Here is a 114,744-nt window from a genome sequence, read left to right on the forward strand (position 1 = left end):
GATCGACGACCGGACCGCGATCGTGCCCGGGCTGTCGTACCGCGACGGGCTGCACGCCGATGTGATGCGCGGCGAGGAGGTCCAGCTGCTTGGCGCGGTCGCGGCCGACCTCGTTCCGCCTGACGCCCTCCTCTGCCAGCCCGGCACGCACTGCAAATGGGCGACCGTCGAAGGCGGCAGGATCACAAAGTTCACCACCGCGATGACCGGCGAACTCTTCGCCCTTCTCCGCGCGCACGGCGTCCTGTCACGCCAACTCGGCCACCCGGTCGAGCCTGGGTCAGCATTCCTCGACGGCGTCGCGGAGGGGGCGAAACGCGATCTCGCCGCCAGCCTGTTCGCGATCCGGGCGCGCGGTGTGCTCGGGCTGGCCGACGACCGCCACGCCGCTTCGTTCGCCAGCGGGCTGCTGATCGGCGCAGATACCGCCGCGCGGATCGGGCACGGCGCAACGGTTCATATCCTCGCCGACGCCGCGCTCGGGGCACTCTATGCCAGCGCGATCGATGCGCTGAGCGGCACGGCGCACCATATCGACAGTCAGGTCGCGTTCGTGGCCGGCATCACTCGCATCCAGGATCTTGCAGCATGATTCCCCCCACGACTCCCCCCACTAAGCACCGCCAGGCCTTCGACGACGCCTTTGCCAGATGCCCGCTGATCGCGATCCTGCGCGGCGTGAAGCCCGATGAGGTCGAGACGATCGGCGACGCGCTGGTCGCGGCGGGCTTCACGATCCTCGAAGTGCCGATGAACTCGCCCGATCCGCTCGACAGCATCGCGCGACTGGCGCGCCGGTTCGAAGGCCGTGCGGTCGTCGGCGCGGGCACGGTGCTGCGCGTCGAGGACGTCGCGGCGGTCGGCGCGGCGGGCGGCACGCTGATCATCGCCCCGAACGCGAACGTGCGCGTGATCGCGGCCGCGGCCGATAAGGGCTATGTCGCGCTACCCGGCATCGCGACCCCGACCGAGGCGTTCGCGGCGCTCGACGCAGGCGCGGCCGCGCTGAAGCTGTTCCCCGCCGAAGCCGCCAGCCCCGCGGTGTTGAAGGCCATGCGGGCGATCCTCCCCAAGGACGCGCGCGTGCTGCCGGTCGGCGGGATCGTGCCCGAAGTGATGGCGGACTGGCGCAAGGCCGGTGCGGCGGGCTTCGGGCTGGGCTCGGCCCTGTTCGCACCCGGCATGAGCGCGGCGGATGTCGGCGCGCGGGCGACCAAATTCATCGAGACGTGGCAGGCCGGGTAAGCGCGAAGGCTGCAGGCAGGGATCGTCTTCGCGATGCGATGGCGGTAGGGCGGCGCGATGATGTTTGCCGGACAGGAACGAGACCTCGCCAGACTGACGGCTGCCGACCGGTACCGATCGCTCCGCCCGCGTGCCGGCGTCGACTTCGCCTCGAACGACTATCTCCGGCTCGCCGGATCGGACCGGCTGCGCGCGGCGATGGCTGATGCGTTGGCGCGCGGCGTGGCGGTGGGGTCGGGCGGATCGCGGCTGCTGCGGGGGAATGCCCCCGAGCATGAGGCGGTGGAGGCGGACGCCGCGCGGTTCTTCGGGACCGAGGCCGCGCTGTTCTTCGCAAGCGGCTATGTCGCCAACACGATCCTGTTCGCGACACTGCCACAGCGCGGCGACCTGATCGTCCACGACGCGCTGATCCATGCCAGCGCACATGAAGGCATGCGCCTCACGCGCGCGACCTTTGTCGCGGCGGCGCATAACGAGGCGAGCGCGTTCGAGGATGCGATCGTCGCGTGGCGTGCATCGGGCGGTACGGGTCGCGTGTGGATCGCGGTCGAAAGCCTCTACAGCATGGATGGCGACCAAGCCCCGCTCGCAGCGCTCGCAGAGATCGCGGACCGCCACGACGCCGTCCTCCTGATCGACGAAGCGCATGCAACCGGCGTCTTCGGCACCGACGGTCGCGGGCTGGCCGAAGCACTCGACGGGCTCGAGAACGTCATCACCCTGCGCACCTGCGGCAAGGCGCTGGGCTGCGAGGGCGCGTTGCTCTGCGGACCGGCGGTCATGCGCGCGTTCATCGTCAATCGCGGCCGCGGGTTCATCTTCTCGACCGCACCCTCGCCACTGATGGCGCTGGCGGTCGGCGAGGCGCTGCGCATCGTCGCGGACGAACCGGCGCGGCGGGAGCGGCTCTGGGCGTTGATCGCCACGGCGGGCCGCATACTCGAACCGTACGGCGTCGCGGCGACGGGATCTCAGATCCTGCCGCTGGTGCTCGGTGACGCCGCGCGGACGATGCACGTCGCGGGCGCGATCCAGGCGGCAGGGTTCGACGTGCGCGGGATACGCCCGCCGACCGTGCCCGAGGGCGGATCGCGCCTCCGGATATCGCTGACGCTCAACGCGACGGTCGCGGATATCGAGGCTCTGGGCGTGGTCATGGGAGAGGCACTGCAATGACGATCGTCGTCACCGGGACGGACACCGATATCGGCAAGACCGTGTTCGCCGCCGGGCTCACCGCGGCACTGGGCGCGCGCTACTGGAAGCCGGTGCAGGCCGGACTTGCCGACGGCAGCGACGCGGCCTCGGTCGTCACGCTGGGCGTGCCGGCGGATCATGTCCTCCCCGAAGCCTACCGGCTGACGACCCCGTGCTCGCCGCATCTCGCCGCCGAAATCGACGGCGTGACGATCGATCCCGAGCGGATCGGACTGCCGGATATCGACGGTCCGCTGGTCGTCGAAGGCGCCGGCGGCGTGATGGTCCCGGTCACGCGCGACCTGATCTTCGCGGACCTGTTCGCGCGGTGGGGCAAGCCCGTCGTCCTCGTTGCGCGAACCGGGCTCGGCACGATCAACCACAGCCTGCTCTCGATCGAGGCGCTGCGCAGCCGCGGCGTCCCGATCCTCGGCATCGCGTTCGTCGGCGACGCGGTCGAGGACAGCGAGGCGACGATCGCCACGCTCGGCAGGGTCCGCCGGCTCGGCCGCCTGCCCCGCCTCGATCCGCTGAACGCCACGACGCTGGCCGAGGCGTTCGCGGCGAATTTCGACCTGGAGGCGTTCCGGTGACCGACTCCCCCGTCTGGCACCCCTTCACGCAGCACGGCCTACGCGAGCCGATCCCGCTCGTCACGCATGCCGAGGGCGCCGCGCTCTACACCGCGGATGGCCGCCGGATCGTCGATGCGATCTCGTCCTGGTGGGTCACCACGCATGGCCATGCCAACCCGAAGATCATGGCCGCGATCGCGGAGCAGGCGGCCAAACTCGACCAGATCATCTTCGCCGGCTGGACGCATCAGCCCGCCGAAGACCTCGCACGCGGCCTGACCGCGATCATGCCACCCGAACTGACGCGCGTGTTTTTCTCCGACTCAGGCTCGACCAGCGTCGAGTGCGCGCTGAAAATGGCGCTCGGCTATTGGCTCGATCGCGGCGAGGACCGCCACCGCATCCTCGTCCTCGAACACGGCTATCATGGCGACACGATCGGCGCGATGTCGGTCGGCGCGCGCGGCGTGTACAACCGTGCCTACGCGCCGCTGCTGTTCGACGTCGGGACGATCCCCTTCCCCGCCGCCGGGCTGGAGCAGGCGACGCTCGACGCCCTCGAGACGGCCTGCGCCGCGCACCCGGCGGCGTTCATCGTCGAACCGCTGCTGCTTGGCGCGGGCGGGATGCACGTCTATCCCGCGCATATCCTTGCCGAGATGCGACGCATCTGTGCGCGTCACGACGTGCTGTTCATCGCCGACGAGGTGATGACCGGCTGGGGTCGCACGGGCACGTTGCTTGCCTGCGAACAGGCGGGCGTGGTGCCCGACATCCTCTGCCTGTCGAAGGGCCTGACCGGCGGCGCGATCCCGCTCGCCGTGACGATGGCGACCGAGGCGATTTACCAGGCGCATTACGGCACCGATCGTGCGCGGATGTTCTTCCACTCGTCGAGCTACACCGCCAACCCGATCGCCTGCGCCGCCGCCAACGCGAACCTCGCAATCTGGCGCGACGAGCCGGTACGCGACCGGATCGCCGACCTTGCCGTCCGTCAGGCGACGCGGCTGGAGGTGCTCGCGCAGCATCCCCGTATCGCCAACGCGCGCCAGATCGGCACGATAACCGCGGTCGAACTGCGCGGCGAGGACGGTTACCTGTCGCAGATCGGCCCGCGCCTGCTCGCGTTCTTCGGCGAGCGCGACCTGCTGCTCCGTCCGCTCGGCAACACCGTCTACGTCATGCCGCCCTATTGCATCGACGATGCCGATCTCGACCGGATCTACGCCGCGATCGCCGAAGCATGCGACGTGATTCGACACTGATCCTGACGTTCTTGCTGCACTGCAGCAACAAATGATGTACGTGCGACGTTAGAATAAGATCGCGGCCGAGTACGCTGGCGACGAAAGGCTCGATTCACGTGAGAAACATCGCCGATACCATCGCCCGCATGGCGCGTGCCGGGGCGCCGACGCCGCGTGACACGGCGCCGAGCCGCCTGACGCCGCTGACCGCGTTCGGGACGAATCCGGGTGCGCTGCTCGGCCACGTTTATATACCTGCCGACCTCCCTTCGGGCGCGCCCTTGGTCGTCGTCCTGCACGGCTGCACGCAGACCGCGGCGGGCTATGATCACGGATCGGGCTGGTCGAGGCTTGCGGATCGCGCCGGCTTTGCGCTGCTCTTCCCCGAGCAGACGCGCGCGAACAATCCCAATCTCTGCTTCAACTGGTTCGCGTCGGAGGACACCGCGCAGGCCGGTGGCGAGGCGGAGTCGATCGCGCAGATGACCGAGACGATGATCGCACGCCACGCGCTCGACCGCAGCCGCGTCTACGTCACCGGGCTGTCGGCAGGCGGTGCGATGACGATGGCGATGCTGGCCACGCGGCCCGATCTGTTCGCGGGCGGCGCGGTGATCGGTGGGCTCGCCTACGGGACCGCGACCGGCGTGTCGCAGGCGCTGGACCGCATGCGCGGGCACGGCGACACCAGCGATACCGCACTGGTCGATGCGGTGCACAGCGGCGCGCGCGGGCATGACGGGCGCTGGCCGACGCTGGCGATCTGGCACGGCGGCGCGGATGCAACCGTCAGCGTGGCGAACGCGGACACGATCGCGCGGCAGTGGCGCGGCGTTCACGGTGTCGACGCGAAGGCGGTGCGCACCGAGCGGGTAGGCACCGCGGTCCACCGGATCTGGTCGGACGCGCAGGGGCGCGATGTCGTCGAGGACTGGACCGTGCCGGGCATGGGCCACGGGACGCCGATCGACCCGATGCGCGGCGAGCGGCTGGGGGCCGCGGGGCCATTCATGCTCGATGTCGGGATTTCGAGCACGGCCGTGATCGCCAGATCCTGGGGCCTGATTGCAGCGACCGACACCGCCTTCGCAGCCAAGCCCGCGCCGGCAGACCGCATTGCGAAGATCGCGATCCCCACGACGCCAAAACCCGCGCCAAAGCCGCGCGCGGAGGCACCAGCGGGGATCCAGGCAACGATCGAGCACGCGCTCCGCGCCGCCGGGTTGATGCGGTAGGTAAGAATACCGGCCGGCGTTCAGACGATCACGCGCACCTAACCCCATCCGTCATCCTGACGAACGTCAGGACCGAGAGCCACACAGGACGCCGCCCGTAACCCTGGGTCTCGACGTTAGTCAGGATGACGGGGTGTGTTGGCAAGATCGTCGCACTATGCGCACGCCGGATCGCGCCACGCCGAAGCATTGGTAGGTGATCGACTTGCCACGGAACCGGGCTAAAGCCAGCGCATGACCACCCCGCCTCGCCCCTGGCGCACCGAATTCGCCGCCACGCTGAAGCTCGCCTGGCCGCTGGTCGCGACGAACCTCGCGCAGGCGCTGGTCGGCGCTACCGACGTGGCGATGCTCGGGCGGCTCGGGTCGGACACGCTGGCTGCGGCGACGCTGGGGCTCAACCTCTACCTCGTCTTCCTGCTCTTCGGGATGGGCCTGACCACCGCTGCGGTGCCGATGATCGCGCGCGAGCGCGGCGCGCGGCCGCATGCGGTGCGCGATATCCGGCGGACCGCGCGCCAGACCATATGGGTCGCCGCCACGCTCTGCATCCCGTCCTGGATCATCCTGTGGAATGCCGAAGCGATTCTCGTCCACCTGCTCGACCAGGATCCGCGCCTCGCGCACGAGGCAGCGCGGTTCGTGCGTGCGGTCATGTGGGGGATGTTGCCGAGCCTCGCCTTCCTGGTGTTGCGCGCGTTCGTTGCCGCGCTCGAGAAACCGGCCTGGTCGCTGGTGGTGATGGTCGGGTTGCTGGTCGTCAACGCCGGGCTGAACTGGCTGCTGATCTTCGGCCATGCCGGCCTGCCTGCGCTCGGCCTGCTCGGCTCGGGCATGGCGAGCAGCATCGCGAACGGGCTGAGCTTCGTCGCGATGGCTGCCGTCATCGTCTACGCCCGGCCGTTCCGCCGCTATCGCCTGCTCGGTCGGTTCTGGCGCCCGGATTGGCCGCGCTACCGCGCGGTGTGGAAACTCGGGCTGCCGATCGCGATCACGCTCGGGTTCGAATCGACCGTGTTCATCGCCGCCGTCTTCCTCATGGGCCTGCTGGGCACCGTGCCGCTCGCCGCGCACGCGATCGCGATCCAGATCGCCAGCGTCACCTTCATGGTCCCGCTCGGCATCGCGCAGGCGGCGACGATCCGCGTCGGTCTCGCCTCGGGCCGGGGCGACCGCGCCGGGATCGGACGCGCCGGCTGGACCGCGTTCGCGATCGGCGAGGGCTTCATGGTGCTCACCGCGACGCTGCTCGTGCTCGCCCCGCAGCTCCTGATCGGCATCATCCTCGACGTCGATGCGCCTGCCAACGCGCCGGTCGTCACGCTGGCGATTTCGCTGCTCGCGGTGGCCGCGGTGTTCCAGGTCGTCGACGGCGCGCAGGTGATCGGCGCGGGGATGCTGCGCGGGCTTGGCGACACGACGGTGCCGATGGTCTTCGCGGCGATCGGCTATTGGGGGATCGGCATCGGTGTCGGCGCCTGGCTCGCCTTCGGTCGCGGTTGGGGTGGCGTCGGCATCTGGACCGGGCTTGCGACCGGTCTGGCCGTAGTTTCGGTGCTGATGATGGCGCGCTGGCACGCGCGCGAGCGGCTCGGCCTCGGCTGAGGCTCGGCTCGACGCGTTCTGCAATCATGACGGTACCGTTAACTCTATATGCGCGTTAACATAAATTGCATAACAGGAGCCTTATTATGTCCGACCAAGACCGTATCGTCGCGATCGGGCTCCTCACGCAGCGGGATGTCTTCGCGCTCGGACACGATCTGTCGCGCGTCTATCCGATCGAAGACGCGCCCTGCTTCGGTGCCTTGCTGAGTGCGATCGACGATGCCGACCGCGCGTTCCACCGCGCACATGAAGCTCGCCAACCGCTTGCCAATCCGCCGATCACGGTCGCAACATCGGCGCGCTAGCCGCGTTCGACACCCGCGGACCTAGCGGAGATCGATCATGACGCATTTGCCTACCGAATTGCTGCTGCTCGGCTGGTCGACGGTCCTACTGTTTGCGTATGTCATGGTCCAGGGGCAGACCGCGACGCGCGACCGCGGACTCGACTGGAACGCCGGCCCACGCGACGGCGCGCAGAAGCCGCTGGGCGAAACGGCCGGCCGCGCCGAGCGCGCGCTCAAGAACTTCCAGGAAACCTATCCGGTGTTCGTCGCGCTAGCGCTCGGACTCGCGGTGACCGATCGCACCGGCGGACTCGGTGCGATTGGCGCTTGGCTGTGGTTCGGCGCGCGGATCGCGTACATCCCGTTGTACCTGTTCGGCATCCGCTACGTGCGCAGCCTGTGCTGGCTGGCGTCGATCCTCGGGCTGCTGCTGATGCTGATCCGTTTCCTCTGAGGCTTAGCCGCGGAGGCTATGAATGATCGCCGAGAAGTCGAGCCCACCCTGCCCGGCCGCCGCGAACGCCTCGTAGCGCTCCGCGGCCTTCGCGCCCATCGGCGTATCCGCCCCGACGTCCTGTGCCGCAGCCATTGCGAGGCGCAAATCCTTCAGCATCAGCGCGGCTGCGAACCCGCCCTGATAGTCGTGATCGGCGGGCGTATCGGGACCGATCCCGGGGAGTGGCGCATAGCTCGTCATCGACCAGCTCTGCCCCGAGGACACGCTCGCGATGTCGTAGAACGCCTGTGCGTCGAGCCCGAGCTTCTCCGCCAGAACGAACGCCTCACAGGTGGCGATCATCGTCGCGCCGAGGATCATGTTGTTGCAGATCTTGGCCGCCTGCCCCGCCCCGTTCGCGCCGGCGTGGATCACCGCCTTGCCCATGTCGGCGAGGATCGGCTGCGCGCGATCGAACGCCTCGCGCGAACCGCCGACCATGAAGGTGAGCGTGCCCGCATTGGCCGCGCCAATCCCGCCCGAGACGGGCGCGTCGACCGCGGCGAGACCCTTGGCCTGCGCCGCCTCGGCAACCTGCTTGGCGGTCGCGACGTCGATCGTCGAGCAATCGATCAGGATCGCGGACGGCGACGCGACGCCGAACAGCGTGTCGTACACCTCGGCGACGTGCTTGCCTGCCGGCAGCATCGTCACGATCGCCTCGGCGCCGTCTGCTGCTTCGGCCGCGGAGGCGACGGGCAAGCAGCCCGCCGCCTTCGCCTTGGCCAGCGCGTCGGCGCTCAGGTCGAACGCGCGGACGTCATGGCCCTTCTTCGCGAGGTTGGCGGCCATGCCCCCGCCCATGTTGCCGAGCCCGATGAATCCGATGCGTGCCATGTTCTCTCTCCTAAATCTGCCGCGGCGACTGTGTCGCTCGCGATCCAACCCCGTCATTCGCGACTACGTCCCGCACGCTCCAACCCCGTCATCCTGACGAAAGTCAGGATCCAGAGCCAAGACCGACACCGCCCGTAACCCTGGATCCTGACTTTCGTCAGGATGACGGACAGCGGCGATGACGGGCCGCGGCAATGCGCGGGTTACTTCCCTGTCCAGTTCCCCGCGCGCTTCTCGACGAACGCAGCCATGCCTTCGCTCTGGTCCGCAGTGCCGAACAGCCCGTGGAACAGCCGCCGCTCGAACTGGACGCCGTGCGACAGGCTCGTCTCGAACGCCGCGTTGACCATTTCCTTGTTCGCCAGAACCGCGAGCGGCGCCATCGCGGCGATGGTGGCGGCGGTCTTCACCGCTTCCTCGACCAGCTCGTCGGCGGGGATGATCCGCGAGACCAGCCCTGCGCGCTCGGCCTCGACCGCATCCATCATCCGGCCGGTGAGCACCATCTCCATCGCCTTGGCCTTGCCGACCGCATGCGTGAGGCGCTGCGACCCGCCCATGCCGGGGGAGACGGCGAGCTTGATCTCGGGCTGGCCGAACTTGGCGGTGTCGGCGGCGAGGATGAAGTCGCACATCATCGCGACCTCGCAGCCGCCGCCCAGCGCATAGCCCGCGACCGCGGCGATGATCGGCTTGCGCGTCCGCGTCACCTGTTCCCAGCCGGCGAAGAAGTTGCTCGCATACATGTCGGCAAAGCCCTGGCTCTGCATCTCCTTGATGTCCGCGCCCGCCGCGAACGCCTTGGCCGAGCCGGTCAGCACCGCGCAGCCCTGCGACGGATCCGCATCGAACGCGGCAAACGCGGCGATGAGGTCGGCGAGCACCTGCGAATTGAGCGCGTTGAGCGCCTGCGGCCGGTTCAGCGTGACGAGCGTGACGCCACCGCGCTGCTCGACGAGGATCGTTTCGTAATCGGCCATGTCAGTCTCCAATAAGCATCGTCATCCTGGACTTGATCCAGGATCCAGAGCCACAAACGATGCCGTTTGTAACCCTGGTTCCTGACTTTCGTCAGGATGACGGATTAGCCCGGCGTCCACGCCTCGGCTTCAGGCAGTGGCGCGAAGATCTGGTCGATCACGTGATCGGTCACGTCCTCGGGCGTCGCCGGATCCCAGCGCGGCGCATTGTCCTTGTCGACGATCACCGCGCGCACGCCCTCGATGAAGTCATGCCGCTGCACGACGTGCGCGCCGACGGCATATTCCTGGCGCATCTCGTCCGCGAAACTCGCCATCGCCGCACCCTCGTGAAGCAGCCGGAGCGACACCTTCATCGTCTGCGGCGACTTGGTCTTGAGCGTCGCGAGCGCCTTTGCAGTCCACTCACCACCATCGGCCTCGAGCGCGGCGTAGATGTCCTCGAGCACGTCCGACGCGAACAGCCGGTCGATATCGTCCTTGCGTGCGAGGATCTGCGCTTCGGGCGGCGCGATCGACAGCGCGTCCAGCACACCGGCGATATCCTGCGGCGTTTCCGCGATCCGCGCCTTAGCGGTGTCGAGCGTGTCGCTCGGCAGATAATGCGTCGCCAACCCCAGCGCGGCACACTCCGCACCATCGAGCCGATGCCCGGTCAGCGCCAGATACTGCCCGATTCGCCCCGGCAACCGCGACAGATACCAGCCGCCGCCCACATCGGGAAACAACCCGATCCCCGTCTCCGGCATCGCGAACTTCGTGTTCTCGGTCGCCACCCGGTACGTGCATGGCAGCGCGAGCCCGACGCCGCCGCCCATCGTGATCCCGTCCATGACCGCAACGATCGACTTGGCATAAGTGAACAGCCGGTGGTTCATCCGGTACTCGGCATGAAAAAACGCCCGAGCCTCGACACCATCAGTCGCGCCCGACGCGGCTAGCATCCGGATATCGCCCCCCGCGCAGAACCCGCGCGCGCCCTTGGGATCGCCATCCAGCGAGGGTGCATGATCCACGACGATCGCCTCGACCGACGCATCCCCGCGCCACGCCTCCAACGCCTCCAGCACCCCCTCGCACATTGCCAGATTGAGCGCATGCAACGCCTTGGGCCGGTTCAGACGAATCCGGCCGACAGACCCTTCGACGGTCGTAATCAGGTCATTCATAAAGCACCTCCCCGGCGTAGGCCGGGGTCCAGTTGGAAAGGTCTATGTAACGCAGGATGTCACCAAGCCGATTAGCGTCCCCCAGCTGGACCCCGGCCTTCGCCGGGGTGGTCGCTGTGTGAGGCCTCTTCCTACGAATCATTGCCGCGTCAGCTCGCGCCCGACGATCATCCGCATCACCTGGTTCGTGCCCTCGAGGATCGAATGCACGCGCAGGTCGCGCCAGAAGCGTTCGATCGGGTAATCCTGCAGATACCCATAGCCGCCATGCAGCTGCAACGCGCGGTCGACCACCGAAGACCCCGTATCTGTCGCCAGCCGCTTCGCCATCGCCGCGAACTTGGTCTTGTCGGGCGCGTTCGCCGTCACCTTGGCCGCCGCGATGTAGAGCAACGCACGCGCCGCCTCCAACTCGGTGGCCATGTCCGCCAGCATGAACTGCGTGTTCTGGAAATCCGCGATGGGCTTGCCGAACTGCTTGCGGTCGCGCGTATAGGCGATCGCCTCGTCGAGACACCGCTGCGCACCGCCGAGCGAGCACGCCCCGATGTTCAGCCGCCCGCCGTCGAGCCCCATCATCGCGATCCGGAACCCCTCGCCCTCGCCGCCGACCATGTTCGCCGCCGGCACGCGGACGCCGTCGAAGATCACCTGCCGCGTCGGCTGCGAATGCCAGCCGAGCTTCTTCTCGTTCGCACCGAACGACACGCCCGGCATGTCCTTCTCGATCACAAGGCAGGAAATGCCCTTCGGCCCATCCTCCCCGGTGCGGACCATCGTCACATACACCTCGTTCTCGCCCGCGCCCGAGATGAACTGCTTCGAGCCCGTCACGATCCAGTCGTCGCCATCGCGAACCGCACGCGTCTTGAGCGCCGCCGCATCCGAGCCAGAGCCCGGCTCGGTCAGACAATAGCTCGCCAGCCGATCCATCGTCACCAGATCGGGCAGATACTTGTCCTTCACCGCGGCCGACCCGAACCGGTCGATCATCCACGCCGCCATGTTATGGATGCTAATGAACGCCGACGTCGAAGGGCACCCATACGACATCGCCTCCATGATCAGCGCAGCTTCCAGTCGCCCGAGCGCGATCCCGCCGCTCTCCTCGCTGACATAGATCGCCGCGAACCCGACCTCCGCTGCCGCCTTGATCGTATCACGCGGGAAGATGTGCTTCTCGTCCCACTCGGCGGCATGCGGGGTGATCCGGTCCGCGGTAAATCGCCGCGCGAGGTCCTGGATCTCGCGCTGGTCGTCGGTGAGGTCGAACTGGTTGGTCATCGGACTTTCCTGTGTCGTCATACTAATTCCGTCATACTGGGCTTGACCCAGTATCCAGAGCGGCGAATGCAGACGCCTGTGGCTCTGGATCCTGACTTTCGTCAGGATGACGGGGTGGGGGAATGATATGGCTAGGCAACCCGCGGTCTATATCATGGCGAGCTGGCGTAACGGAACGCTGTACATCGGCGTCACGTCCGATCTGATGGCACGGATCGTTCAGCACCGCGAGGGCATGTTCGACGGCTTTACAAAGCGATACGCGGTGAACCGGCTGGTTTGGTTTGCGATGGCAGACACAATGGACGCGGCGATCACGCGCGAGAAACAGCTGAAGGTCTGGAAACGGTCCTGGAAGATCACGCTGATCGAGACGGAGAACCCGACATGGCGCGATCTAGCCGAAGACTGGGGCTTCGATCCAATGCCCACCCCTACCCCGTCATCCTGACGAAAGTCAGGATCCAGAGCCAAGAACGTTGCCCTCGGTGGCTCTGGATCCTGGATCAAGTCCAGGATGACGGAGGGAAAGCGCCGCAACCCGATCACCCCATCGTCGGGATGACAAACGCATCGTTGTTCCGCGCCGGACCGCCATCCTCCGCCATCGCCGGCAGCGCCGACCCATCGGGCCAGCGCTGCGTGATCGTCTTGACCTTGGTCCAGAACTTCACGCCCTCCATGCCGTGCTGGTTGGTGTCCCCGAACGCCGAGCGCTTCCACCCGCCGAAGGTGTGATACGCCACCGGCACCGGGATCGGCACGTTGATGCCCACCATCCCGACATTCACCCGCGCCGCGAACTCGCGCGCGGCGTGGCCGTTGCGCGTGAAGATCGCGACGCCGTTGCCATATTGATGCTCGCTCGGCAGCCGCACCGCCTCCTCGAAGTCCGCCGCGCGGACGATCTGGAGCACCGGCCCGAAGATCTCCTCCTTGTACGCCGACATCTCCGTGGTGACGTGGTCGAACAGCGACGGCCCGATGAAGAAGCCCTTCTCATGCCCCTGCAACGCAAACCCGCGCCCGTCGACGACGAGCTCCGCGCCCTCGTCGACACCGGTCTGAATCCAGTTCTCGATCCGGGTGTGATGCGCCGCGTTCACCACGGGACCGTAATGCGCGTCATTGTCGGTCGACACGCCAACGCGCAGTGCAGCGATCGCCGGGATCAGCTTCTCGCGTAGCGCGATCGCGGTCTTCTCTCCGACCGGCACCACCACCGGCAGCGCCATGCAGCGCTCGCCCGCCGAGCCGAACGCCGCGCCCGACAGATCGGCGACGACCTGGTCGAGGTCCGCGTCGGGCATGACGATGCCGTGGTTCTTGGCGCCGCCCATCGCCTGGACGCGCTTGCCCGCCTCGACGCCGCGCCGGTACACGTAATGCGCGATGTCGGACGACCCGACGAAGCTGACCGCCGCAATCGCCGGATGATCAAGGATCGCGTCGACCATCTCCTTGTCGCCGTGGACGACCTGGAAGATCCCCTCGGGCAGCCCCGCCTCGACGAACAATTCACCCAGCCGCACCGGCACCGACGGATCACGCTCGCTCGGCTTCAGAATGAACGCGTTCCCAGTCGCGATCGCCACGCCCGACATCCACAGCGGGATCATCGCCGGGAAGTTGAACGGCGTGATCCCCGCACCGATGCCGAGCGGCTGGCGCATCGAATACACATCGATCCCCGGCCCCGCGCCCTGCGTATATTCGCCCTTGAGGATGTGCGGGATGCCGCAGCAGAACTCGATCACCTCGAGCCCACGCTGGATATCGCCCTTCGAATCCGCGATCACCTTGCCGTGCTCGGACGAGAGCATCCGCGCCAGCTCGTCCATGTTCGCCTCGACCAGCCGCTTGAACTCGAACATCACGCGCGCACGACGCTGCGGGTTGGTCGCGGCCCAGGCCGGCTGCGCCTTCTGCGCGGCGGCGACCGCGCGCTCCAGATCCGCCGCACCCGACAGGCGAACCCGCGCCTGCACTTCGCCCGAATTCGGGTCGAACACGTCACCGAAGCGCTCGGCGGTGCTGGCCGCACCGCTCACGAAATTCTCGATCGTCCGCATGGCATCCTCTTCTCGTTGTCCGCACCGTCGGCCATAAGCGTTTCGCAGCCAAGAGGGGCTGTTTGCAGATTCGCTCTGCGAATATGCAGCACGGGATGAGCCGTTCATGGGCCAGGTTTAATGGATTGGGACGACGTCCGGTATTTCCTGGCCCTGGCGCGCACGCACCGGCTCGGACCCGCCGCGAAACTGCTCGGACAGGACGCGACGACGGTTTCGCGGCGGCTGCAACGCCTGGAGCGACGCCTCCAGACGACGTTGTTCGAGCAGACCGTTGCCGGCTACGCGCTGACCGAGCGGGGCGCTGCGCTGTTGGAGCATGCCGAGACGATGGAGGCGTCGGCGCTCGGGATCCAGGAAGTGGTCGGCAATGACGCGGGCGTGCTCGCCGGCCCGATCCGGTTGAGCGTTTCGGAAGGGTTCGGCAGCCGCATCCTCGCCCCGCGCCTCGCGTCGTTCACCAACCAGCATCCGCGGATCGCCGTCGACCTGATCGCCTCGACCGGGTTCCTCAATCCGTCGCGACGCGAGGCGGACATTGCGGTGATGCTGGCACGCCCGAAGAGCGGCCCGCTGGTCGCGCGCAAACTCACCGACTATCACCTCGGCCTCTACGCGCATCCGGATCATCTCGCCAGGATGGGGCCGATCGCGACCACCGCGGACCTGATGCGCCACCGCCTGATTGGCTATGTGCCGGACATGATCTACGCGCCCGAGCTTCGGTATCTGGCGGAGATCGACGGTCGCCTCGACGCCTCGATCCGCAGTTCGAGCATCGTCGCACAGGCCGAGCTGATCGCGGCCGGCGCGGGGTGCGGCATCCTGCCCTGCTTCATCGGCGACCGCGTGCCCGGGTTGATCCGCGTCCTGCCCGAAGCCGTGGACATCCAGCGCTCGTTCTGGCTCGTCGTCCACCGCGACGTCCGCCGGATCGCGCGGATCGACCGGTTCATCGCGTGGCTGGACGCGACGGTAGGCGAGCTGAAGCCGCTGATGCTCGGCGCCACGCCGCGCGCGATTGCCGCTCCCGACTGAGGGTCCTATAGATCGATGTTGCACGGCAGCATCGCCGACCCGGAGCACCGCGTTGATCCCCAAACTCTATCACCAGATGATCGACGCGATCGGCGATGGCACCGGCCTGCCCGACATCATCCTTCACATCCATGCCGGCATGGCCCTGCTGATGATTGCGCGACTGGTAACGCGGCGGTCGTTCGGGACGTTCATTCCGTGGTGGGTGGTGGTCGCGGGCGAGGCGTTCAACGAGATCATGGACCGGCTGAACTTCGGGTCGTGGCGGTGGGAGGATACCTCGCTGGATATCATCAACACGCTGCTGTGGCCGACGGTGATCTGCCTTGGCGTGCGCTTGCGCCCGATGATCGCGCAGCGGACGAAGGCCGAGCCGGTTGCAATCGAGATTGGAGCTGGCGAGACCGCAGCTGTCGAACCCGTTTGATACCCTGCACGCTGCGTAGCCCATCATCCTGACGAAAGTCAGGATCCAGAGCCGTCAAGGACAACGCCCGTGACCCTCGGCCCTGGCTTTCGTCAGGGTGACGGAGGCAGGGATAGTCTCACCCCAGCGCGATATAGCGTTGCAGGTGATAATCCTCGTCGCCAAGCTGGTGGTCGATCATCACCAGCCGTTTGGCGTAGTGCGACACCGCATATTCCCACGTCATCCCGATCCCGCCGTGCAGCTGGATCGACTCCTCGGCGACCAGCGCGCCGGTCCGACCAATCGTGTATTTCGCTGCCGCCAGCGCCCGGTCGCGCGCCGTCGCATCGTCGCCGTCGAACGCCGACGCCGCGTTGATCACCGCCGACTGCGCCTGCTCGATCTCCAGCAACACCGTCGCCATGCGGTGCTGGAGCGCCTGGAACTTGCCGATCGGCACGCCGAACTGTTTCCGATCGCGGAGGTAACCGAGCGTCGCCTCCTTGACGAATTCCATCGCGCCGAGCGCTTCGGCCGACAGCGCGAGCAACCCGGCACCGACCGCCGCATCGACGATCGCCTGCCCCTGCCCTTCGCCGCCGACGCGCGCGTCCGCGCCTAGCGTCACACCATCGAACGTCACGTCGCCCGCGCCACCGCCTTCGACGACGTTGTAGCTGCGGACCGACATCCCGGCCGCATCCGCGGGCACGAGGAACACGAGCGGCTCGTCCTGTTCGACCACCACGACGAAGACCGACGCCGCACCAGCCTGCGCAACGACCGCCTTGGTCCCGCTGAGCGTCCAGCCGTCGCCGCTCTTCGTCGCGGTCACCGGCGTCGCACCGTCCTCCTGCGCGAACGCGGCGATCGTCTCGCCGGACACGATCCCGGCGAGCGTTTCGTCATGCCGACCGCCCGCGGCGAGCGCGCGGCCCGCCATCAGCGCACCCAGGAACGGCTCGACCACCAGCGCGCGGCCGAGCGCCTCGAACACTACCATGATGTCGAACCCGCTGCCGCCGAAGCCGCCCGCCGCCTCGTCGAACAGCGCCGAGACGATGCCGAGCTCGTTCAACTGCTTCCAGACCGTCGGGTCGTACCCCGCGTCGCTGTACGCGCCCGCATTGCGCGTATCGATCGGATAGCCGTCGCGCAGCGCGCGGACGAGCGTATCGGCCAGCATGCGGCGATCATCGGTGTGGTCGAAGTTCATGTGCTCAGAGACCCAGAATGGCTTTGGAGATGATGTTCTTCTGGATCTCGTTCGACCCGCCGAAGATCGACAGTTTGCGGTTATTGAAATAGCTCGGTGCCGCCATCGCCGCATCCTCGGGGCCGACATCCTCGCCGTTCCACCCGGCCTCCAGCGCCTCGGGAATGTACGGCGCGGCATAAGAGCCATAAGCGCGCCGCGTCAGCGCAGTGATCTCCTGGCGGATCTCGGTCCCCTTGATCTTGAGCATCGAGCTTTCCGCCCCCGGCGCGCCGCCGCCCGCCACCGCGGCCAGCACGCGGAGATTGGTCGTCTGCATGTTGGCGAGGTCGATCTCGACCCGCGCCATCCGTGCCGCGAACAGCGGATCGTCGGCCAGCGCACGCCCGCCCTTCTTCTGCGACTGCGCGACCTCCTTCAGCCGCTCGAACGACGCAATCGAGAAGCCGACGCCCGCGATGTTGGTCCGCTCGTAGGTCAGCAGATACTTGGCGTAGGTCCAGCCCTGGTTCTCTTCGCCGACGAGGTTGGCGACAGGCACCTCGACGTCGGTGAAGAACACCTCGTTCACCTCCTGCTCGCCGTCGATCAGCGTGATCGGGCGGACTTCGATGCCGGGCGACTTCATGTCGATCAGCAGGAAGCTGATGCCCTCCTGCTTCTTGGCGGTCGCATCGGTGCGGACGAGGCAGAAAATCATGTCGGCATGCTGGCCGAGCGTCGTCCACGTCTTCTGGCCGTTGACGACATAGACGTCGCCGTTCCGGACGGCGGTCGTCTTGAGGCCCGCGAGATCGGACCCTGCGCCCGGCTCGGAATAGCCCTGGCACCACCAGTCAGAGCCGTCGAGAATGCGCGGCAGCCACTGCGCCTTCTGCTCCTCGGAGCCATATTTGATCAGCACCGGCCCAAGCATATTTACGCCGAACGGAACGACGCGGGGCGCGTGGGCAAGCGCCGATTCGTTGTCGAAGATAAAGCGCTGAATCACGCTCCAGCCGGGACCGCCCCATTGTTCGGGCCAGTGATTGGCGAGCCAGCCGCGTTCGTTGAGGATCGCGTGCCATTCCTCCATGTCCGCCTTGCGCAGGCGCTTGCCTTCGCGGACCAGCGTCGAGAGGCGCGCGGGGAGTTTGTCGCGGAAGAACGCGCGGACTTCGTCGCGGAACGATTCTTCCTCGGGCGTGAAGCTGAGATCCATGGCCATGTGCTCCTGATGTTGGAGTCCATGTGCCACAGTCGAACGCGAAATTGAAGGACCGGTATGGTCTAAATCGCATGGATCTTGAAGCAAGGTGCCGCAGGTTAATTCGGACGGTATCACCGCCGCCCATGTCATCCTGACGAACGTCGGGACCCGGAGCCAGAAGCGTTAGCGCCTGTTACCCTGGGTCCTGACGTTCGTCAGGAGGACGGCGTGAGGCAGATCAGAACCGGAAGCTCAGCCACCCCGCGCCGAAGTTGGTGCCCTTATACCCGGCATTGGTCAGCGCATCGCCCGCCTTGAAATGCTCGAGCCGGCCGGTAAACGACAACCGCGGCGTTATCGACCATACCGCCTGCAAACGCGCCGCCTGCCCGATCTCGCGGCCGCCGACGTTCTGCGTGCCCAGATACGGCGTCCCGTTCGAGCGATAGACCGCATCGTTCAACGTCGCGCGCCACATGAACTCGTATTCCGCCGTCACCCGCACTTTGGCGATCGGTTGGAACGAGACGTTCGGCGCCGCGTCGATATAGTTGATCGGCCCGACGAACACGCCGTAGGTGTAATAGATGTTATTGCCGAACGGCGAGAACGACGTCCGCAGCGGCTTGGTCGGGTCGAACGCATCGCCACCACTGCCGTAATCCCCGCGCAGGCCCACGCGCGGCGCGGACTTGTCCTTGCCGAGACGGTAGGTCTGTGCGGCGAACACCTGCCACGCCTTGATCGGACGGCCGTTGAAATTCCCCTCCTCGCGCGTGACGGTGTAATCCACCGTCAGCGGCCCCGCGGTGCCCCACAGCCGCCCGCCATAATAAATGCGCTCCTCGACGCCGCGCCGCTGACCCCAGATCTGGTCGCGACTGCGCAGCCGCCACAGCAGGGGGTCGAAGAACAGCTTCGATCCGCCGAACAGCTTTTCGGGAAGGACGACGCCCAGGCTGATGCCGCTGAACCTCGTATCCTTGTCGGTCTTGTCGTCCGACAGCCCCTCGGTGCCGTAATTCACGAAGTTGAAGTCGAACACGTCGGCGCGCAGCGTCTTGCCCTTCGCCCAGGCGCGGACGCCGTCGAGCACGAACATAACGGCATTATTGTCGCGCGCCGAGACGAGCAGGCTGATGCCATCGGTGAACTCCTGCCGGCCACCGCGCACGCCAACCTCGACATTGCCGACCTTGCCGTAAACGTCGGCAAAGGCCTGTTGCAGGAACAGGTCGTTGCGCTGCGTTCCCGCAACCGCGCCGGTGTTGACGCCGCCGACCGTCCCGTTGGCGAGCTCGCCGAACACGCGGAAATGATCGCCGAGATGCAGGTCCGCGCCGCCGACCACGCGGAGGATGTCGAGCCGCTGCGCGTCCGTCTCGACCAGCCCCTGGTTGCTGGTGAAATTCACGCGCGCGCGGATTTCGCCGCTGAGCGTCAGATAGCTGTTAGACCCGGAATCGATCGAGATATATTTCAACGAATCCAGCGGATCGTCTCGCTTCGCGGGATCCTTGTACTTGCTCCAGTCCTCCGCCCAGCGCGAGATGTTGTAGCCGCCAGTCGTCGCGCCGTACCCCTCGGCCTCGGCCGGATAGCCCGAATCTTTCTCGGCGGTTGGCGTGCCGGCGGGCTTTGCGCCCTTGTCCGCATTGACGGGGACGTTCGCCGCAGTCGGGTCGGTCTGCGCAGAGCCGCCCTGCGCCGGACTGCCAGTCTGCGCGAAGGCGGGGCATGCGATTACGATGGCGAGCGCACAAACGCTACTACCCATGAAAACTCGGGTCATTGGGAACACCTTGGTTCAGTAAGACGCCGTCCGTCCGCCGTATGGCGAACGGACGGCTTCAGGTCAGGCAGCGACGGGGGGGATCGCCGCAGGCACGAACTCGGGCAGCTTGCCCGATAGCGCGGCGTCGAGCTTGTCGCGGTCAAGCGCACCTTCCCAGCGGGCGACGACGATCGTCGCGACCGCGTTGCCGATGAAGTTGGTGAGGCTGCGGCACTCGCTCATGAAGCGATCGACGCCGAGGATCAGCGCCATCCCGGCGATCGGCACGGTCGGTACGATCGAAAGCGTGGCGGCCAGCGTGATGAAGCCCGCGCCAGTCACGCCCGCCGCACCCTTCGAAGAGATCATCGCGACGACCAGCAGCAGCAATTCCTGCCCGAGCGTCAGATGCGTGTTCGTCGCCTGCGCGATGAACAGCGCCGCCAGCGTCATGTAGATGTTGGTACCGTCGAGGTTGAACGAATAGCCGGTCGGCACGACCAGCCCGACGACCGACTTCTCGCAGCCCGCGGCCTCCATCTTCTGGATCAGGTTCGGAAGGGCCGCTTCAGACGACGAGGTACCGAGCACCAGCAGCAGTTCGGCCTTCAGATACTTGATCAGCTTGAAGATCGAGAAGCCCGTCAGGCGCGCAACGGTGCCGAGGACGACCACCACGAACAGCGCCGCGGTCAGATAGAAGGTCGCGACCAGCGCGCCGAGATTGGCAAGGCTGCCGATCCCGTATTTGCCGATCGTGAACGCGATCGCCCCGAACGCACCGAGCGGCGCTGCGCGCATCAGAATGCCGACCAGCTTGAAGACGATCAGGCTGAGGCGCTCGAGGAAGTTGAGCACCGGCTTGGCCGGCTCGCCGACCAGGCTCAGCGAAATGCCGAACAGGATCGCGACGAGCAGGATCTGGAGGATATTCCCTTCCGTGAACGCGCTGACCATCGTGTCCGGGATGATGCTCATCAGGAACCCGGTGATCGTCGTCTCATGCGCCTTCACGGTGAAGTCGGCGATGCCCTTGGTATCGAGCGAGGCTGCGTCGATGTTCATCCCCGCGCCCGGCTGGACGACGTTGGCAACGATGAAGCCGACGATCAGCGCAAGCGTCGAGAAGAACAGGAAATAGGCGAACGCCTTGCCGGCCACGCGGCCGACCGAGCCCAGTTCCTTCATGCCCGCGATACCCGTGACGAGCGTCAGGAAGATCACCGGGGCGATGATCATCTTCACCAGCTTGATGAACGCATCGCCGAGCGGCTTCAGCGCCGCGCCGTACGTCGGATAGAAATGCCCGAGCGCCGCACCCAGCGCGATCGCGATCAGCACCTGGATATAGAGCTGGCCGCTCCAGCGCTTGCGCGCCGGCGTTTCCGCGACGCCATATGTCTGGGATGGTAGGGTCAACATCGCCTCCTGAAAACCGTCGTCCACTGCAACGGGACGTTATGGCAACCGTAATGCCGGGCCGGACCGCGGACTACAAGACTGAGTCCAGCCATCCATAAAACGTTGGTTTTGCGGGGTTTGTGGCCATACCCGGTTTTCAGATGTGCGAAAAACGCCACTATTCAGCTGTAGCAGGAGGCGTTGGTGTGTGATAATCCGCACAAATGGCGCGGCTCAGATCCCCCCTTTTCATCACCGCGCTGGCGGTGCTGCTGGCGTTCGCGGCGCTCGGCATGGTCGTCGCGGGCGTCGCCTCGATCTATGGCCCGCGCGCGGTGGCGGACGCGACCGCAACGGTGCGGATGCGCGCGGTCCAGCAGACGCGCAGCAACCTCCGCCTGCTCGAGGCGGAGTTGCAGACCTACCGGCTGCTCCCGGTCATGCTCGGCGAATATCCGGATGTCCGGGCCGCACTCGCCTCGGGCACGGTCGATCCGGCGCTCAACACGAAGCTGGCACTGCTGGCGCAGCGGACCGGCGCCCCGGTGATCTACGCGCTCGATACGCACGGCATGACGATCGCCGCCTCGAACGCCGCACGCGCGGACAGCTTTCTCGGCCACGACTATCGCTATCGCGATTATTTCACCAAGGCGATGGCCTCGGGCGCGACCGAGTTCTTTGCGCTCGGCAGCGTCAGCGGGCGGCCCGGCCTGTATCTGTCACGACGCATCGACCGCGACGGGCGTCCGCTCGGCGTGGTCGTGGTGAAGGTCGAGTTCGGCAAGATCGCGCGCGCGTGGATCCAGGATATGATGGCGACCTTCGTCACCGATCCCGATGGCATCATCCTGATCTCGAGCGATCCGAAGCTCGAATTCAGGACGACGCGTACGCTGTCCCCTGCGCGTCGCGCGGCATTGATCGCGACACGCCAGTTCGGCACGTCGCCGCTCGCCCCGGCACCGCTGACGCTTCGCGGCGGCGTATGGCACGAGGGGGTGTCGCGGCTGCCCAACGGATCGCCCGCGATCGCGGTCTCGCTCCCGGTGCCGATTGCAGGCTGGCGGCTGGTGCATATGGAGCCGCTCGACGCCGCGTTGCGCGCCGCCGCGGCGCGCACGCGCTGGGCGACCGCGATCGCGGCGCTGCTGACGATCGCGGTGATCGTTGCCGCGTGGTGGCTCCACGAACGCCGCAAGCGCAACGCAGGTGCGCGCGCCGAACTCGAGGCCGAGGTCGCACGGCGCACCGCAGAGCTGCGCGCCACCGCCGACCGCCTCCAGATCGAGGTCGAACAGCGCGAGGCGTCCGACCAGCGCTTTCGCCAGGCGCGCGAGGAGCTGGCGCACGCCAACCGGGTCGGCTCGATCGGCACGATCACCGCCAGCGTCGCGCACGAGATCAACCAGCCGGTCGCCGCGATCCGCACCTTCGCCGACAACGCCGCCGCCTTCCTCGCGCGCGGCGAACCCGCACGCGCGGCGACCAATCTCCAGTCGATCGTCGATCTCACCAGCCGGATCGGCACGATCACCGCCGGCTTGCGCCGCTACGCACGACGTGGCGCAGGCTCAATCGGCCCGGTCGCACTCGACGAGGCCGTCGACGGCGTCCGCCTGCTGATCGGCGACCGCTTCCGCGCGAAGGGCGTGACGCTCGATCTGCCAACGGGTCCCGAGGCACGGCTGACCGTGATCGCCGGCCGCGTCCGGCTGGAGCAGGTCCTAGTCAACCTCCTCCAGAACGCACTCGACGCGGTGGCCGACCGGCGCGATGCCCGCGTCAGCGTCACGGTCGGCCGGAAGGGCCGCGACGTCGTGCTGACCGTTGCCGACAACGGCCCCGGCATCGCGCCCGCGATGGCCGACCACCTCTTCACCCCGTTCGAGACGAGCAAGAAGGACGGCCTTGGCCTGGGCCTCGGCATCGCGCGCGACATCATGACCGAGTTCGGCGGCACGCTCGACCTCGTCCCAGCCCCCGAAGGTGCGATCTTCCGCATGATCCTGGTAAAAGCATGACCGAGCAAGCCGTTCTCTTGGTCGATGACGACGACGTCCTGCGCGGCGCGCTCGAACAATCGTTCGAACTCGCCGGCATCGCGGTGATCGCCGAACGCGATCCGACCGTCGCGCTGGCGCGCGTGACCGCAGGGTTCGACGGCGCTGTGGTGTCCGACATCCGCATGCCGAAGATGGACGGGCTCGAGCTGTTCCGCCGGATCGCCGCGATCGACCACGAGATCCCGGTGCTGCTGATGACCGGGCACGGCGACGTCGCGATGGCGGTCGCTGCGCTCAAGAACGGCGCGTTCGACTTCATCCCGAAACCGTTCGCCACGGATCACCTCATCGCCGGCGCACGCCGCGCGCTCGAAATGCGCCGCCTCGTCCTCGACAACCGCCGCCTGCGCGCCGCCGCGGAAGAAACGATCGGCGCCGAACCGCTCATCGGCGAGACCCCCGTCATGGTCCGCCTCCGCGACACCATGCGCCAGATCGCCCAAGCCGATATCGACGTGCTGGTCGAGGGCGAGACCGGCACCGGCAAGGAGCTCGTCGCCGTCCTCCTCCACCGCTGGAGCAACCGCCGCTCGCGGCCCTTCGTCGCGGTCAACTGCGCCGCGCTGCCCGAGGCGGTCGCCGAGATCGAGCTGTTCGGCCATGACGGAGACTCGCGGCTGCCGCGCACCGGGCGGATCGAGGCATCGAACCGCGGCACGCTCTTCCTCGACGAGATCGAAAGCACGCTGCCGGCGTTCCAGGCGAAACTGCTACGGGTGCTGGAGGAACGCGAGGTGATGCCCGTCGGCGGCGACCTGCCACGCGCGCTCGACCTCCGCGTGATTGCCGCCGCCAAGCCCGGCCTCGAACAAGCCGTCGAGGACGGTCGCTTCCGCGCCGACCTGCTGTTCCGCCTCGACGCGGTCCGCCTCCGCATCCCGCCGTTGCGCGAACGCCGCGACGACATTCCGCTATTGTTCGGCCATCTGCTCCATCAGGCGGCAGAGCGGTTCGGCCGCGACGTGCCGACCATCGACACCGCCACGCTCGCCTATCTCGGGCAGCACGACTGGCCCGGCAACGTCCGCGAACTCGACAACCTCGCCAAACGCCTCGTGCTCCGCGTCAAAGCGGACGAACCCGCGGACGAAGACAGCGACATCCCCCTCCCCGCGCGCGTCGACAAGTTCGAGGAAGCGACGATCCGCGCCACGCTGCAACAGGTCAGCGGCGACGTCCGCTCGGCGCTGGCGGCGCTCGGCATCCCGCGGAAAACCTTCTACGACAAGCTCAAGCGCCACGACATCGACGTCGAAGCGTACCGCCCGACCAAGTCCCAACCGTCATCCTGACGAAAGTCAGGATCCAGAGCCAAAAAGGGCTGCCCTCCGCAACCCTGGATCCTGACTTTCGTCAGGATGACGGGCGTATGGAGGCAGTGCGGCGTGTCAGGTCGGAATAACCGGCACCACCCCGCCCTGCCGCGTGGCCACGAACTTCGCGAGCGGCGGCCCGATCACCAAAACCCCGAGAAACCGCAGCACCTGAAGCGCCATCACGAACGGCACATCCACCGGACTCGACGCCGCGATGATCGCCACCGAGTCCATCCCGCCCGGGCTCGTCGCGAGATAGGCGGTAACCGGATCGATCCCCCACCAGCGCGTCAACGCCGCCGCGATCCCGCCGCAGAACGCGATCAGCAGCGCCACCGACAGCAGGATCCGCGGCATCGCCTTGCCCGCCACGAGCACCGTATCGCGCGTGAACGACAGCCCGATCTTCCACCCGACCACCGCATAGCTGATCGCGAGCAGCCACTGCGGCAGCACCGGCTGCGCGACCCCGGTAACGTTCAGCGCCGCGCCCGCGATCAGCGACCCGAGCAACGCCCCCGCCGGCAGCTTCAACGCGACACCAACCCCCGCACCAACACCGGCAATCGCGATCGTCCGCAGCACGGCGATCGGATCGACGGCCGCGAACCACGTCGCGGCGACGTGATGCCCGCTCCCGCCACCGACCATCACCGCGGCCAGCACCGAGGCGACCACCGCAACGCACACGACGCGCGTGTACGTCATCACCGCGACCAGCCGCGAGTCCGCGCCATACGCCTGCGCCATCAAGACCATCGCGCTCGCAGCCCCCGGCGTCGATCCCCACACCGCGACGGTGCCCGGCAATACCTGCCACCGGCTCAGCAGATAGCCGAGCACGCTGCTCGCCGCGAGTGTGACGCCGTTGACCATCAGAAACACCGGCCAGTGATCCGCCACCGTCGCGACGATCCCCGTCGTGATCGACCCCGCGATCAGCGTCCCCACCGCCGCCTGCGCGCCGCGAAACGCTGAGGTGGGCACGCTCAGCGACCAGCCGCGCACCGCAAGCACCACCGCCGCGATCATGGGCCCGAGCAACAGCCCCGCGGGCAATCCGACCAGTTCCAGCACTGCCGCAATCACCGCCGACAGCGCGATCAAGACGGTCCAGCGCCCGATCAAGACTTGGTCGCGAACCAGATCACGTGCCGAGCGCCACCCTTGCGCGTGGCGCGCGCGATAACCTCGTCGACCGCGAAGCCGGCCTCGTCGAGCCGCTTGGCAAACGGCTTGCTCGGCGCAGACGACCACACCGCCAGCACGCCCCCCGGCCGCAGCGCCGCGCGCGCACGCGCCAGCCCCGCCGCGCCGTACAGCCGATCATTCCCCGGCCGCGAAATCCCGTCCGGACCATTGTCGACATCGAGCAGGATCCCGTCCCACTCCCCTTCCGCGATCGCCGCCGCCACGTCGCCCTCGAAGATCCTGGTCCGCGGGTCAGTCAGACTGTCGCCGTGGAATGCTGCCATCGGCCCCCGCGCCCATTCGATCACCACGGGCACGATCTCCGCCACCGCCACCTCTGCGTCGGCGCCAAGCCGACCCAGCGCCGCCCGCAGCGTGAACCCCATGCCCAGCCCGCCGATCAGCATCCGCACGCCCGGCCGCGCCCCGATCCGGTCGCACGCCTGCTCCGCCAGCGCCTCTTCCGAGCCGCTCAGCCGACTGTTCATCAGCTCGTTCGCGCCGAGCATGATCGAGAACTCGGCACCACGCTGGAGCAGCCGCAACTCGCCGCCCCCCGGCACATGCGCCGTCCCCAGCAGAACCCGCGGCACCATCAGGCGGACCCCCTCATGCCGACCACGCCGCGATATCGTCCTGCTCGCCGATCAAGGCCAGCCCATGCGCGATCGAGGTCAGCTCACCCCCGCTCATGATCGCCGCCTCGCCGAACCGCTCGACGAAGATCCGCCGGATGCGCGGGATCAGCGACGACCCGCCGGTCAGGAACACGCGGTCGATCTCGCCGCCGCCGACGTTCGCCGCCGCCAGCGCGCGGTCGACCGCCGCCTCGATCCGCACCACGTCGTCGGCGATCCAGTCCTCGAACTGCGCGCGCGTCACGTCCGCCTCGATCTCCAGCCCCGCGCCCGCGAAGTGGAAATGCGCGTCCTCGCCTTGTGACAAAGCCCGCTTCAGCGTGCCAACCGCATCATACAGCGGATAGCCCAGCTCGTTCTCGATCACCGCGATCATCCGCCCGATCGCGACCGGATCGACCGCGGTCTTCTGCAACCGCTCCAGCTCGGCCATCGTCTTGCGGTTGCGCATCAGCGCCAGCCTGGACCAGTCCGCGAAATCCGCAAAATAGGCGCGCGGAATCTCCAGTTCCTTGTCGAACGACTTGTACGCGCCGCCCTTGCCCAGCATCGGCAGCACCAGCCGGTCGAGGATCCGGTAATCGAACCGGTCACCCGCAATCCCGACGCCGGCATGCCCGAGCGGCGTGCACCGCCGCGCCGCGCCCGGCTCGGCCACGCGCACCACCGAAAAGTCGCTCGTACCGCCGCCGAAATCCGCCACCAGGATCGTCGCCGGCTCGGTCAGCCGCGTCGCATAGCTATAGGCGGCGCCAAGCGGCTCATAGACATAATGGATCTCCGCGCCGAAGCCCTTGAACATCGCGTCGTAGCGCGTCCGCGCCAGCGCCTCGTCGGGCCGCGCGCCCGCATATTCGACCGGCCGCCCGACGACGATCCGCTGCGGCCGCGTGTCGAGCCTGCCGCCCGCATGCGAAATCAGCTTGTCGAGGAACAGCTTGCCCATCTCCTCGAAGCGATAGCGCTTGTCGAAGACCGAGGCCTGCTCGAAACTCTTCATCGCCGCGACCGACTTGAACGACTGGATGAACCGGCTGTCGAGCGGATATTCCATATATTCGGCGATCGCCCACGGCCCCGCATCCGATGCGAGCCCCTTGCCGCTGTCGTCCTGCCAGAAGCAGAGCGCCGAGCGGAACACCGGGCTCGTCTCGGCGGGATTCGTCTCGTCCGGGGCGAAGGTCATCAGCTCGGGCATGCCGCCCTTCGTCCCCAGCGCCACGACGCTGTTGGTCGTGCCGAAATCCAGCCCCAAGGCGGGGCCGCCAGCGTCCGTCTGCATCGCGTCATCCTTCAATGAACGCGCGCCTATGCCGATGCGGGGACAGGGATGGCAACCGGTAAAGTCGGTTTCCGCCCGATCGCGCGCGCCTTAGCGGCGCTTCAACCGGACGAGCGCGGCGTCGAGCGCCGAGAGGAAACTCGACCGGTCGCTTTTCGAAAACGGCGCCGGCCCGCCGATCACGTCGCCGCCAGCACGCAGGTCGGCCATGATCGCCCGCGTCGCGATGGCGCCGCCGATCGAGCTGGTGGTGAACGGCTTGCCGGTATTGGCGAGCACGGTCGCGCCAGCCTTCAGACAGCGATCGGCGAGCAGGATGTCGGCGGTGATCACGACCGCTTTCGCATCGCTTTGCTCGGCGATCCAGTCGTCGGCGGCGTCGAACCCGTCGCTGACGACCACGCGAATGATCAGTGGATGGACGGGGATGCGGAAATGGCTGTTGGCGACGATGGTGACGGGCACCTCGTGGCGCCACGCGACCTTGTAGATCTCGTCCTTCACCGGACACGCGTCGGCGTCGACGAGGATGCGGAGCGAGGGTGGCACGTCAGTCATGGTCATCTCACGCCTCTCGTCATCCTGACGAAAGTCAGGATCCAGGATCAAGCAGGACGGCGTTCGTTCCGCCGTCATCCTGACGAAAGTCAGGATCCAGGATCACGGGAGGTGTCGTTCGTGGCTCTGGATCCTGACTTTCGTCAGGATGACGGAGAGTGGAGGGTTCCGCGCTTCGTCAGAATGACGGCGCTGGAGGCGGCCACCGCCCCCCTCACCGTTCGCCCTGAGCGAAGTCGAAGGGCATGCCCCAAGCCGGGGTGCTTCGACTTCGCTCAGCACAAACGACGCGTGGCTCAGCTACGCTCGCGATTCCCACGGTACGGGGGTTTCCGCGCAGGAGCCGGACCGCCACGCGGGGCCGCACGGTGCAGCGTCGAGCGCGGACCGCCCGCATTGCTGCGGCCACCACCGCCACCGCCATCATGCCGCGCACCGCTCTCGGGCGCGCCCTGCATCGCCTCGATCGCGACGCCGCTCTCCTCTTCGCCCGCCTGCGCGGTGCGCTGGATCGCCGCCGAGAAGCGCGCCGCAACGGTGCGCGGAATCTCGAACGCGGTCTCGTTCGGGCCGATGCGGATCGCGCCAATCTCGGACTTGGTGATGTGCCCACGACGGCAGATCAGCGGCAGGATCCAGCGCGGGTCGGCGTTCTGACGACGACCGATATCCATGCGGAACCAGACGGTATCCTCGAACCCTGCGCGGGGCCCCTGCGACCGATCGTCGCTGACCGACTGCTTGCTCTGATCGATGAGGTCCTCGGCCTGCGGCATCGTCGCGCGGTGCATGTGCACCAGCGCCGCGGCGATGTCCTCGGGCGTCTTCTCGGCCATCAGGCGGGTCGCGAGCTCACGATCCTCTTCCTCGACCTCGACCGGCTGCATCAGCATCGTGATGAGGCGTTCGTGATCGTTCTTGCGGATGTCCTCGGCGGTCGGGGCGTTGACCCACTCCGCGTTGATCTTCGCACCACGGAGCATCATCTCGACGCGACGGCGACGCGGGAACGGCACGATCAGGACGGCCGTGCCCTTCTTGCCCGCACGACCGGTACGACCCGAGCGATGCTGCAGCGTCTCGGCATCGCGCGGCAGTTCGACATGAACCACCAGCGAGAGCGTCGGCAGATCGATCCCGCGCGCAGCGACGTCGGTCGCGACGCAGACGCGCGCACGACGGTCGCGCAGCGCCTGCAACGCCGCGTTACGCTCGTTCTGCGAATGCTCGCCCGACAGCGCGACGGCGGCAAAGCCACGCTCGACCAGGCTCGCATGCAGATGGCGCACATTGTCGCGAGTCGCGCAGAACAGCATCGCCGTCTCCGCCTCGTGGAAGCGCAGCAGGTTGATCACCGCATGCTCGATCTCCGACGGCGAGACCGTGACGGCCTGGTACGAGATATCGCCATGACCGCGATCCTCGCCGACGGTCGAGATACGCAGCGCATCCTTCTGGTAGCGCTTGGCAAGCGCGACGATCGGCCGCGGCATCGTCGCCGAGAACAACAGCGTACGACGCTGCTCGGGCGACGCGTCGAGGATCTGCTCGAGGTCCTCGCGAAAGCCCATGTCGAGCATCTCGTCGGCTTCATCGAGCACCGCGACCTTCAAGGCCGACAGGTCGAGCGCGCCACGCTCCAGATGATCGCGCAGACGCCCCGGCGTACCGACGACGATATGCGCGCCGTGTGCGAGCGAACGACGCTCCTTAGAGGCGTCCATCCCGCCAACGCAGGTCGAAATGCGCGCACCGGCCTTCGCGTAGAGCCACATCAGCTCACGACTGACCTGCAATGCGAGCTCGCGAGTCGGTGCGATGCAGAGAACGAGCGGCTTGTGCGGAGCTGGCAGGCGCTGGACGCCGTCCTCGCCCGCTTCACCGAGCAGTTCGCCGGCCATCGCCAGGCCGAACGCCACGGTCTTGCCCGAGCCGGTCTGCGCTGACACGACGAGATCGCGACCGATCGCGTTGTCCTCGATCACGTGCGCCTGCACGGGGGTCAGCGCGGTATAGCCACGCGCTTCGAGCGCCTCGGAAAGAAGCGACGGAATATTTGTAAAAGGCATGTACGTCCTAATTGGTGGCCGGCTTACGCAACGGCAGGCACTGGCTTGGTGGTCCCTACAGGACTTGACCCGCGGCCCACCCGCTCGACCATGCCCATTGGAAATTGTAGCCGCCGAGCCACCCTGTGACATCGACCGCTTCGCCGACTGCATACAGCATTGGTACGCGTTTGGCTTGCATTGTTTGCGATGACAGGTCCGCGGTGCTGATTCCGCCCGCGGTGACCTCGGCCTTAGCATAGCCTTCCGAACCGTTCGGCGTGAATTGCCAATGGCTTAGCGCGCGCTCGGCGTCCTGGAGCGTGCGATCGGTAAGCGTGGAAATCTCGCCAGTCAGCGCCAGTTTCTCGCTCAAAGTCTCCGCGAGTCGGTCCGGCAGCGTGTTTGCGAGCAATTTCCGCAGAGTCGCGCGCGGCGTGGTACGCTTCGCCGCCGGCAGCCAGCCGGACTCGCGATCGGGCAGGAAATCGATCCCGATCGGCTGGCCGTGACGCCAATAGGACGAGGCTTGGAGGATCGCCGGACCCGATAACCCGCGGTGCGTGAACAGCGCCGCCTCGCGAAACGCGGTCTTGCCAGCCGTCGCGACTACGTCCGCAGCCACGCCGGACAATTCGCGGAACAGGATCTCGTCCCCGCCCAGCGTCAGCGGCACCAACGCGGGCCGAGGCTCGACCACCTTCAACCCGAACTGCCGCGCGAGATCATAGGCAAACCCGGTCGCGCCCATCTTCGGGATGGAAGGCCCGCCCGTCGCGATCACCAACGCGGGCGCGGTGACGGTCCGCCCGTCGAGCGACACGCGGTACTGCCCGTCGCCATGCTCCACCCCAGTGACGGCGCGCCCGAGGGAAAGATCGACCCGCCCCTTGTCGCATTCGTCGAGCAGCATCTCGACGATCTGTTTCGCGGACCCGTCGCAGAACAGCTGCCCCAGCGTCTTCTCATGCCACGCGATCCCGTAGAACTCGACCAGCGCAATGAAATCCTGCGCGGTGTAGCGCCCGAGCGCGGACTTCGCGAAATGCGGATTGGCGGAGATGTAGCGGTCGGCCGCGGTATGTACATTGGTGAAATTACACCGCCCGCCGCCGGAAATGAGAATCTTCTTCCCCGCCTGCTCGGCATGATCGACGAGCAGGATCTTCCGCCCGCGCTGGCCGGCGACCGCAGCGCACATGAGCCCCGCGGCGCCGGCTCCAAGAATAATCGCATCATAGTCGGACAAGGATCGCTCCGCGCGGCGTGGGTCGGCCAGCCACTAATCAAGAGTGTGTCCCCGCGAAGGCGGGGACCCAGACTGGCCTCACACCTTCGCGGGAGAACAAGAACGGCAGGGTATAGCGCAGGATAGATCCGCAAACCCACCCCCACCCCGGCGAAGGCCGGGGCCCAATTGGGGGACGCTAATGACGCAGGTTGCGCGCGGTTACGCCGACCTTCCCAATTGGGCCCCGGCCTTCGCCGGGGTGGTTTCAATCATACCCCCGTCATCCTGACGAAGGTCAGGATCCAGAGCCAAATAACGGCGCACTCGGTGGCTCTGGATCCTGGATCAAGTCCAGGATGACGGGGGGGGCGGGTGCGTGTCAGCCCGCTCCCCGTAAATCCGCCTGCAGAACCCGCCGCCCCTACCGCAACTTCGCGATATTCAGCGAATCCTCCTTCGCCCGCACCTTCACCGATTCCTCGCTCCGCGTCAGCGCCTTGGCGATCGCCTTCAGCGCCATGCCCTTCTTGGCGAGCGTGTGCAGCTTCTGGATCTCGTCCTGCGTCCACGCCTGACGATGCCGCTCGAATTTCGCTTCAGCCATCAGCCGTCATCCCTGTCGATCGCCAGCACTTCGATCGCATCCGCCTTGTCCGCGAACGCGACCTTCTCGCCCACCGCAGCGCCCATCAGCGCGCGTGCCAACGGCGCCGAGAACGCCAGCCGATCCTCACCAGGCTCGGCCTCATCCCCGCCGACGATCGCAATCACCCGCTCCGCGCCGTTCATGCGAACCCGAACGCGAGATCCGATCCCGACCTCGCCCTCTTCAGGCTCCGGCGCGAGTTCCGCCGTCGTCTGCCGCGTATGCCAATAACGCAGGTCGCGCAGCAGAACCTTGCGCGCCTCTTCGTCAGCCTCCGCCGCCACCGCCGCCTCGATCGCGACAACCCGCTCGCCAATCAGCGCCAACCCCCGCGCCGTGACCAGATTAGGCCCCGGCGCGATCGGCTGCTCGAACTTCGGCTCGAGATGTTCCTCGTCGCTCTCCCGGCGAAACGCTACGCTCACGAGATCACTTCAGGCATGCGACGATCCCGGCGATCGCCGCCAGCGTGCCATCGACATTCTTCACCTTTACGACGTCCAGCCCCAACTGCTCGGCCGGATAGTCATTCCCGCCCGGGAAGATCGCGTCGCCGATGAACATCATCTTGTCGAGCGCGATGCCGCTGGCTTCGTTGAGCTTCTTCAAGCCATAGGCCTTGTCGACACCCTCGCGCGTGATGTCGATCGAGGTCGCGCCACCCATGTTGATCGACAGCCCCGGCAGGCGCTTACGCAGATCGGCCTGGATAACCTTGCGCTTGGCAAAGTCCGGATCCCAGCTGTGCTTGGCGTCAATCGGCGCTTCCTGGCCGAGCGCCGAGAAGGTGATCTGGCTCCCGCGATCCTCGATCCGCTCGCCCCAGGTTTGCTCAGGGACGAAGCCAGTGGCTTCCAAGGACTCGTCGAACGCCGTCAGGATCTTCTGCTTTTCTTCGTCCTCGAACAGCTCGGCATATACCGCGCGCCATGCGTCGTCGAAGCGGTACAGCTTGGTCCCCGTCGTTGGCATCAGCCACAGCTTCGTGCGATCGGCGCGCTCGGGCAGGCGGCTCGCCACCTGCTTTTCGAACTGCGGCCAGTCGCCACCCGAGATCACCGCGACATGCGCGACGTCGAGCAGATTGGCCAGCGCCTCGCCCATCGGCTCCTGCAAGGGCTGCTTGCTCTCGGCCAGCGTTCCATCGAGGTCGAAGGCAACCAGTTCTTTCATGCGGAAACTCCAGTCAGGATAAAGGTATCGATCGCGTGCGCGACGCCGTCGGCGTCGTTCGCCGACGTAATCTCGTGCGCGACGTCGCGGACGGTCTGCGGCGCGTTGCCCATCGCGATCGCCAGCTTGGCGCGCTTGAGCATCGCGATGTCGTTGGCCTGATCGCCGATCGCCGCGGTCTGCGTCAAGCTGATGCCGAATGCGTCCGCCAGTTCCTCGATCCCGCTACCCTTGTTGCCCGCGACGGGCGTGATATCGAGATAATAGGTTTGGCTCTGGACGATCGTCGCCTGCGTATCGAATTTCGCCGCGACCTTGGCATGCAGGTCGCGGAGCAGTTCCTCGTCATCGCTGACGAGCGTCACCTTGTCCGCCTTGGCCAGCAGGTCGGTAAAGTCGGAGACGATCACTGGGTCCTGCGCCGACGCCTTGCGCTCGCTGCCGACATGCCCGCCCTGGTCGGTGCTGGCATACCAGACGTCCCCTGCGAAAAACCACGTGTCGACCGGCGCATCACCGACGATCTCCATCGCACCGCGCACGACGTCGACATCGATCATGTGATGCTCGATCACGGTGCCGTCGCGCTTGAACACGATCCCGCCGTTGAACGCGCCCATCGGCTCGTCGATCCCGAGCAGCTCGGCGATCGGCATCATCCCCGAGCGCGGGCGCGCGCTGATGATCGTGAAGCCGAGCCCCGCCGCCTTCAGCCGCTTGACCGCATCGACAGTCGCGGGCGTCACCTTCTTCTCCTTGTCGACGAGCGTGCCGTCGACATCGGAGACGAGGAGCTTGATCGCCCCGCTCACTGCGTCGCTCCCTTCGCCGCTCACTGGGCCGCTCACTGGGGCATCTCGACATGCCCGCCAAAGCCATAGCGCATCGCCGACAACAGCTTGTCGCCGAACGTATGGTCCACCCGGCTGCGATAGCGGGCGTACAGCGCGGCGCTCAGCACGTTGGCCGGCACCTTCTCCTCCATCGCCGCGTCGATCGTCCACTGGCCTTCGCCTGAGTCCGCGACGCTGCCGCTGAACGCTTCGAGCGTGCCGTCCTTCGCCAGCGCGATCGCCGACAGGTCGAGCAGCCACGACGAGATCACGCTGCCACGGCGCCACACTTCGGCGACGTCGGTCAGGTTGATGTCGAAGCGCTGGTCCTCGACGACATGCTCGCCCGATTTGCCCTTGAGGATGTCGAAGCCCTCGGCATAGGCCTGCATCAGGCCATATTCGATGCCGTTATGCACCATCTTGACGAAGTGCCCGGCGCCCGGGGGGCCCGCATGGATATAGCCCTTCTCCGCGCGCGGATCGGCCTGCCCCTCGATGCGGCCCGGCGTGCGGACGATCTCGCCAATGCCCGGCGCCAGCGTGTCGAAGATCGGGTCGAGATAGTCGACCGTATCCTTCTCGCCGCCGATCATCATGCAATAGCCGCGCTCGAGGCCCCAGACGCCACCCGACGTGCCGACGTCGACATAGCGGATACCCTTTTCGGCGAGTTCCTTCGCGCGGCGGACGTCGTCCTTGTAGAAGCTGTTGCCGCCATCGATGATGATGTCGCCGGCGGACGCCTTTTCGGCGATCGCCTGGACGGTCTGCTCCGTCGGCTCGCCCGCGGGCACCATCACCCACCAGATCGCCGGGCTGTCGAGCTTGGCTTGCATGGCGTCGAGCGAGTCCGCGCCTTCCGCGCCGTCGGCGACGAGTTTCTTCACCGCCTCCGCATCGCGATCATAGGCGACGACCGCGTGGCCGTCGTTCATCAACCGGCGCGCGATATTGCCGCCCATCCGGCCGAGGCCGATCAGTCCGATCTTCATGGTTAAATCCTTGTCTTCTCCCTCTCCCCTCCGGGGAGAGGGTCGGGGTGAGGGGCAGTTCCGGGCGGAGGCGCGCTTGGCAGCCCCTCACCCCAACCCTCTCCCCAACGGGGAGAGGGAGCAGAAGTTCACGCCGCCGCCGGCTGCTTCTTCGCGATCGCGCCCAGCAGGTCGTCGAACGCCTTCACGAACGACGCAACCCCCTCTTCGACCAGCTTCCCGGTCACGCCGTTGAGGTCGAGGCCCAGCCGCTCGGCTTCTGCCAGCACGTGGCGGGCCGCATCGACATCCTGCGTGATCGTCTCCGCCGCGGTGCCGTGGTCGCGAAACGCGTCCATGGTCTTCGGCGGCATCGTGTTGACCGTATCCTTGCCGATCAGCGTGTCGATATACAGCGTATCGGGATAGCTCGGGTCCTTCACGCCGGTCGACGCCCATAGCAACCGCTGCGGCTGCGCACCCTTGGCAGCCAGCGCCTGCCAGCGATCCGACTTGAGGAAGTCGAGATACCATTGATACGCCATCTTGGCATTGGCGATCGCGACCTTGCCACGAACCGCCTTCAGCGCGTCCGCCTCGGCATCGCCCTTCTCAAGGCGCGCATCGATTTCCTTGTCGATCGACGAATCGATCCGGCTGACGAAGAAGCTGGCGACGCTGGCAATCTTGTCGATCGGCTGCCCCTGCTTGACGCGCTCCTCGAGCCCCGCCGCATACGCTTCGGCAACGCGGATATACGCGTCGAGCGCGAACAGCAGCGTGACGTTGACGTTGATCCCGCTCGCGATCGTCGAAGAGATCGCCGGGCCACCCGCGAGCGTCCCCGGAATCTTGATCATCAGGTTCGGCCGGTCGACCATCCCCCAAAGCTTCTTCGCTTCCGCGATCGTCGCGTCGGTATCGTCCGAGATATACGGCGACACCTCCAGGCTGACATAGCCGTCCTTGCCGTCGAGCTTGTCGTACACCGGCTTCAGCGTTTCCGCCGCCGCCTTGATGTCCTGGATCGCGAGATGCTCGTAGCGGTCGATCGTCGCCGCGCCGGGGTTCTCCTTGTCGAACTTCGCCAGCGTCGAGTCATACGCCTCGCCGTGGCCCATCGCCTTTTCGAAGATCGACGGGTTCGAGGTGACACCGGTCAACCCGTCCTCATCGACCAGCTTCTGGAGACCACCGGCCTCCAGGAACTTCCGATCGACGAAATCGAGCCATACCGCTTGGCCGAAGCCTTCGAGATCGTTGAGCGCACCCATCACTTGGTCTCCATTACCTGGCGGGCGACCTTGACGACATTGTCGACGGTGAACCCGAACTTGTCCTGCAACTTGGCGAGCGGTGCCGAGGCCCCGAACGTCGACATCGTCACGGTCGCGCCGTCGAGACCGACATAGCGGTCCCAGCCGATCGACCCAGCCATCTCGATCGCAACGCGGGCGCGAACACCGCGCGGCAACACGCTTTCCTTGTACGCCGCGTCCTGCAGTTCGTAGCGATACCAGCTCGGCATCGACACGACCCGGCTCTTCACGCCGTCCGCCGCGAGCGTCTCATGCGCGTCGATCGCCAGCGACAGCTCGCTGCCGGTCGCGATCAGGATCACGTCGGGCGTGCCGTCACTGTCGGCCAGCACATACCCGCCCTGCTCGACACCGTCGGCACTGGCGTACTTGGTGCGATCCAGCGTCGGCAAAGCCTGGCGCGACAGGATCAGCGCGGCTGGCGTGCTCGCATCCTTCATCACGGCCTTGTACGCGGCTGCGACTTCGTTCGCGTCACCCGGACGGATCGTGTCGAGCCCCGGGACTGCGCGGAGCGTGGCGAGATGCTCGATCGGCTGGTGCGTCGGGCCATCCTCGCCGACGCCGATCGAATCGTGCGTGAACACCCAGATCGCGCCAACCTCCATGATCGACGACAGTCGCACCGGCGCACGCATGTAATCGACGAACACCAGGAAGGTGGAGCCGTAGGAGCGCAGGTGCGACAGCGCCATGCCGTTGACGATCGCGCCCATGCCATGTTCGCGAATGCCGAAATGGAAGTTCTGGCCGCCGTAATTGTCCGCCTCGAACGACGCCGCACCCTTGATGTCGGTCTTGGTCGACGGCGCGAGATCCGCCGAGCCGCCGATCAGCCACGGCACGTTCTTGGCGATCGCGTTGAGCACCTTGCCACCGGAATCACGGCTCGCGAGCCCCTTCGGATCTGCGTCGAACACCGGAATGTCGGCGTCCCAGCCCTCGGGCAGCTTGTCCTTGAGCAACAGGTCGAGCTCGGCCGACAGCTCGGGATGCGCGTCGCGATATTCGTCGGTCAGCGCGACCCACTCGTCACGCAGCTTGGCGCCACGGTCTGCAATCGCGCCGTTGAAATGCTCGATCACGCCGTCCGGCACGTAGAACGACTTGTCCTCGGGCCAGCCATAGGCCTGCTTGGTGAGGCGGATATTCTCCTCGCCGAGCGGCTCGCCATGCGCCTTCTCGCTGCCCGCCTTGGGGCTGCCGTAACCGATCACCGAATGCACGACGATGAAGGTCGGCTTGTCGGTGGTGGCCTTGAACGTCTCGATCGCGCGGCTGAGGGCTGCCGTGTCGTTGGCATCGTCGATGTGGATGACGTTCCAGCCATACGCATCGAAACGAAGCCCGACATCCTCGTCGAACGCGAGATCGGTCGCGCCCTCGATCGAGATGTGATTGCTATCGTAGATCCAGCACAGGTTGCTGAGCTTCAGATGCCCGGCCATGCTCGCCGCCTCGGACGAGACGCCCTCCATCATGTCGCCGTCGCCGCAGATCGTGTAGACGTCATGGTCGAACAGCGTGAAGCCATCCTTGTTGTAGCGCGCGGCGAGCCAGCGCTCGGCGATCGCCATGCCGACCGAATTGCCGCAACCCTGGCCCAGCGGCCCGGTCGTGGTCTCGACGCCCGTCGTGTGGCGATATTCGGGGTGGCCCGGGGTCTTCGACGACAGCTGGCGGAACTGCTCGATATCCGCGAGGCTCACGGCCTCCTTGCCGGTCTTGTTGCCCTCGGCATCGATCTCTTCGATCTTGGCGAGGTGGATCAGCGAATAGAGCAGCATCGACGCGTGACCGACCGACAGCACGAACCGGTCACGGTTGGGCCAGTCGGCGTGCTTGGGATCATAGCGCAGGAACTTCGACCAGAGCGTGTAGCCGACCGGCGCCAGCGCCATCGGCGTGCCGGGATGACCCGAATTGGCCTTCTGCACCGCGTCCATCGACAGCGTACGGATGGTATCGATCGCGAGGCGTTCGGGCGAACCATCCTCGTGCAGCATGGGGTCCGCCTTGGGGGCGGCGGTTGCGGTATCGGTCATGGAAGAAGCCTCGCTCTAGACGGTGACCGAACGCCGCGCATCCGATCTGGTTGCCAACATAGGATGCCTTTAGTCGGATGCACCCGTCCGTTCCAGTCGCGTAACGACGCCGTTCGTTGCAATATACGCGGCATCGACCTCGTCGAGGAACAGCCCGTGGCCGAGTATGCCGGGGATCGCGGACAGCGTGGCGGCGGTTGCGCGGGGGTCTTCGAGCGCGGCGAAGTGGCAGTCGACGACCAGATTGCCTTGGTCCGTCCGGTAGTTGTCACGGATCGTCGAAGCGGCGCCCATCTCGACGAGGACATGCATGACGTATGCGATGGCGAAGGGGAGCACCTCGACCGGCAGCTTCGCCGCACCGATACGCTCCACCTGCTTCGAGCCATCGGCGATCACGACCATCCGTGCCGAGCTTGCGGCGACGATCTTCTCTCGCAACATCGCCCCGCCCGCGCCCTTGATCGCGAAGCAGCGCGAGTCGATCTCGTCCGCGCCGTCGATCGTGAGGTCGACGAAGGCAATGGTGGCGAAGTCGAGGACATCGATTCCGACGTCGCGCGCAAGCTTGCCGGAGGCGTCGGACGTAACGACCGCGCGAATGTCTAGTCCCGCCGCGACCCGCTCGCCGAGCGCCTGGATCGCGAAGGCTGCGGTCGACCCGGTGCCAAGCCCGACGAGCATCCCGTCCCGAACCTCCGCCACCGCCGCAACGGCGGCGGCTTTCTTGTCGTCATCGATCATCGTCTTGCGCCTTTTCAAACCTACCGCCCACTCCTCCGTTCGCCCTGAGCGAAGTCAAAGGGCATCCCCAGGCGACAGTGCTTCGACCTCGTTCAGCACGAACGGATCAGGGGGTGATCGGCCAACAGGCGCCGAACACACACCCGTCGTGCTGACGAAAGTCAGGACCCAGAGCCACAAACGATCACCTCGCAACTCTGGATCCTGACTTTCTCCAGGATGACGGGATGCACGAAATCGCCCCCCCTCCACAACCACCCCGGCGAAGGCCGGGGTGGTGTGCGGTTGCAGGTGCGCTCTAATTGCGGAAGCGCATTCCTCCTTGTTCTCCCGCGAAGGCGGCAGCCCAATCTGTTTCCCCGCCTTCGCGGGGAAACAATCGCTTACGTTCAGCGAGCCATCTCCCATCACCCCCCAAACAATCAAACAGGTTACTCTTTCTACCCTATTTCTCGCGCCCGCTTTTCAACTGACATACTTCTGGTACATCCTCGTGGTTTAGCCTGACCAACAGCTGCCACCACCGATCGCGAGCGGATACCAAACTTGATAGCCACACGATTTTCTGCGCGGCGGTGCGCCGTCCTGATGGTGCCCGCACTGGCGCTCGCGGCCTGCTCCGGCGGCGGCGGCGACAAGGCACAAGGCAAGGGCAAGGCCGGTCAACCCGGCCAGGGCACGCCGACCGTCGGCTATGTCGTCGTCCAGCCGACCAGCGTCGCGATGACCACCGAGCTCAGCGGGCGCACAACGGCGTTCGAAAGCTCGGACGTCCGCCCCCAGGTGACCGGCATCATCCGCCGCCGCTTCTTCACCGAGGGCACGCTCGTGAAGAAGGGCCAGCCGCTCTACGAGATCGACCCCCGCCTCTACCGCGCCGCCGCCAACGAGGCGCAGGCAAACGTGCAAAGCGCGCAGGCCAACCAGCAGGCGCAGAAGCAGCTCGCGGATCGCTACAAGCCGCTCGCCGAGATGGAGGCGATCAGCAAGCAGGACTACACCAACGCGGTCGCCACCTCGCGCCAGGCCACCGCCTCGGTCGCGCAGACCCGCGCCGCGCTCGAGACCGCGCGGATCAACCTGAAGTTCACGACCGTCCCCGCGCCGATCACCGGGCGCATCGGCCGCTCGCTGTTCACCGTCGGCGCGCTGGTCTCCGCCACGCAGACCGATCCGCTCGCGCAGATCCAGCGGCTCGATCCGATGTTCGTTGATATCCAGCAATCATCCGGCGACCTGCTCGCGCTCCGTCGCTCGCTTGGCCAGAACGGCATCGTCGCGACCCGCGCCGAAGTCCGCCTGACGCTCGAGGACGGCAGCGAGTACGGCGCGACCGGCTCGGTCGAGTTCGCCGAGGCCTTGGTCAATACCGAGACCGGCACCGTGACGCTGCGCGCGCGCTTCCCCAATCCGCAGGGGCTGCTGCTGCCCGGCATGTTCGTCCAGGCCAAATTCGCGCAATCGATCAACCAGCGCGCGTTCCTCGTGCCGCAGGCGGGCGTGTCGCGCGATGCCAAGGGCAATGCGACGGTCTATGTCGTCGATGCGAACAACAAGGCGGTGCAGAAGAAGATCAAGGCGGACCGCACGCAGGGGGCGTTCTGGGTCGTGACGCAGGGGCTCAACCCCGGCGACCGGATCGTGACGCAAGGGCTGTCGAAGATCGCGCCGAACCAGAGCGTGAAGCCGGTCCCCGAGAACACCGCGCAGAAGATCGAAGCGCCCAAGGGCGACTCCTCAGGCGGCGATCAGGCCAGCCAGAAAAAGGCCGGCTAACCCCTCATGCTCTCCCGTGTCTTCATCGATCGCCCGATCTTCGCCTGGGTGCTCGCGATCATCGTGATGCTCGGCGGCATCGGCGCGATCATGAGCCTGCCGATCGCGCAATATCCCGACGTCGCGCCGCCGCAGGTGACCGTCCGCGCGACCTTCCCGGGTGCCAACGCGCAGACCATCCAGAACAGCGTCACGCAGGTCGTCGAGCAATCGCTGACGGGTATCGACGGGCTGATCTATTTCAGCTCGTCCTCGTCGTCGCGCGGGTCGGTGACGATCACGGTCACGTTCGAGAAGGGCACCGATCCCGACATCGCGCAGGTCCAGGTCCAGAACCAGGTCCAGCAGACGCTGTCCCGCCTGCCGCAACAGGTGCAGCAGCAGGGTCTCGTCGTGCGGAAATCGAACCCGGACAATTTGCTGATCGTCGGCGTCTATGACGAGACCGACAAGCTGACCAACCAGGACGTCTCGGACTATCTCGTCTCGAACCTGCAGGACCCGCTCGGCCGTATTCCGGGCATCGGCGACAGCAACGTGTTCGGCGCGCAATACGCGATGCGGATCTGGCTGAACCCGAACAAGCTTGCCAGCTATCAGCTGATCCCAAGCGACGTGACGACCGCGATCCAGGCGCAGAACACCGAGGTCGCCGCCGGCGAACTCGGCGGCCAGCCGCAGCCCGACACGCAGATGCTGAACGCGACCGTCACCGCGCAGTCGCGCCTCCAGACGCCCGAGCAGTTCGCCAACATCATCCTGAAGACCACCAACGACAGCGCCGTGGTCAAGCTGCGCGACGTCGCCCGGATCGAGCTGGGCGCCGAGAACTACAACGCGCGCAGCCGTGTCAACGCGCATCCCGGCGCCGGTATCGCCGTGCTCCTCGCACCCGGCGCCGACGCGCTCAAGACCGCCGAACTGGTCAAGGCGTTCGTCGAGAAATCCGCCAAGAGCTTCCCGCCCGGCCTGAAGTTCGCCTACGCCAACGACACGACCGACTTCATCAAGCTGTCGATCGACGAGGTCGTCAAGACGCTGATCGAGGCGGTCATCCTCGTCGTGATCGTCATGTTCGTGTTCCTCCAAAGCTGGCGCGCGACGCTGATCCCGACGATCGCGGTCCCCGTCGTGCTGCTCGGCACGTTCGGCATCTTCTATCTCGCCGGCTTCTCGATCAACACGCTGACGCTGTTCGGGCTCGTGCTCGCGATCGGCCTGCTGGTCGACGACGCGATCGTCGTGGTCGAGAATGTCGAGCGCCTGATGGAGGAAAATCCCGAGATGACGCCTCGGGAGGCGACGATCGAATCGATGAACGAGATCACCGTCGCGTTGGTCGCGATCGCGCTGGTGCTGTCGGCGGTGTTCCTGCCGATGGCGTTCTTCGGCGGGTCGACCGGCGTGATCTACCGCCAGTTCTCGCTGACGATGGTCTCGGCGATGGTGCTGTCAGTGCTCGTCGCGCTGATCCTGAGCCCCGCGCTGACCGCGACGTTGCTCAAGCAGAAGAAGAAGGACGCCGACGGCAACGCCGAAAAGAGCTGGGGCGAACGCAAATTCCCCAAGATCGCGCATTTCTTCACGCGCGCGGGCGACAAGTTCAACAGCGGGTTCGAGAAGGGCACGCAGAAATACACCAACACGGTGCAGTCGGTGATCGACCGAAAGTGGCTGTTCCTGTTGATCTACGCCGCCGTCGTCGCGCTGCTGGCGGTGCTGTTCCTGCGGCTGCCGACGGGCTTCCTGCCGACCGAGGATCAGGGTTCGGGCATCGTCCAGTTCCAGCTTCCCGCTGGCGCCACGCAAGGCCGCACCTTCGCGCTGCAGAAGCAGATCGAGAATTATTACTTCACCAGCGAGAAGGCCAATGTCCGCACGATGTTCACTGTCAGCGGTGGCGGCGGTGGCGGCGCGAGCGGGCAGAATACCGGCCAGGGCTTCGTCTCGTTCGCGCCGTGGGACGTGCGCGAGGGCAAGGAAAGCACCGCCGAAGCGATCACCGGGCGCGCGTCTAAGGCGTTTGCCGGTTTCCGTGACGCGCAGGTCTATTCGCTCGTGCCGCCTGCGGTGCGTGGTCTGGGTTCGTCGAACGGCTTCACGATGGAGTTGCAGAACGCCGGCGGCCTCTCTCAGATCGAGTTCAATGCCGCGCGCGACAAGCTGCTCGCGCTCGCCCGCGCCGATTCGTCGCTGACCGCGATCCGCCTGACCGAACTCCCCGACGTCGCCACGCTGCGCGTCAATGCGAACCAGCAGAAGCTGTCGACGCTCGGCCTGACTCAGGCGAACGTGAACTCGACGCTGTCGACCGCCTGGGGTGGCCAGTACGTCAACGACTTCATCGACCGCGGCCGCGTCAAGCGAGTCTATGTCCAGGGCGATGCCCAGTTCCGCGCGCAGCCGTCGGACCTCAGCCAGTGGTTCGTCCGCGGATCGAACGGGCAGATGGCGCCGTTCTCGTCGTTCGCGACGACCAGCTGGGGTCAGGCGCCGACCACGCTGTCGCGCTTCAACGGTATCGCCTCGTACGAAATCCAGGGTTCGGGCGCGCCCGGCGTCAGCTCGGGCGACGCGATGAACCGAATCGCCGAGCTTGCCGGGCAGATCCCCGGCACCTCGGTCGCATGGTCCGGCCTGTCCTATCAGGAACGCCTGTCCTCGGGGCAGGCGCCGATCCTCTACGGGCTGTCGCTGCTCGTTGTGTTCCTGTGTCTCGCCGCGCTGTACGAGAGCTGGACGATCCCGATCGCGGTGCTGCTCGTGATTCCGCTCGGCCTCGTCGGCGCGATCCTCGCGGTGACGCTGCGCGGGCTCATCAACGACGTGTACCTCCAGATCGGCCTGCTGACGACGATGGGGCTGGCCGCCAAGAACGCGATCCTGATGATCGAGTTCGCCGAGCAGGAGGAGCGCAAGGGCAAGCGCGTCATCGAGGCGGCGATGTCCGCCGCCAAGATCCGACTTCGCCCGATCCTGATGACGTCGTTCGCGTTCATCCTCGGCGTGCTCCCGCTGGCGCTGTCGACCGGCGCGGGCGCGAACAGCCGTATCGCGATCGGCACCGCTGTCGTCGGCGGCATGCTGACCGCGACGATCCTCGCGATCTTCTACATCCCGCTGTTCTTCGTCCTCGTCCGCCGCGGCGCGCGCGACGGCATCGCCAAGCTGCGTGGGCGCCCGACCGGCTTCCATGGCGGCGATGACGATGGGCACGGCGGCGATAACAAGCCCCCGCTGGGTCCGCCCGAACCACAGGGCCCTCACCGGCCGGAGCCCGCATGATGCGCTCGTTAGTCCTGATCCTCGCCGCCTCGACCGCGCTCGCCGGCTGCTCGCTCGCGCCCAAATATGCGCGCACCGAACTCCCGGTACCGCCGTCGCTCCCGGTCGGCGACGCGTATCTGCGACAGTCCGAGGCGGCGCTGCCCGCGATCACCTACCGCGACGTGTTCCGCGACCCGCGGCTCCAGCAGATCATCGTCCAGGCGCTCGCGAACAACCGCGATCTGCGCGTCGCCGCCGCCAACATCGCCGCGACCCGCGCGCAATACCGGATCCAGCGCGGCGACCTGTTGCCGCAGGTCGATGCGAGCGGCCGCTACAGCTATTCGGGCGGCGGCAACGGCACGCGCAACACCGTCACCAGCGGCACGGGAACGGGCGGCAATAGCGGGACCGGAACGGGTACCGGCAATACTGGCACAGGCACAGGCACCGGCACGGGTACGGGCGGCACTGGCACAGGCACGGGCGGCACCGGATCGGTCGTCAGTTCGTCGAGCTCGAACAGCGCCTTCTCGGTCGACCTCGGCACTACCGCGTTCGAACTCGACCTGTTCGGCCGCATCCGCTCGCTCACCAGCGCCGCACTCGATCGTTATTTCGCGACCGAGGCGGCCGCACGCGCGACTCGCCTGACGCTCGTCGGCGACATCGCCGACGCGTGGCTCACCTATGCGTCGGACCAGAGCCTGCTCAAGATCGCGCAGGACACCGTTGCCAGTTCGCAACGCAGCGTCACGCTGACCAACGCGCGGCTGCGCGGCGGCGTCGCCCCGCGCACCGATCTTCGCCAGGCGCAACAGATCCTGTTCACCGCGCAAAGCGACCTCGCGCAGCAACGCACCGCGCTCGCGCAGGACGTCAACGCGCTGCAACTGCTCGTCGGCGCGCCGGTCGACGCCAGCCTGTTGCCCGCCTCGATCGAACAGGCATTCCCGACCGTCGCGACTCTCCCCGCCGGGCTCGACAGCAGCATTCTCCTTCGCCGCCCGGACGTGGTCGAGTCCGAATATCAACTCCGCGCCACCAACGCGGAGATCGGTGCGGCGCGCGCGGAACTGTTCCCGAGAATATCGCTGACCGGCATCCTCGGATTTGCCAGCACCTCGCTCACCTCGCTGTTCAGCGGCGGCGCGTTCAATTATTCGGTCGCGCCATCGGTCAGCTATCCGATCTTCCGCGCCGGCGCAGGGATCGCCGGGGTCGCCTATTCGAAGGCGCAACGCGACGCCGCGCTCGCCACCTACGAAAAGACGATCCAGACCGCATTCCAGGAAACCGCCGACGCACTGGCCCGCCAGGGCACGATCGCCGACCAGCTGACGGCGAACCAGAACTTCTCGGCGGCGGCGCTCGACACCTATCGCCTGTCCGACGCGCGCTATCGCGGGGGGATCGACACGTTCCTCTCCTCGCTCGACGCACAACGCTCGCTCTACACGGCGCAACGCAACCTCGTCGCGACGCAACTCGTCGGAGCGAGCAACCGCGTGACGCTGTACCGGGTGCTGGGCGGCGATTCGACGCTCGAAGCCGCCGCTGGCGGTCCCCAACCGGTGACGATGAGCGGCGCACCACGGGTGGAAACCGACTAACACACTGAATAATAGGAGTTTTTCGTTCCGCCTATCTTACCGGATCAGCAACTAATTCCAGTCAGAATGACTGGATGTACGCCCCCCTCCCCGTCGCGGATCGCCGCGCGCGCGATCGATCGCCAGCCCCCGCCGTGTTCGGGCTGCGCGACGATGCGCGCGAACAGGTCGCCGAGCTGCTCGATCGCAAGCTCGCGCAAGTCGCCGAGACCTGGCCGATCGCCGTCGCTACGCAGGCGGTCGCCTGCGGCCTCCTGATCGCGCTTGCGCTGATCGCGCCGCCCGCTGCCGGCCTCGCCACCCTCGTCCCGTCGATCGCCATCCACGCGGCGATCCTGGCCATCCTGTCCGCAGGCCTGTTCGGCCTGGTGCGCCTGCCCGGATTGCGCGAGCGGCCCGCCTATCAGCGCAACCGCGCGCTCACCGCAGGCGTCGCGGGAGTCGCCGCGGTGTCGCTGTCGCTTCTGTGGACCGTCGCACGCGCCCCGTCCGGGTCGCTACAGGTCGCCTCCTGCGTCGCGGTCCTCGGGATGCTCGCGGTCACCGCGGTCGGCGTCCATGCGGTCCGCGCCGCGACGCTCGGCCTCGGCGCCGGGATCGTCGTGATGCTCGCTATATGCGCCGGGATCGGCGTGCCGCTGGCCGTCGCGGTGCTGTTCCTCGGCGGCCTCGGACTCGTCGCGCACCGCCTCGCGCGGATCGACGTCGCCCAGGAACTCGACCGCGCCGAGGACGCGAGCGAAGGCCGCCTTGCGATCCGCATGGTCGCCGAATTCGAGGGTCAGGGTACCGGCTGGTTCTGGGAAGCCGACCGCCAGGGCCGCCTGACCTATCTGTCCGCCAAGGTCTCCGACGAACTCGGCCTTGCCGGCGACCCGGTCGGGCACTCGATCACCGACCTGTTCCGCATGGACAATGACGCCGCCGGCACCGAGCGGACGCTCGCCTTCCACATCGCCTCGCGCACGTCGTTCTCCGACTATTCGGTGTGCGCCGCGACGTCGCCCGACTGCGACCGCTGGTGGTCGATCTCGGGCCGACCGGTGGTCGACGATCTCGGGCGCTTCCAGGGGTTCATCGGTTCGGGCCGCGACCTGACCGAACAGCGCAGGTCGGAGGCGGAGATCACGCGGCTGGCGCTGTTCGACGGGCTCACCGGGCTTGCGAACCGCCAGCGGATGCGGTCGTCGCTCGACAAGACGCTCGCGCAGAACACCGGGCCCTACCGCGCGACGTCGTTGTTCCTGATGGATCTCGACCGGTTCAAGGCGGTCAACGACACGCTCGGCCATCAGGCCGGCGACACGCTGCTGAAACAGGTCGCGCAACGGCTCCAGCGCGGGATCGCCGATGCGGGGCTGGTCGGGCGGCTCGGCGGCGACGAGTTCCAGGTCGTGCTGCCCGGCATCGACAACCGCGAGACGCTCGCGGCGCTGTCGCGCGAAGTGATCGCCTCGCTGTCCGAACCCTATTTCCTCAGCGGGACGTCGGTCACGATCGGCTGTTCGATCGGCATCGCGATCGCCCCCGACGATGGCGACGATGCCGAGACACTCGTCCGCAACGCCGATCTCGCGCTGTACGCCGCCAAGGCCGACGGCCGCGGCGTCCACCGCTTCTATTCGGACGACATGCTGACCGGCGCGCGCACGCGCAAACTCCTCGAGGACGATCTGCGCGCAGCGATCTCGGACGGCGCGTTCCACCTCTGCTACCAGCCGATCGTCAGCACGAAATCGACGCAGATCGTCGGCTACGAAGCGCTGATTCGCTGGAACCACGCGACGCGCGGGCTCGTCTCGCCTGCCGACTTCATTCCGGTCGCCGAGGAATGCGGGCTGATCGAGGCGATCGGCGAGTGGGTGTTGCGCACCGCGTGCCTGGAGGCTGCGCGCTGGCCGGGCTCGGTCCGCGTCGCGGTCAACGTCTCGCCGATCCAGTTCGCCAACCCTGCGCTTCCCGCCATCGTTACCAGCGCGCTCGCGCAGTCGGGGATCGCCGCGGGTCGGCTCGAACTGGAGATCACCGAAGGCGTGTTCCTCGACGAGACGCGCTCGTCCGAACAGATGTTCAGGGCGCTGAAGGGGATCGGCGTGCGGCTCGCGCTCGACGATTTCGGCACCGGCTATTCGTCGCTCGGCTATTTACGCAACGCACCGTTCGACAAGATCAAGATCGACCAGTCGTTCGTGCGCGGTGCCGCGGCGCCGGGCAACCGCAACGCCGCGATCATCAAGGCGATCGTCACGCTCGCCGACACGCTGGGCATGGAGACGACGGCCGAGGGGGTCGAGGTGCAGGACGAGATCGACCTGATCCGCGACCTTGGGTGCAGTCATATCCAGGGCTATGTCTATGGCCGCCCGGTCCGCGCGGACGAGGCGTTGCGGCAATTGGGCGTCGAGAACGGCACCGCCGCCGCGAGCGGCTTCAAGGTGAGCCGCGCGACGCGTCACAAGATGCTGCGCTCCGCCCGGATCATGATCGACGGGGTCCGCGGCGACGTCCGCATCCGCGACATCTCGACCTCCGGCGCGATGCTCGACGGGCTCCGCATCGACGGCAATCCCGACGGCGTCGAACTGGAGATCGAACTGGTCGAACACCAGATGGTCCCCGCCCGAATCCGCTGGGCCCGCGCCGGCAAGGCAGGCATCGAGTTCCACGAGGCGTTCAACCTGGAGCGGCTGAACCACGGCCATTCCGCCCGCCTTCGCCGCACCGGATGAGTTAGGGCGAACCAAGCCGGCAATCGGTCTCGCACCGCAAGCGGCGCCCCCTGCCGTCCCAGTTCCCCCGCGAAGGCGGGGGACCAGGACCCAGCAGCGCCACGGCCCGCGGCTCCTGGACTCCCGCCTCCGCGGGAGAACCAGAGTTCCCAGGTCCACCACCCCGGCGAAGGCCGGGGCCCAATTGGGAAAGCTGGATTGGCGAACGCCGTCCTCTGTTAAATTGACCTTTCCAGTTGGGCCCCGGCTTCCGCCGGGGTGGTACTATTGCGCAGAAACCCCGTTCACCGACGACGCCCGGAAGTCTCCCGATCCCGGGAACCAACCGCCGCCCCCCGCCGTCTTTCCCACATGGTACATCGCCCCCCGATCAAAGCCCTCGCCTTCGACGTGTTCGGCACCGTGGTCGACTGGCGCTCGGGGATCGCACGCGAGGCCGCCCCCATCCTCGCCCGCCTCGGCCGCACCGATATCGACCCGCACCTGTTCGCCGACGGCTGGCGCAACCGCTATCAGCCCGCGCTCGAAGAGGTACGCAGCGGCAGGCGTCCGTTCGTCATCCTCGACACGCTCCACCGCGAGGCGCTCGAAAACCTGCTCCGCCACCACGGCATCGAGCCGGAGGCGCTGGACGAGACCACGCTCACCGACCTGACTCACGCCTGGCACCGGCTCGACCCCTGGCCCGATTCGGTCGAAGGCCTTGCCCGTCTCAAGTCTCGCTACCCGATCGTCACGCTCAGCAACGGCAACATCGCGCTGGTGCTCGAGATGGCCCGCCGCGCCAGCCTCCCCTGGGATGCGATCCTCGGCGCCGAAGTCAGCCGCGTCTACAAGCCGCTCCCCGAATCCTATCTCGCCACCGCGCGCATGCTGGCGATCGATCCGACCGAGCTCTGCCTCGTCGCCGCGCACCATAGCGACCTCGCCGCGGCCCGCGCTGCCGGCTTGCAGACCGCCTATGTCGACCGGCCCCAGGAATATGGCGGTCGTCCCGCACCCGATGCGGATGCCGTTCAGGATTGGGACTATCGCGTCGACAGCCTGACCCAATTGGCCGACGAACTGTGCCGATGACCCGTCGACCTGTCCGCGGACCGATGGAAACGCGCGACGGGGCCCCGTATCGAACGCCCGTATCGAACGCCCGTATTGAACCCCCTATCGAACCAGCACCGACGCAGAGGTCAGCCCGGTGTGCGACCGGCAGGAATTTGAGATGACCCCACAGACGGCCGAGGCCGATTTCCTGACCGGCGGCGGCGAGATGGCCGCGATGATCCGCGCGCATGACTGGTCCTCGTCACCGCTCGGCCCGATCGAGCACTGGCCGCAGTCGCTCCGCTCGATCGTGTCGTTGATGCTCGCGTCCGAATTCGCGATGTGCCTCGCCTGGGGCCCCGAGCTCGGCTTCCTCTACAACGACCATTACGCGCGTATCATGCACGACAAGCACCCGCGGGCGCTTGGGCGGCGTTTCGCGGACGTGTGGGCCGATGTCTGGACGGATATCAGTCCGCTCGTCGACAAGGCGCTGGCAGGCGAGGCGTCGTTCTTCGAAAACCTGCCTCTCGTTACCAATCGCAAGGGCTATGACGAGCAAACCTGGTTCACCTTCTCCTATTCGCCGGTCCGCGACGAGAACGGCGCGATCGCGGGCATGTTCTGCTCGACCTACGAAAGCACCGAGCGCGTCCTGACCGAGCGTGCGCTACGCGACGAGCGTGAGCGGATGGGCCAGATGTTCGCGCAGGCGCCGACCTTCATGGCGATGTTGCGCGGCCCCGAACACCGGTTCGAGCTGACCAACCCCGGCTACGACAAGCTGATCGGCCACCGCGACGTGGTCGGCCGCGCGGTCGCCGAGGCGTTGCCCGACGCGGTCGAACAGGGATTTCTCGACCTGCTCGACGGCGTGTTCCGAAGCGGCGACGCCTTTACCGCGCACGGCATGCTCTATGCGGTCCAGGCCGAACCCGGCGGACCGGTAGACGATCGCTATGTCGATTTCGTCTACCAGCCGATCCGCGACGCAACCGGCGCGGTCGTCGGCATCTTCGTCGAGGGGGCGGACGTCACCGATCGCAAGATGCTCGAACGTGACCTGCAATCGCTCAACGCCGATCTGGAGCAGCGCGTACGCGATCGGACGCAGGAACTGATCGAGGCGCAGGAGGCGCTCCGCCAGGCGCAGAAGATGGAGGCGGTCGGGCAGCTCACCGGCGGCATCGCGCATGACTTCAACAACCTGTTGCAAGGCATCATCGGCAGCCTGGAGATCGTCCAGCGTCGCGTCGCGCAAGGCCGCGTCAGCGAACTCGATCGCTTCATCACCGGTGCGACCACCGCCGCCAACCGTGCCGCCTCGCTGACGCACCGCCTGCTGGCATTCTCGCGTCGCCAGCCGCTCGATCCGCGCCCGGTCAAGGTCAACCCGCTGGTCGCCTCGCTCGAAGACCTGCTGCGTCGCACGACCGGCGAACGGATCGAACTCGAGATGGTGCTCGCCGCTGGGCTCTGGACGACGTTATGCGATCCCAACCAGCTCGAAAATTCGCTGCTCAACCTCGTCATCAACGCGCGCGACGCGATGCCGCATGGGGGCAAGCTGACGATCGAGACCTGCAACGCGCATCTCGACGATCATTTCGCCGCCAGCCAGCGTGACGTCCGGCCCGGCCATTACGTCTGCATCTGCGTGTCCGACACCGGTACCGGCATGTCCGCCGACACGATCGCAAAGGCGTTCGAGCCGTTCTTCACCACCAAGCCGATCGGCCAGGGTACCGGGCTCGGCCTGTCGATGATCTACGGGTTCGCGCGCCAGTCGGAGGGCTATGCGCGGATCTACAGCGAGGTCGGCCAGGGCACGACGATCAAGCTCTACCTCCCCCGCCATTACGCCGAGGCGGAGCAGGATGTGGCGCTGCCCGGCCTGACCCAGGACCATGGTACCAACGCAGGCGAGACCGTGCTGGTGGTCGAGGATGACGGGGTCGTCCGGTCGCTGATCGTCGATGTGCTGGCAGAGCTCGGCTATCAGGCGGTCGAGGCGCATGACGGGCCCGCCGGGCTCGAGCGGTTGCGCACGATGGAGCGCATCGACCTCCTCGTCACCGATATCGGCCTGCCCGGCCTCAACGGCCGTCAGGTCGCCGACGCGGGCCGGGCGCTGCGTCCCGGACTCCGCGTACTGTTCATGACCGGCTATGCCGAGAATGCGGCGTCGGCGTCGGGCTTCCTCGAGCCGGGCATGTCGATGATCACCAAGCCGTTTGCGATGGAAGCGCTGGCGACGCAGATCCGGACGATCATCGAAGGGTGAGGCACACGCCGATCGCCACCCCCTACGATCACGATCACCATCGCCTACGATCACCACTACCCCAACATCACCACCATCCCAGATTGCCACCACGCCAACATCGCCACCATCCCAAGATTGCCACCACCCCGGCCTCCGCCGGGAAGGTGCTCACGTTTGGAAGAGCGAGAACCCTCCCAGCCCGTTCCCCCGCGAAGGCGGGGGCCCAGGAATCAAGCGGGACGACGCGCATGGCGCCTGATCCCCCGCCTCCGCGGAGGGACTAGAAACGGCATGAAGCCGCTATCTGCAGCCGAGCCCCCGCACCGCCCCCTCCCCCAAACCAAAGCAACATTTGCCATCTTCCCCGCGTAAATAATTTTTCGTTCCCGCTTCGTCCCCTTGCACATCGCGAACCCCGCGGAAGTCCACGCGTCGCGAATCTCACCGCCGCCCAACCCCGCGACGAACGCGACGAACCGAGCCCCGGACACCCCTCTCACCCCCTTGCGTCTCTTCGCGGTTTGGCACAATCTCTTGGGGTTGCGTTCGGGGGCGGACCCAATCGCTGGTAGAACAACCCTCGCATAGCCATATGCGATTTGACCGTAAGCGCGCCTTCCACCGCCGCGATGGTCACTTTTTGTTCTCCCGTTCGGGGCCGTCCGATGGTAGCATGGCGACAGGCGACCGATTCGAACGAATACAGAACACTAGGAGCAGTTTCGATGGATTTCAGAAACAGCAGCCGGGATAGCGACATGACCACTGACACGATCGAACAGACCACCGAAACCCCCGCCGTCGAGACGCCCAAGGCCCCTCGCCAGGCGCAGGACAGCCACTCCGTGCGCGCGCAGATCTACCCGGTCGAGGTCGATCACAGCCGCGATGCGCTTCTCACCGAATTCGGCAAGGACACGCTGAAGGACCGCTACCTGCTCCCCGGCGAGAGCTATCAGGATCTGTTCGTCCGTGTCGCGTCGGCCTATGCCGACGACGCCGGCCACGCACAGCGCCTCTACGACGCGATCTCGAAGCTCTGGTTCATGCCCGCCACCCCCGTTCTCTCGAATGGCGGCACCGGCCGCGGCCTGCCGATCTCCTGCTACCTCAACTCGGTCCCCGACAGCCTTGGCGGCATCGTCGACACCTGGAACGAGAATGTCTGGCTCGCCTCGCGCGGCGGCGGCATCGGCACCTATTGGGGTAACGTCCGCGGCATCGGCGAGCCGGTCGGCCTCAACGGCAAGACCAGCGGCATCATCCCGTTCGTCCGCGTCATGGACTCGCTCACCCTTGCCATCAGCCAGGGCTCGCTGCGCCGCGGTTCGGCCGCGGTGTATCTCGACGTCTCGCACCCCGAGATCGAGGAATTCCTCGAAATCCGCAAACCCTCGGGCGATTTCAACCGCAAGGCGCTGAACCTGCACCACGGCGTGCTGATCACCGACGACTTCATGGAGGCGGTTCGCAACGGCGCCGAATGGCATCTGCGCAGCCCCAAGGATCAGACGATCCGCCAGACCGTCGACGCGCGCTCGCTGTTCCAGAAGCTCGTCGAGACCCGCCTCCAGACCGGCGAGCCCTATATCGTCTTTGCCGATCACGTGAACAAGGCGATGCCCAAGCATCACCGCGAGCTCGGCCTCAAGGTCTCGACCTCGAACCTGTGCTCGGAGATCACGCTGCCGACCGGCAAGGATCACCTCGGCAACGAGCGGACCGCGGTCTGCTGCCTGTCGTCGATGAACCTCGAAACCTGGGACCAGTGGAAGGACGAGAAGGGCCTGATCGAGGACGTCATGCGCTTCCTCGACAACGTGCTGCAGGATTATATCGACCGCCACGAACCCGGCATGGAACGCGCCGCCTATTCGGCGGGCCGCGAGCGTTCGGTCGGCCTCGGCGTGATGGGCTTCCACTCGTTCCTCCAGGCGCGTGGGCTCGCGTTCGAGGGCGCGATGGCGAAGTCGTGGAATCTGCGCATGTTCAAGCACATCAGCAGCCAGGCCAACGAAGCCTCGATGCAGCTCGCGATCGAGCGCGGCCCCTGCCCCGATGCGGCCGATGTCGGCGCGATGGAGCGGTTCAGCTGCAAGATGGCGATCGCCCCCACCGCGTCGATCAGCATCATCTGCGGCGGCACGTCGGCGTGCATCGAGCCGATCCCGGCGAACATCTACACGCACAAGACGCTCTCGGGCAGCTTCTCGATCAAGAACCCGTATCTCGAAAAAATGCTCGCCGAGAAGTCGAAGAACTCCGACGCGGTCTGGAACTCGATCCTCGAACAGGGCGGTTCGGTCCAGCATCTCGACTTCCTCTCGGTCGAGGAAAAGGATTGCTACAAGACGTCGTTCGAGATCGACCAGCGCTGGCTGCTCGAGCTCGCCGCCGATCGCACGCCCTATATCGACCAGGCGCAGTCGCTGAACCTGTTCATCCCGGCGGACGTGGAAAAGTGGGACCTGCTGATGCTCCACTTCCGCGCCTGGGAGCTCGGCATCAAGTCGCTCTATTACCTCCGCTCGAAGTCGGTGCAGCGCGCCGGGTTCGCCGGTGGGGTCGAGGCCGACAACACGATCGACCTGCGTCAGATCGACGTCGAGTCGAAGGATTACGATGAGTGCCTTGCCTGTCAGTAAGGCCTTTCGTTGCGGCCTGACGCAACGAACCCCGGCCCGCATGGTGCGGACCGGGGTTCGGGCGGGCTCGGCGGTACGCGGTAAGCGTACCGCCAGCGTGTCAGGCCTCTTCTTCGAACGTCACCGCCACGTCGGCGTTGGCCGAAAGGCGGACCTTGCCGTCCTCGATATCCGCAACCAGCCCGAGCGAGATGAAGTGATGATGCCCTTCATGGCTGCCCGTGCCCTCGTTGACCTGGGCGCCCGAGTCCTTCTTGGTCAGCTTGATGCGGTTGCCTTCGACCTTGTCGACGGTGCCGACATGGACGCCGTCCGCACCGATGACTTCGGCATGTTCCTGGATCTGGGTTGCATCGACCATGGTCGTTCTCCTGTGATGAATACGGGTGCTGAACGCGCGCCGCGCGAGTTGGTCGCATGACGTATGGTTCAGCTATCATGTTCGCGGTCGCGGCCGTGCTCGGAATCGTCGGCACGGCCCTTCTTTTGCGGCTGCGCTCGCCGACGATCACCGAACCGCAGACTTATGCGTTCAGGATGATCGGCATCATGCTCGCCTCGGGCGCGATCGTCCTCGCCATGTCCGCCGCCGCGATGTGGCAATGGAGCACGCAGATATGACGCACCGATAACTCCACCAGTTTCCCGAATTTACGACAGATTTCCCGAAAGGCTTACCCCATGTCCCTCCTTCACGCCTCCAAGCAGTACAAGCCGTTCGAATACCCCTGGGCGTTCGAGTTCTGGAAGCGCCAGCAGCAGCTCCACTGGCTCCCCGAGGAAGTGCCCTTGGGCGAGGATTGCCGCGACTGGGCGCAGAAATTGAGCGACCACGAGCGCAACCTGCTCACGCAGATCTTCCGCTTCTTCACGCAGGCCGATGTCGAGGTGCAGGATTGCTACCACGAGAAATACGGCCGCGTGTTCAAGCCGACCGAGATCAAGATGATGCTGACCTCGTTCAGCAACATGGAGACGGTCCACATCGCCGCCTACAGCCATCTGCTCGACACCATCGGCATGCCCGAGAGCGAATATGGCGCCTTCCTCGAATATGCCGAGATGAAGGAAAAGCATGATTACATGCAGCAGTTCACCGTCGACAATGACGAGGACATCGCGCGCACGCTCGCGATGTTCGGCGGCTTCACCGAAGGCGTCCAGCTGTTCGCATCGTTTGCGATGCTGATGAACTTCCCGCGCTTCAACAAGATGAAGGGCATGGGCCAGATCGTCACGTGGTCGATCCGCGACGAGAGCCTGCACTGCGAGGGCATCATCAAGATGTTCCACACCTTCTGTCAGGAGCGCCAGTGCCTGACCAAGGCGGTCAAGGACGACATCGCCGACGTCTGCCAGACGACGATCCGCCTCGAGGACAATTTCATCGATCTCGCCTTCGAGATGGGCCCGGTCAACGGCATGACCCCCAAGGAGATCAAGAAGTACATCCGCTTCATCGCCGACTGGCGCATGACCCAGCTCGGCCTCAAGCCGATCTACATGATCGACGAGCACCCGCTGCCCTGGCTCGCGCCGATGCTCAACGGCGTCGAGCACGCCAACTTCTTCGAACAGCGCGCCACCGAATATTCGAAGGCCGCCACCAAGGGCCAGTGGAACGACGTCTGGGACTCGTTCGACAAGCGCCAGACCGCGAAGAAGGGTCCGATTGCGAATGTGGATCTGAGCGAGGTTCGCGACATGTTCAGCGATTCGGTCGCGGCGGAGTAATCGGATCGAACGAGTTTCAGTAAACGCCGAATCCCGCTACCGACGGCGGACTGCGCTGTGAACACGAACAATCATCGTGGGCTTTGCCCATGATGGTTGTTAGTTTTCTGTCCAAACCTCTTTCATTAATTCGATGTAACGAATTAGGTTTCCAACGGCGCGCTCGGTTAACTCGCCATAAAAACGTAATTCGGCATAACAATCTTTCGCGAGCGCTACCCTAACGGTCTCGGCAACTCGTTCCGCTGGAAATTCGGAATAATTCTCAGAACTTAGTAAGGCGCTGGGCGCTGTACTGACATTTTCCTGAACAGGCTCCGTTGCATTTTCTCGCTCGGGAATAACTTCTACGTGTTCAGCAAGCACATATTGCTCAGTCTCACGCAAAGAGCGCATTGTCTCATCAGCGCCACCCTTAGAAAATCCCATATCTCTTATTAGAAAAGCGCGGATAGGTTCGTCCGCACCTGGAATTCGTCCGTTGAACCGATCTCGTAAAGCGCGGAAGATCTCTGGACGAACGGACGCCTCTTTTATCGCCCTACTACGTTCGAAGCTAGACGAGGGCTCAAATATTGAGAGTGCCAAATCAGTGATTTTTGTCTTCTCACCGATTCCCTCGACCAAACCAAATTGCCGGACCGAACCAAGCGCAGTAGCGCTACTTCCAGATTTTCCAGCAAAACCCATCAGTTCATATGCCATCGCGGAGTTCACGGCGCTTCGATGGACTGCGTCATAGATGCTTCGGGCGTAAGTCAGTGATTGTGGTAGCGAGTACTTTGGCGCTCGCGGGCTACGGGCGCGTTCGAATACGTTCTCGTTAGCCATACCGCGTACTCCCAAAACCAACCTGAGAACACTATGCCGTACAAGCCGTTCAATCAACGAATAAAGTCGGAACAGCTCCGCGAGTTTTTATTATGGAATTTCAATAGGATACGGAGCTGATACAAAGGTTACGCCGGAATGATCTTTTTGAACCCAATTAAACGAGCAAAGGTTTCCGAGAAAAACTTCGTTTGTTCTCGATTCCGATTGACGGAGAAATTAACCAGAGTAGAAGTAAATGTGCGAAAGGCGAAGTTGCCTCCACAGCAACTCCGCCTTCCTGAGTGATCGAGCTTGCAGCACCGACATCCCGGGTCGAGGACGTATGCCCTGACCACTGCATATTGGTCATACGCTCCAAAGCGCATTCAATCAATGCTGCTGGAGTGTGCATCATGAGCAGACCTTTTCCATCATACTGGATTTATCGCGACAACCGCAACGAATGGCGCTGGACCTATGAGGCCAGTAATGGCCGGACCATCGCTGTAAGTAGCGAGGGTTATGTGCACAAAGCGGATTGTCAGCGTGGAATCGACCTACTGAAGGCTTCTAATGGATCACCCGTTTGGACTCCAACGAAAGATCTTAACATCGCCTAAGTCGATGCCTCACCTTGTCCGGTGGGCAAGGTGAGGTTCCACTCTCTCGCGAGCGTTGCGCTGAAATTTATAATATAATTACTTCGTACGAATAGTGGATTTAAAATACTGTACACCATGGCGAGCGCTTGCCACCGCCATAGTGGCGCGCGAGTCCGTGGCGGACGAGCACCTCCCCCAGTGACTCCCCGCCCCTCCTGACGATCCGCAGCTTGCGCCCGTAGCGGTCGACGTCGCGCTTGATCGGGACCAGCGTGAACGGGGCAGCGTTGAGCAGCGCTTGCATCTTCACCGTCGCGGCCTGCCCCAACCGGGCTTCGCGCGCGCAGCGTGGCGGGTGCGTCTCCGGCGTGTCGATGTCGGCGATGCGGATCTTGGTGCCTGCCATCCAGAAGGTGTCGCCGTCGACCATGCAGTCGATCCGCTTGGCGTGGCCGCAGATCGTGAAGCGCGCGGAGACCGCCTTGCCGCCCGACAGCGCGGAGGCGAGCGCCGCGGCGGACGACGCCGCACTGGCAACCCCCGCCGCGGTCGCGAGCGCGCCGGTCGCGGCGGTGGCGGCACCGGCATTGGCCGCGGCACCGGCAACCGCAGCGGGCGACGCCTCCGTCTTGGCTGCGTCCGCCCCCCAGCCCCAGCCACCGGGCACGCGCAGATGTCCGGCGGGCCAGGCGATACCGAACCCGGTCGGCCATTCGATCTTCAGGCCCGGCGGCACCAGCGCCGACCAGTCGATCTGGCGGATCACCGGCATCATCAGCCCGAGCAGCACGCCGTAGAACACCAGACGAAGCTGCAGCAGGACTCCCGGCTGGGCTCCGCGCGCGCCCCCGCGCCCCCGCGTGGCGCCAGCGCGATCGCCCCCGAGCAACCGCATGAAATCAAACACATACTCCATCATCGCTCGCGCGTACGCACGCGCGCGCGAAAGTCACCGTAGGGCGGCCCTGCCTTGCGGCGAGCGGAGTCGGAAACGAGGCGAACGCATCGTGAACATCGCACAGGTCTCGTCTCGGACGATTTGGATCGGCAACGCACCCGTCTCGCAGCGGCGCGAGATTTCGCTGTCCTACACGAGACCGACATGCCCAGTTCGCCGCGTGCCAACCCTAACCCCAGTCCCACGCGACGTGCACACACCCCCGCGATCCATCCGGCGTGCGCACGCGATCATCGTGCGAGCGTCTATACTTCCTATACTTCACTCCCCGCACCCTCAGGCGCCAGGCGCACAACAGGCGGGGAAATACCACCACGCCCCGCCCTTCGTACGGCCTGCGCCCCTTCCCGCGATCACCACGCGAGCGTCTAAACTTTCTATACTTCACTCCCCCGCGCACGCCGCCGCCAGGCGCACGAAGGGCGGGGAAGTGCTGCCACCCCCGCCCTTCGTGCGGCCGCGTCCCCTCCCGCGCCCCCTCCCGCGCCCCCTCCCGCGACCGCCGCGCGAGCGTCTATACTTTCCATACTTCACTCCCCGGCACCCGAAGTCGCCAGACGCACGAAGGGCGGGGAAGCGCCGCCTCCCCGCCCTTCATGCGGCCTGCGCCCCTCGCGCGATCACCGCGCCAGCGTCTATACTTTCTATACTTCACTCTCCGACACCCGAAGTCGCCAGACGCACGAAGGGCGGGAAATGGCCTTAGCCACTCCCCGCCCCCGTTACGCGTCCAGCTTTTCCCTCTTGCGAGGCAAAGGCTTAGAAGTGCGTGATGATGCCGAGCATCGGACGGAAGCTCTGTGCGTCGCCGAAGGTGTTGACCTCTGCACGGATGCGGAAGCCAGCGTTGCCGGTGATGCCCTTGAGGCCAATGCTCTGCGGACCGACTTCTGCGCCGATGCCGTAGGTGATCGCGCTGTAGTCACGCTTGGTGTTCGCGACGACGTTCGAACGGCCCGAGAAATGGTCGAAGTTGACCCACTGGTAGCCGACCTTGCCGTAGATCAGGCCGCTGTCGCCGGCGCGGAAGCCGAAACGGCCTGCTGCGCCATATTCCCAATCGATGTTGCCATCGATACCCTTGATCACGTTGCCTTCTGCGCCGACGAAGACCGGGCCGAGCGGCACGTTCACGCCGAGCACGCCCTGGACCAGCGAGCCCGAAGGCTTGTAGCCGCGACGGCTCGTGCCGTCAGCGTTGATGGCCTGCGGGATGCCGTGGCCACGCTCGTTGTCGAACTGCTCCCAGCCGCCCATGACGCCGAAATACGGCTCGATGCCGAATGCCTTCGAACCGTCCGGAGCTGCTGCCTCGCCGGGCTGCGCGCTGTTGTCGACGGGGGCCGGTGCCGACATGTCCTGCGCGAAGGCGGGAACTGCGACCGTTGCGGCGGCAAGGGCGATTGCCAGGGAAAGCTTACGCATGAAAGTGACCTTATCTCGAGTGTTGCGTGGATCGCCGGCTGCACGGTGCGCCGGTTGGTCCAGGCAAGTCGAAACAGGTCGGCGGGCACATGGTTGCACAAAAAACGTCACATTCAGGGAACTGTTCGGCTGTGTTGCGTTACAGCAACAGTTCCTGTCAGTTGCATGAACGAACCATGGCGCCGCGGCGGCGGACTGGGCGGGAATACAGCGGAAAAGCGGCAAAAAGCGGTCGAGCCGGGTGTTAAGGCTATGCGTTTACCGGCTGGTGACGATCGGTGTGCAATGCAGCATCGATGGGATTTTCACGCCTGTTCCGCAGCCGCTGGGCGGCCCTGTTCTGGTCGGCGGGGATCGTGTGGACGGCGTATGACGTCGCCGCTGATGCACCGGAACCGGTCGCCACGAACGCGGTCTCGGGCGTTTCGGATAATGCGGTGGAGCAACCGACCGATGCCGCCGGCGCTGCATTCAACGCGGCCGATCTGGCGATCCTGGCCAACGCCATCGGTTAAGGGCGACGCGCCCGGCACAAGCGCGTCGCGGATCGTTCAGGGCTTGAGCGCGACGTCGTCGGCGTCCTTCAGGTCTTCGTCGTCGTCGATGCTGTCGTCGTCGAGTTCGTCCTGGACGTCGTCCTCGTCCATGTCGGCCTCATCCATCGTGACGGATGCATCCGTCTCGCCGACCTCCTCGGAGTCCATCCGGGTCTCGTCGATCGACTCGTCGTCCTTGTCGTCTTCGCCGAGGTCGGGTTCGAGGTCGGTCAGGATGATGCCGTCGCTCGGCCCGTTGCGCGTGGCCTCGAGGATCTCGGCGCGCTGGCTCTCGTCATAGCCCTCTTCGTCATAGCCGTCGTCGCCCGATCCGGCACTCGGCACCTGATGTCCGCCCATGGTCACACTCCCTCGTTCCAGGACGCCCGCACGGTGCGGGCCTACCAGATGCGAACGGTGGACGTGCGCGGTGGTTCCTTCAAGCGCGCAACGGCGCCGTGGCGGCGGGCCGGAACAAGCGACCGCGCTCGGTGATCAGGATGGCGACGAGCGCGGCCAGACCTGCGAGCAGGAACCCGCCGACCAGCGGCACGGTGGTACCGTTGAAGGCCTGCCCGATCAGCGCGCCGAACACCGCACCGACGGTAACGCTCAGGAACCCCTGCACGCTCGACGCGGTGCCGGCGATCCGCCCCATATTCTCCATCGCCATCGCCGAGAAGTTCGACGTCGCCAGCCCGAAACAACCGAGCGTCAACGCCTGGAACACCGCGAAGCTGACCAATGTCTCGAAGCCGATCTCGATCGCGAACAAATGGACCAGCGACACCAGGATCAGCACCGACAGCGCCCCGTGGCTGATCAGCCGAGTCCCCAGCCGCATCACGATCCGCGAGTTCAGCAGGTTGCACGCCGCCATCGTCACCGACGTCGTCGCGAAGATCAGCGCGAGCAATGTCGGCTTGTGGAACACGTCCGCCATGATCTGCTGGATCGAATTGAGATAGCCGTACAGCGCGCCCATCAGCGCGGTCGACGCGAGCGTGTAGCCAAGCGAATTGCGATCGCTCAGCGTCAGGCGCCAGTCGCTCAGGATGCGCCCCGGCGTAATCGGCAGGACGTTCTCGGGCGCCAACGTCTCGGGCATCCGCAGGTAGAACCAGACGAGCACGCCCAGCGTCAGCACCGCGACGGTCCAGAAGATCGCGCGCCAGTCGCCGAACTGCAGCACAGTCCAGCCGAACGTCGGCGCCAGGATCGGCACGATCATGAACACCATAAACGCAATCGACATGACCCGCGCCATCGCCCGCCCATGATAGCAATCGCGCACCAGCGCGATCGTCGCCACGCGCGCCGCTGCGATCACCGCGCCGCCAAACACCCGCGCCGCCAGCAGCAGCGTGAAGCTTCCCGCAGTGGCGCACGCCACGTTCGCGATGATGTAGAGCATGAGCGACCACAGCAGCACCGTCCGCCGCCCGAACCGGTCCGCGAGCGGCCCATGGACGAGCTGCGCGACGCCGAAGCCGATGACGAACGCGGTCACGACGAACTGTCGGCCGTTCTCCGACGCGACACCGAGCGAGTCGCCGATCGCCGGCAGCGCCGGGAGCATCGAGTCGATTCCGAGCGCGGTCAGCGACATCAGCGAGGCGACGAGCGCGACGAATTCGACGAAGCCGATCGGCGCGCCACGCATCGCCGGCGCGTCGGATTGGGGGTCCTGGGTCTGCATGATGCGTGCGCCTTACCCGCTCGGGCTGTCTGGCGAAACCCGTCAACCGGCGCAATCCGTACCAGTCAGGCGGGATTGTGAGATCGGCCCGCGCGTCCTATCTGTATTGCGACCGCAACACACTCGGGAGATCGCCATGTACCGCCCCCTTCTGCTTGCCACCGCCGGCCTGCTCGTGCTGTCCGCCTGCGACCGTTCGAACGAGGGCGCATCGGTGTCCATCAACGCCGATGGCGGCAACGTGCTCGGCGCGATCAACGGCGAGACCGGCGAGATGAAAATCGACGTCCCCGGCTTCCAGGGGTCGGTGAAGCTGCCAAAGATCAAGATCAACGCCGACGACTTCGACCTCAACGGCGTGCGGCTGTATCCGGGCTCGTCGATCAAGACGCTGAACATCGTCGGCGACGACAAGACCGGCGGGCTCCGCGTCGCGTTTGCAAGTCCCGCCACCCCGGCGACCGTCCGCGACTGGTTCGCACAGCGTCTCGGCAAGGTCGGCTACCAAGTCCATGCGGACGGCCCGAACCTGATCGGCACGACGGACGAGAACAAACCCTTCCGCCTGGAACTCGCCCCCGACGGCGCGGACAAGGCGACCGGCACGATCGTCATCAGCGGCTAGTCTACAATCCTCCCCCGCCAGGGGGAGGATCATTCGACAAGATAATGTACCAGCCCTAACTCCGGCATTTGGCACCAAGCCCCTGCCCCCCTATATCGGGCGTCCCCCAAACCGGACACGAACCCCATGCTCGACACGCCCGCCGCCCAGGTCCCAACTCTCAGCCTCGCCACGCAAGACACCGACCCCGATGGCTTTGCAGCCGCCTTCGGCGAGTCGTTCGAGCGATACGGCTTTGCGATCGTCGCCGATCACGGCATCCCAGCCGACCTGATCGAGCGCGCCTGGGCCGAAACCAAGCTGCTGTTCGACCTGCCCGAGGATGAAAAGCGCGGCTATCACATCGCCGGTGGCGGCGGTGCGCGCGGCTATACGCCGTTCAAGACCGAGATCGCCAAGGACGCCAAGGTCGTCGATCTCAAGGAATTCTGGCACGTCGGCCGCGAACTGCCGGAGGGTCATCACTATGCGGACACGATGGCGCCGAACGTCTGGCCGACGCGGCCCGAGGGTTTCAAGCCGGTGTTCCTCGAACTGTTCGCCGCGTTCGACCGCGCGGGCGACAAGCTGCTGTCGGCCATCGCGCGCCACCTGAAGCTGAAGCCCGACTGGTTCGACCCAGCGGTCAAGGACGGCAACAGCATCCTGCGCCTGCTGCATTACCCGCCGATCCCCGCCGATGCCGAAGGCGTCCGCGCCGGCGCGCATGAGGATATCAACCTCATCACGCTGCTGCTCGGCGCCGAGGAAGCCGGGCTCGAACTGCTCGACCGCGCGAACGGTCGCTGGCTGTCGATCAAGCCGCCCGAGGGTGCAATGGTCGTCAACGTCGGCGACATGCTCCAGCGCCTGACCAACAACGTCCTCCCGTCGACCACGCACCGCGTCGTCAACCCGCCCCCCGAACGCCGCGGCCACTCCCGCTACTCGATGCCGTTCTTCCTGCATCCCGCCCCCGATTTCCTGATCGAGACGCTGCCGGGCACGATCACCCCGGATAACGCGAACCGCTACCCGACGCCGATCACCGCGCATGACTACCTGTACGAGCGCCTCGTCGAGATCGGGCTGATCAAGAAGTAACCCCGTGTTCCCCCGCGAACGCGGGGGCCCAGGAGCCACATACGATAGCGCCTGCGACTCCTTGGCTCCTGCCTTCGCGGGAGAACCCCAAAACCTACGTCTCCACCCCGGCGAAGGCCGGGGCCCAGTTGGGGGACGGCGATAACGAAGCGATACGCATCGTTACTGCAACCTTTCCAACTGGGCCCCGGCCTTCGCCGGGGTGGTGCTTAGTTCGAAGCGGCAAGAGACGCCCAAAGCACCCCGCCGCTTTTCCCACCACCTGATACCCAACAACCACGCTTCGCCCATTGGTCCGCGCGCCCGCATCCGCTAGACCGCGCGCGATGCCCCATCTCTATCTCGTCGACGGCTCCGGCTATATCTTCCGCGCCTATCACCGGCTGCCACCGCTCACCAACAAGCATGGCGAGCCAGTCGGCGCGGTGTACGGCTATACGACGATGCTGTGGAAGCTCGCGGACGAGGTCCACGCGGCCGACGGCCCGACGCACATGGCGGTCATCCTCGACAAGTCGTCCAAGACCTTCCGCAACGATCTCTACGACAAGTACAAGGCGCAGCGCCCCCCCGCCCCCGCCGATCTGATCCCGCAGTTCCCGATGATCCGCGACGCCACGCGCGCCTTCTCGCTGCCCTGCATCGAGACCGAGGGGCTCGAGGCGGACGACATCATCGCCTGCTATTCGAAGGCCGCGCTCGCACAGGGCTGGTCGGTCACGATCGTGTCGTCGGACAAGGACCTGATGCAGCTGATCGAGCCCGGGCTCGACATGTACGACACGATGAACAACCGCCGGCTCGGCCCCGAGCATGTCGCGGAGAAGTTTCACGGCGTCACGCCTGCGCAACTCGGCGACGTGCTCGCGCTGATGGGCGACAGCGTCGACAACGTGCCCGGCGTCCCCGGCGTCGGCCCCAAGACCGCCGCCAAGCTGATCCTCGAACATGGCGATCTCGAATCGGTGCTGGCGGCTGCCGACGGCATGAAGAAGAGCAAGCTGCGCGACAACCTGATCGAGCATGCCGAGATGGCGCGGCTGTCGAAGGTGCTCGTCACGCTCAAATGCGACGTGTCGCTGCCGGAACCGCTCGAAGACCTCGAACTCAAGGGCATCCCCGACGCACCCTTGCGCGCGTTCCTCGAACATCACGGCTTCAAGTCGCTGATCGCCAAGCTCTCCGCGGTAGCCGAGGCGCCGGTCCCCGAGTCGCCCGTCGTGGCGGACATGGACGCGGACGAGCTCTGCAAGCACGACGACTATGAGACCGTCGTCGACGAAGCCGCGCTCGACAGGTGGATCACGATCGCCCGGCATCAGGGCTGGGTCGGGATCGATACCGAGACGACCGGCATCGACGCGACGCGTGCCGATCTGGTCGGAATCAGCATGGCGCTGCATCCGAACCTCGCCTGCTACGTACCTATCGCGCATGGCGGCACCGATTTGCTCGCGGAAAACCCGGTCCAGCTCGACCGCGCGATCGTGCTGGCGAAGATGAAGCCGCTGCTGGAGGATCCGAGCATCCTGAAGATCGGCCACAATCTCAAATACGACATGATCGTGCTGGCGCGCGCCTACGCCGCCACCGGCGGCGTGACGATCGCACCGTTCGACGACACGATCCTGATGAGCTTCGATCTCGACGCGGGGCTTCACGGCCATGGCATGGACGAACTTGCCGCTACGCACCTCTCGCACACCTGCATCGCGTTCAAGGATGTAGTCGGCACCGGCAAGTCGCAGCGCACCTTTAACGAAATCGACCTCAAGGCCGCGACCCACTACGCCGCCGAGGACGCGGACGTGACGCTCCGCCTGTGGCGCCGGTTCAAGCGCCGCCTGGCCGCCGAGGGCTCGACGCGCGTCTACGAAATGGTCGATCGCCCGCTCGTCCCCGTCATCGCGCAGATGGAGATGCACGGCATCAAGGTCGACGCCGCCAAGCTGTCGAAACTCTCGACCGAGTTCGCCGGCCAGATGGCGAGCCTGGAAACCGAGATCCACGCGCTCGCCGGCGCGCCGTTCACGATCGGCAGCCCCAAACAGCTGGGCGACGTGCTGTTCGAGAAGATGGGGATCAAGGGCGGCCGCAAGGGCAAGTCCGGCGTCTATTCGACCGACGTCACCGAACTCGAGCGGATCGCCGCGGACAAGGACTCGCCCGGCGCCGGAATGGCGCGGAAGGTGCTCGACTGGCGCCAGTTGTCGAAGCTGAAATCGACCTATACCGATGCGTTGCAGGCGCAGATCAACCCGGCGACGGGCCGCGTCCATACCTCGTACAGCCTCACCGGCGCGCAGACCGGACGGCTGTCGTCGACCGATCCCAACCTCCAGAACATCCCGATCCGCACCGAGATCGGGCGCCAGATTCGCGACGCGTTCGTCGCCGAGCCCGGCAACGTCATACTCGCCGCCGATTACTCGCAGATCGAGCTTCGGCTCGCCGCGCACATGGCCAACGTCCCCGCGCTGAAGCAGGCCTTCGCGAACGGCGACGACATCCACAGCCTCACCGCGCAGGAGCTGTTCGGCGAGGTCAACCGCGACACGCGCGGCCGCGCGAAGACGATCAATTTCGCGATCCTCTACGGCATCTCGCGCTGGGGGCTCGCCGGCCGCCTCGACGTGAGCGCGGACGAAGCGCAGGCGATGATCGACCGCTATTTCGATCGCTTCCCCGGCATCTCCAGCTACATCGTCGACACCACCGAAAGCGTCCGCGCTACAGGGTTCACGACGACGCTGTTCGGGCGGAAAACGCATTTCCCGCGGATCCGCTCGAAGATCCAGCACGAACGCCAGGGCGCCGAGCGCGCCGCGATCAACGCGCCGATCCAGGGCACGAGCGCGGACATCATCAAGCGTGCGATGGTCCGGATGGGCCCCGCGCTGCTCGAAGCCGGGCTGCCCAACGTGCGCATGCTGCTCCAGGTCCACGACGAACTCGTGTTCGAACTGCCCGAGGGCGATGTCGAGGCGGCCAAGCCCGTGATCGAACGCGTGATGGCCAACGCCGCGACGCCGGCGGTGACGCTCGACGTGCCGCTCGGCATAGAAATCGGCACCGGCCTCAGCTGGGGCGCGGCGCATTGAACGCGAAGGGGGGCAGCCGGCCGCGCCCGGCTGACTCGTACCAGCGCGGCCGGCGGAGCGCTTGCTCCGACCGACGACGCGGCTTTGCCGCGACGCGACGCACCAACGGCGCCCGCCCGTGACCGAATCCACGCAGGATATCGACACGCTCGCCAAGGGCGGTCGCACCAACATCGCCGGCTTCGTCCTCCGCCTCGCCGCGCGGATCCCGTTCCTGTTCATTGCCGGCCGCATCTACGGTCCCGACCTGGTCGGCCGGTTCGCGATCGCGGTCGTCGTCGTCGAACTCGCCGCGTTGCTCGCCACGCTCGGGCTCAAGCGCGGTCTCGCGCAGGCGCTCAGCAGCGCGGATCGCCCGCACGCCAACGTCGTGTGGGATGCAATGGCGGTGGCGTTCGTCGCCTCGCTGATCGCCAGCGCCGTCCTCTGCACCTTCCCGCAGATCATGTACCCGAACAGCGCGATCACCGGGCTCGACCGGTTCCTGCCGCTGATCATCGTCGCGATCGCCTGGTCGGACGTCAGCCTCGCCGCGCTTGCCTATCGCCTTAACGTCAAGGCCGCGGTGACGGCGCGCGCGGTCGTCGAGCCATGGACGATCTCGATCGCCGCCTGGGCGTTCTCCTACTTCACGATCCGCGACGGGCTCGTGCTCAGCTACGTCGCCTCGATGACCGCCGCACTGATCGCCAGCCTCGTGCCGTTCCTGCGCAGCTACGGCGTGCCGCGCGGCTGGTCGCCGCACCTGCGCCCGCTCTATGCGCTCGCGCGCGCCAACGTGCCGCTTGCCGGCGCCGACATCCTCGAATGGGGCAGCCGCAACGTCGATCGCTTCATCCTGGGCGTGATGTTCGAGCCGAAGGTCGTCGGCATCTATTACATGGCGCAGCAGGTCGCATCCCTGCCGCAGAAGCTGAAGACCAGCTTCGATCCGATCCTCGGCCCCGTCATCACGCACAGCCTCGCGATCAACGACCGCGCCGCGATCGCCAACCAGGTCCGCCAGGTCGCGTTCTGGATCATGGCTGCGCAAGGCGGCCTTGCGCTGATGGGCTCGATTCCCGGCGAAGCGGTGATGGGCGTGGTCGGCCCACAATTCGTCGCCGGCACAGCGGCACTCGCCTTCCTGCTCACCGCCGAAGTACTCGCCTCGACCGGCGCGGTCAGCGAATCTGCGCTCGTCTACATTGCGCGCCACCGCAACCTGATGATCTCGGCAGCGATGCTCGCCTTCCAGGTCGGCCTCAGTTTTACGCTGATCTTCACGATCCGAGCGCTGGGCTATCCCGTCAACTATCAGGCGGCCGGCCCGGCCATCGCGCTGATGCTGTCGGTGGCGCTGACCTCGATCATCAAGTCGAAGCTGCTCGGCCATCTGCTGGGCGCGAACGTGTCGCCGTGGCGCTGGCCGCTGGTCTGGGCGGCGCTCGCCGCGATCGTCGTCGGGGCTGGGTTCACCGCGCTCCCCAAGCGCTACGAATGGGTCGAACTCGCGATCGGCGAGCCCGCAATCGCGGCCACCTATCTCTACATCCTGTGGAAATACGCCTTCGGCCCCGCCGATCGCGCTCTGTTCGGCAAATCGCCCGCTGTCGGCGAGGCAACGTTGCCGAACGCCGGATCACCGATCCGCTAAAGCGATCAGTATGCGCGGGCGACCGCGAACTCGACAGCTTCAACCATGGCGTCCTTGGCGGCGCCGTCGGGGAAGCCGCCGATCGAGTCGATCGCGCGCTGCCCGTAGTGGCGGGCACGCGCAAATGTGTCGTCGATCGCACGGGTCGAGCGGATGAGGCGGATCGCGTGCTGCAGATCGGCTTCGCTGTCACGGCGACCTTCGACCGCGTCCTTCCAGAACGCGCGGTCCTCGGCCGAGGCGCGCGCATAGGCGAGGATTACCGGGAGAGTCATCTTACCCTCGCGGAAGTCGTCGCCCGCATCCTTGCCCATCGTATCGGCGTCCGACACGTAATCGATCGCATCGTCGACCAGCTGGAACGCGATACCGAGGTTGCGGCCATAGGCGTCGAGCGCAGCCTCCTCGGCTTCGGTACGATCGGCAACGACCGCCGAGATTCGGCAGGCGGCGGCGAACAACGCGGCGGTCTTCGCGCCGATGATGTCGAGATACCGCTCCTCGCCGAGATCGACGCGGCGTGCGGCGGTGAGCTGGTTCACTTCGCCCTCGGCGATGACCGCGCTGGTCGAGGACAGGATCTTCAGCGCCTTCAGACTGCCGGCCTCGACCATCAGTTCGAAGCTGCGGCTGAACAGGAAATCGCCGACCAGCACGCTGGCGGGGTTGCCCCAGATGATGTTGGCGGTGCGCTTGCCGCGGCGCAGGTCGGAGCCGTCGACGACGTCGTCGTGGAGCAACGTCGCGGTGTGGATGAACTCGACCGCGGCGGCGAGCAGGTGATGCTGCGTGCCGGAATACCCGATAAGCTGCGCACTCGCGAGCGTCAGCATCGGCCGCATCCGCTTGCCGCCGCCCGCGATTAGATGACCGGCGAGTTCGGGGATCAGCGGGATTTCCGACTGCATCCGGCCGCGGATCACCGCATTGACCTGGTCCATGTCGCTAGTGACGAGTTTGACCATCGGGTCCAGCGACGGCTGGGACTCGGGATTGGGACGTAGGGTTTCGAGGCGGTGGACGGTGGCGCTCATCTTCCCGAGCCTCTGACGCCTATGCCTCTGCAAAGCAACCCTTGCCGGGTCTTGCGGAGTAGGACGCATCCCCGCAAAAGGCGGCGCGAACCAATCCGGAAGGGTGTGCGATGGCTGACGACCTGTTGAACGGATACCGCCAGAGCATCGATAATATCGATGCGGCGCTGATCCACATGCTCGCCGAGCGCTTCAAGGTGACGCAGGCGGTGGGCGTGCACAAGGCGACGCACGGCCTGCCCCCCGCCGATCCCGGCCGCGAGGAACGCCAGATCGCCCGGCTGCGCCACCTCGCGGCGGAGGCGCAGCTCGACCCTGAGTTTTCCGAAAAATTCCTGCGCTTCATCATCGACGAAGTGATCCGCCATCATGAGCGACTGGCGCACGATCCCGACGAGGCGTGAGGCAATCAGCAAATCGTATTGAATTCTACCTGTGAAACTTCTCGCGTTCGGCAACGGGGAAGAATATGGCGCAGCGCCGCAGTGCGTGAAGAAAACGTCATTCCGGCTCCACGTGCCTATCACTCGCCTGCGTGCAATCGGTTGCGAATGACGTGGCTGCGCCGATTCCTACTCGTATTGGTCCTGGCCGCTCTGGCCGTAGCGGGTTTCATGGGCTGGCTCGGCTATTTCGGTGGGCCGCTGTTTACCGATGTCTATCCGACCAGGCCGCAGCGTCCGTTTGCCGTCGTGCTGCTGACCGGCGATCTCGGCTACAAGATCGGCATGGCGCCGGAGATCGCGCAGCGGCTCGCGGCGGACGGCGTGCCGGTGGTCGCGATCAACACGCTGACCTATCTGCGCACGACGCGGACGCCTGCGAACATCACGACGCTGATCGCGCGTGCCGAACAGCGTGCGCTGCAACTCGGGCATACCGACCGGGTCGTGCTGATCGGCCAGTCGTTCGGCGCGGACATGCTGCATGTCGGACTGGTCGACCTCGCCCCCGAACTGCGCGCCAAGATCGCGAAGGTGGCGCTGATCGTGCCTGAGGACAATGTCCAGTTCCGTGCGTCGCCGAGTGAGGTCTTCGATTACTGGACGCCCACCGTCGATGCGATGCCGACCGCGCGGCGACTGACCTGGGCACCCCTGCTCTGTGTGCAGGGCGCGGAAGAGGTCGGCAGCCTATGCCCGTTGCTGACCCAGCCCAATGCGACGCGCATAGCGCTGCCGGGCGGGCACCCGCTTCACCGCGACGCCGATGCGCTCTACGAGGTGCTGGCGCGGTTCATTTTTGCGGATTGAGGATCGATCGATGAGTCCTGTGATGATGGCCCTCGCGATGGTCGCGGGCGGCTCCGCTGCGGCCTCCCCGGTGGAAGGGATCTGGCACAACCCGAAGAACAGCGTCGCGGTGAAGACCGGTGCCTGCGGGGACAGGCTGTGCGGCTGGGTCGTGCGGGCAAGCGACGAGGCGCAGGCCGACGCGCGCGATGGCGGCACGCCGAAACTGATCGGCACCGCGTTGCTCCGCGAATATCGCCCCAGCGGCCGCCGGAAATGGTCGGGCCAGATTTTCGTCCCCGACATGGGCCGCACCTTTGGGTCGACGCTGACCCTGGTCGACACGAACACGATCGACGTGAAGGGCTGCCTGATCGGCGGGTTCCTGTGCAAGACGCAGACCTGGCACCGCGGTTGACCCGATGACGACGCGTCCGTTGGTCATCAGGATCCGCGACTGGATCGCGCATCGCCGTGGCACGCTGATCGCACTCGCGGTGCTGGTCGTCGCGGTGCTTGGCTTTGCGGCGATCCACAAGCTGACCGCGGAGATCCGCCTGTCCGAAGTACGCGCGGCGTTCTCGGCGCTAGGCTGGTCGCAGCTGTCGGTGGCGATCGGGCTGACCGTCATCAGTTATATCGCACTGACCTTCTACGATTCGATCGCGTTGCAGGTGATCGGCCACCCGCTGCGGTGGCGGACAGCGGCGGTAGCATCGTTCACCAGCTACACGATCAGCCACAATCTCGGCCTGGCGATGCTGACCGGCGGGTCGGCGCGCTACCGCGTCTATAGTCGCGCCGGGCTCGACGAAGCCGGCGTCGCCCGCGTCGTCCTCATTGCCGGCGTCACGTTCTGGGCGGGAGTGATCACCGTCGCGTGCCTGTCGATGGCAGTTCATCCGGGCATGCTGCCGATCGTGAAGTGGACGATGCCGCCGCTGCTGGAGCGGGCGATCGGCATCGTCATTCCGCTCGTCATGCTGGGAATCGTCCTGCGTCATCGTCGCGGCGGGGCGATCGGGCTGCTCGGCTGGCGGCTGCCTCTGCCGAACTGGCGGCAGGCGCTCGCGCTCCTTCTGGTCTCGACCGTCGACCTCGCAGCGGCGAGCGCAGCGCTGTTCGTCCTGTTGCCCAACGCTTCGCCCGAGCTCTATCCGGTCCTGTTCCTGGGCTATGCGGTGGCGATCGTCGTCGCGCTGATCAGCCATGTCCCGGGCGGGCTCGGCGTATTCGAGGCGGTGATCATCGCAACGATGCCGCAGGACAATGCCGCGGTGCTTGCCGCCCTGCTCGCCTACCGCATCATCTATTACGTCGCGCCGCTGATCCTCGCCGCGGTGCTGATGGCGGTGCACGAGGGACGCCAGTGGCGCGGCCGAGGCACGGATCCGCTCGCGATCGCGCTGCCGCTTGCGCCCTTGTTGCTGGGCGTGCTCGTGTTCATGAGCGGCGCGATGCTGCTCGTATCGGGAGCGCTTCCCGCCGCGCCAGGCCGCATGGACGCACTCGCGACGATCCTGCCGCTGCCGATCAGCGAGATGGCGCATGTCGCGGCAAGCCTTGTCGGCGTCATGCTGCTGCTGGTCGCGCTCGGGCTCTACCGCCGGCTCGACGGCGCGTTCTGGGCGGCGCGGACGTTGCTCGTCGCCGGCGCGCTGCTGTCGATCGCGAAAGGCCTCGATTACGAGGAAGCGACGATCCTGCTGCTCACCACGGCCGCGCTGCAATGGACGCGCGCCGCGTTCTACCGGCGGACGCGGCTGACCGCCGAGCCGCTGTCGCCCGAATGGCTGGTCGGCGTCGGTGCCGCAATCGGCTTGTCGGTGCTGATCGGATTCTTCGCCTACCGCCGCGTCGGCTATTCGAGCGACCTATGGTGGCAGTTCGAGACCAATGCGAACGCCTCGCGCTTCCTGCGGACCAGCCTGGCGGTCGGGTTGTTGCTGATCGGTGCGGCGATCTGGCGGCTGTTCGCGGCGGCGGCGGTGCCGATGGTGCACGACATCCTGCCCGACGACGTCGCGGCCGCCGCGCTCGCGCATGCCGACCGCACCGACGCGATGCTCGCCTTCACCGGCGACAAGCGTTTCCTGGTGTCGGACAGCGGCGACGCGTTCCTGATGTACCAGGTCAAGGGTGCGAGCTGGATCGTGCTGGGCGATCCGGTCGGGCCGAGCGAGGCCTGGTCCGAGCTGCTCTGGGCGATCCGTGCACGCGCGGATGCCGCACAGGGCCGCCTGCTGCTCTACCAGATCGGCCTGCGCATCGTTCCGATCGCGATCGAGATGGGGCTCAAGCTCGTCAAATATGGCGAGGAGGCGACGGTCGACCTCGACGGCTTCACGCTGGAGACCCCCGAGATGCGCAGCGTGCGGAAAGCGAGCCGCGTCGCCGAGCGTGCGGGCGCGCAGTTTGCGGTCGTCCCGGCCGCCGAGATGCCCGCGATCATCCCCGAGCTTGAGGCGATCTCCGATTGGTGGCTGGCCGACAAGGACCATGCCGAGAAGAGCTTCAGCGTCGGTCGGTTCGATCCGGAGTATATGGCCAAGTTCGACTGCGCCGTGGTGCGGATCGACGGCAAGGTCGTTGCCTTTGCCAATGTCTGGGGTACGCCGAACAGGCAGGAGCTGTCGGTCGATCTGATGCGCCATGCCGAGGACATGCCGCAGGGCGGCATGGACTTTCTGTTCACGCGGCTGATGCTGTGGGGGCACGAGCATGGGTATCGCCACTTTTCGCTGGGGATGGCGCCGCTGTCGGGGATCGAGGCGCGGCGGCTCTCGCCGACCTGGTCGAAGGTGGCCGCATTCCTGTTCCGCCACGGTGAGCGTTTCTACGGGTTTGCCGGGCTGCGCGCGTACAAGGAGAAGTTCAGGCCGAACTGGACGCCGCGCTACATCGCGTCGCCAGGCGGCACGTCCTTGCTGCGCGGACTGATCGATTTGCGGGCTTTGGTGAGCCGGTAAGGCTTGCTAGGGCAGCCGCATGAGCTTCCTCCTGGCAATCGAAGGCGCCGACGGCGCGGGCAAGGCCACTGCCTCGGCACTGGTGGTCGAGCAGTTGCGCGCCGCGGGCCGCACCGCCGACGTCGTGTCGTTCCCGCGCTATACCGAGACGGTTGGCGGCTGGGCGCTCGGCGCGATGCTGGCGGGGACGCTGCCGCGCGGCACCCCGCCCAAGGCAGCAGCGGTACTGTATGCGCTCGATCGCATGGAATCGCGCGAGCATCTGCTGGCGACGATGGCCGCCAACGAGGTCGTGGTCTTCGATCGCTATATCGCCTCGAACATGGCCTATCAGGCGGCGCAGCTTCCCCCGCATGAGGCGGACGCCATGATGACGTGGATCGCCGACCTGGAGACGAACTCGTTCGCGCTGCCGAAACCCGATCTCTCGGTATATCTCGACACCCCCGCCGACATCGCCCGCGGGCTGATCCTGAAGAAACGCAAGCGGTCCTACACCGACGACGCGTTCGATGCGTATGAGGCGGATACCGGGCTGCAGGACCGGGTACGGACGAATTATGCGGCGATGGCCGAGGCGGGTTTGCTCGGGCGATGGGCGACGGTGTCGACCGTGGCGAACGGCGCGTCGCGACTGCCGGCCGACATCGCGGCGGAGATCGTCGCGCTCCTCGCCTGAGCCCGCTGTACGTCCCTTACTCTACCGTCCGTCATCCTGACGAAAGTCAGGACCCAGAGCCACCTAGTACGCCGCCCGTAACCCTGGGTCCTGACGTTCGTCAGGATGACGGAGAGAGTGTGGGTGCCCCGTGTCACAAATCCCGGTATTCGTTTCGAAACCCCTGCTTACGTAGCGCGACTGTACCCAGAACGTGACGATCCAGGCGGCCAATCCCGGTCTGATCCTCGCCACGCCGAGTGACCCGCGCACGATCGGACTTATCTTCCGCATCCGACAATAGCTATGAGGGCGGCCATGACCGTGCCGCCCGACCCCGCCCTCCATGCCACGATCCTGCTTGCCAAGGACCGGACCGGTCGCGTCGGCGCCGACCGGATCGCGCTGCTCCGCGCGATCCGCGACGGTGGCTCGATCACCAGCGCGGCGAAGGTCGTGGGGCTTAGCTACAAGGCGGCGTGGGACGCGGTTCAGGTCATGAACAACCTGTTCGATCGCCCGCTCGTTCTCCCCGCGGCGGGCGGAAAGGATGGCGGCGCGAGCCCGATAACCGCGGCAGGCATCGCCGTGCTCGACGGCTATGCCGTGGCGGAGGCCGAGCTCGCCAGCGCGATGGCGCGGATCGAGGCGAGCGTATCGAACGGGCTGTCGTTGAAGCCTTTGCTGTGGGGAATCGGAATGAAGACGAGCGCGCGCAACGTGCTGCGCGGCACCGTGTCGCGCGTGACGCCGGGCACGATCGATGCCGAGGTGACGCTGGCCGTTGCCGAAGGCGTGGAGATCGTCGCAACGATCACGCGGAGCAGTGCCGAGGATCTGGGGCTGGTGCCGGGCGCGACCGCATTGGCGTTGATCAAGTCGAGCTTCGTCATTCTCGCGCGCGGGGACGACAGTTTACGAACATCGGCGCGCAACACGCTGGCCGGGACGGTGATCGCACGGGAGGACAGTGCGATCTCCAGCGAGGTGACGCTGGAACTGACGCCCGGCAAGACGCTGACCGCCACGTTGACCAAGGAGAGCGCGGAGGCGCTCGACCTGCAGATCGGCACGCGGTCACTGGCGCTGATCAAGGCGAGCCACGTGATTCTCGCGGTGGAGTAAATCCCGTCACGACAAACTCGCAATACGCCCGATGCTTCGCACTTCGCCCGACCGCGCCCCACGCCCACACCCGTCATCCTGACGAAAGTCAGGATCCAGAGCCAAGCAGGACGCAGCGCGTAACCCAGGATCCTGACTTTCGTCAGGATGACGGACGGTAAGTCAGTGCCGGGTTGCCGCCCCAATCCATCATAGGTCGAGCCGGCACGGAGCCATCAGGCTGAAACCATTCCTAACTTTTCTGTCATGCACCGATTCCGCATTGCAGCACACGTAAACGTCATTACTTAGCACGCTAATGACTTCCTCTCGCGTCCTCCTCGAATCGTCCTACGCTCGCACCCTCTTGCCGCTCGCCAAGATGTGGCGGCGGGCAGCTGACCGGGCGTTGCGCGACATGGCCGTGTCGGCGTCGATCGGCTGGACATTGGTACAGGTAGGGCGGCTCGGCGACGACGTCCGCCAGACCGACCTGGCGAACGAGCTCGACGTGACGCAGGCCTCGCTGGTCCGCTCGATCGATCAGATGTCGGCTGCCAACCTCGTCGAGCGCCACCGCGACCCCGCCGACGCACGCGTCAGCCGTATCCGCCTGACCGATCACGGCCGCGCGCTCGTGACCACGATCGAGGCGAAGTTCGCAAGCCTGCGCGCGGCAATGCTCGACGACGTGTCTGACGACGATCTCGTCACCGCGTTGCGCGTCGCAGAGCGGCTCGGCGCCCGCTTCACCGCGGATCACGCGCGATGAACCTCACCCGGTTCGGCGGGAAGGAAGCGCTCTTCTCCGTCAAATGCCTGATCGCCGCGTTCCTGGCCTATTACATCGCGCTCAGGATCGGGCTGACACGTCCCTATTGGGCGGTGACGACGTCGTACATCGTCGCGCAGCCGCTGGCCGGCGCGGTGCTGTCGAAGGCGGTGTTCCGTGTCGCCGGCACGGTACTCGGTGCGGCTGCGGCGGTGGTCCTGGTGCCGAACCTGGTCAACGCGCCCGAACTTCTTTCGCTCGGCCTCGCGCTGTGGCTGGGGCTGTGCCTGTATATCTCGCTGCTCGACCGGACGCCGCGTGCGTATCTGTTCCTGCTCGCAGGCTATACCGCGAGCATCATCGGGTTTCCGTCGGTCACCACGCCGGGTGCGGTGTTCACGATCGCCGCCTTGCGCGTGCAGGAGATCACGATCGGCATTCTGTGCGGAAGCCTGATCCACGGCTTCGTCTTCCCGCAGACCGTGACCGCGACGCTGCTCGCGCGGATCGACGCGATCCTGGCCGATGCGGAACGCTGGTCGCGAGACTCGCTGGCCGGGGCGTCGGATGCCACGCTCGACCGCGATCGCCGGCGGCTCGCGCTCGACATCAACGAGCTTCACCAATTGTCGATCCACCTGCCGTTCGACACTGCCCGCCTGTTGCCACGCACGCGGACTTTGCGCGCGTTACAGGCGGAGTTGTCGATGCTGCTGCCCTTGGCAAGCGCCGTCGATGATCGGATCGTGGAACTCAAGCGCGGCGCCGATGCGCCCCGCCCGGAAGCACTGGCGTTGATAGAGGACGTTCGCGAATGGCTGCGCGATCCCCCGACCGTGGCGGAGCGTGGCCCGACCGCGGACGCCTTGATCGAACGCGCCCGCGTCCTCGAGCCCGTGGTGGGCGACACGCTGATCTGGCGCGATGCGTTGCGGCTCAGCCTGCTCGCGCGGTTGGCCGAACTGGTCGACGCGCACCGCAACGCGCGCGACCTGCGCGACCAGATGCGCTCGCCGTCGCGCGCGCCGGTCACGCCTGCGGTCGCGCGGTTACTGGCCCGGATCGCCAAGCGACCGCTGCACCGCGACCGTGGGATCGCGCTCCGCGCCGCTGCCGGCACCGTCGCGACGATCCTGCTCGGCTGCATCTTCTGGATCGGTACCGGCTGGGCGGACGGCGCCGGCGCCGTGCTGATCGCCGGCGTGTGCTGCGCGCTGTTCGGCAACAGCGACAACCCCGCACCCTCCATCCTGGCGTTCTTCTACGGAACGATCGTCGGGCTCGTCATCTCGGCCGTCTACGCGTTCACGATCCTGCCGCGCGTGACCGATTTCGTGACGCTTGCCGCAGTGCTGGCCCCGCCAATGCTGATCGGGGGAATGTTCCTCGCGCGCCCGGCGACCTTGCTGATGACGCTTGGCGCGCTGCTCGGCGCGCTGAACACGGTCGGGCTCAACGACCGGTTCGGCGGCAGCTTCGATGCGTTCCTCAACGGCGGCATCGCGCAGTTGATCGGCACGCTGTTCGCGGTCGTTACCGTCGGCCTGTTCCAGACGATCGGCGCGGATACGAGCGCGCGGCGACTGATCCGCGCGGGCTGGCGCGAACTGGCCGCACGCAGCGACTCGATGAGCCGCCCCGACGCCGCGGGTTGGATCGCGCGGATGCTGGATCGCATCGGCCTGCTCGCCCCGCGGCTTGCGTTGCAGGGCGAGGATCCCGGCAAGCCCCTGCTAGATGCATTGACCGATCTGCGCGTCGGCGTCGCGGTCGGCGAACTCAAGCAATTGCGGATGGATGGCTCGATCGACGAGGCCGCGGTGATCACGCCGGTCCTGCGTGGTATCGGCGCGCATTACCGTGCGTTGCGTCCGGATGAGCCCGCGCCGCCCGAACCCGATCTGCTCGCCGGAATCGATGCCGCGATGACCGGTTTCGCGACCAGCACGCCCGATCGTCACCGCACCGGCGTGCTCGCGCTGACGTCGCTGCGCCGCAATCTCTTCCCCTCGGCGCCAGCATACGGAGCGGCCGCATGACCGGCGAAATCTCGATCGGCGGCGTCTACCTGCCGAGCATCCTGCTGCTCGCCGTCGCCGCCGTCATCCTCACCGGCATCGCCACGCGGCTGCTCGCGTTCGCCGGCGCCTACCGCGCGGTGACGTACCGACCGCTCGTCGACCTCGCGCTGTTCATCCTCATCCTCGGGCTGCTCGCCCTGCTGACCGGACCTTCCGCATGACCTCTTCCCGCCTCAAATCGCTGTTCGCTCCGCTGGGTCGCTCGGCCGTCACGCTGATCATCGTCGCGCTCGCGGTGCTGGTCGCGCTGTGGCTGTGGAAGCGGTACGAGACCGATCCGTGGACGCGCGACGGCCATATCCGCGCCGATATCGTCCGCGTGACCCCCGACGTCGCCGGCCTCGTCACGCAGGTCGCGGTGCACGACAACCAGGCGGTGAAGCCCGGCGACGTGCTGTTCGTCGTCGATCGCCCGCGCTTCCAGCTGACGCTGGCGCAGTCGGACGCTTCGATCGCAAGCGCGCGCGCGACGCTGCTGCAAGCGCGGCGGGAGTCCCAGCGCGATCTGGCACTCGGCGATCTGGTCGCCAAGGAAACGCACGAGCAGAACGTCGCGCGCGTCGCCACCGCCTCCGCGTCGCTCGCGCAGGCGCAGAGCGCGCGCTCGACCGCCGCGCTCAACCTCGCGCGGACGACGGTGCGCGCGACGGTGCACGGGATCGTCACCAACCTCGATCTCCACCCCGGCGATTACATCGCGACGGGCGCGCAGGCGATGGCGCTGGTCGACACCGATTCGCTGCGCGTCGAAGGCTATTTCGAGGAAACCAAGCTTGGCAGCATCCGCGTCGGCGACCCGGTCGTCGTCCACCTGATGGGCGAACCGCAGGCCTTGCACGGTCGCGTCGACAGCATCGCCGCGGGGATCAACGACAGCGAGCGGACCAACACGACCAACCTGCTGCCCAACGTGAACCCGACCTTCAACTGGGTGCGGCTGGCGCAGCGTATCCCGGTGCGGGTAAAGCTCACCAGCGTGCCGAAGGGGACGCAGCTGATCGTCGGGCGGACGGCGACGGTGACGGTGCAGCCGCGGGTCCAGCCGGGGGCGACGTCGTGATGCACGCGCGTTTTTCGCCCACCGCCCTTTCTCCCCTCCGTGATCCTGAAGCCCCCCTCCGTCATCCTGACGAAAGTCAGGATCCAGGGTTAAGGGCGACGCCGTTCGTGGCTCTGGATCCTGACTTTCGTCAGGATGACGGCGTGAAAGGCGCCGGCGCGCGCCACCGCGGTCTCGCCGCCGCGATTGCCTCGCTCGCGCTCGCCGCCTGCACCACCGCCGGCCCGAACTACGCGCTCCCCGACGCCGCCGTCGTCAACCGTCCCTCCGCGCAAGGCGCCTTCGACAGCGGCAACGAACAGGCGTTCGCCAACACCCCGCTCCCCGATCGTTGGTGGCAGCTCTATGGCGACGCGCGCCTCGACGCGTTCGTCACCGAAGCGCTCGCGGCCAACACCGATCTGCGCGCCGCCGACGCGAACCTGCGCCGCGCCGACGCGGTCGTCGCCGAAGTCGCGGCGGGCCGGACGCTGTCGACCGCCCTCGGCGGCGGCACATCGCTCGACCGCCCCTACACGACTGGCGGCACCCTGCCCGGCACGCTCGACTACAACCTCGGCATCACGCTCGCCTACCCGCTCGACCTGTCGGGGCGCATCCGTCGCGCGATCGAGGCGGCGCAAGGCGACGCCGAGGCGGTCGCCGCCGCGCGCGACAATGTCCGCGTGACCGTCGCCGCCGAAACCGCGCGCAGCTACGCGACCGCGTGCACCGCCAATATGGTGCTCGCCGCGAACACCCGCATCCTGACGCTGCAACGCCAGACGCTGAACGTCACCCAGCGCCTGCAACGCGGCGGCCGCGGCACCGCGTTCGACGTGACGCGCGCACGGACCGCGGTCGACCAGAGCGAGGCGCTGATCCCGTCGCAGGTCGCGACGCGCACGGCCGCGCTGTACCGGCTCGCCACGCTGATGGGCCGCACCCCCGCCGGTTATCCGCGGGACGTCGAGACCTGCGCCAAACCGCCCGCCCTCAATCGGCCGCTGCCGATCGGTGACGGCAGCGCACTGATCCTGCGCCGTCCCGACATCCGCCAGGCCGAGCGCTCGCTCGCCGCCGCGACCGCGCGGATCGGCGTCGCCACCGCCAACCTCTATCCGCAGGTCAGCCTCGGCGGATCGGCCGGGTTCACCGGACCCGTCTCGTCGCTCGGCTCGACCAACGCGTTCCATCTCGGGCTCGGACCGCTGATCAGCTGGAGCTTCCCCAACCGCCCGATCATCCGCGCGCAGATCGCGCAGGCCGGCGCGAGCGCAGACCAGGCACTCGCGCAGTTCGATTCCACCACGCTCGAAGCATTGCGCCAGACCGAGACCGCGCTCTCCGCCTATGCCCGAGAGGGCGATCGCAACGCAGCACTCCGTCGCGCGCAGGCGAGCGCGGCCCGCGCGGCGGATCAGGCCGGCACGCTCTACCGCTTCGGCCGCACGGATTTCCTGTCGCTGCTGACCGCGCAGGCCGCGCTCACCACCGCGCAGGCCAACCTCGCCGCCTCCGACGCGCTGCTCGTCGATAGCCAGGTCGACGTCTTCAAGGCGCTCGGCGGGGGGTGGCAGAGTTGAGGCTGCGTCGCCGCGGGCTGGCGTCGATCAACAGCGAGATCCGCGACGGCATCATGCCCGCCGCCGACACGATCGCGCGTGTCGCCCAGGACCCGGACGCGCTGCCGCATACGCCCAGCAACTACCGCGTCACCGCGCTGATCATCGCCTGCGCGCTGTTCATGGAGCAGATGGACTCGACCGTGCTCGCGACCGCGCTGCCGACGATGGCGCGCGATTTCGGCGTGCCAGCGACCAGCATGAGTTCGGCGCTGACGTCATATCTGCTGGCGCTCGCGATCTTCATTCCCGCCAGCGGACGCTTGGCGGACCGGTTCGGCTCGCGCACGATCTTCCGCGCGGCGATCCTGATCTTCGTCGGCGGATCGATGCTGTGTGGCCAGGCGACCAGCCTGCCGTTCATGATGGCCGCGCGTTTCGTGCAGGGTCTGGGCGGGGCGATGATGATCCCGATCGGCCGCCTCGTCCTGCTGCGCAGCGTCGCCAAGGAGGACATGGTCCAGGCGATGTCGTGGCTGATCATGCCCGCGCTGATCGGCCCGATCCTGGGCCCGCCGGTCGGCGGCGCGATCGTGACGTATCTCGACTGGCGCTGGATCTTCTATCTCAACGTCCCGATCGGCCTGCTCGGCGTGGTGCTGGTGACCCGCTTCATCGGCGAGGTCCGCGAGGACAAACCGGCGCGGTTCGACGTGCCCGGGTTCCTCCTGTCGGGCGTGTCGCTCGGCTGCCTGTTGTTCGGGTTCGAGATGACCAGCCGCACCGGCGAACTGTCACGCGCGATCGCCCTGATCGCGGTCGGGCTCGTCGCTGGCGTCGCCTATATCCGTCACGCCAAGCGCCGCAGCGATCCGATCCTCGACCTGTCGCTGATGCGAATCCCCACCTTCCGCCTGTCGGTGATCGGTGGCTCGCTGACGCGCATCACGCAGGGCGCGCAGCCGTTCCTGCTGCCGATGATGCTCCAGCTCGGCTTCGGCATGACCGCGGCGGCGAGCGGCGCGATCACGATCGCCGGCGCGATCGGCTCGCTGATGATGAAGAGCCTCGCACCCCGCATCCTGCGCCGCTTCGGGTTCCGCAACAGCCTGATCGTCGGCGGTCTCTGCGCGAGTTCGGGCTATGCGGTCGCCGGCCTCTTCCGCCCCGACTGGCCGATCCCGGCGATCTTCGGCGTGCTCATGATCTCGGGCTTCTTCATGTCGTTCCAGTTCTCGGCGTACAACACGATCGCCTATGACGAGATCCCGTCGTCGCGGATGAGCAGCGCGACCAGCTTCTATGCGACGTTCCAGCAACTGATGCTGTCGCTCGGCATCTGCGTCGGCGCGGCGTCGCTGCATGTCGGGATGCTGGGCACGGGTGCGACACGCCCCGCACTTGCCGACTTTACGCTGGCGTTCCTGGTGGTGACGGCGGTGTCGGCCTCCGCGACGATCTGGAACTTACGGTTCGCGAAGGATGCGGGGGCGGAGCTGAGCGGGCACAAGGCCTGACACCCCCTCCGTCATCCTGACGCCCCCTCCGTCATCCTGACGCCCCGCTCCGTCATCCTGACGAAAGTCAGGATCCAGAGCCAGGAACGACACCGCATGTTACTCTGGATCCTGACTTTCGTCAGGATGACGGTGGCGTCAGCATGACGTGGGGCGTGAGGGTGACGTGCCGCGTCAGAATGACTTTGGCGCCGGCAACGACGGCCGCGACAACACCGACACATGCTCCCCCGGCTCGACGAACATCCCGTGCGACTCCGCCCAGCGGCCCGCCTTCTCGCTCGCGGTCAGCATCGTCAGGAACGGGCTGAGCAACAGCCCCAGCGTCACCGGCGCAAGCCACGCCGCGGTGACCGGCGCGAACGGCGTTACCAGCAACAGCGCCACGCCCACCCCGACATGCCAGCGATAGCGCGGCATCACGTCCGCCAGCGACAGTTCATGCGCATCGCGGTTCTGCGGCGCCCAGCCGGACTTGCGGCCCATCAGGATCCCGACCAGATCGATCGTCTGCGTCAGCGCGATCACCGGCGCGGACAGCATCGAGAAGGGCACGTCGATCAGCACCGACCGGACGATCCCGCGCCGCCCGCCGAACCCAGCACGCCGCTCGGCATCCGAGAACGCCCAGATCACGCTCAACAGCTTTGGCCCGAACAGCAACAATAGCGTCACCGCCAGCACCTGGAGCGAGGTCTGCGCCTCGACGATGTTGCGCTCGCCAATCAGCGCCTGCACCACGCTCGTCGCGATCATCAGCAGCCACACCGGCGAGGTGATGAACGCCGACGCGCCCATCAGCAATTGCAGCCGGTTGATCCAGTGGAACCCCGACGACGTCAACAGGCTGAGATGCTGGATATTCCCCTGCGCCCAGCGTCGATCGCGCACCGCGGCGTCGATCAGAGTCGGCGGATATTCCTCGAACGTCTCCTCGGTCATCAGCATGTGGACACGCCAGCCGCGCCGCCGCAGCAGCGCCGCCTCGACCATGTCGTGGCTCATGATGACGCCGCCGAACGGCGCGCGGCCGGGAAGGTCGGGCAGCCCGCAACTGCTCGCGAACGCCTCGATCCGTATCAGCGCATTATGCCCCCAGAAGGTCGCCTCCGACCCCGACCACCAGACGAGCCCCGCGGTCGAGATCGGGCCGTACAACCGGCTGGCGAACTGCATCCACCGCTGGAAAAACGTCACGCCGTTGATCACCGCGGGTACGGTCTGCAGCAGCGCCACCGCAGGCCGGCGTTCTAGCACCTGCGCCATGCCGATGATCGTGTTGCCGCCCATCAGACTGTCCGCGTCGAGCATCAGCATATAACGATAGCCGCCGCCGAACCGCCGGATCCACTCGGCCACGTTGCCCGGTTTGCGCCCGACGTTCACCGTCCGGCGGCGGTAATAGAGCGCGCAGTCGATCGTCGGTGCCAGCGCCTGCCACGCGGCGATCTCGGACGCCTCCGCCGCTTCGCCCGAATCGCTCAGGATGAAGATGTCGAACCGATCGGCGACACCGCCCGCGGCGATCGCGCGCGCCATCCAGGCGATGCGTTCGAATACGGCCGCGATGTCCTCGTTGTGGACCGGCATCAGGATCGCGGTGCGGCCTTCGAGCGGTTCGGACTGGCGCGGCGTGGGCACGAACCCCGGATGCCCGCCCGTCATCAGCAGCAAGAAGCCGATCGCCGCATTCATGAAGCCGAACGCGATCCACGCGAACAGCGGGAAGAACAGCGCCAGCAGCGCGCCGTCCCACAGGCTGAGCCCATCGGCGAGCAGCGATTCCTGCACCGCGGACGAAGCCGCAGTGGCCAGCAACCCGGTCATCAGCACGAGGATGATCCGGCGTGCCAGCATGTCGTCCGAGGACACTACCATCCCCGGTCCCGGCTCGGGCGCGGTCCAGGGCGGCGGCGGACCGTCGAACCGCTGCGGCGGCATTTCGATCGGCGATTCGCCGGGCATCATGGCCGAGTTCGCCTGCATCAGAAGATCGGGGTCAGGACGGTTTCGCTGAGCGCGCGGCCGCCGCGCGTGAGGAACAGCCGGACGTCGGCAGGGCCCTGAGCATCGGGGGCGATGTCCGCCGTGATCCGCCAGCGGTTCTTCTGGCCGACGACCGGATAGGCCGCACTTGCGAGCACCTTGCCGCGAACGACGTCGATCTTGGGCGTGACTCCGCTCTGCCGATCGAGGCCGGCAAGCGCGTCGCCGAGAAAATCGACCACGAGCTTCCTTGCCCCCTTCACCGGCTCCGCCCCCGGTCGGCCGGCGACGCCCTGCCAGCAATCGACGACATGCGCCGCACTCGCGACCGCGGTCGGATCGGTCGATCGCCACGACAAAGTATAGTCGAACTGCAACCGCTGGCCGGCCTTGGCAGGCGCCGCGGGCGTCCAGAACGAGACGACATTGTCGACCGTCTCGCTGTTGGTCGGGAATGCATAGAGCATCACCGCGCCCTTGCCCCAATCGCCCTGCGGCTGGACCCACAGGTTCGGCCGGCGATCGTAGAACGCGCCATCATCCTGGTAATGATCGAAATTGCGGTCGCGCTGGATCAGCCCGAAGCCCTTGGGTGCTTGGTCCGCGAAGCTGTCGAGCGTCTCGTGCGGCGGGTTGTTGAGCGGCCGCCAGATGCGCTCGCCCGCGCCGGTGAGCAGCGCGAGACCGTCCGAATCGTGGATCTCGGGACGCCAGTCGACCGCAGCGGCGCGGTTGCCCTCGCCGTACCAGAACATGCTGGTGGCCGGCGCGATGCCGAGCCGCTCGATGTCGCGGCGGACGTTGAGGACGCTGGACACTTTCTGCTCGACGCCGGCCCCCGCGACGTGCCTCGACTCGAACCGGTACGCGCCGGTTACGCTGGCCCCGTCCATCAGCGCGTAGATCGTGTAGGCGTCGGCGCCGGTGCGCTCGATCCAGAATTCGGTGAAGTCCGGGAACTCCTCGCGACCGGGAAGCCCCGTGTTGATCGCAAGGCCGCGCGCGGACAGGCCATATTGGTCCTGCGCGCCGGCGGTGCGGAAATAGGATGCGCCCTGGAACGCCATCCAGTCGCTCGTCCCGCCCGGCGCCATCGCGCGGAAGCCGGCGATGCCAAGCGCCGCGGCATGGCCTTCCTCCGCCTCGAACAAGTCGCGCGCGAAGTCGATGCGGCGCGCCTGCCCGCTCTCGACGACGTTGATCGCGACGGGCGTGGGGGCGTAGCGGCCGAGCGGGAACAGGCGGATACCGCCGGCCAGCGTCTTGTCGGCGCGGAAGCGGATGCTCCCGACCTTGTCGTAATCGATCGCGGCGGCCGCGGCGACCTTTGCGGGCGCGCTGTACGGCTTTGTGGCCAGCGTCGCGGCGCGTTGCTGGAGCGCCTCCCACGAGAACGGCGTCGCCTTCCCGGGTGCCGTTCGCATCGCCGCGGCGGCCTGCGGGAGGACACCCAACAGACCCAGCGCGGTCATCACTTCGCGTCGACCGATCATGCGGAACGCTCCCTTGTCGTCATCATGCTGCAATGCGGTAGCATAAGGCCATCGCGCGCGCGCGTCGACAGGTCCCGCCCCCGGCGCGCCCTATCGCGCGACGCGGCGCCAGCGCGCGCTGATCGGGACCCGGTCATGGATATGCCCGCCGACGATCACGAGCATCGCGCCGGCACTCGCGCAGAGGAAGCCGATCATCGCGAGCACGACCGCCAGGGCCCCGTCCGCCGGATGCAGACGAGCCAACGCGTGGAGCGCGGTAACGGCGATCGCGAGCGACAGGACGCCGCCCGCGCGCAGGCTGAGATCGGTACGGAAGCGGGAAGCGTCGGTCATGCGACACCCCAGCTATCGACCGCCGCATAAGCGTTCGAGATCGATATCGCGGGGGCACCATAGTCTTCGCATAGTGCGCGACGTCGTCATCTCGACGCTTGGGGCGGGTCACGAACCCACGCCCCCTTGTTCTCCCGAGAAGGCGGGAGCCCAGTCTGGGTCCCCGCCTTCGCGGGGACACATGCTGTCTGGTCGGCTCAGGCGTCGACGAGCAGCCGGTATCCGACGCCGAGTTCGTTCGCGATCACGCTGCCGACGCCGCCCGCGCCTTCCAGCTTCTGCCGCAGGTTGCGCACGACGATGCGGAGATATTCGATCCGCCGGTCATGGTCCGTCGGCCACGCCGCCTCCAGGATCCGCTGGTGAGTCACCACCCGGCCGGGATGCGCCGCGAGTGCCGACAGCACGTCGAACTCCTTGCGGGTCAGATGCGCCTCCTCATCCCCGCGCCGCACCAGCCGATGTTCGAAATCGATCTCGACGCCGTGCGCGCGCAGGATCGTCGGTCGCGCCGTCGTCTCGCCCCGACCGCGCAACGCCACGCGCAGCCGCGCGAGCAGCTCCTCGGTATCGAACGGTTTGGTGACGTAGTCCTCGGCGCCGAGATCGAGCGCGGCGACCTTCTGGTCGGTCGCCTCGCGCGCCGACACGACCAGCACGATCGGATCGCCGAGCTTCTTCAACAGCGGTACCAGCTCCAGGCCGTCGCGATCGGGCAGCCCGAGATCGAGCAGCACCGCGGTCAACGGCCGGCTGCCTGCGACCCGCAACGCCTCGCGCGCGTCGACCGCCTCCTCGACGCCATACCCTGCCCGCTCCAGCGTGTTGCGCAGCAGCCGCCGGATATGCAGCTCGTCGTCTACGATCAAGATGGTCTGTCCGCTCACACATTCGCTCCATCGGTCTCGCGGACGAGCAGGTCCTGGGGAAAGCACAACGAGAACCGCGCACCGGTCCGGTCTTCGCGGTTGCCCGCCTCGACCCCCATTCCCATCGCTTCGGCGAACGCCTTTACGATCGCAAGCCCCAGCCCGGTCCCGCCGATCGCGCGGTCGGAGCCTTCGAGGCGGCGGAACGTCTCGAACACCTCCTTCTCGCGCCCGGGCGGCAGACCAGGCCCCTGGTCGATCACCGACAGCCGGAGCATCCCGAAGCGGTGTTCGGCGCGCACCACGATCGGCGTGCCGGGGTCGGCATAGCGCCCGGCATTGTCGAGCAGGTTGAGCAGGCAGTGGTGGAGCAGTTGCGGATCGATGCGGACCAGCGGCAGGTTCGGCGCGACGTCGAGGTCGATCGCATGCCCCTCGAGCACGCGCTTGGTATCGTGGACCGCGCCGGCAACCGCATCGGTCAGGTCGGTCGGCTCGAGCCGGAGCCGTAGCGCGCCCGCCTCGACGCGCGCCATGTCGAGCAGATTGCCGACGAACCGGTTGAGCCGCGCCGCCTCGCTCTCGATCGTGGCGATCAGTTCGGGGGTGACGCCGCGGTGGAGTTCCGCCGCCGCCGCCATCACCGAGGTCAGCGGCGTGCGCAGGTCGTGGCTGACCGACGACAGCAAAGCCTGCCGCAACCGATCGCGCTCGCGCACCGCATCGACATCGCGCATCTCGACCTCCAGCCGCGCGCGTTCGAGCACCAGCGACGCCTGATCAACCAGGCTCATCAGCAGCGGCAGCTGGTCCGATCGCACCGGATCGCCGCCCATGTCGCGCGCGAGGCCGAGCACCGCCAGCGTCCGCTCGCCCGATCGCAGCGGCTGGAAGAACCATTCGGATGCCGCGAGCGTGCTGGACCCGCGCCCCGCCGGCGCGCCATTGTCATAGGCCCATTGCGCAGCGGCCATCTCCATCGTCTCGAGCCGATAGTCCGCGCCGTTCGCCGCCTGCACGGCAAGGCCCGGATCTTCGGCGACGAGGATGACCGCGCGCACGTCGAACAGCCGCCCGATCTCCTCGCAGATCGCGCGGGCGAGCGCGACGGGCTCGTTCAGCGAGGTCATCTGGCGCAGGAACCCGGCGAGCGCGGCGTTGGTGCGCGCGCTGGCGACGGCGATATCGGCCTGCGCGCGGACCCGAGAGGTGAGCTGGCTGGTCACGAACGCGATGCCGAGCAGCACCAGGATCGAGATCACGTTTTCCGGGTTGCTGATCGTCAGCGTGCCGGTCGGCGGCAGGAAGAAGAAGTTGTACGCGACCGACGAGGCGATCCCCGCGAACAGACCGGTGCGCAGGCCGAACAGGCTGGCTGCCGCCATCACCGGCAGCAGATACAGGAGCGCGACGTTGCCAAGGTTGAGGATGTGGAACAGCGCGCTGGCCACGCCAGTGACGCCCGCCACCATCGCCGTCGTCCAGGCATAGCCCGCCTTGCTGCCCCAGCCGCCGACATGTCTCCGCCGGCCCCGCGTGGCGGTGCCCCCCTCCATCGGCAGGACATGCACCGCGATCCCCGGCGTCTCGCGCACCATCTGGTCGACGACCGAGCCGTGGCGCAGCTCGAACAGCCGCGACCGGGTCGACTTGCCGACCACCAGCTGCGTCGCGCGCGCCTCGGTCGTGAAGGTCTTGAGGCCGTCGACCACCGAGGCCGCGGGGACGGTGGCGACGTCGCCACCGAGCTGCGTCGCCAGGTTGAACACACCGGCGAGCTGGCGGTGCTCCGCCTCGCCAAAGCCCTGCGCACGCGGGGTCTCGATATACACCGCGGTCCAGGGTGCGTGCATCGCATCCGCGATCCGCTTGGTCGCGCGGACGAGGCCGAGCGCGCCGGGCAGTTCGCTGATCGCCACGACGATCCGCTCGCCGCCCGCCCAGGTGCCGCCGACGCCGAGCGCACGGACATGTTCGAGCATCTGCGCATCGACCGCCTGCGCCGCACGCCGCAGCGCGAGTTCGCGCAGCGCGGACAGGTTCGACTTCGAGAAGAAGTGCGCCAGCGCGCGCGTCGCCTCCTGGGGCAGATAGACCTTGCCCGCCTTCAGTCGCTCGATCAGCTCGTCGGGCGGGATGTCGACGACTTCGATCTCGGCCGCCTCGACGATGCTGTCGGGGACGGTCTCGCGGACACGCACGCGCGTGAACGACGCGACGACGTCGTTGAGGCTCTCGATATGCTGGATGTTGATCGTCGAATAGACGTCGATGCCCGCGGCCAGCAACTCCTCGACATCCTGATAGCGTTTGGGATGGCGGCTGCCGGGCGCATTGGTATGCGCGAGTTCGTCGACCAGGACGAGCGTCGGCGCGCGCGCGAGGATCGCGTCGAGATCCATCTCGTCGAGCGTCCGCCCCTCATAGGGGATCGGCTTGCGCGGCATAATCTCGTGCCCGCGGGTGAGCGCCGCCGTTTCGACCCGGCCATGCGTCTCGACCACGCCGATGACGATGTCGACGCCCGCGCGACGGCGTTCGGCGCCTTCGGAGAGCATCTCGAACGTCTTGCCGACCCCGGGCGCGGCGCCGAGGAAGATCTTCAGACGGCCGCGACCCTCCTGCGACGCCTGTCGCAGAAGGGCCTCCGGCGATGGTCGTGTGTCGTCGTTCAACGCGCGCCCGTTGCGTGCTGCCCGGTTGCGTCGAGGGCGCGGTTGAGGGCCAGGACGTTGACGCGCGGTTCGCCGAGGATGCCGAACAGCGCGCCGTCGACATTGGCGGCCACCAGCGCGCGCACCCGGTCTGCGGGCAGATTGCGGACGCGGGTGACGCGCGCAACCTGCGCATAGGCCGAGGCGGGCGACAGATCGGGGTCGAGCCCCGAGCCGGACGCGGTGGCGAGATCGGCGGGAAGCGGCCCGGTCACACCTTCCGCGCGACGCTTGGCGACATCGGCCTTGATCCGATCGACGAGCGCCTGGCTGGTCGGCCCGAGGTTCGACCCCGACGAGGCGAGCGCGTCATAGCCCTTGCCGGCCGCAGAGGGACGAGTCTGGAAATAGCGATCGGTGGTGAACGCCTGCCCGACCACGGTCGAGCCGATCGCCTTGCCGTCGGCGACGACGAGGCTGCCGTTCGCCTGAGTCGGGAAGATCGCCTGTCCGATGCCGGTCATCGCGAGGGGATAGACGATCCCGAGCAGCAGCGCGAACAGGATCGTCATGACGAACGCCGGGCGGAGCGCGGAGGTGAAATCGGAGGTCATTCTGTCGTCTCCATGTGTCCCCGCGAAGGCGGGGACACAGTCTGGGCACCCGCCTTCGCGGGTGAACAATTGCTTGAGGTCGGGGCAGTGGAGGTTGCTCCATACGACCCTGCCCTCGGCACCTCCCCGGCGAAGGCCGGGGTCCAGTTGGGGGACGTGGCCCACTGCGGATGCGCTTCGTTACGGCGACCTTTCCACCTGGGCCCCGGCCTTCGCCGGGGAGGTGGCAGTGGCAGTGGCAGTGGCAGTGGCAGGTGAGTCTTGCGAACCGCTGTCAGATCAAACTCGGTCATCATGCCAGCCCCAGCGCACCGACGAGCATGTCGATGAGCTTGATCCCGACGAATGGCGCGATCAGGCCGCCGAGGCCGTAGACCGCGAGATTGCGCGCGAGCAGCGGGCCCGCCGCCATTGGCTTGTACGCCACGCCCTTCAGCGCAAGCGGCACCAGCATCGGGATGATGATCGCGTTGAAGATGATCGCCGACAGGATCGCGCTTTCGGGGCTGCCGAGCCGCATCACGTTGAGCACGCCCAGCCCCGGATAGAGCGCGACGAACATCGCCGGGATGATCGCGAAATACTTCGCGACGTCGTTCGCCACCGAGAAGGTCGTCAACGCGCCGCGGGTCATCAGCAGCTGCTTCCCCAGCCCCACGATCTCGATCAGCTTGGTCGGATCGCTGTCGAGGTCGACCATGTTGCCCGCCTCGCGCGCGGCCTGCGTGCCGGTGTTCATCGCCACGCCGACATCCGCCTGCGCCAGCGCCGGCGCGTCGTTGGTGCCGTCGCCGCACATCGCGACCAGCCGCCCGCCCTGCTGTTCCTTGCGGATCAGCGCGAGCTTGTCCTCGGGGGTCGCCTGCGCGAGGAAATCGTCGACGCCGGCCTCCGCCGCGATCGCCGCCGCGGTCAGCGGGTTGTCGCCGGTGATCATCACCGTGCGGATGCCCATCGCGCGCAGCTCGCCGAACCGCTCGCGGATACCCGCCTTGACGACGTCCTTGAGGAAGATCGCGCCGAGCAGCCGCCCGTCCATCGCCACCGCCAGCGGCGTGCCGCCGGCGCGCGCGATCTCGTCGGTGATCCGGCGCAGCTCGGTCGCCGCGGCGGTCGCCCCGGCCCCCGGATTGGCCTTCAGGATCGAATCGACCGCGCCCTTCTGGATCAGCGCGCCGTTGACCTTCACGCCCGAGATGCGGGTCTGCGCGGTGAAGGGGATGACTTCCGCATCATCCGGCAAAGCCGTCGTCGTCACGCCGAACTTTTCGCGCGCCAGCACGACGATCGAGCGGCCCTCGGGCGTCTCGTCGGCAAGGCTCGCCAGCAATGCCGCCTCGGCCAGTTCCTCGTCCCGCGTGCCGCCGACGCTACGAAACTCGCTCGCTTGCCGGTCGCCGATCGTGATCGTGCCGGTCTTGTCGAGCAGCAGCACGTCGATATCGCCCGCCGCCTCGACCGCACGGCCGGACTTGGCCAGCACGTTGAAGCGCACCAGACGGTCCATCCCCGCGATACCGATCGCCGACAGCAAGGCGGCGATCGTCGTCGGGATCAGCGTGATCAACAGCGCCGCCAGGATCGCGACCGGCACGCGGCCGCCCGCATAGCTTGCGAAACCGGGGATCGTGCCGACCGCGATCAGGAAGATGATCGTCAGCCCGACGAGCAGCAGCGTCAGCGCGATCTCGTTAGGCGTCTTCTGCCGCTCGGCGCCTTCGACCAGCGCGATCATCCGGTCGAGAAAGCCTTCGCCGGGATTGGCGGTCACCTTCACGCGGATCTCGTCGGAGATGACGCGCGTGCCCGCGGTGACGGCGGACCGATCGCCGCCAGCCTCGCGGATCACCGGTGCGCTCTCGCCGGTGATCGCGGCTTCATTGACCGAGGCGACGCCCCAGACGACTTCGCCATCGGCTGGGATCAGGTCGCCCATCGTGACGAGGACGATGTCGCCCGCGCGGAGCGCGCTGGCAGGGACGGACTCGACCTGGTCGCCCTTCATGCGGCGGGCGGTGAGTTCGGCCTTGGTCGCGCGCAACGACGCGGCCTGCGCCTTGCCGCGGCCTTCGGCGATCGCTTCGGCGAAGGTGCCGAACAGGACGGTCAGCCACAGCCAGATGACCAGCTGTATCTTGAAGCCGACCGACAGCCCGTCGCCACCGACATTGACGAGGATCGTCAACAGCGTGGCGACGACGGCGGTGACGAACATCACCGGGTTGCGGACCAGCTGCCTCGGATCGAGTTTCCGGAAAGCGTCGCCGATCGCCGGGATGATCAAGTCGGCCGTGAACAGCGACTTGGTAGGGGTGCGTGCCATTTTGGCTTGTCCCGTCAGAAGGTTTTGCCGCTGATCATCGCGAGATGATCGGCGATGGGACCGAGCGCGAGGCTCGGCAGGAAGGTCAGGCCACCGACGATGAGGATGATCCCGACCAGCAGGCCGACCCACAGCGCGCCCGTTGTCGGGAACGAGCCTGTGCTTTCCGGCGTGTGCTTCTTGGCGGCGAGCGACCCGGCGATGGCGAGCATCGGCACGATGATGAAGAAGCGCCCGAGCCACATCGCGACCCCCAGCAACCCGTCGTAATAGGGTGTCGCGGCGGTCAGGCCGGCGAACGCCGAACCGTTGTTCCCGACGCCGCTGGTGAAGGCGTAGAGGATCTCGGTGAACCCGTGCGGCCCCTTGTTCAGCGGCCCCGCCAACCCGTCGGGCAGCACCGCGCTGAGCGCCGTGAAGCCGAGGATGACGAGCGGCAGGATCGCGATCGCCAGCACCGCCAGCTTCACTTCTCGGGCTTCGATCTTCTTGCCGACATATTCGGGCGTGCGGCCGACCATCAGGCCTGCGACGAACACCGCGAGGATGGCGAACAGCAGGAAGCCGTAGATGCCGGCACCGACACCGCCGATGACGACCTCGCCGAGCTGGATGTTGAGCAGCGGGATCATGCCGCCGAGCGCGGTGAAGCTGTCGTGCATCGCGTTGACCGCACCACACGATGCCGCCGTCGTGACGACCGAGAACAGCGCGGACGCGGCGATCCCAAAGCGGACCTCCTTGCCTTCCATGTTCCCGCCAGCGACGCCGATCTGGTGGAGGATCGGGTTGCCCGCGGCTTCCTGCGCATAGGTCACGGTGACACTTGCGAGGAACAGGATCAGCATCGCCGACAGGATCGCCCAGCCCTGGCGCGTGTTGCCGACCGCCTTACCGAACGTCCAGGTCAGGCCGAAACCGATGACGAAGATCGACAGCATCTGGATGAGGTTGGCGAGCGCGGTCGGGTTCTCGAACGGATGCGCCGAGTTCGCGTTGAAGAAGCCGCCACCATTGGTGCCGAGCATCTTGATCGCCTCCTGGCTGGCGACCGGGCCGAGCAGCAGCGACTGCTTCGCGCCCTCCAGCGTCTGGATGTCGACGACGCCCGCGAGCGTCTGCGGCACGCCGCTGGCGATGTAGACGAGCGTGAGCACGATGCAGAGCGGCAGCAGCAGGTACAGCGCGACGCGCGTCACGTCGGCCCAGAAATTGCCGATCGTCGCGGCGGACCGCCGCGCAAAGCCGCGGAACAGCGCGAACGCCAGCGCGATGCCGGTCGCCGCCGACAGGAAGTTGTGGATCGCCAGGCCGAACATCTGGCTGAAGTTCGACATGGTGGATTCGCCACCATAGCTCTGCCAGTTGGTGTTCGTCGTGAAGCTAATCGCAGTGTTGAACGCGAGGTGGGGGCTGAGCCCCACGAGGCCTTGGGGATTCGCCGGCAACACGCCTTGCAGGCGCAGCACCGCATAGGTCAGCGCCATCAACGTCGCGTTGAAGAGCAGCATGTGCAGCGCGTAGCGACGCCAGCCCTGCTCTTGCTTCGGGTCGATGCCGGCAAGCTTGTAGAAGCCGGTCTCGACCGGGCCGAGCACCGCGTGGATCGGCGTGCGTCGGCCTTCGTAGAGCGCGAACAGCCACAGGCCGACGGGTTTGGTCAACGCCAGCAATATGCCGACGAAGCCGAGGATCAGGATCCATCCTTCGAGTGTCATGGACGTGCGCTCCTAAAAGCGTTCGGGGCGGATCAGCACCGCCACGAGATAGAAAAGCAGCCCGAGCGCGACGATCGCGGCGAGCCAGAGGTCGAGGGTCATGGCGTCGTCCTCACGCGTTGTCGCACAGGCGGACATAGGCGAGCGTCGCCGCCACCAGCCCGATCATGATCGCGATCCAGAGTAGGTCCTGCATGGCTCGGGTCCTTTCAGAACGCGGCGGTAAGGGAGGCGACGATCGTGCCGTCGGCGATCGATCCGGTGCCGTCCTGCCCGCGGCTGAAGCTCGGCTGGAGATAGGCGGCGCTGCGGCGGGTGATGTCGGTGTCGACATAGCTGACGTTGAAGGTCAGGTTTCGATACGTGGCGTCCGCACCGAGCGACCAGTCCCAGTAATCGCCGGTCGGCGTCACGCTGGTCGCGTTGGGGCCGAGGCCGTCATTGCCCCAGCTATGGCCGATATGCGCCTTGGCGGTCAGCGGCGTGCCGGGAATCGCAAACGCGCCGTCACCGGTGAGGTACAGGTTGTCCGCCTTGGCGCCGGGGTTCGTGTAAATTCCCGCGGCGGCATCGGCGCCGGTGCGATACCATTTGCCGAGTGCCTGCTGCTTGGGCGCATACAAGGCGCTCGCGGTCAGCGTCGCCGGGCCGGTCGTGCCGCTCAGCTTCACATAGGGTTCGGCATAGTCGGTCTTCGACGCGCCGCCGGGATACATGTACCAGGTCAGCCCGACGTCAAGCGTCGCGTTGTCGGCCAGCGTGTGCTTGTAGCCGCCGATCAGGTCGAGCTCCATGTTCGAGCCGCCGAACGTCCCCCAGCCCGCCAGGTTGGAGCCCCAGGCGCCGACATAGAAGCCGCTGTCGTGCGCGATCGTCAGGCCGCCCTGGATCGCGCCGTCCTTGTCCGACTGCGACACGCCGCGCAGGCGATAGTCGGTCGCGAGCGTGACGGAACCGCTGACGGTTACGGGCGAAGGCGGCGCCGTGTCCTGCGCGAAGGCGGGCGTGGCGAGACCGGTCAACAAACCGGCGGCGGCGGCGGCGAAACGAAGACTGTGCATTGCTATCCCCATGCGCGGGCGGCCGAAAGACTGGCGCACCGCGAGGACTGGCAATTAGGCCTTGGCGACGTAGCAATTCGAGATCGATTGCCCGCGTCGCGCGTATGTTTCGCGTAGTATTGTCGAAATTATCGCGCGCGGCGACGCAGGAGTATCCACCCCGCGATACCCGACAGGATCGACCCCGCGAACACGCCGATCTTCACTGAATCCATCGCGTGCGGCGCGCCGGCAAACGCCAGCCCGCCGATGAACAGGCTCATCGTGAAGCCGATCCCGCACAGCACCGCCATGCCGTACACCTGGGCCCAGCTCGCGTCCTTGGGCGCCACGGCCAGCCGGAGCGTCACGAGTCCGCGGATCGTCGCGAAGATGCCGATCTGCTTGCCGAGGAACAGCCCGAGCATGATCCCGACCGGCAGCGGCGCGATTACGTCCGCCGCCGCCATCCCGCCGAACGCGATGCCCGCATTGGCGAACCCGAACGCCGGCACGATCAGGAAACTCGACCAGGGCTGGAGGGCATGTTCGAGCCGTTTGAGCGGCGGCTGGCTACCGCCCGTCCGCAGCGGGATCGTCAGCGCGACCGCGACGCCCGCCAGCGTCGCATGCACCCCCGACAGGTTCAGGATGACGAGCACGCCAAGCCCTGCACCCGCTGCGAGCAACGGCAGCAGCGCGATATGGCCGGTATAGAACAGCGCCATCGCGCCGTCGTTGATCCAATGCTCGACGCTCATTCCGCCGACCACTTGGTGCAGCGCCGCGACATAGGTTCGCGCGAGCGGCGAGTTGGCGACGATCAGCGCGGCGATTGTCGCGGCGAGCAGCACGATCGCACCCGCCGCATCGCCCGCGAAGAAACGCCGGATCGCGATCAAAGCCCCTCGCCGCCGACCCATTGCGCGTTCGACAGGCGCCGCGCGAGATCCCAGCTCTGGACCCGGATGTCGGGCACCGCGACGACCTCCCACAGCCCGCCGCGGGTCATCGGGCCGATGCAATGAATGCGGTCGTCAGGCGTGCCGTCGGCGCGAATGGCACGCGACTGCGCATCGACGTCGACGCCGAGCCGCAACGGATCGGGCCGGATCGCCCCTGCCGCAAGCAGATGCTTCACGAGCGGCTCCTCGGAGCGCAGCAGATCGCCCTGCGGCCCGGTGCAATTGACGATCCGCGCGGCGCGCGTGACGACGGGGACGGTCTCGCTACGTGGGCGCCATGTCAGCTTTGCCTGCGTCCCGTCGGCTTCGGCGGAGACGATCTTCCCTGCAGCGAAGGTCAGCCGTCCGGTCGCGACGAGCGCCTCCACCCGGTCGGCGACGGCAGGCGCAAGGCGGTGGCGGTGCACGTCCCAATAGGGCCGCAAATGACGAAGGAAGCGCCCGCGCACCTCCTGCGACGCGGCCGACCACAGCATCTGCGTGACCGGCCGAAGCTCGTCCACCGCGCACCGCCAGCCTTCGACCTGGGCCCTTGCGCGAACGTGGCGGACGAGGTCGGTCAGTACACCCTGCGGCTTATCCGAGACACCGCGGTGCGCAGGCGCACCGTCAACGTGCCGCCGCGGCGAGAGCCCGCGTCGGGACATGGCAAGTATGCGTCCCGCGAACCCCTGCGCATCGAGCAGCAACGCCGCGTCGATCGCGGTCAGCCCGGTGCCGACCAGCACGACACTATCCTCCGCGTCCAACCCTTCAGCCAGATTGGCCGCCCAAGGGTCCGCGTAATATACACCAGCCGGCAGCACGTCCGGCTTCAGGCCCGGCGGCGTGTGGGGTGGCAGGTTGCCGAGCGCGAGGACCGCGGTGTCGGCGGCGATCTTGCGCCCGTCCGCCATCGTGAGCTTCACGCCGTCTTCTCCGACCGGATCGATAGCGCAGACCTCGCCCTCGACATGCACCAGCCGTCCGTCCGACTCCGCGATCGCCGTATCGAGCAGTTCGCGGAGATACGCGCCATAGGTGGTGCGCGGGACGAAGGTCTTGCGGTCGCCCTTGGCGTGCGCGTCCAGCCAGCGGACAAAGTGATCGGGATCGTCGGGCAGCGCACTCATGTTCCCCGCGCGGACGTTGAGCAGGTGATCGGGATGCGCCGCGCTATACGCGACACCGCGCGCGAGCTGCCGGTCGCGTCGCTCGATCAGCGTCACGCGCGGGCCGTCATGCCGGATCAGATTGACCGCGAACAGCGCACCGGAAAACCCGCCGCCGACCACCACGACATGATCCTCGGGGCCCGCAATACGCGGCATCGTCGCTCGGTCGTCCATCTGCTCGCTCACCTCGTTAGACGCCGACGCCATGCCTCATTGAGGCGGACTAGCCTACCCTCGGCGTTGAGAGTCCCGTCTCGAGGACTGCGATGTGGTCAGAGCAATGTCGGCACCGCAGCGATGTGCGTCCTGCTAAATAGTGAGTCGAATCCGCAGTCCAAAACGACCGAATGAACCGGACTTACCGTTACCTGCGCATCATGCGGCGTCTTGCCGCTGTGAGCCTAATCCCCCGACAGGCGCCCAAGCAGATTTGCCATCCGCAGACGACCGAGCGGCGTCAGTTGAACGTGAGAACGGCGGCCATCGCGAGCGTCGCGAATGCGTTCGACGAGATCGGCGTCCTGCAACATTGCGAGATAGCGGAGCGCCGTGGCCGATGGCGCACGGGCTCCGATGCAGACCGCCGAGACGCTCAGTCGCCGCTGTTCGTGTTCCGAGATGAACAGATCCAGCAGGATATCCCAGGCAGGCTCCGAGAACAGGGCCTCGCCGAGCATGGCGTCCCGTGCCTTTCGGAGTTCGTATAGCCGTCGGGCCATATCGACCAGTGCGGCGTCCGATACGGCGAACGGCGTCGCGCGCTTGGCGATGGTGATCGGCGCCGCAACAAGTGCATAAGTCATAAACGTCTTCCGAATTCGCTTATCGGATCGTGTGGTCCTGGCGACTCCAGTCGAGATCCCAGCCCTGGGCCTGGATCCGACGCGAATGCCTGACTGTCCCGATCACGAGAAGCAGAACGATGGGATAGCTCCAGACGGCAGAGAGGACGGCGTAGACGAGTCGGATGACATCGGGGCTGATCGCCTTGGCCAGATGCGCCCCCGTCCCCAACGCGTGGAGTGCGGTGACCCAGGCCGGCCAGAAGCGATCCGCGTGCAACGTTATCACGATCATCACGCCGAGCAGGATCAGGTCGATGAGCATGACCCCGACCTCCATCCCGGCGAACAGCACCGGGATATCGCGCTCGATGACGCTGGTGGAGAGCGCCGCCAGCAACAGGGCCAGGCCCGTCAACCGTTCCGGTGCCCCGCCCCGCAGGAGCGCATAGCCGGACGCGGTCAACTGTATTGCATAGAACACCCAGACCCGATCCAACTCTTACCTCCGCAGGACCGTCATCGGTCGTTCAGGCGACCGCTGCCAAGTGGACCGGCGCGTCGAAGTCGCCCGCAAGCCGCAGCGCGCCCTCGTTCGGCGGACATTCCGCCACGTCGCCGTACCCGTAGAACTGGCCGAGGCCGATCTCGGTACGGACGTCGACCAGTGCGCGGTGCGCCTCGATGAAACGCTGCCGGACGGCAACCATCTCTACCGACGCCTGCGATACCATCTGCAACGCGGCAGCGCCGGTGCGGAGCGGCAGGTTCGCCGCCACGCGTTGCTGCATCAGCGTCGCCATGCACGAGGCAGTGAGCATCGCCGCCTTGTCGACCGCGGCCTCCGCCTCGAGAAAGTCATTGGCCACCCTGTCGGCAGCGCGGCGGCGTTCTCTCAACATCGAAATTCCTCCCCTGGGCACCGACGTTGCGGTGCCGTGTACGGGAGCGCTCTGCTCTCGGTTCGATCGTAACAGCGTGGTCAACGTCATCGCCATGTTGACGATCGCCATCGACGTGACGGCGATCAGTCCCATGAGTGCGAGCAGTCGAACTATTCTGTCGCCGATCGAAAACCGATTGCGCGCCACCCCCGTCGATCCGCTGCCACGGGATACCCCGAGGAAGCGGCGAACAAACCCCCACGGCTCGATCTGATCGCTGCTGTCCGACTTTGCCGGGGCGGGGGGAACGTCGAGTGGTTCGGATGGTAGCCGTTCGTATGCGGGCGCCTGCTCGGCGGGCAACACCGGCTCGATCACGTCGCCGGGGTTCGGCGGAAATTGGTCCCGGACGAGCACGGTGTCGTCGGCCGCGCGGCGTTCGTGGTCCTGCAATCGGCGCGCCGCCTCGAAGCGCGTGCCGACGCCCAGGATCTGGATCGCACGCTCGATCCGCTTGTCGATCGCGGACGGCGATACGCCGACGATCTGCGCGATCTCCTTCGAGTTGTGATGGGTCAGTACCAGCCGGAGACAGGCCCGCTGGGCTTCGGTCAACTGATCGATGCGTCCTGCGGTCATGGCGCGATGGTAGCGAGAACCTGGGACCGTTGCACCCTTTGCGTAGGCTGCAAGCGAACTGAATTACAAACCATTGGATTGGAAGGAAGTCCTGCTGCCCAGCCGGCGCGTTGCTTGCGATTTTCATACGATTGGGAGGGTGCGACGAGTGCCGCTAGGGTGCGAGGCTAGCGGTGAAGCGTATCACGGATTCGATCTGCGCCGGATCGCAGCGATGGTTTGGCGTGCACGCGATCAGAGTGCGAAGGACGCGGAGGCGGCCAAGTCGCGGGGCTAGTCCCGGGCGAAGATTTCGGCATGGGGAATGGTCAAGTTCAAGGGGGGCAGTGCAACGTCGTGCGGTTGCGCGAACATGTCGTCTCGCCATGTCGCCGGCCCCATGCGCTGGACGACGCGAGTCAGCTCGTTCTCGGGGTCGGCGAAAACGATCGTGTCGACGGACGCGAGTTCGCGATACTCGGCGAGCTTGCGGCCTTGGTCTATCTTCGCGGTCGAGCCGGAAAGGACTTCGAAAATCACTTTCGGATCGACAAATACGCGTTGCTCCTCGCGCTCGCGAGTCGCGGGGTTGCCGCAGAAGACGCTGACGTCGGGATAACGCAGGTCGGTGTCGGTGACGCAGACGGCCATGTCGGAGTTGTAAGCGCGGCAGCCCGTGCCGCGGAGCTTTCCGTGGAGGAATGCGAGAATATTGCTGGCCACCCGGGAATGCGCAGGAATGCCGCCGGTCATCATGCGAATGACGCCGTCGACCAACTCGAACTTGCGGTCGCTGCCGAAGTCGATGGCGAGGAACTCGTCGACCGTGATCTTCTTGTAGAGGGGATCGTGCCGCATGGATGTGTTTTACCACTTGTCGGCGGACAAACAAAGAGCCGGGGATTGCTCCCCGGCCCTTTGCCTTGGTCGTCTGTTCGGAACGGAGGACCGGCAAAGCCGGCCCTTTTCGTCGGTCGGGACTGGTGGCTTCGCCGCCAGCCCGCCGGCCGTTCTGATTTCGTGTCGGGAGGAGCGTCGCTCCCCCCGTCCGAAATCAGAAGTCCATGCCGCCCATGCCGCCCATGCCGCCGCCGCCCATGGGCATGGCAGGCTTGTCTTCGGCCATTTCGCTCACGGCCGCTTCGGTCGTGATCAGGAGGCCTGCGACCGATGCTGCGTTCTGCAGCGCGGTGCGGACGACCTTGGTCGGATCGATCACGCCGGCTTCCACCAGGTTCTCGTAGGTGTCGGTCGCGGCGTTGAAGCCGATGTTCGAGTTGTTGCCGTCGAGCAGCTTGCCCGAAACAACCGCACCGTCATGACCCGCATTCTGCGCGATCTGGCGAACCAGAGCGGTCAGCGACTTGCGGACGATGTCGATACCGCGCGTCTGGTCCTCGTTCGCACCGGTCAGGCCGTCGAGAGCCTTGGTCGCGTACAGCAGCGCCGTACCACCACCGGGGACAATGCCCTCTTCGACGGCTGCGCGGGTTGCGTGCAGTGCGTCGTCAACGCGGTCCTTGCGCTCCTTGACTTCGACTTCCGACGACCCGCCGACCTTGATGACGGCAACGCCGCCGGCCAGCTTCGCGAGACGCTCCTGGAGCTTCTCCTTGTCGTAATCCGACGTGGTGTTCTCGATCTGCTGACGGATCGCTTCGGTGCGGCCCTTGATCGTCTCGTGATCGCCAGCACCATCAACGATGACGGTGTTGTCCTTGTCGATCGTGACGCGCTTGGCGGTGCCGAGCATGCCGAGCGTGACGGTCTCGAGCTTGATGCCGAGGTCTTCCGAGATCATCTCGCCCTTGGTCAGGATCGCGATGTCCTCGAGCATCGCCTTGCGACGATCGCCGAAGCCCGGTGCCTTGACCGCTGCGACCTTCAGGCCGCCGCGCAGCTTGTTGACGACGAGCGTGGCGAGTGCCTCACCCTCGATGTCCTCGGCGATGATCAGGAGCGGACGACCCGACTGGACGACGGCTTCCAGGATCGGGAGCATCGCCTGCAGGTTCGACAGCTTCTTCTCGTGGATCAGGATGTAGGGATCCTGAAGCTCGACGGTCATCTTCTCGGGGTTGGTGATGAAGTACGGCGACAGGTAGCCGCGGTCGAACTGCATGCCTTCGACGACGTCGAGCTCGAATTCGAGACCCTTGGCCTCCTCGACGGTGATGACGCCTTCCTTGCCGACCTTCTCCATCGCTTCGGCGATCTTCTCGCCGACTTCGACGTCGCCGTTTGCCGAGATGATGCCGACCTGCGCCACTTCCTTCGAACCCGAAACCGGCTTCGAACGTGCCTTCACGTCGTCGACGACCTTGACGACGGCGAGATCGATGCCGCGCTTCAGATCCATCGGGTTCATGCCCGCTGCGACCGACTTCATGCCCTCGCGGACGATGGCCTGCGCCAGAACCGTCGCGGTTGTTGTGCCGTCACCGGCGATGTCGTTGGTCTTCGAGGCCACTTCGCGCAACATCTGCGCACCCATGTTCTCGAACTTGTCCTTGAGCTCGATCTCCTTGGCGACGGTGACGCCGTCCTTGGTGATGCGCGGTGCGCCGAAGCTCTTGTCGATGACGACGTTGCGGCCCTTGGGGCCCAAGGTCACCTTGACTGCGTCAGCGAGGATGTCGACGCCGCGGAGGATGCGCTCACGCGCGTCACGACCGAATTTTACGTCCTTGGAAGCCATGTCAGCTGCCCTTTCAAAAAAGTGAAGTATAGGAAGTGCAGACGCTGGCGCGGATATCGCAGCCAGCCTTTCTCGGCCCGTTCACGTCAGCAAGGGCCGACGATACCGAGCCCGTCGGGGTCAGCCGACGATGCCGAGAATGTCCGATTCCTTCATGATGAGGAGATCCTCACCGTCGACCTTGACCTCGGTGCCCGACCATTTGCCGAACAGAACCTTGTCGCCGGCCTTGACGTCGAGCGGGGTGATCGTGCCGTTCTCGGCGCGGGTCCCGGTGCCGATGGCGACGACTTCGCCTTCCTGCGGCTTTTCCTTGGCGGTGTCGGGGATGATGATGCCGCCAGCCGTCTTCTCTTCGGCTTCGAGGCGCTTCACCAGCACGCGATCATGCAACGGACGAAAGTTCATGGGGTCCATGTCCTTTTGGGATTGTGACAGATTTCTGGCACTCAGGGAGCCCGAGTGCCAACGAACCGCATATGTGGCTGCACCCCGCCCATGTCAAAGGTTCCGACCCGGAATTATTTTCGGATGGGCGTGGTATTCGGGCATCGTGGCCGAAGGGGTTGGAAGACGGCGCTCCGTTCTCCTGCGAACGCAGGAGCCCAGGGTACCGAGACCAGCGCTTGTGATCCTGGGCTCCTGCATTCGCAGGAGAGCACGAGGCCAAAGGGGCTTTAACTTCTGCTCCCCTTCCGCTTGCGGGAGGGGTCGGGGGAGGGGTTTCGGGACGGCTCGTCTGCGGCACGCCCCTCCCCTAACCCCTCCCGCAAGCGGAAGGGGGATTGGGTTGCGACTGGACCATCGTCGCTGCCTCTTAAAGCGCCCTGTGTTGGCCCCGTAACACAGGCCATTTACCTGCGCCCGTGCATGCGTTAGCGCTGCGTCCATGACCGATACAGCCGCGCCGTCCTACGCCTCCTCCCCGGCCCCGTCCTACACCGATCCCGCGCGCCCGCCGCGGCGGAAGTGGCGGCTAGTGCGCGGGGTTTGGAAGTTCCTGGTCGCGATCAAGGACGCGCTCGTCCTGATCGCGATGCTGTTGTTCTTTGGGTTGATCTTCGCGGCGCTCAACGCGCGGCAGAGCACGACGGCAATCAAGGACGGCGCGCTGGTCCTCGACCTCAACGGTTCGATCGTCGAGCAACCCGAAGAGCAGGCCGCATTTGCGGCGCTGTCGGGCCAGACCCGGACGCGGCAGTTTCGCCTGCGCGACGTGGTTCGCGCGATCGATACCGCACGCACCGATGCACGCGTGAAGGTCGTCGTGCTCGACCTCGACAGCTTCGGCGGCGCCTATCCGGCGGCCCTGGGCGAAGTCGGCGATGCGCTGGCCCGGGTGCGCGCGAGCGGCAAGCCCGTGCTGGCCTATGCGACTGCGTACACCGATGGCGGCTACCGACTGGCGGCGAACGCGAGCGAGATCTGGGTCAACCCGCTGGGCGGCACGATCTTCATGGGGCCGGGCGGAAACCAGCTCTATTACAAGGGCTTGATCGACAAGCTCGGCGTCAATGCGCACGTCTACCGCGTCGGCCGCTACAAGTCGTTCGTTGAGCCGTACACACGCGCCGACCAGAGCGACGATGCGCGCGCCGCCAGCACCGCGCTATACGGGACGCTGTTCGCGCAGTGGCGCGAGGCCGTCGCCAAGGCGCGTCCCAAGGCGCAGATCGCGCAGTTCATGAGCGCACCCGACACGCTCATCCTGGCGGCGAACGGCAATATCGCCGAAGCCAATCTGCGCGCCGGAATCGTTGACAAGCTCGGCGACCGGACCAGTTTCGGGCGCCGCGTGGCGGAATATGCCGACAGCGACGCCGCCAAGCCGGCGGGCAATTACAACGCGATCAAGTACGATGCCTGGGTGAAGGCGAACCCCCTCCCCACCGCGGGCGACGCGATCGGCGTGCTGACGATCGCCGGCGAGATCGTCGATGGCGAGAGCGGGCCCGGCAAGGCGGCAGGCAAGACGATCGAGAAGGCGGTACTCGACGGACTCGCCAAGAAGACACTGAAGGCGCTGGTGGTACGCGTCGATTCGCCGGGCGGATCGGTGATGGCGTCGGAGCAGATCCGGCTCGCGATCCTCGAGGCCAAGCGGCAGAAGCTGCCCGTGGTCGTCTCGATGGGCGGGCTGGCGGCCAGCGGCGGCTATTGGGTGTCGACGCCGGCCGACGTGATCTTCGCCGAACCCGGCACGATCACCGGCTCGATCGGTATCTTCGGCGTCGTCCCGACGTTCGAGAACGCGCTCGCCAAGATCGGCGTGACCAGCGACGGCGTGAAGACCACGCCGCTGTCGGGCCAGCCCGACATCACCGGCGGCACCACGCCGATGTTCGACGCGATCGCGCAGGCGGGGATCGAGAACGGGTATCGCCAGTTCGTGAGCCGTGTCGCTGCGTCGCGGAAGATGACACCGGCGCGGGTGGACGAGATCGGCCAGGGTCGCGTCTGGGATGGCGGCACCGCGCGGCAGATCGGGCTGGTCGACCGGTTCGGGACGTTGCAGGACGCGATCAACGAGGCTGCCAAGCGCGCCAACCTCAATCCCTCCAAGGTGCATGCCGAGTATCTGGAGAAGAAGCCGGGCTTCCTCGCGGCGATCGCGCAGGATTTCGGCGGCGCGGGTGATGACGACGATGCGGGTGGTGGCGATGCGTTCGCGCACGTCGCGGCGGACCGTCGGCAGATGCTCGCGCGCGCTGTCGGCGACATGAAGCGGCTGGCGACCTCGGGTTCGATCCAGGCGCGCTGCCTCGAATGCGGCGGGATGGGGCCGACGACCGCAGGACTTGGCGATGCGAAACTGCTCGACCTGTTGCTCGCGCGGATCGGGTTCTGATCGCCACCGCCTCCGCAGATGGGGGCGGGAGCGTCATCCGCGCCGCGCCGGTTTGCGGATGTCGGCGTGGTGCAGGGCTAATGGTATCCGTGCTAAGCGGCCGTTGTTCGGGCGGCCCCACCCCGGCGGAGGCCGGGGCCCAGTGGGAAAGGCTGGCGTAACGGAGCGCGACGCGCATCAGCGACGTCTCTTACTTGGGCCCCGGCCTTCGCCGGGGTGGGGTTTGCGCTGGGCGGTGGCACCAACGCTTTGAAATTAGGCCTATGAGCAGGGGTGGGACAGCCCCTCCTTGTCCTCCTGCGAAGGCGGGAGCCCAGACTGGATCCCCGCCTTCGCGGGGAAACATAGCGCGGTACGCTGGATGCGTTAGCGCCGCCCGCCATAGGCCGGCAGCGCGAGGTGGAAGCGGATCGCGGCGGCGCGCAGCGTGAAGCCCGCGCTCGCTGCGATCACCGCTGCCAGGGCGAGCGGTACACCGAGCAGCACCAGCCCCACATAACTCGCTGCCGCCAGCGCCGCCGCCGTCACGTACAGTTCCGGCCGCATCAGGATCGACGGCTCGCCCGCCAGCACGTCGCGGATGATGCCGCCGACGCAGGCGGTCATCACGCCCATCAGCGCCGCGGGAACCGGCGGCACGCCGTAACCGAGCGCCTTGGCTGCGCCGTAGACCGCGTACGCCGCAAGCCCGACCGCGTCGAACCAGCCCAGCGCCTCGTCCTTCCACCACCGCTCGGGCGTTACCCAGATCAGCAGCGCGACGCCGAGGCACACGCTCGCCGCCCGCGCGTCATGGACCCAGAATACCGGCGCGCCGATCAGCAGGTCGCGCACGGTACCGCCGCCGACGCCGGTGATGAGCCCGAAGAACACGAGCGTCACGAACGTCTGCCCGCGCTTGGCGGCGGCAAGCGCACCCGACGCGGCGAACACGGCAAGCCCCGCCAGATCGAACCAGGGCGCGGCGACGGGCAAGATCTCGACGGGCAGCGGGACGGGCAACATCGTCGCGGCGTAACCGGCAGGCTCCCGGCCGTAAAGCGCACCGCAGCCGTAAAGCAGCCCAATGCCGCCACGGCGGGATAGGCCGAAGCGAACGCTCGGTCGTGCAGCGTCACCCGCAACGAAGATGAACGCGGCGTTGTTTTTGGTTCATGCAACCGGCCCTAGGGTCTTCTCGTTACACCAGCAGATCAATTCACTAGGGAGTTACATCATGCGTAAGTTCATTCTGGCCATGGGCCTCGGCGCAATGGTCCTGCCGACCGTTCTCATCCCCGTCTCGGCCGCAGACGCGCGCGATCGTCGCGAATGGCGTGGTCGCGATGGCCGCGTTTATTGCAAGAAGAGCAATGGCACGACCGGCACGATCATCGGCGGCGTCGGCGGCGCGCTCCTCGGCCGCACGGTCGATACGCGCGGCGATCGTACGGTTGGCACGCTGGGTGGTGCGGTCCTTGGCGGTCTCGCCGGTCGCGCGATCGACAAGGGCACGAGCAACAACGGCAATAATCGCCGCTGCCGCTAAACGCCGGGCTGCTGATTGCGGCAGTTATGCGTTGAAGACGGGCGTCGCGGGGAACCGCGGCGCCTTTTTTCTTGTCCATACGAAGGATCACACGATGACCACACGCAGCGGTTCGGCAAAGTATGAAGGCCTCGGCAAGAGCGGCAAGGGTCATGTCTCGACCCAGTCGGGCGTGCTGTCCAATAGCCCCTACGGGTTCAACACGCGGTTCGAGAACGAGCCGGGCACCAACCCCGAGGAGCTGATCGCGGCGGCGCATGCGAGCTGCTTCACGATGGCGCTGAGCTTCGCGCTCGCGGGCAAGGGCTATGAGGCGGGTACGCTGGAAACCTCGGCGAAGGTAACGCTCGACAAAGATGGCGACGGCTTCACGATCACCAAGTCGGCGCTGACGCTGAACGCGAAGATCGACGGCATCTCGAAGGACGAGTTCGAGGCGATCGCCGCGGACGCCAAGGCGAACTGCCCGGTGTCGAAGGTGCTCAACGCCGAGATCACGCTGGAGCCTAATCTCGCCGCGTAAAAGCGCCTGATTGCAACGACCTGTCGGCCGGCTGACGGCGCGGTAGTTTGCGGTTCACGCAACCCGCGCGTCGGCTGGCCGTTCTCTTTCCATATTATCGGGAGAGAGACGATGCGTATTGCCCTTCTATCGGCAGCCCTTGCCGCCACGGCGTTCGGCGCGATCCCCGCGACCGCGCAGTCGACCGTACGGGGCGCCAATCGCGAATATAACGATCAGGTCCGCGACGCACGGCGCGAGTATCGCCGGGACGTGCGCGATGCCGATTCCCGCCGCGATGTGCGTGATGCCCGCCGGGATTACCGTGACGAGGTCCGTGACGCGCGGCAGGACCGCCGCGGCGATATTCGCGACATCCGCCATGACAATGGGCGGAACGGCAACTGGCAGCAATATCGGGGGTATGACTATAACCGGTACGAGCGCGGCCAGCGCGGCTATTTCGCCGACCGCTACTACCGCGACGGGCGCTATTATCAGGAGCGTCGCCTGGGCCGGAACGACCGGATCTATCGTGGCGGTAACAGGCGCTATTATTGCCGCCGCAACGACGGGACCACGGGCCTGATCATCGGCGGGCTCGCTGGCGGCGTGCTCGGCAACGTGATTGCAGGCGGCGGTTCGCAGCTGCTCGGTACGCTGATCGGTGCAGGTGGTGGCGCGGTGCTCGGCTCATCGATCGACCGGGGCAGCGTGCGCTGCCGTTGAGCCGGCATCTTCAGTCTACAGACGGGCCCGGCCGAAACGCCGGGCCCTTCTTTACGTCATAAGATGCCACCGCCGAGGCTGAGGCGGATCGCGAAGATGATGATCAGGACGATGTTGAGGTTGCGGCCGCCGTTGCTCGACGAAAGCGCGCCGACGGCGGCGCCGACGATCCCGATCGGGATGACGAGCCAGTTCATCCAGCCGAGCAGCGGAATGAAGGCAACGAGGCCGAGCACCAGGGTGACGAGGCCGATGAGGATCGAGACGATGTTCAGCATGGCGTGAACATGGCGAGTCGGACCGGTTCCGGCAAGATCGACGTCGTGGGCTCATTGATCGGAGCGCGCGTGGAAAACGCTTTCTTCACCGTCTTTCGCGCATAGGATTGCGTTGATGAGTTTTCCCTTGCGCCCCGCCCTGGTCCTTTTGTCGCTCGCGCTGGCGTCGTGTGGACGATCGTCGACCGATCAGCAGGATCTCAACAGCCTCGATGCCGAGCTGACCAATGGCGCGGTGCGGGATCCGGCGCTGACGTCGTCGCTGGGCGGGCAGATCATGGTCGATCCGCGGCTGGCGCAGTCGTCGAACACCGATGCGGTGCGACCGGCGCCTCGGCCGGACAATGGCGCGGCACCGCCCGAGGGTCCGCTCCAGGCCGATCCTGTCGATGCGCGTACGCTCAGGCGCGCGCCAGCAGCGTCCAACGACTGTCCGGAGTGCAAGTCCGCAGACGGCGCGCTGACGCTGGGCGCGCTGGCGGCGCGGCAGAAGACGCCGGACGCGGGGGTCTGTGCGCAGAAGATCGGGTATTCTGCCGGATGGGCGGACCGGTTGCCGGCGGACCTGCCGCTATATCCGGCCGCGCGGCTGACCGAGGCGGCGGGGGCGGATCAGGACGGGTGTCGCCTGCGGGTGGTGAGCTTTGCGAGCGCTGCACCGATGCAGAAGATGCTCGACTATTATTATACGAGGGCGACGGCGGCTGGGTATTCGGCTGGGCATAGCACTGACGGACGGCAGCATGTGCTGGGCGGGGTTCGGGGGAACGACGCGTATGTGGTATATGTGACCGCGCGGGCTGGCGGCGGGAGCGATGTGGATATGGTGTCCAACGCCGGTCGGTGAGGGTGGGTGAAGCGGTTCCGTGATTATTCCACCCCGGCGGAGGCCGGGCCCAATTGGGAAACGCAGCGGACTGAGTGCGTTCCCTCGTAACTTCCACCTTTCCAATTGGGCCCCGGCCTTCGCCGGGGTGGATAGGGGGAAACTGCAGCTGTCCTCCCCTGTTCTCCCGCGAAGGCGGGAGCCCAGACTGGGTCCCGCCTTCGCGGGGAAACACGTTAGGGCGACGGGCCCCACCACGCCCCTCCCCAACCCCCACCTTTCCGTCCGACGCGATTCGCGCTAGGGCGCGGCGATGTTTCCCCTTCTTTATGTCATGGTCGGTGGCGCGGTCGGTTCCGGCGCGCGCTATCTGACCGGTCGCGCGATGATGGCGCTGCTCGGACCCGACTATCCGTTCGGTACGCTGGCGGTGAACCTGATCGGCGGGCTGTTGATGGGCGTACTGGTCGGCGTGCTCGCGCGGAACACCGCGTCTGAGGCCTGGCGCCTGCTGCTCGCGGTCGGCGTACTCGGTGGCTTCACGACGTTTTCGAGCTTCTCGCTCGACGTCGTCACGTTGATCGAGCGGGGCGCGATCGGCGTCGCGTTCGGCTATATTCTCCTGTCGGTGATCGGCTCGATCGTCGCAGTATTCGCGGGTCTCACCGCAGTAAGGGCCATCGCATGACCGCGGGCAAGAACGATAGCGACTCCGGCTTTCGGGAGTTCAACGTCGGGTTCGACGATGACGGCATCCGGTTGGACCGGTGGTTCAAGCGGCATTTGCCCGACACGAGCTTCACGACGGTGGCGATGTGGGCGCGCACCGGCCAGCTGCGCGTCGACGGCACGCGCGCCACGCCGGGCGACCGGATCGCGGCAGGCCAGATGCTGCGCGTGCCCCCGCCCGAGGCCGACAAGGCCAGCGCCGACGTCGACAAGCCCAGGCGCGTGCGCGAGCGCGTGATCCTGTCGGACGAAGAGACCGAGCTTGCGCAGAGCATGGTCATCCACAAGGATTTCCAGGCGTTCGTGCTGAACAAGCCGCCAGGGCTCGCGACTCAGGGCGGCACCAAGACGACGCAGCATGTCGACGGGCTGCTCGACGGGCTCCAGTATGACAATGAGGGCCGGCCGAAGCTGGTCCACCGGCTCGACAAGGATACGTCGGGCGCGCTGCTGGTGGCGCGCACGTCGCGCGCGGCGGCGTTCTTCGCCAAGGCGTTTTCGGGCCGTACCGCGCGGAAAGTCTATTGGGCGCTGGTCGTCGACGTGCCCTCGATCGAGGACGGCATGATCGAGCTGCCGATCGGCAAGCAGCCGGGTACCGGCGGCGAGAAGATGCATGTCGACGAGGCCGAGGGCGCACCGGCGCGTACCCGCTACCGCGTGATCGAGCGCGCGGGCAACCGCGCGGCGTGGGTTGAATTGCAGCCGTTCACGGGGCGCACGCACCAGCTGCGCGTGCACATGGCGGCGATCGGGCATCCGATCGTCGGCGACGGGAAGTATGGCGGCGCGGCGGCGTTCCTGACTGGCGGGATTTCGCGGAAGATGCATCTGCATGCGCGGCGCATTAAGGTGGATCATCCCGATGGCGGATCGATCGACGTGACCGCCGGGCTGCCGACGCATTTCGAGGAAAGCCTGAAGCAGCTGGGCTTCGACGAGAAGCTTGGCGATGCGCTGCAGCTCGACGAGAAGACGCCGCCGTCGCGCGAGGAGATCAAGTCGCGGGCGCGAGCGCATGCAAAGTCGGTGCGCAAGGAGCGGCGCGGCGAGCGGCGTGGGCGTGGTGTGGTTGAGGACGTTAAGGCACCGGGCGGCAAGCCCGCGGGGCCGAAGACGGGCGGCGTGCGGACGGGTGCGGGCTCGAAGTTCGGCGCGCCGCGGAGTGGGCCTCGCGTCGAGGGCGCTAAGCCCAGCGGGCGGGGGCGTTCGGGGGGGAAGCCGAGTGGGCCTCGTACGGGGCCGGGTTCGCGCTGAGTTAACGGATCTACCGGCCCACTGCTCTAACGCCACCCCGGCGCAGGCCGGGGCCCAATTGGAGAGGTGGTAGTAACGGAGCGATACCCTCCGTAACTGCAGTCCCCCAATTGGGCCCCGGCCTTCGCCGGGGTGGAGTGGGTGTTGGGGGTGCTCCTTAGTACTTGTTCCCCGCGAAGGCGGGGGTCCAGGAGCCACGTTCGTAGCTCTGCTTGATTCCTGGGCCCCCGCCTTCGCGGGGGAACAAAATGAGGTGCGGGCCCGCTTACCGCATCCACCCGCGCAGCAACTGCCGCAGGCCTTCGGTCACCGTGCCGAACACCATATGCGACGCGACGCTGTACAGATGCGTCGACGGCGCGGTCTTCCAGGGGGCGGCGCCCAGGCCCACCGCGGGCACCGCCGCCTCGTCGAGCAGCGCGGTGTTCGCCAGCGCGAACGCGGTGCCATAGCCCGCCGTCACCGCGGGGCGGTATTCTGCCGCGACCGCGTAGACGACCCCCAGCCCCGCCCCGAGCGCATAATGCACCGCCTGCCCGGCGAGCGGCTTGCGATCTTCGGGGATATCGTGGCCCACCACCGCCCGCGACACCGCGTCCGCCGCCTTTTCGGTCGCGGGCTCCGCATCGCTGTCCGACGACGACAGCGCGGCGACGCCGGCTTGGAAACGATCCATCACGAACGACGCGACGAGCCCCGCGACCAGACCCGCAGCAGCTGCGGCCCAGATGTTCGGGGTGTCGGCAGGTGCGTGCGCCATCGTGGGTCTCCTTTGGTCTGCGACACGAACCGTCGAGTAAGACGCGCGTTCCGGTTTGGCGTTCCCTCGTTCGCCCGGCTGATCTACGAGGCGGGGATGCGTTGGAAAATCTCATGATCCGCCTTGCCGTGTTCGATTGCGACGGCACGCTCGTCGACAGCCAGGCGAATATCTGCGTCGCGTGCGAGCGGGCGTTTCAGCAGGCCGGGCTCGTCCCGCCGCCGCGTGCGGAAATTCGCCGGATCGTCGGGCTCAGCCTCGTCGAGGCGATGCAGGTGCTGCTGCCACAGGCCGACGACGCGCTGCACCGGTCGCTCGCCGCCGACTACAAGGCTGCGTTCCATGCGATGCGCGCGAGCGGCGAACTGGCCGACGAGCCGTTGTTCGACGGGATCGCCGACGTGCTCCAGACGCTCGCCGACGACGGCTGGGTGCTCGGCGTCGCAACAGGCAAGTCGGACCGCGGGCTCGCGCATATCCTTGCCGCACACGGGATCACCGACCGGTTCGTGACGTTGCAGACCGCCGATCGCCATCCCTCGAAGCCCGATCCGGCGATGCTGTTCGCGGCGATCGCGGAAGCGGGTGCGACCGCGGCAACCACCGCGATGATCGGCGATACGAGCTTCGACATGGCGATGGCGCGCGCGGCGCGGGTGCGCGCGGTCGGCGTCGCCTGGGGCTATCACGCGGTGCACGAACTGTCGGATGCGGGGGCGGACGTCGTCGCGACCGCGGTGCCCGAGCTGCTGCACATGGTCACGCGGCCATGACCGACGATGAAAAGCTGGCGCAGCGGCGCTGGTTCGTGCTGGTCATCGTGCGGCTGGCGGGGGTCGCGGGGGCGTTGCTCGGCCTGATCCTGATCGCGCGCGCGCATGATCTGGGACCGAAGATCCTCGGGACGGCGATCGTGCTGTCGGCGATGGCAATGATCGCGACCGTGCCGCGCAGCCTCGCGCATCGCTGGCGGAGTCCACCCCAATGAAGCGGTTCTGGAAAGACGTTGCGATCGATGCCGATCGCGTGGTGACGCTTGACGGCAAGCCGGTGCGGACGCCCGGGCGGCGGCCGCTGGCGTTGCCGACCGCGGCGCTGGCCGAGGCGGTCGCCGACGAATGGCGCAGCGTCGGTGAGACGATCGATCCGCGGACGATGCCGCTGACGGGGCTCGCCAATGCGGCGACCGATCCGATCGCGAACGATCCGACGCAGTTTGCCGCGCGGCTGGCGGCCTATGGCGAGAGCGACCTGCTCTGCTACCGCGCCGAGGGGCCGCCGTTGCTGGTCGAGCGGCAGGCGGCGGCGTGGGATCCGCTGCTCGACTGGGCGCGCGCGCGGTATGACGTCACGTTCGCGGTGACTGCGGGGGTGATGCACGTCGCGCAGCCCCCCGCGACGATCGCGCGGCTGCGCGAGGCGGTCGCGGCGTATGACGATTTCCGGCTCGCGGGGCTGTCGCCCGTGGTGTCGCTGACCGGATCGCTGGTGATCGGGCTGGCGCTGATCGAGGGCGAGATCGACGCGGACGCGGCCTGGGCGGCGGCGGGGCTCGACGAGGACTGGTCGATCGAGATGTGGGGCGAGGACTGGCAGGCCGCCGAGTTGCGCGAACTCAAGCGCCAGGAATTCGCGCGCGGCGTGGCGTTTCTGGGGATGCTCTAGCCTTTCGTCATCCTGGACCCGATCCAGGATCCAGAGCCACGGGCGTTGACGCGTTCGGCTCTGGATCCTGACTTCCGTCAGGATGACGGGGGCTTAACGCGTCAAGCGGCGGATGAAGCCGATCAGTCCGGTCTGGCGCGAGCGCTTGAGGCGTTCGGCGGCCAGGATCGTCTTCACGCCGCGGATGCAGCTGTCGACATCGTCGTTGACCAAGACGTAATCATAGCCGTCCCAGTGGCTGACCTCGTTCGCCGCGCGCGACATGCGGGCTTCGATCACGTCGGTCGAGTCGGTGCCGCGGCTGGTGAGCCGGCGGTGGAGTTCTTCCATCGATGGCGGGAAGATGAAGACGCGGACGACGTCGCCGCCGGCGATCTGGAACAGCTGCTGCGCGCCCTGCCAGTCGATGTCGAACAGCACGTCCTTGCCGGCCGCCAGCATCTCCTCGACCTGTGCGCGCGGCGTGCCGTAGCGGTGGTTGAAGACATGCGCCCATTCGAGGAACTCGTCGTTCGCGACCATGTCGCGAAACCCCTCGAGATCGGTGAAATGGTAATCCTTGCCGTCGACTTCGCCCGGCCGCATCGACCGAGTCGTCACCGAGACCGACATCTCCAGCTCATGCTCGTCGGCAAGCAA

Annotated in this window: 103 protein-coding genes and 1 pseudogene (2 of these 104 cut by a window edge); 52 read left to right on the forward strand and 52 right to left on the reverse strand. The window is 66.6% G+C overall.

All coding sequences use genetic code 11. The features are described 5' to 3' along the window. The 9 genes from HMP09_RS08645 to HMP09_RS08685 all read left to right on the forward strand — a co-directional run. Window positions 1-592: the 3' portion of a 2-dehydro-3-deoxygalactonokinase gene (locus HMP09_RS08645; RefSeq protein WP_176500021.1), read on the forward strand. Its footprint begins 272 nt before the window's first position; the window shows 592 of its 864 coding nt (coding positions 273-864); the start codon falls outside the window, past its left edge; the stop codon is at window positions 590-592. Then, the gene (locus HMP09_RS08650; protein WP_176500022.1) at window positions 589-1,245 is read left to right on the forward strand and encodes a 2-dehydro-3-deoxy-6-phosphogalactonate aldolase; all 657 of its coding nucleotides are present in this window, start codon (window positions 589-591) and stop codon (window positions 1,243-1,245) included. The genes HMP09_RS08645 and HMP09_RS08650 overlap by 4 nt, the downstream gene beginning before the upstream one ends. 57 nt (window positions 1,246-1,302) lie before the next feature. Then, window positions 1,303-2,424 (forward strand): 8-amino-7-oxononanoate synthase, encoded by a 1,122-nt coding sequence (locus tag HMP09_RS08655; RefSeq protein ID WP_176500023.1) that lies wholly within the window; start codon window positions 1,303-1,305, stop codon window positions 2,422-2,424. After that, on the forward strand, window positions 2,421-3,038 hold the full coding sequence (bioD, locus tag HMP09_RS08660) for a dethiobiotin synthase (protein ID WP_176500024.1): 618 nt from the start codon (window positions 2,421-2,423) through the stop codon (window positions 3,036-3,038). The genes HMP09_RS08655 and bioD overlap by 4 nt, the downstream gene beginning before the upstream one ends. Then, window positions 3,035-4,288, forward strand: a complete 1,254-nt coding sequence (locus tag HMP09_RS08665; RefSeq protein WP_176500025.1) for an adenosylmethionine--8-amino-7-oxononanoate transaminase — start codon at window positions 3,035-3,037, stop codon at window positions 4,286-4,288. The genes bioD and HMP09_RS08665 overlap by 4 nt, the downstream gene beginning before the upstream one ends. 98 nt (window positions 4,289-4,386) lie before the next feature. Next, the gene (locus tag HMP09_RS08670; RefSeq protein WP_176500026.1) at window positions 4,387-5,505 is read left to right on the forward strand and encodes an extracellular catalytic domain type 1 short-chain-length polyhydroxyalkanoate depolymerase; all 1,119 of its coding nucleotides are present in this window, start codon (window positions 4,387-4,389) and stop codon (window positions 5,503-5,505) included. Window positions 5,506-5,739: 234 nt separating this feature from the next. Next, a complete protein-coding gene (locus HMP09_RS08675; RefSeq protein WP_176500027.1) occupies window positions 5,740-7,110 on the forward strand; it encodes an MATE family efflux transporter in 1,371 nt (456 codons plus the stop codon). Between the two features lie 86 nt (window positions 7,111-7,196). After that, entirely contained in the window at window positions 7,197-7,418 is a 222-nt protein-coding gene (locus tag HMP09_RS08680; RefSeq protein ID WP_176500028.1) for a hypothetical protein, read from the forward strand. 37 nt (window positions 7,419-7,455) lie between these two features. After that, entirely contained in the window at window positions 7,456-7,854 is a 399-nt protein-coding gene (locus HMP09_RS08685) for an MAPEG family protein (protein ID WP_176500029.1), read from the forward strand. Window positions 7,855-7,857: 3 nt separating this feature from the next. On the opposite strand, the gene mmsB is transcribed toward HMP09_RS08685, so the two are convergent. The 4 genes from mmsB to HMP09_RS08705 all read right to left on the reverse strand — a co-directional run bounded on the left by mmsB (window position 7,858) and on the right by HMP09_RS08705 (window position 12,166). Beyond that, a complete protein-coding gene (mmsB, locus tag HMP09_RS08690; RefSeq protein WP_176500030.1) occupies window positions 7,858-8,733 on the reverse strand; it encodes a 3-hydroxyisobutyrate dehydrogenase in 876 nt (291 codons plus the stop codon). Between the two features lie 203 nt (window positions 8,734-8,936). Then, on the reverse strand, window positions 8,937-9,713 hold the full coding sequence (locus HMP09_RS08695) for an enoyl-CoA hydratase (RefSeq protein ID WP_176500031.1): 777 nt from the start codon (window positions 9,711-9,713) through the stop codon (window positions 8,937-8,939). Window positions 9,714-9,817: 104 nt separating this feature from the next. After that, window positions 9,818-10,882, reverse strand: coding sequence for an enoyl-CoA hydratase/isomerase family protein (locus tag HMP09_RS08700; protein ID WP_176500032.1), 1,065 nt, complete (start codon window positions 10,880-10,882; stop codon window positions 9,818-9,820). Window positions 10,883-11,020: 138 nt separating this feature from the next. Then, window positions 11,021-12,166 carry an acyl-CoA dehydrogenase family protein gene (locus HMP09_RS08705; RefSeq protein ID WP_176501674.1) on the reverse strand — a complete coding sequence of 382 codons (1,146 nt, stop codon included), beginning with the start codon at window positions 12,164-12,166 and terminating at the stop codon, window positions 11,021-11,023. A gap of 127 nt (window positions 12,167-12,293) precedes the next feature. On the opposite strand from HMP09_RS08705, the gene HMP09_RS08710 reads away from it, so the two are divergent. Further along, window positions 12,294-12,617, forward strand: coding sequence for a GIY-YIG nuclease family protein (locus tag HMP09_RS08710; RefSeq protein WP_176500033.1), 324 nt, complete (start codon window positions 12,294-12,296; stop codon window positions 12,615-12,617). 94 nt (window positions 12,618-12,711) lie between these two features. On the opposite strand, the gene HMP09_RS08715 is transcribed toward HMP09_RS08710, so the two are convergent. After that, window positions 12,712-14,238 carry a CoA-acylating methylmalonate-semialdehyde dehydrogenase gene (locus HMP09_RS08715; protein ID WP_176500034.1) on the reverse strand — a complete coding sequence of 509 codons (1,527 nt, stop codon included), beginning with the start codon at window positions 14,236-14,238 and terminating at the stop codon, window positions 12,712-12,714. 120 nt (window positions 14,239-14,358) lie between these two features. On the opposite strand from HMP09_RS08715, the gene HMP09_RS08720 reads away from it, so the two are divergent. After that, window positions 14,359-15,276, forward strand: a complete 918-nt coding sequence (locus HMP09_RS08720) for a LysR family transcriptional regulator (protein ID WP_176500035.1) — start codon at window positions 14,359-14,361, stop codon at window positions 15,274-15,276. A gap of 52 nt (window positions 15,277-15,328) precedes the next feature. Beyond that, window positions 15,329-15,703 (forward strand): hypothetical protein, encoded by a 375-nt coding sequence (locus HMP09_RS08725; protein WP_232090825.1) that lies wholly within the window; start codon window positions 15,329-15,331, stop codon window positions 15,701-15,703. A gap of 118 nt (window positions 15,704-15,821) precedes the next feature. Here HMP09_RS08725 and HMP09_RS08730 read toward each other — a convergent pair whose 3' ends face one another. The 4 genes from HMP09_RS08730 to HMP09_RS08745 all read right to left on the reverse strand — a co-directional run bounded on the left by HMP09_RS08730 (window position 15,822) and on the right by HMP09_RS08745 (window position 21,286). Next, window positions 15,822-16,901 carry an acyl-CoA dehydrogenase family protein gene (locus HMP09_RS08730; RefSeq protein ID WP_176500036.1) on the reverse strand — a complete coding sequence of 360 codons (1,080 nt, stop codon included), beginning with the start codon at window positions 16,899-16,901 and terminating at the stop codon, window positions 15,822-15,824. 4 nt (window positions 16,902-16,905) lie between these two features. Beyond that, window positions 16,906-18,102: an acyl-CoA dehydrogenase family protein gene (locus HMP09_RS08735; RefSeq protein WP_176501675.1), complete on the reverse strand. Its 1,197-nt coding sequence runs from the start codon at window positions 18,100-18,102 to the stop codon at window positions 16,906-16,908. Window positions 18,103-18,328: 226 nt separating this feature from the next. Next, window positions 18,329-19,882 (reverse strand): alginate export family protein, encoded by a 1,554-nt coding sequence (locus HMP09_RS08740; RefSeq protein ID WP_232090827.1) that lies wholly within the window; start codon window positions 19,880-19,882, stop codon window positions 18,329-18,331. Between the two features lie 63 nt (window positions 19,883-19,945). Then, window positions 19,946-21,286 (reverse strand): dicarboxylate/amino acid:cation symporter, encoded by a 1,341-nt coding sequence (locus tag HMP09_RS08745; protein ID WP_176500037.1) that lies wholly within the window; start codon window positions 21,284-21,286, stop codon window positions 19,946-19,948. Between the two features lie 203 nt (window positions 21,287-21,489). Between HMP09_RS08745 and HMP09_RS08750 the strand changes: the two genes are divergently transcribed. Both HMP09_RS08750 and HMP09_RS08755 read left to right on the forward strand, forming a co-directional pair. Then, a complete protein-coding gene (locus HMP09_RS08750; protein ID WP_197942419.1) occupies window positions 21,490-23,289 on the forward strand; it encodes a sensor histidine kinase in 1,800 nt (599 codons plus the stop codon). Further along, window positions 23,286-24,623: a sigma-54-dependent transcriptional regulator gene (locus HMP09_RS08755; RefSeq protein ID WP_176500038.1), complete on the forward strand. Its 1,338-nt coding sequence runs from the start codon at window positions 23,286-23,288 to the stop codon at window positions 24,621-24,623. The genes HMP09_RS08750 and HMP09_RS08755 overlap by 4 nt, the downstream gene beginning before the upstream one ends. Window positions 24,624-24,719: 96 nt before the next feature. Here the strand turns inward: HMP09_RS08755 and HMP09_RS08760 are convergent, their stop codons facing one another. The 14 genes from HMP09_RS08760 to rpiA form a co-directional block, all read right to left on the reverse strand. Continuing rightward, a complete protein-coding gene (locus HMP09_RS08760) occupies window positions 24,720-25,775 on the reverse strand; it encodes an AbrB family transcriptional regulator (RefSeq protein WP_197942420.1) in 1,056 nt (351 codons plus the stop codon). Further along, on the reverse strand, window positions 25,772-26,434 hold the full coding sequence (locus HMP09_RS08765; RefSeq protein WP_176500039.1) for a hypothetical protein: 663 nt from the start codon (window positions 26,432-26,434) through the stop codon (window positions 25,772-25,774). The genes HMP09_RS08760 and HMP09_RS08765 overlap by 4 nt, the downstream gene beginning before the upstream one ends. A gap of 13 nt (window positions 26,435-26,447) precedes the next feature. Next, complete coding sequence (locus HMP09_RS08770; protein ID WP_176500040.1) at window positions 26,448-27,758, reverse strand: Hsp70 family protein; 1,311 nt, start codon at window positions 27,756-27,758, stop codon at window positions 26,448-26,450. Window positions 27,759-27,848: 90 nt separating this feature from the next. Continuing rightward, a complete protein-coding gene (locus HMP09_RS08775; protein WP_176501679.1) occupies window positions 27,849-28,316 on the reverse strand; it encodes a YaiI/YqxD family protein in 468 nt (155 codons plus the stop codon). 296 nt (window positions 28,317-28,612) lie between these two features. Beyond that, the gene (locus HMP09_RS08780; RefSeq protein WP_176500041.1) at window positions 28,613-30,385 is read right to left on the reverse strand and encodes a DEAD/DEAH box helicase; all 1,773 of its coding nucleotides are present in this window, start codon (window positions 30,383-30,385) and stop codon (window positions 28,613-28,615) included. A 55-nt stretch (window positions 30,386-30,440) separates the two neighbouring features. Then, on the reverse strand, window positions 30,441-31,565 hold the full coding sequence (locus tag HMP09_RS08785) for an NAD(P)/FAD-dependent oxidoreductase (protein WP_176501680.1): 1,125 nt from the start codon (window positions 31,563-31,565) through the stop codon (window positions 30,441-30,443). A gap of 451 nt (window positions 31,566-32,016) precedes the next feature. Next, the gene (locus HMP09_RS08790; protein WP_055881387.1) at window positions 32,017-32,199 is read right to left on the reverse strand and encodes a hypothetical protein; all 183 of its coding nucleotides are present in this window, start codon (window positions 32,197-32,199) and stop codon (window positions 32,017-32,019) included. Further along, a complete protein-coding gene (locus HMP09_RS08795; RefSeq protein ID WP_176500042.1) occupies window positions 32,199-32,666 on the reverse strand; it encodes a GreA/GreB family elongation factor in 468 nt (155 codons plus the stop codon). The genes HMP09_RS08790 and HMP09_RS08795 overlap by 1 nt, the downstream gene beginning before the upstream one ends. Before the next feature lie 4 nt (window positions 32,667-32,670). Next, window positions 32,671-33,414: an HAD-IIB family hydrolase gene (locus HMP09_RS08800; RefSeq protein WP_176500043.1), complete on the reverse strand. Its 744-nt coding sequence runs from the start codon at window positions 33,412-33,414 to the stop codon at window positions 32,671-32,673. After that, a complete protein-coding gene (locus HMP09_RS08805; RefSeq protein ID WP_232090154.1) occupies window positions 33,411-34,226 on the reverse strand; it encodes an HAD family hydrolase in 816 nt (271 codons plus the stop codon). The genes HMP09_RS08800 and HMP09_RS08805 overlap by 4 nt, the downstream gene beginning before the upstream one ends. Before the next feature lie 32 nt (window positions 34,227-34,258). Continuing rightward, window positions 34,259-35,242 (reverse strand): phosphogluconate dehydrogenase (NAD(+)-dependent, decarboxylating), encoded by a 984-nt coding sequence (gnd, locus tag HMP09_RS08810; protein WP_176500044.1) that lies wholly within the window; start codon window positions 35,240-35,242, stop codon window positions 34,259-34,261. A gap of 128 nt (window positions 35,243-35,370) precedes the next feature. After that, on the reverse strand, window positions 35,371-36,495 hold the full coding sequence (gene tal, locus HMP09_RS08815; RefSeq protein WP_176500045.1) for a transaldolase: 1,125 nt from the start codon (window positions 36,493-36,495) through the stop codon (window positions 35,371-35,373). Beyond that, complete coding sequence (gene tkt / locus HMP09_RS08820) at window positions 36,495-38,585, reverse strand: transketolase (RefSeq protein WP_176500046.1); 2,091 nt, start codon at window positions 38,583-38,585, stop codon at window positions 36,495-36,497. The genes tal and tkt overlap by 1 nt, the downstream gene beginning before the upstream one ends. Before the next feature lie 69 nt (window positions 38,586-38,654). Next, window positions 38,655-39,329, reverse strand: a complete 675-nt coding sequence (rpiA, locus tag HMP09_RS08825) for a ribose-5-phosphate isomerase RpiA (protein ID WP_176500047.1) — start codon at window positions 39,327-39,329, stop codon at window positions 38,655-38,657. A gap of 588 nt (window positions 39,330-39,917) precedes the next feature. Between rpiA and HMP09_RS08830 the strand changes: the two genes are divergently transcribed. From HMP09_RS08830 to HMP09_RS08860, 8 genes and pseudogenes are all read left to right on the forward strand, one after another. After that, the gene (locus tag HMP09_RS08830; protein WP_176500048.1) at window positions 39,918-41,105 is read left to right on the forward strand and encodes an efflux RND transporter periplasmic adaptor subunit; all 1,188 of its coding nucleotides are present in this window, start codon (window positions 39,918-39,920) and stop codon (window positions 41,103-41,105) included. 6 nt (window positions 41,106-41,111) lie between these two features. After that, complete coding sequence (locus tag HMP09_RS08835; RefSeq protein WP_176500049.1) at window positions 41,112-44,390, forward strand: multidrug efflux RND transporter permease subunit; 3,279 nt, start codon at window positions 41,112-41,114, stop codon at window positions 44,388-44,390. Then, window positions 44,387-45,985 (forward strand): efflux transporter outer membrane subunit, encoded by a 1,599-nt coding sequence (locus HMP09_RS08840; protein WP_176500050.1) that lies wholly within the window; start codon window positions 44,387-44,389, stop codon window positions 45,983-45,985. Before HMP09_RS08835 ends, HMP09_RS08840 begins: the two co-directional genes overlap by 4 nt. Before the next feature lie 74 nt (window positions 45,986-46,059). Further along, window positions 46,060-48,714, forward strand: coding sequence for an EAL domain-containing protein (locus tag HMP09_RS08845; RefSeq protein WP_176500051.1), 2,655 nt, complete (start codon window positions 46,060-46,062; stop codon window positions 48,712-48,714). 351 nt (window positions 48,715-49,065) lie between these two features. Then, window positions 49,066-49,791, forward strand: coding sequence for a haloacid dehalogenase type II (locus HMP09_RS08850; RefSeq protein ID WP_176500052.1), 726 nt, complete (start codon window positions 49,066-49,068; stop codon window positions 49,789-49,791). A gap of 364 nt (window positions 49,792-50,155) precedes the next feature. Beyond that, window positions 50,156-50,350: pseudogene (locus HMP09_RS18665) on the forward strand (hypothetical protein); the annotation flags it as partial. 135 nt (window positions 50,351-50,485) lie between these two features. Beyond that, the gene (locus HMP09_RS08855; RefSeq protein WP_443026466.1) at window positions 50,486-52,039 is read left to right on the forward strand and encodes an ATP-binding protein; all 1,554 of its coding nucleotides are present in this window, start codon (window positions 50,486-50,488) and stop codon (window positions 52,037-52,039) included. 740 nt (window positions 52,040-52,779) lie between these two features. Further along, complete coding sequence (locus HMP09_RS08860) at window positions 52,780-54,666, forward strand: ribonucleoside-diphosphate reductase subunit alpha (RefSeq protein ID WP_443026410.1); 1,887 nt, start codon at window positions 52,780-52,782, stop codon at window positions 54,664-54,666. Between the two features lie 100 nt (window positions 54,667-54,766). Here the strand turns inward: HMP09_RS08860 and HMP09_RS08865 are convergent, their stop codons facing one another. Beyond that, on the reverse strand, window positions 54,767-55,027 hold the full coding sequence (locus HMP09_RS08865) for a DUF2171 domain-containing protein (protein ID WP_055881432.1): 261 nt from the start codon (window positions 55,025-55,027) through the stop codon (window positions 54,767-54,769). 77 nt (window positions 55,028-55,104) lie between these two features. Here HMP09_RS08865 and HMP09_RS08870 point away from each other — a divergent pair, with 77 nt between their 5' ends. Then, a complete protein-coding gene (locus HMP09_RS08870; protein ID WP_232090155.1) occupies window positions 55,105-55,287 on the forward strand; it encodes a hypothetical protein in 183 nt (60 codons plus the stop codon). Window positions 55,288-55,347: 60 nt separating this feature from the next. Then, window positions 55,348-56,400, forward strand: coding sequence for a ribonucleotide-diphosphate reductase subunit beta (locus tag HMP09_RS08875; RefSeq protein ID WP_056484648.1), 1,053 nt, complete (start codon window positions 55,348-55,350; stop codon window positions 56,398-56,400). 99 nt (window positions 56,401-56,499) lie between these two features. On the opposite strand, the gene HMP09_RS08880 is transcribed toward HMP09_RS08875, so the two are convergent. Next, the gene (locus HMP09_RS08880; protein WP_176500055.1) at window positions 56,500-57,117 is read right to left on the reverse strand and encodes a hypothetical protein; all 618 of its coding nucleotides are present in this window, start codon (window positions 57,115-57,117) and stop codon (window positions 56,500-56,502) included. A 509-nt stretch (window positions 57,118-57,626) separates the two neighbouring features. Between HMP09_RS08880 and HMP09_RS18670 the strand changes: the two genes are divergently transcribed. Then, on the forward strand, window positions 57,627-57,833 hold the full coding sequence (locus HMP09_RS18670) for a YegP family protein (protein ID WP_176500056.1): 207 nt from the start codon (window positions 57,627-57,629) through the stop codon (window positions 57,831-57,833). A 100-nt stretch (window positions 57,834-57,933) separates the two neighbouring features. On the opposite strand, the gene HMP09_RS18395 is transcribed toward HMP09_RS18670, so the two are convergent. Beyond that, window positions 57,934-58,722, reverse strand: a complete 789-nt coding sequence (locus HMP09_RS18395; RefSeq protein WP_232090156.1) for a thermonuclease family protein — start codon at window positions 58,720-58,722, stop codon at window positions 57,934-57,936. Between the two features lie 810 nt (window positions 58,723-59,532). Next, complete coding sequence (locus HMP09_RS08895) at window positions 59,533-60,198, reverse strand: outer membrane protein (RefSeq protein WP_176500057.1); 666 nt, start codon at window positions 60,196-60,198, stop codon at window positions 59,533-59,535. A gap of 296 nt (window positions 60,199-60,494) precedes the next feature. Here HMP09_RS08895 and HMP09_RS08900 point away from each other — a divergent pair, with 296 nt between their 5' ends. Next, window positions 60,495-60,713, forward strand: coding sequence for a hypothetical protein (locus tag HMP09_RS08900; protein ID WP_176500058.1), 219 nt, complete (start codon window positions 60,495-60,497; stop codon window positions 60,711-60,713). Between the two features lie 36 nt (window positions 60,714-60,749). Here the strand turns inward: HMP09_RS08900 and HMP09_RS08905 are convergent, their stop codons facing one another. Beyond that, on the reverse strand, window positions 60,750-61,094 hold the full coding sequence (locus tag HMP09_RS08905) for a DNA primase (protein WP_176500059.1): 345 nt from the start codon (window positions 61,092-61,094) through the stop codon (window positions 60,750-60,752). Window positions 61,095-61,173: 79 nt separating this feature from the next. After that, a complete protein-coding gene (locus HMP09_RS08910) occupies window positions 61,174-62,433 on the reverse strand; it encodes a multidrug effflux MFS transporter (RefSeq protein WP_176500060.1) in 1,260 nt (419 codons plus the stop codon). Window positions 62,434-62,569: 136 nt separating this feature from the next. Here HMP09_RS08910 and HMP09_RS08915 point away from each other — a divergent pair, with 136 nt between their 5' ends. The 4 genes from HMP09_RS08915 to HMP09_RS08930 all read left to right on the forward strand — a co-directional run bounded on the left by HMP09_RS08915 (window position 62,570) and on the right by HMP09_RS08930 (window position 68,878). Continuing rightward, the gene (locus HMP09_RS08915; RefSeq protein WP_176500061.1) at window positions 62,570-63,058 is read left to right on the forward strand and encodes a hypothetical protein; all 489 of its coding nucleotides are present in this window, start codon (window positions 62,570-62,572) and stop codon (window positions 63,056-63,058) included. Between the two features lie 126 nt (window positions 63,059-63,184). Then, a complete protein-coding gene (locus tag HMP09_RS08920; protein ID WP_176500062.1) occupies window positions 63,185-64,141 on the forward strand; it encodes an isopenicillin N synthase family dioxygenase in 957 nt (318 codons plus the stop codon). A 326-nt stretch (window positions 64,142-64,467) separates the two neighbouring features. Beyond that, the gene (polA, locus tag HMP09_RS08925) at window positions 64,468-67,242 is read left to right on the forward strand and encodes a DNA polymerase I (protein WP_176500063.1); all 2,775 of its coding nucleotides are present in this window, start codon (window positions 64,468-64,470) and stop codon (window positions 67,240-67,242) included. 118 nt (window positions 67,243-67,360) lie between these two features. Continuing rightward, window positions 67,361-68,878, forward strand: a complete 1,518-nt coding sequence (locus tag HMP09_RS08930) for a lipopolysaccharide biosynthesis protein (protein ID WP_176500064.1) — start codon at window positions 67,361-67,363, stop codon at window positions 68,876-68,878. A 5-nt stretch (window positions 68,879-68,883) separates the two neighbouring features. On the opposite strand, the gene HMP09_RS08935 is transcribed toward HMP09_RS08930, so the two are convergent. Then, window positions 68,884-69,912 (reverse strand): polyprenyl synthetase family protein, encoded by a 1,029-nt coding sequence (locus HMP09_RS08935; protein ID WP_176500065.1) that lies wholly within the window; start codon window positions 69,910-69,912, stop codon window positions 68,884-68,886. A gap of 110 nt (window positions 69,913-70,022) precedes the next feature. Here HMP09_RS08935 and HMP09_RS08940 point away from each other — a divergent pair, with 110 nt between their 5' ends. From HMP09_RS08940 to HMP09_RS08995, 12 genes are all read left to right on the forward strand, one after another. Next, window positions 70,023-70,316: a chorismate mutase gene (locus HMP09_RS08940; RefSeq protein WP_176500066.1), complete on the forward strand. Its 294-nt coding sequence runs from the start codon at window positions 70,023-70,025 to the stop codon at window positions 70,314-70,316. 147 nt (window positions 70,317-70,463) lie between these two features. Beyond that, on the forward strand, window positions 70,464-71,165 hold the full coding sequence (locus tag HMP09_RS08945; protein WP_176500067.1) for an AcvB/VirJ family lysyl-phosphatidylglycerol hydrolase: 702 nt from the start codon (window positions 70,464-70,466) through the stop codon (window positions 71,163-71,165). A gap of 10 nt (window positions 71,166-71,175) precedes the next feature. Continuing rightward, a complete protein-coding gene (locus HMP09_RS08950) occupies window positions 71,176-71,562 on the forward strand; it encodes a DUF2147 domain-containing protein (protein ID WP_176500068.1) in 387 nt (128 codons plus the stop codon). A gap of 4 nt (window positions 71,563-71,566) precedes the next feature. Then, window positions 71,567-74,113, forward strand: a complete 2,547-nt coding sequence (mprF, locus tag HMP09_RS08955) for a bifunctional lysylphosphatidylglycerol flippase/synthetase MprF (protein WP_176500069.1) — start codon at window positions 71,567-71,569, stop codon at window positions 74,111-74,113. Between the two features lie 19 nt (window positions 74,114-74,132). Continuing rightward, the gene (locus HMP09_RS08960; RefSeq protein WP_176500070.1) at window positions 74,133-74,792 is read left to right on the forward strand and encodes a thymidylate kinase; all 660 of its coding nucleotides are present in this window, start codon (window positions 74,133-74,135) and stop codon (window positions 74,790-74,792) included. A gap of 297 nt (window positions 74,793-75,089) precedes the next feature. Further along, window positions 75,090-75,896: a TOBE domain-containing protein gene (locus tag HMP09_RS08965; protein ID WP_176500071.1), complete on the forward strand. Its 807-nt coding sequence runs from the start codon at window positions 75,090-75,092 to the stop codon at window positions 75,894-75,896. A gap of 298 nt (window positions 75,897-76,194) precedes the next feature. After that, window positions 76,195-76,647, forward strand: coding sequence for a MarR family winged helix-turn-helix transcriptional regulator (locus HMP09_RS08970; protein WP_176500072.1), 453 nt, complete (start codon window positions 76,195-76,197; stop codon window positions 76,645-76,647). Beyond that, window positions 76,644-78,686, forward strand: coding sequence for an FUSC family protein (locus HMP09_RS08975; RefSeq protein ID WP_176500073.1), 2,043 nt, complete (start codon window positions 76,644-76,646; stop codon window positions 78,684-78,686). The genes HMP09_RS08970 and HMP09_RS08975 overlap by 4 nt, the downstream gene beginning before the upstream one ends. Then, window positions 78,683-78,889 carry a DUF1656 domain-containing protein gene (locus tag HMP09_RS08980; protein ID WP_132737194.1) on the forward strand — a complete coding sequence of 69 codons (207 nt, stop codon included), beginning with the start codon at window positions 78,683-78,685 and terminating at the stop codon, window positions 78,887-78,889. Before HMP09_RS08975 ends, HMP09_RS08980 begins: the two co-directional genes overlap by 4 nt. Further along, on the forward strand, window positions 78,886-79,788 hold the full coding sequence (locus HMP09_RS08985; RefSeq protein ID WP_176500074.1) for an efflux RND transporter periplasmic adaptor subunit: 903 nt from the start codon (window positions 78,886-78,888) through the stop codon (window positions 79,786-79,788). Before HMP09_RS08980 ends, HMP09_RS08985 begins: the two co-directional genes overlap by 4 nt. Before the next feature lie 143 nt (window positions 79,789-79,931). Then, window positions 79,932-81,353, forward strand: coding sequence for an efflux transporter outer membrane subunit (locus HMP09_RS08990; protein WP_176500075.1), 1,422 nt, complete (start codon window positions 79,932-79,934; stop codon window positions 81,351-81,353). Further along, window positions 81,350-82,849 (forward strand): DHA2 family efflux MFS transporter permease subunit, encoded by a 1,500-nt coding sequence (locus tag HMP09_RS08995; RefSeq protein WP_176501684.1) that lies wholly within the window; start codon window positions 81,350-81,352, stop codon window positions 82,847-82,849. Before HMP09_RS08990 ends, HMP09_RS08995 begins: the two co-directional genes overlap by 4 nt. Before the next feature lie 174 nt (window positions 82,850-83,023). On the opposite strand, the gene mdoH is transcribed toward HMP09_RS08995, so the two are convergent. The 18 genes from mdoH to groES form a co-directional block, all read right to left on the reverse strand. Then, window positions 83,024-84,817 (reverse strand): glucans biosynthesis glucosyltransferase MdoH, encoded by a 1,794-nt coding sequence (gene mdoH / locus HMP09_RS09000; RefSeq protein WP_176501685.1) that lies wholly within the window; start codon window positions 84,815-84,817, stop codon window positions 83,024-83,026. A gap of 17 nt (window positions 84,818-84,834) precedes the next feature. After that, complete coding sequence (locus HMP09_RS09005) at window positions 84,835-86,328, reverse strand: glucan biosynthesis protein (RefSeq protein ID WP_176500076.1); 1,494 nt, start codon at window positions 86,326-86,328, stop codon at window positions 84,835-84,837. Between the two features lie 90 nt (window positions 86,329-86,418). Beyond that, the gene (locus tag HMP09_RS09010; protein WP_176500077.1) at window positions 86,419-86,664 is read right to left on the reverse strand and encodes a hypothetical protein; all 246 of its coding nucleotides are present in this window, start codon (window positions 86,662-86,664) and stop codon (window positions 86,419-86,421) included. A 197-nt stretch (window positions 86,665-86,861) separates the two neighbouring features. Further along, window positions 86,862-87,551 carry a response regulator transcription factor gene (locus HMP09_RS09015; RefSeq protein ID WP_176500078.1) on the reverse strand — a complete coding sequence of 230 codons (690 nt, stop codon included), beginning with the start codon at window positions 87,549-87,551 and terminating at the stop codon, window positions 86,862-86,864. Continuing rightward, window positions 87,548-90,208 (reverse strand): sensor histidine kinase, encoded by a 2,661-nt coding sequence (locus tag HMP09_RS09020; protein ID WP_176500079.1) that lies wholly within the window; start codon window positions 90,206-90,208, stop codon window positions 87,548-87,550. The genes HMP09_RS09015 and HMP09_RS09020 overlap by 4 nt, the downstream gene beginning before the upstream one ends. Beyond that, window positions 90,205-90,801 (reverse strand): potassium-transporting ATPase subunit KdpC, encoded by a 597-nt coding sequence (kdpC, locus tag HMP09_RS09025; RefSeq protein WP_176500080.1) that lies wholly within the window; start codon window positions 90,799-90,801, stop codon window positions 90,205-90,207. Before kdpC ends, HMP09_RS09020 begins: the two co-directional genes overlap by 4 nt. Before the next feature lie 292 nt (window positions 90,802-91,093). Beyond that, entirely contained in the window at window positions 91,094-93,124 is a 2,031-nt protein-coding gene (gene kdpB, locus HMP09_RS09030; protein WP_176500081.1) for a potassium-transporting ATPase subunit KdpB, read from the reverse strand. A 14-nt stretch (window positions 93,125-93,138) separates the two neighbouring features. Beyond that, entirely contained in the window at window positions 93,139-94,842 is a 1,704-nt protein-coding gene (kdpA, locus tag HMP09_RS09035; protein ID WP_176500082.1) for a potassium-transporting ATPase subunit KdpA, read from the reverse strand. 12 nt (window positions 94,843-94,854) lie between these two features. Then, window positions 94,855-94,944 carry a K(+)-transporting ATPase subunit F gene (gene kdpF, locus HMP09_RS09040; RefSeq protein ID WP_055875324.1) on the reverse strand — a complete coding sequence of 30 codons (90 nt, stop codon included), beginning with the start codon at window positions 94,942-94,944 and terminating at the stop codon, window positions 94,855-94,857. Window positions 94,945-95,051: 107 nt separating this feature from the next. Continuing rightward, entirely contained in the window at window positions 95,052-95,903 is an 852-nt protein-coding gene (locus HMP09_RS09045) for a TorF family putative porin (protein ID WP_176500083.1), read from the reverse strand. 128 nt (window positions 95,904-96,031) lie between these two features. After that, window positions 96,032-96,805 carry a Na+/H+ antiporter NhaA gene (locus HMP09_RS09050; RefSeq protein ID WP_176500084.1) on the reverse strand — a complete coding sequence of 258 codons (774 nt, stop codon included), beginning with the start codon at window positions 96,803-96,805 and terminating at the stop codon, window positions 96,032-96,034. Next, window positions 96,781-98,157 carry an FAD/NAD(P)-binding protein gene (locus tag HMP09_RS09055; protein ID WP_232090157.1) on the reverse strand — a complete coding sequence of 459 codons (1,377 nt, stop codon included), beginning with the start codon at window positions 98,155-98,157 and terminating at the stop codon, window positions 96,781-96,783. The genes HMP09_RS09050 and HMP09_RS09055 overlap by 25 nt, the downstream gene beginning before the upstream one ends. Before the next feature lie 245 nt (window positions 98,158-98,402). Then, window positions 98,403-98,804: a winged helix DNA-binding protein gene (locus tag HMP09_RS09060; RefSeq protein WP_176500085.1), complete on the reverse strand. Its 402-nt coding sequence runs from the start codon at window positions 98,802-98,804 to the stop codon at window positions 98,403-98,405. Between the two features lie 19 nt (window positions 98,805-98,823). Next, entirely contained in the window at window positions 98,824-99,249 is a 426-nt protein-coding gene (locus HMP09_RS09065) for a hypothetical protein (RefSeq protein ID WP_176500086.1), read from the reverse strand. 64 nt (window positions 99,250-99,313) lie between these two features. Further along, window positions 99,314-100,306, reverse strand: coding sequence for a sigma factor-like helix-turn-helix DNA-binding protein (locus HMP09_RS09070; RefSeq protein WP_176500087.1), 993 nt, complete (start codon window positions 100,304-100,306; stop codon window positions 99,314-99,316). Window positions 100,307-100,579: 273 nt separating this feature from the next. Continuing rightward, on the reverse strand, window positions 100,580-101,143 hold the full coding sequence (locus tag HMP09_RS09075) for a Uma2 family endonuclease (RefSeq protein ID WP_176500088.1): 564 nt from the start codon (window positions 101,141-101,143) through the stop codon (window positions 100,580-100,582). Between the two features lie 196 nt (window positions 101,144-101,339). Then, on the reverse strand, window positions 101,340-102,983 hold the full coding sequence (gene groL, locus HMP09_RS09080) for a chaperonin GroEL (RefSeq protein ID WP_176500089.1): 1,644 nt from the start codon (window positions 102,981-102,983) through the stop codon (window positions 101,340-101,342). Between the two features lie 120 nt (window positions 102,984-103,103). Further along, on the reverse strand, window positions 103,104-103,391 hold the full coding sequence (gene groES, locus HMP09_RS09085; protein WP_176500090.1) for a co-chaperone GroES: 288 nt from the start codon (window positions 103,389-103,391) through the stop codon (window positions 103,104-103,106). Between the two features lie 481 nt (window positions 103,392-103,872). Here groES and sppA point away from each other — a divergent pair, with 481 nt between their 5' ends. Beyond that, entirely contained in the window at window positions 103,873-105,831 is a 1,959-nt protein-coding gene (sppA, locus tag HMP09_RS09090) for a signal peptide peptidase SppA (protein ID WP_176500091.1), read from the forward strand. Window positions 105,832-106,197: 366 nt separating this feature from the next. Here sppA and HMP09_RS09095 read toward each other — a convergent pair whose 3' ends face one another. After that, complete coding sequence (locus tag HMP09_RS09095) at window positions 106,198-106,836, reverse strand: trimeric intracellular cation channel family protein (protein WP_056066054.1); 639 nt, start codon at window positions 106,834-106,836, stop codon at window positions 106,198-106,200. 211 nt (window positions 106,837-107,047) lie between these two features. On the opposite strand from HMP09_RS09095, the gene HMP09_RS09100 reads away from it, so the two are divergent. The 3 genes from HMP09_RS09100 to HMP09_RS09110 all read left to right on the forward strand — a co-directional run bounded on the left by HMP09_RS09100 (window position 107,048) and on the right by HMP09_RS09110 (window position 108,590). Next, window positions 107,048-107,359, forward strand: a complete 312-nt coding sequence (locus tag HMP09_RS09100) for a glycine zipper 2TM domain-containing protein (protein ID WP_176500092.1) — start codon at window positions 107,048-107,050, stop codon at window positions 107,357-107,359. A gap of 94 nt (window positions 107,360-107,453) precedes the next feature. Then, window positions 107,454-107,882 (forward strand): OsmC family protein, encoded by a 429-nt coding sequence (locus HMP09_RS09105; RefSeq protein ID WP_176500093.1) that lies wholly within the window; start codon window positions 107,454-107,456, stop codon window positions 107,880-107,882. A gap of 111 nt (window positions 107,883-107,993) precedes the next feature. Continuing rightward, complete coding sequence (locus HMP09_RS09110; RefSeq protein ID WP_176500094.1) at window positions 107,994-108,590, forward strand: glycine zipper 2TM domain-containing protein; 597 nt, start codon at window positions 107,994-107,996, stop codon at window positions 108,588-108,590. A gap of 56 nt (window positions 108,591-108,646) precedes the next feature. On the opposite strand, the gene HMP09_RS09115 is transcribed toward HMP09_RS09110, so the two are convergent. After that, on the reverse strand, window positions 108,647-108,868 hold the full coding sequence (locus tag HMP09_RS09115) for a hypothetical protein (RefSeq protein ID WP_176500095.1): 222 nt from the start codon (window positions 108,866-108,868) through the stop codon (window positions 108,647-108,649). 115 nt (window positions 108,869-108,983) lie between these two features. Here HMP09_RS09115 and HMP09_RS09120 point away from each other — a divergent pair, with 115 nt between their 5' ends. From HMP09_RS09120 to HMP09_RS09130, 3 genes are all read left to right on the forward strand, one after another. Next, window positions 108,984-109,715, forward strand: coding sequence for a hypothetical protein (locus HMP09_RS09120; protein WP_176500096.1), 732 nt, complete (start codon window positions 108,984-108,986; stop codon window positions 109,713-109,715). A gap of 292 nt (window positions 109,716-110,007) precedes the next feature. After that, window positions 110,008-110,382: a fluoride efflux transporter CrcB gene (gene crcB / locus HMP09_RS09125; protein WP_176500097.1), complete on the forward strand. Its 375-nt coding sequence runs from the start codon at window positions 110,008-110,010 to the stop codon at window positions 110,380-110,382. Further along, window positions 110,379-111,680 carry an RluA family pseudouridine synthase gene (locus HMP09_RS09130; protein ID WP_176500098.1) on the forward strand — a complete coding sequence of 434 codons (1,302 nt, stop codon included), beginning with the start codon at window positions 110,379-110,381 and terminating at the stop codon, window positions 111,678-111,680. Before crcB ends, HMP09_RS09130 begins: the two co-directional genes overlap by 4 nt. Window positions 111,681-111,945: 265 nt before the next feature. Here HMP09_RS09130 and HMP09_RS09135 read toward each other — a convergent pair whose 3' ends face one another. Beyond that, window positions 111,946-112,440 carry a DUF1440 domain-containing protein gene (locus tag HMP09_RS09135; protein WP_176500099.1) on the reverse strand — a complete coding sequence of 165 codons (495 nt, stop codon included), beginning with the start codon at window positions 112,438-112,440 and terminating at the stop codon, window positions 111,946-111,948. Between the two features lie 113 nt (window positions 112,441-112,553). Between HMP09_RS09135 and HMP09_RS09140 the strand changes: the two genes are divergently transcribed. From HMP09_RS09140 to HMP09_RS09150, 3 genes are read left to right on the forward strand one after another with little or no spacing between them, the layout of a single operon-like run. Then, complete coding sequence (locus HMP09_RS09140) at window positions 112,554-113,213, forward strand: HAD-IA family hydrolase (protein ID WP_176500100.1); 660 nt, start codon at window positions 112,554-112,556, stop codon at window positions 113,211-113,213. Next, window positions 113,210-113,428, forward strand: a complete 219-nt coding sequence (locus tag HMP09_RS09145; protein ID WP_176500101.1) for a hypothetical protein — start codon at window positions 113,210-113,212, stop codon at window positions 113,426-113,428. The genes HMP09_RS09140 and HMP09_RS09145 overlap by 4 nt, the downstream gene beginning before the upstream one ends. Further along, complete coding sequence (locus tag HMP09_RS09150) at window positions 113,425-114,105, forward strand: ATP12 family chaperone protein (protein WP_176500102.1); 681 nt, start codon at window positions 113,425-113,427, stop codon at window positions 114,103-114,105. The genes HMP09_RS09145 and HMP09_RS09150 overlap by 4 nt, the downstream gene beginning before the upstream one ends. 93 nt (window positions 114,106-114,198) lie before the next feature. On the opposite strand, the gene gmk is transcribed toward HMP09_RS09150, so the two are convergent. Next, window positions 114,199-114,744: the 3' portion of a guanylate kinase gene (gene gmk, locus HMP09_RS09155; protein ID WP_176500103.1), read on the reverse strand. Its footprint extends 105 nt past the window's final position; only the last 546 of its 651 coding nucleotides appear in the window; the start codon falls outside the window, past its right edge — the gene reads right to left on this strand; its stop codon occupies window positions 114,199-114,201.

It is taken from the genome of Sphingomonas sp. HMP9, from assembly GCF_013374115.1.
GTDB lineage: Bacteria > Pseudomonadota > Alphaproteobacteria > Sphingomonadales > Sphingomonadaceae > Sphingomonas.

Coding starts and splice junctions, on each gene's coding strand:
- HMP09_RS08650 (WP_176500022.1), top strand. CDS start 589: ATGATTCCCCCCACGACTCCCCCCACTAAGCACCGCCAGGCCTTCGAC.
- HMP09_RS08655 (WP_176500023.1), top strand. CDS start 1,303: ATGATGTTTGCCGGACAGGAACGAGACCTCGCCAGACTGACGGCTGCC.
- bioD (WP_176500024.1), top strand. CDS start 2,421: ATGACGATCGTCGTCACCGGGACGGACACCGATATCGGCAAGACCGTG.
- HMP09_RS08675 (WP_176500027.1), top strand. CDS start 5,740: ATGACCACCCCGCCTCGCCCCTGGCGCACCGAATTCGCCGCCACGCTG.
- HMP09_RS08680 (WP_176500028.1), top strand. CDS start 7,197: ATGTCCGACCAAGACCGTATCGTCGCGATCGGGCTCCTCACGCAGCGG.
- HMP09_RS08685 (WP_176500029.1), top strand. CDS start 7,456: ATGACGCATTTGCCTACCGAATTGCTGCTGCTCGGCTGGTCGACGGTC.
- mmsB (WP_176500030.1), bottom strand. CDS start 8,733: ATGGCACGCATCGGATTCATCGGGCTCGGCAACATGGGCGGGGGCATG.
- HMP09_RS08695 (WP_176500031.1), bottom strand. CDS start 9,713: ATGGCCGATTACGAAACGATCCTCGTCGAGCAGCGCGGTGGCGTCACG.
- HMP09_RS08700 (WP_176500032.1), bottom strand. CDS start 10,882: ATGAATGACCTGATTACGACCGTCGAAGGGTCTGTCGGCCGGATTCGT.
- HMP09_RS08705 (WP_176501674.1), bottom strand. CDS start 12,166: ATGACCAACCAGTTCGACCTCACCGACGACCAGCGCGAGATCCAGGAC.
- HMP09_RS08710 (WP_176500033.1), top strand. CDS start 12,294: ATGGCTAGGCAACCCGCGGTCTATATCATGGCGAGCTGGCGTAACGGA.
- HMP09_RS08715 (WP_176500034.1), bottom strand. CDS start 14,238: ATGCGGACGATCGAGAATTTCGTGAGCGGTGCGGCCAGCACCGCCGAG.
- HMP09_RS08720 (WP_176500035.1), top strand. CDS start 14,359: ATGGATTGGGACGACGTCCGGTATTTCCTGGCCCTGGCGCGCACGCAC.
- HMP09_RS08730 (WP_176500036.1), bottom strand. CDS start 16,901: ATGAACTTCGACCACACCGATGATCGCCGCATGCTGGCCGATACGCTC.
- HMP09_RS08735 (WP_176501675.1), bottom strand. CDS start 18,102: ATGGATCTCAGCTTCACGCCCGAGGAAGAATCGTTCCGCGACGAAGTC.
- HMP09_RS08740 (WP_232090827.1), bottom strand. CDS start 19,882: ATGACCCGAGTTTTCATGGGTAGTAGCGTTTGTGCGCTCGCCATCGTA.
- HMP09_RS08745 (WP_176500037.1), bottom strand. CDS start 21,286: ATGTTGACCCTACCATCCCAGACATATGGCGTCGCGGAAACGCCGGCG.
- HMP09_RS08750 (WP_197942419.1), top strand. CDS start 21,490: ATGGCGCGGCTCAGATCCCCCCTTTTCATCACCGCGCTGGCGGTGCTG.
- HMP09_RS08755 (WP_176500038.1), top strand. CDS start 23,286: ATGACCGAGCAAGCCGTTCTCTTGGTCGATGACGACGACGTCCTGCGC.
- HMP09_RS08765 (WP_176500039.1), bottom strand. CDS start 26,434: ATGGTGCCGCGGGTTCTGCTGGGGACGGCGCATGTGCCGGGGGGCGGC.
- HMP09_RS08770 (WP_176500040.1), bottom strand. CDS start 27,758: ATGCAGACGGACGCTGGCGGCCCCGCCTTGGGGCTGGATTTCGGCACG.
- HMP09_RS08775 (WP_176501679.1), bottom strand. CDS start 28,316: ATGACTGACGTGCCACCCTCGCTCCGCATCCTCGTCGACGCCGACGCG.
- HMP09_RS08780 (WP_176500041.1), bottom strand. CDS start 30,385: ATGCCTTTTACAAATATTCCGTCGCTTCTTTCCGAGGCGCTCGAAGCG.
- HMP09_RS08785 (WP_176501680.1), bottom strand. CDS start 31,565: ATGTGCGCTGCGGTCGCCGGCCAGCGCGGGCGGAAGATCCTGCTCGTC.
- HMP09_RS08790 (WP_055881387.1), bottom strand. CDS start 32,199: ATGGCTGAAGCGAAATTCGAGCGGCATCGTCAGGCGTGGACGCAGGAC.
- HMP09_RS08800 (WP_176500043.1), bottom strand. CDS start 33,414: ATGAAAGAACTGGTTGCCTTCGACCTCGATGGAACGCTGGCCGAGAGC.
- gnd (WP_176500044.1), bottom strand. CDS start 35,242: ATGAAGATCGGACTGATCGGCCTCGGCCGGATGGGCGGCAATATCGCG.
- tal (WP_176500045.1), bottom strand. CDS start 36,495: ATGGGTGCGCTCAACGATCTCGAAGGCTTCGGCCAAGCGGTATGGCTC.
- tkt (WP_176500046.1), bottom strand. CDS start 38,585: ATGACCGATACCGCAACCGCCGCCCCCAAGGCGGACCCCATGCTGCAC.
- rpiA (WP_176500047.1), bottom strand. CDS start 39,329: ATGATCGATGACGACAAGAAAGCCGCCGCCGTTGCGGCGGTGGCGGAG.
- HMP09_RS08830 (WP_176500048.1), top strand. CDS start 39,918: ATGGTGCCCGCACTGGCGCTCGCGGCCTGCTCCGGCGGCGGCGGCGAC.
- HMP09_RS08835 (WP_176500049.1), top strand. CDS start 41,112: ATGCTCTCCCGTGTCTTCATCGATCGCCCGATCTTCGCCTGGGTGCTC.
- HMP09_RS08840 (WP_176500050.1), top strand. CDS start 44,387: ATGATGCGCTCGTTAGTCCTGATCCTCGCCGCCTCGACCGCGCTCGCC.
- HMP09_RS08845 (WP_176500051.1), top strand. CDS start 46,060: ATGTACGCCCCCCTCCCCGTCGCGGATCGCCGCGCGCGCGATCGATCG.
- HMP09_RS08850 (WP_176500052.1), top strand. CDS start 49,066: ATGGTACATCGCCCCCCGATCAAAGCCCTCGCCTTCGACGTGTTCGGC.
- HMP09_RS08855 (WP_443026466.1), top strand. CDS start 50,486: ATGTTGCGCGGCCCCGAACACCGGTTCGAGCTGACCAACCCCGGCTAC.
- HMP09_RS08860 (WP_443026410.1), top strand. CDS start 52,780: ATGACCACTGACACGATCGAACAGACCACCGAAACCCCCGCCGTCGAG.
- HMP09_RS08865 (WP_055881432.1), bottom strand. CDS start 55,027: ATGGTCGATGCAACCCAGATCCAGGAACATGCCGAAGTCATCGGTGCG.
- HMP09_RS08870 (WP_232090155.1), top strand. CDS start 55,105: ATGTTCGCGGTCGCGGCCGTGCTCGGAATCGTCGGCACGGCCCTTCTT.
- HMP09_RS08875 (WP_056484648.1), top strand. CDS start 55,348: ATGTCCCTCCTTCACGCCTCCAAGCAGTACAAGCCGTTCGAATACCCC.
- HMP09_RS18670 (WP_176500056.1), top strand. CDS start 57,627: ATGAGCAGACCTTTTCCATCATACTGGATTTATCGCGACAACCGCAAC.
- HMP09_RS08895 (WP_176500057.1), bottom strand. CDS start 60,198: ATGCGTAAGCTTTCCCTGGCAATCGCCCTTGCCGCCGCAACGGTCGCA.
- HMP09_RS08900 (WP_176500058.1), top strand. CDS start 60,495: ATGGGATTTTCACGCCTGTTCCGCAGCCGCTGGGCGGCCCTGTTCTGG.
- HMP09_RS08905 (WP_176500059.1), bottom strand. CDS start 61,094: ATGGGCGGACATCAGGTGCCGAGTGCCGGATCGGGCGACGACGGCTAT.
- HMP09_RS08910 (WP_176500060.1), bottom strand. CDS start 62,433: ATGCAGACCCAGGACCCCCAATCCGACGCGCCGGCGATGCGTGGCGCG.
- HMP09_RS08915 (WP_176500061.1), top strand. CDS start 62,570: ATGTACCGCCCCCTTCTGCTTGCCACCGCCGGCCTGCTCGTGCTGTCC.
- HMP09_RS08920 (WP_176500062.1), top strand. CDS start 63,185: ATGCTCGACACGCCCGCCGCCCAGGTCCCAACTCTCAGCCTCGCCACG.
- polA (WP_176500063.1), top strand. CDS start 64,468: ATGCCCCATCTCTATCTCGTCGACGGCTCCGGCTATATCTTCCGCGCC.
- HMP09_RS08935 (WP_176500065.1), bottom strand. CDS start 69,912: ATGAGCGCCACCGTCCACCGCCTCGAAACCCTACGTCCCAATCCCGAG.
- HMP09_RS08940 (WP_176500066.1), top strand. CDS start 70,023: ATGGCTGACGACCTGTTGAACGGATACCGCCAGAGCATCGATAATATC.
- HMP09_RS08945 (WP_176500067.1), top strand. CDS start 70,464: ATGACGTGGCTGCGCCGATTCCTACTCGTATTGGTCCTGGCCGCTCTG.
- HMP09_RS08950 (WP_176500068.1), top strand. CDS start 71,176: ATGAGTCCTGTGATGATGGCCCTCGCGATGGTCGCGGGCGGCTCCGCT.
- mprF (WP_176500069.1), top strand. CDS start 71,567: ATGACGACGCGTCCGTTGGTCATCAGGATCCGCGACTGGATCGCGCAT.
- HMP09_RS08960 (WP_176500070.1), top strand. CDS start 74,133: ATGAGCTTCCTCCTGGCAATCGAAGGCGCCGACGGCGCGGGCAAGGCC.
- HMP09_RS08965 (WP_176500071.1), top strand. CDS start 75,090: ATGACCGTGCCGCCCGACCCCGCCCTCCATGCCACGATCCTGCTTGCC.
- HMP09_RS08970 (WP_176500072.1), top strand. CDS start 76,195: ATGACTTCCTCTCGCGTCCTCCTCGAATCGTCCTACGCTCGCACCCTC.
- HMP09_RS08975 (WP_176500073.1), top strand. CDS start 76,644: ATGAACCTCACCCGGTTCGGCGGGAAGGAAGCGCTCTTCTCCGTCAAA.
- HMP09_RS08980 (WP_132737194.1), top strand. CDS start 78,683: ATGACCGGCGAAATCTCGATCGGCGGCGTCTACCTGCCGAGCATCCTG.
- HMP09_RS08985 (WP_176500074.1), top strand. CDS start 78,886: ATGACCTCTTCCCGCCTCAAATCGCTGTTCGCTCCGCTGGGTCGCTCG.
- mdoH (WP_176501685.1), bottom strand. CDS start 84,817: ATGATGCCCGGCGAATCGCCGATCGAAATGCCGCCGCAGCGGTTCGAC.
- HMP09_RS09005 (WP_176500076.1), bottom strand. CDS start 86,328: ATGATCGGTCGACGCGAAGTGATGACCGCGCTGGGTCTGTTGGGTGTC.
- HMP09_RS09010 (WP_176500077.1), bottom strand. CDS start 86,664: ATGACCGACGCTTCCCGCTTCCGTACCGATCTCAGCCTGCGCGCGGGC.
- kdpC (WP_176500080.1), bottom strand. CDS start 90,801: ATGACCTCCGATTTCACCTCCGCGCTCCGCCCGGCGTTCGTCATGACG.
- kdpB (WP_176500081.1), bottom strand. CDS start 93,124: ATGGCACGCACCCCTACCAAGTCGCTGTTCACGGCCGACTTGATCATC.
- kdpA (WP_176500082.1), bottom strand. CDS start 94,842: ATGACACTCGAAGGATGGATCCTGATCCTCGGCTTCGTCGGCATATTG.
- kdpF (WP_055875324.1), bottom strand. CDS start 94,944: ATGACCCTCGACCTCTGGCTCGCCGCGATCGTCGCGCTCGGGCTGCTT.
- HMP09_RS09045 (WP_176500083.1), bottom strand. CDS start 95,903: ATGCACAGTCTTCGTTTCGCCGCCGCCGCCGCCGGTTTGTTGACCGGT.
- HMP09_RS09050 (WP_176500084.1), bottom strand. CDS start 96,805: ATGGGTCGGCGGCGAGGGGCTTTGATCGCGATCCGGCGTTTCTTCGCG.
- HMP09_RS09055 (WP_232090157.1), bottom strand. CDS start 98,157: ATGCCGCGTATTGCGGGCCCCGAGGATCATGTCGTGGTGGTCGGCGGC.
- HMP09_RS09060 (WP_176500085.1), bottom strand. CDS start 98,804: ATGACTTATGCACTTGTTGCGGCGCCGATCACCATCGCCAAGCGCGCG.
- HMP09_RS09070 (WP_176500087.1), bottom strand. CDS start 100,306: ATGACCGCAGGACGCATCGATCAGTTGACCGAAGCCCAGCGGGCCTGT.
- HMP09_RS09075 (WP_176500088.1), bottom strand. CDS start 101,143: ATGCGGCACGATCCCCTCTACAAGAAGATCACGGTCGACGAGTTCCTC.
- groL (WP_176500089.1), bottom strand. CDS start 102,983: ATGGCTTCCAAGGACGTAAAATTCGGTCGTGACGCGCGTGAGCGCATC.
- groES (WP_176500090.1), bottom strand. CDS start 103,391: ATGAACTTTCGTCCGTTGCATGATCGCGTGCTGGTGAAGCGCCTCGAA.
- sppA (WP_176500091.1), top strand. CDS start 103,873: ATGACCGATACAGCCGCGCCGTCCTACGCCTCCTCCCCGGCCCCGTCC.
- HMP09_RS09095 (WP_056066054.1), bottom strand. CDS start 106,836: ATGTTGCCCGTCCCGCTGCCCGTCGAGATCTTGCCCGTCGCCGCGCCC.
- HMP09_RS09100 (WP_176500092.1), top strand. CDS start 107,048: ATGCGTAAGTTCATTCTGGCCATGGGCCTCGGCGCAATGGTCCTGCCG.
- HMP09_RS09105 (WP_176500093.1), top strand. CDS start 107,454: ATGACCACACGCAGCGGTTCGGCAAAGTATGAAGGCCTCGGCAAGAGC.
- HMP09_RS09110 (WP_176500094.1), top strand. CDS start 107,994: ATGCGTATTGCCCTTCTATCGGCAGCCCTTGCCGCCACGGCGTTCGGC.
- HMP09_RS09115 (WP_176500095.1), bottom strand. CDS start 108,868: ATGCTGAACATCGTCTCGATCCTCATCGGCCTCGTCACCCTGGTGCTC.
- HMP09_RS09120 (WP_176500096.1), top strand. CDS start 108,984: ATGAGTTTTCCCTTGCGCCCCGCCCTGGTCCTTTTGTCGCTCGCGCTG.
- crcB (WP_176500097.1), top strand. CDS start 110,008: ATGTTTCCCCTTCTTTATGTCATGGTCGGTGGCGCGGTCGGTTCCGGC.
- HMP09_RS09130 (WP_176500098.1), top strand. CDS start 110,379: ATGACCGCGGGCAAGAACGATAGCGACTCCGGCTTTCGGGAGTTCAAC.
- HMP09_RS09135 (WP_176500099.1), bottom strand. CDS start 112,440: ATGGCGCACGCACCTGCCGACACCCCGAACATCTGGGCCGCAGCTGCT.
- HMP09_RS09140 (WP_176500100.1), top strand. CDS start 112,554: ATGATCCGCCTTGCCGTGTTCGATTGCGACGGCACGCTCGTCGACAGC.
- HMP09_RS09145 (WP_176500101.1), top strand. CDS start 113,210: ATGACCGACGATGAAAAGCTGGCGCAGCGGCGCTGGTTCGTGCTGGTC.
- HMP09_RS09150 (WP_176500102.1), top strand. CDS start 113,425: ATGAAGCGGTTCTGGAAAGACGTTGCGATCGATGCCGATCGCGTGGTG.